Genomic DNA, 115041 nt, shown 5'->3' with positions numbered 1-115041 from the left:
GCGGCGTGTCGGTGGACGGCAAGCTCTTCGCCGCGCCGTTCTACGCCGAGAGCTCCATGCTCATGTACCGCAAGGACCTCGCCGACAAGGCCGGCGTGCAGCTCGGCGACCATCCGACCTGGACACAGGTGAAGGACCTGGCCGCCAAGATCCACGACCCCAAGCACGGCGTCTACGGCATCTGCCTGCGCGGCAAGCCGGGCTGGGGCGACAACATGGCCTTCATCACCACGCTGGTGAACACCTTCGGCGGCCAGTGGTTCGACATGCAGTGGAAGCCGCAGCTCGAGTCCAAGCCCTGGAAGGACGCGACCGCCTTCTACGTCGACCTGCTCAAGCAGTACGGCCCGCCCGGATCGGCCTCCAATAGCTTCAACGAGATCCTCGCGCTGACCAACGCCGGCAAGTGCGGCCTGTGGGTGGACGCCACCATCGCCGCGTCCTTCGTTTCCGATCCCAAGCAGAGCCAGGTGGCCGCGCAGATGGCCTTCGCGCAGGCGCCGACGATGAACACGCCCAAGGGCGCGAACTGGCTCTGGTCCTGGAACCTCGCCATCCCGGCCGACTCGCGCAAGGTCGCCGCGGCCCAGAAGTTCATCACCTGGTCCACCAGCAAGGACTACATCCAGCTCGTGGCGAAGACGCAGGGCTGGGCCAAGGTGCCGACCGGCACCCGCAAGAGCACCTACGCGAATCCGGAGTTCCAGAAGGCCGCGCGCTTCGCCGCCGCGGAGAAGGCCGCCATCGACTCGGCCAGCCCGAACGACGCCACGCTGCCCAAGAGCCCGTATGTCGGCATCCAGTTCGCCGCGATCCCGGAGTTCCAGGCCATCGGCATCGCGGTCGGACAGCAGCTGAGCGCCGCGCTGGCCGGCAAGACCACCGTGGATGCCGCGCTGAAGTCGGGCCAGACGACGGCCGAGCGCGAGCTCACCAAGGCCGGCTACTACCGCAAGTGAGCGTCCGGTCCCGGCGCCGCCGGGACGGCCGACCGCCCGCGCACGCGGGCGCCCTCTTCCATACCGCCATGAATCGTTCCATTCCGCGCCTGCTGCTGGCGCCCGCGGTCGGCACGCTGTTCCTGTGGATGATCGTGCCGCTGGGCATGACGATCTACTTCTCGCTGATCCGCTACAACCTGATGCAGCCGGACGAGACCGGCTTCGCCGGCCTCGAGAACTTCACGTTCTTCGTCACCGATCCGTCCTTCGGCACCGCGGTCACCAACACGCTGCTGCTGCTGGGCAGCGTGATCGCGATCACCGTGCTGATCGGCGTCGCCCTGGCGCTGCTGATCAACGAACCCTTCCCCGGCCGCGGGATCGTGCGCGTGCTGCTGATCTCGCCGTTCTTCGTCATGCCCACGGTCAACGCGCTGCTGTGGAAGAACATGATGATGAATCCGATCTACGGCGTGCTCGCCCAGGTCTGGACCTTCTTCGGCGCGCAGCCGGTGGACTGGCTGACCGATCACCCGCTGTTCGCCGTGATCGTGATGGTGGCCTGGCAATGGCTGCCCTTCGCGACGCTGATCTTCATGACCTCGCTGCAGAGCCTGGACCGGGAACAGCTGGAGGCCGCCCGCATGGACGGCGCCAACTACCTGCAGCAGGTGCGCTTCCTGGTCCTGCCGCACCTGGCGCGATCGGTCGCCGTCGTGGTGATGATCGAGATGATCTTCCTGCTGGGCGTCTTCGCCGAGATCTACACCACCACGGCCGGCGGCCCCGGCGACGCCAGCACCAACGTGACCTTCCTGATCTTCAAGCAGGCGCTGCTGAACTTCGACGCCGGCGTCGCGTCCGCGGGCGCGCTGTTCGCGGTGCTGATGGCCAACATCGTCGCGGTCTTCCTGATCCGCCTGATCGGCAAGAACCTGGACCGTTGAGGAGACGCCCCATGACCGCAAGACCCGCAAGACGACGTCCCCCGTTCCCGCTCGTCCTGGTGATCCGCACCGCGACGGCCTGGTCCGTGGCGCTGCTGCTGTTCTTCCCGCTGGCCTGGCTGGGCCTGACCGCCTTCAAGACGGAACTGCAGGCCGTGGCCGTGCCGCCGCAGTGGCTGTTCACGCCGACGCTGGAGAACTTCCACGAGGTGCAGGCGCGCAGCGACTACCTGCTGCATGCCCGCAACTCGGTGGTGACCAGCGTGCTGTCCACCGTGCTCGGGCTGCTGCTGGCGGCGCCGGCCGCCTACGCGATGGCCTTCTTCCGCGGCCGCTGGACCCGCGACCTGCTGATGTGGATGCTGTCCACCAAGATGATGCCGGCCGTGGGCGCGCTGGTGCCCATCTACGTGCTGGCGCAGAAGAGCCAGCTGCTGGACACGCAGCTCGCCTTGATCATCGTCTTCGCGCTGTCCAACCTGCCGATCATGGTGTGGATGCTGTACTCGCACTTCCGCGACATCCCGCCGGAGATCCTCGAGGCCGCGCGCATGGACGGCGCCACGCTGTGGCAGGAGGTACGGCTGGTGCTGCTGCCGCTGGGCATGGGCGGCATCGCCTCCACCGGCCTGCTGTGCCTGGTGCTGTCCTGGAACGAGTCGTTCTGGAGCCTGAACCTGAGCGCCGCCAAGGCCGGCACGCTGGCCACGCTGATCGCCTCCTACTCCAGCCCCGAAGGCCTGTTCTGGGCCAAGCTCTCCGCCGCCTCGCTGATGGCCATCGCGCCCATCGTCGTGTTCGGCTGGTTCAGCCAGAAGCAGCTCGTGCAGGGGCTGACCTTCGGCGCCGTCAAATAAACCGGACCTCTTCCATGGCATTCCTCCAACTGAGCGGCATCGAGAAGTACTTCGCCCAGCATCGCGCCATCCGCGGCATCGACCTGAGCATCGAACGCGGCGAGTTCATCGTCTTCGTCGGACCCTCGGGCTGCGGCAAGTCGACGCTGCTGCGACTGATCGCGGGCCTGGAGCGCATCGACGGCGGCTCGCTGATGCTCGACGGCCGCGACATCACCGACGAACCCTCCAGCCGCCGCGACCTGGCGATGGTGTTCCAGAGCTACGCGCTCTACCCGCACATGAGCGTCTACGACAACATGAGCTTCGCGCTCCGGCTGGCCGGCGTCGCGCCCGCGGAGATCCGCGCGAAGGTCGAGCGGGCCGCCGCCGTGCTGAACCTGACCGCCTACCTCGACCGCACGCCCAAGGCGCTGTCCGGCGGCCAGCGTCAGCGCGTGGCGATCGGGCGGGCCATCGTGCGCTCGCCCAAGGTGTTCCTCTTCGACGAGCCGCTGTCCAACCTCGATGCGGCGCTGCGCGGGCAGACGCGGGTGGAGATCGCGAAGCTGCACCGCGACCTCGGCGCGACGACGATCTACGTGACCCACGACCAGGTCGAGGCGATGACGCTGGCCAGCCGCGTGGTGGTGCTGCGCGACGGGCAGATCGAGCAGGTCGGCACGCCGCTGGAACTCTACGACCGGCCGGCCAACCAGTTCGTGGCGCAGTTCATCGGCACGCCGCAGATGAACCTGCTGCCCTGCGGCCGGCTGCCGGAGGCGCTGCAGCGGCAGGCGCCGCGCGCCGCGGCGAACGGCAGCCTGGGCCTGCGGCCGGAAGCGGTCGGCGTCGGTCCCCGCGGCCAGGGCGCGATGGGCGGCACCGTGGAACTGGTGGAAGCGCTGGGCGCCGAAACGCTGCTCTACGTGCGCACCGTCGAGGGCACGCAGCTGGTGGCGCGGCTCAGCGAACGCACGCGCTGCGAGGCGGGGGACGAGGTGTCGCTGCAGCTCGACACCGCGCAGGCGCTGTGGTTCGACGACGCCGGCCGCGTCGTGCCCGCGGGTCTGGCCGCCTGACGCCGCCGCGCCGGCAACGACTTTCCTCCGAACGAACGACGCATCCACCGACGTCCTCATGACCATCGCCAACGACACCGCCGAGCCGGGCTTCACCATCCTCCACCTCGGACTGGGCGCCTTCCATCGCGCGCATCAGGCGCTCTACCTGCAGGCGCTGCACGACCGCGGCGACACCCGCTGGGGGCTCGCCGGCGGCAACCTCCGTCCGGACATGCCCGACACCATCGCGGCGTTGCAGGCGCAGGGCGGCGCGTACACGCTGGAGACGGTGTCCGCGCAGGGCGAGCGCCGCTACACCTGGGTGCGATCCATCCGGAGCGTCGTGCCGTACACGCCGGATCTCGCCGGCCTGATCGCCATCGCCGCGGATCCCGCCACGCGCATCCTGTCCTTCACGGTGACGGAGGCCGGCTACTACCTGGACAGCCGGCACGACCTCGACTGGGCGCATGCGCCGGAGCTGGGCGCCGACCTCGCCGCGGCCCGCGAGGGCCGGCCCGTCGGCACGCTCTACGGCGCGCTGACGGTGCTGCTGCGCGCGCGCAGGGCCGCGGGGGCCGGCGCGATCACGCTGCTCAACTGCGACAACCTGCGGCACAACGGCGACCGCTCGCGCCACGGCCTGCTGCAGTTCGTGCGCGCGCTGGGCGACGACGCGCTCGCGGCCTGGATCGAATCGCACACCACCAGCCCGAACGCGATGGTCGACCGCATCACGCCGCGCCCGACACCGGAAGTCTCCGCCCGCGTGCGCGCGGCCACCGGACGCGAGGACCCCGCCGCGCTGATGAGCGAAAGCTTCACGCAATGGGTCATCGAGGACCGCTTCGCCGCCGGCCGGCCGGCCTGGGAGCAGGTGGGCGTGGAACTGGTCGATTCGGTGCTTCCCTACGAGGAGGCCAAGATCCGCCTGCTGAATGCCACGCACAGCTGCATCGCGTGGGCGGGCACGCTCTCCGGCTACCGCTTCATCCACGAGGGCACGCAGGATCCGCGCATCCGCCAGATGGCGGTCGACTACGCCACCGACGACGCCATCCCCGTGCTGCAGCCCAGCCCGCTGGACCTGGCGGCCTACCGCGATGTCGTGCTGGAGCGCTTCGCCAATCCGGCCATCGCCGACACCAACCAGCGCGTGGCCATGGACGGCTTCAGCAAGATCCCGGGCTTCATCACGCCGACGATCCGCGAGCGCCTGGCGCGCGGCGAGGGGATCGCCAGCGTCGCGATGCTGCCGGCGCTCTTCCTCGCCTACCTGCAGCGCTGGCATGCCGGTCAGCTGCCTCACGACTACCAGGATCAGGTCATGGACATCGACGCGGCCCATGCGATCTGCGCCGCGGACGACCCCGTCGCTGCCTTCGCCGCCGATCGCGTGTTGTGGGGAGAATTGGCGGGTGATCTCCGGTTGGAGGCGGCCTTGCGCGCGGCCTCCGACCGGGTCGGGCACTTCATCGCGCAGATCCCGGCGACGCCGCCGCGGTGAACCGCGGGAAGCACCGGCAAGCCGCAGCGCACCCGACCCGTCCCCCTTCGACCGTGGCCTCGCACCAGGAGCCCTTGATGCCGACGACGCAAGCCGCACCGCGACGCACCCAGCCCGAGCTGGAGTACGCCTATTCCCGGTCGCCGGAACTGGGCTACGAGCCGTCGGAGAACGCGGGCTTCATCCGCTGCCTGTCGCACGGCTTCCCGACGCCGCTGGCGCGCTGGCACTGCCACGACGAGTACGAGCTGCACCTGATCACCGCGTCGTCCGGCAAGGTCTTCGTCGGCGACTGGATCGGCCAGTTCCAGCCGGGCCAACTGGTGCTGACAGGCCCGCGCCTGCCGCACAACTGGATCAGCATGGACGTGCCCGAGGCCGGCATCCCGGAACGCGACCTGGTCGTCCAGTTCCCGCATGAGCCCTTCGCCGCGGCCGCCGACGGCATCCCGGAACTGCGCGAAGTGATGCCGCTGCTGGAGCGCGCCCGCCACGGCATCGAGTTCTTCGGGCTGCAGGCGCAGGCCACCGCGCACTGGCGTCGCGTCAAGGAGCGCCAGGGCCTGGCGCGTTTCGGGGCCTTCTGCGACTGGATGGGGGAACTGGCCCGCTGCAACGACTACCGCCTGCTGTCCAGCGCGCCGCTGCGCAGCGAGGACAGCGACCTCGAGCTCGCGCAGGTCGACGTGCTGGTCAGCCGCATCACCGAGCAATTGGGCGCGCCGCTGTCGGCCGCCGACCTGGCCCGCGAGATGGGCATGACGGAGAGCCGCTTCTCGCGCTTCTTCCGCCGCGCCACCGGCAACACCTTCACCGATTTCGTGAACCGGGTGCGCGTGAACCGCGCCTGCCAGCTGCTGCAGGAGTCGGACCGCACCATCACGCTGATCGCCTACGAAGTCGGCTTCAACAACATGGCCAACTTCAACCGGCGCTTCCTGGACATCAAGGGCGTGACGCCCAGCGAGTACCGCAAGCGGTCGGCCGGCCGCTTCGGCGTGAAGTGATGAAGTGAAGTGAGGACCCCGCCATGACCTTCGCGCCCTTCCCCATCGACACGCCCTCGGGCGGACGGTCCATCCAGGCCGCCGTAGCCGGCGAGGCCCTGATCGACCTGATCGGGCAACCCGACGGCCGCTACCAGCCCTGCCTCGGCGGCGCACCGTTCAACCTGAGCCGCGCCCTGTCCCGGCAAGGCGTCGGCACGCACTACCTCAACCCGCTGTCGGCCGACCGGTTCGGCCGGCAGCTGGCTGGACAGCTGGTCGCGGACGGTGTGAGGCTGTCGAGGCCCGAGCCTGTCCAGGCGGTCACCTCGCTGGCGGTGGTGGAGGTCGATGTCCACGGTCATCCGCAATACGCGTTCTATCGCGACGGCGTCGCGGACCGGGCCGTCGATGCGGACGGGCTGACGCGGCATTGCCGCGCCCTGCCGGACCTGCGGCTGGTGTGCACCGGCGCGCTCGCGCTCGACGCGCGGGACACGGACCGCTACCTGCCCTGGCTGGCGACGCAGCGCGCCGAGCGCCGCTGCGTGGTGGTGGACGCCAATCTGCGGCCGTCGGTGATGCCGGACCTCGACGACTACCGCGCCGCGGTGCATCGGGCGCTCGCGCTGGCGGACATCGTGAAGGTCAGCGACGAGGACCTGCTGCACCTGGGCATGCCGGGCGACGACCCGCTGGTCCGCTGCGGCAACCTGCTGGATGCGCACCCGCAGATCAGCCTGATCGCGCTCACGCTGGGCGCGGAAGGCGCGTGGCTGCTGCATCGCAACGGCATCCACTGCTTCGCCAAGGAGTCGCGACGGTTGAAGGTCGTGGACACCGTCGGCGCCGGCGACAGCTTCCTCGCCGGGCTGCTCGCCCACCTGCTGTGCCAGGCGCAGATGGCCCGGGCGGCCAACCTGGTGGAGATGCTCCAGAACCTGCTGTACCACTCCTGCGACCAGGCGCTGCAGCACGCGCTCGGCACCGCGAGCCTGTGCGTGCAGGTCAGCGGCGCCGGAGCGCCGACCTGGCAGGAGGTCAGGGAGTGGGTGGGCCGCGGCGAACGCTACGCAGCATGACGGGGCGCGACGCGGCGGGTGTCCAAGCCCGCTCGTCGGACGCGCCGCGGGCCGGGTGACCGCGACGCGCGTCGATCAGAACTTCGAGAAGTCCGGCTGACGCTTCTGGAAGAAGGCCTGGAAGGCCTCCGTCGCCTCGGGGCTGCGCAGGCGCACGCTGAAGATCTCGGCCTCGGCCTGGATCGTGGCCAGCAGCTCGTCCTTCGACGCACGGCGCATCAGTTGCTTGCTCTCGCGCACGGCGCTCGGGGGCAGCTTGTTGAAACGCTCGGCGATGCGGCGGGCATGCGCCACGACCTCGCCGGCCGGCAGCACCGCGTTGGCGACGCCGCATTCCACCGCCTGCTCGCCGGTGAACGGGTCCCCCAGCAGGATCTTCTCGGCGGCGCGGCGCGGGCCCATCAGGCGCGGCACCAGCAGGCTGGAGCCGAACTCCGGCACCAGGCCCAGGCTCACGAAGGGCATCGCCAGACGGGCGTCGTCGGCCACGTAGACGAAATCGCAATGCAGCAGCAGCGTCGTGCCGATGCCGATGGCCGCGCCGTTCACGGCCGCCACGATCGGCTTGTCGCAGCCGACCATCGCGCGCATGAACTGGAACACCGGCGCGTCTTCATCGCGCGGCGGGCTGCCCATGAAATCCTCGATGTCGTTGCCCGACGTGAAGATCTGCGGCTGGCCCTGGATCAGCACGGCGCGCACGGCGTTGTCGGCGTTGGCGGTGACCAGCGCGTCGGCCATCTCCTGGTACATCGCGCGGGTCAGCGCGTTCTTCTTTTCCGGCCGTGCGATCTCGATGGTCTGCACGCCGTTGACGATGGCGGTCTTGATGCTCATGGAGCACTCTCCTCGTTGGGTCTGCCGTTTCTCAACGGCTGGTGTATTCGGACAATGGTGTTCGGATGAATGTCGCGATCATGCCAGCCAGGTGCTGACCTGCGGCCAGAGGCTGCGCTCGAATCGATCGCGGAAGAAACCGAAATGGCCGATGCGGCGCTCGCCGATGTCCTTGGGGGCGATGCGGCGCATCTCGGGGCAGGCGCCCGCGTAGAAGCCGTGCAGGGATTCGGTGTTGCGGCGGGACATGAACTCGTCGTCGGTGAAGGCGAGCGAGAGCATCGGCACCGACAGCGCCGCGTACTGCGCGCGCAGGGCGTCGCCGCCCTCGCCCATCATGTAGTCGCGGTCCAGGCACCAGCGGCGCCACTGCGCCATCACGCCGCGCGGCAGGTCGCCGACCTTGCGCAGCTTGCGGCCGGGGAAGTAGCCGAAGGTTGGCAACGCCAGCGGGACGACGACGTACCAGAGCCACCAGACGTAGCGGCGCAGGCCGATCGAGTTCTCGCGCCAGTAGCCGCTGCCGCAGCCGACCGTCACGGCGCGAGAGACGCGCGATCGGTTGGGGAGCATGCCGAGGATCTGGCCGCCCAGGCTGTGACCCAGCCAGTGGATCTCGCGGCGGTCGCCGAGCAGGTGGTCGAGGTGCGACAACGCAGCGGCGGCGTCGCGTTCGGCCCAGGTGTGGATGTCGGCCTCGAGTCCTCGCAAGGAGCGCTTCATCGCGTCAGGACGCGAGGCGCCCATGCCGCGGTAGTCGAAGCTCAGCACCAGCCAGCCCTGCGCCGCCATCCAGCGGGCGAAAGCGGCGTAGTACCGCTGCTCCACACCCATCGCCGGAGCGATCAGCAATCCCGCCTTCGCGGTCGCTGCATCGCCGTAGAGATGGCCTCGAAGCTCGAAACCATCCTCCGCTCGGAAACTGATCATCGCGATCTCCCCCGATGCCCTTCGGCGCCCTTCTCAGACCGCCCACCTGCGCCTGGCCAAGCGCGGGCTCTCCACGCAGCAGGGGGCATCCCTCCGGGAACCCCCAGCAGCATTCCGGCCCCACTCGCAACCGCTGCCCAAGGACGAGCGGACTGCGAGGGGATCGCGCCGCTTAGAGCCGCTCGATGATGCCCGCGGCGCCTTGGCCCGCGCCGACGCACATGGTGACCATGCCGTACTTGCCGCCGGTGCGACGCAGGCCATGGATGACCGACGCCGCACGGATCGCGCCCGTCGCGCCCAGCGGGTGACCCAGGGCGATCGCGCCGCCGTTGGGATTCACCTTGGAGCGGTCCAGCACGATGCCCTTGCTGTCCAGATCGTTCAGCACGGCCAGCGATTGCGCGGCGAACGCTTCGTTCAGCTCGATCCAGCCCAGGTCCTCGGCCTTGATGCCGGCCAGCTTGAGCGCCGCCGGGATCGCCTCGATCGGGCCGATGCCCATGATCTCCGGCGGCACGCCGCGCACGGCGAAGGAGACGAAACGCGCCAGCGGGGTCAGGCCGAAACGTTTGACCGCAGCTTCAGAGGCCACGATCAGCGCGCCCGCGCCGTCCGAGGTCTGCGAGCTGTTGCCGGCGGTGACGCTGCCCTTGGCGGCGAACACCGGCTTGAGCTTGGCCAGGCCTTCCATCGAGGTGTCCTTGCGCGGACCTTCGTCGGTGTCGACGATGCGGCTCTTGACGATGACGCCGTCACCGTTCAGATCCGGCTGACGGTCCTTCAGTTCGAACGGGGTGATCTCGTCCTTGAAGAAGCCGCCTTCGATCGCGGCCAGCGCGCGGCGATGCGATTCCAGCGAGAACTCGTCCTGCGCCTGGCGCGAGACCTTCCACTTGTCCGCCACCTTCTCGGCCGTCAGACCCATGCCGTAGGCCAGGCCGATGTTCTCGTCGCGCTCGAAGATCGCAGGCGGGAACGAGGGCTTGTTGCCGCCCATCGGGACCATGGACATCGATTCGACGCCGCCGGCGATCATCACTTCGGATTCGCCGATGCGGATGCGGTCGGCCGCCATCGCCAGGGCGGTGATGCCCGAGGCGCAGTAGCGGTTCACCGTCACGCCGCCGACCGTGTTCGGCAGGCCCGACAGGACGGCCGCGACGCGGGCGATGTTCATGCCCTGCTCACCTTCGGGGAAGGAGCAGCCGATGATGGCGTCCTCGATCACCGACGGGTCCAGGCCCGGCACCTGGGCCATGGCGGCCTGGATGACGCGCGACAGCATCTCGTCCGGGCGGGTGTTCTTGAAGTAGCCCCGGCCCGACTTGCCGATGGGCAGACGGGTGGCGGCGCAGATGTAGGCGTCTTGAACTTGCTTGCTCATGATGGATTCCTTGTGTGCCGCTCGGATCAGTTGCGGACCGGCTTGCCGGTTTGCAGCATGCCCATGATGCGTTCCTGGGTCTTCGGGTGCTCGAGCAGGCTGCAGAAGTGCTTGCGCTCCAGCGACATCAGGTATTCCTCCGTCACCAGCGAGCCGGCTTCGACTTCGCCACCGCAGACGACGTCGGCGATCAGCGAGGCCAGGTGGAAGTCGTGCGCGCTGATGAAGCCGCCGTCACGCATGTTGGCCAGCTGGGCCTTGACGGTGGCGATGCCGGAACGGCCCGCGACCGGGAACTTGGCCTTGAGCGGCGCGCGGTAGCCGGAGTCGGCCATCGCCTTGGCCTGGGCCGTGGCGACGTACAGCAGCTCGTCCTTGTTGGGGACGATGATGTCGCTGTCGAGCAGGTAGCCCAGCTTCTGCGCTTCCAGCGCGGAGGTCGCCACCTTGGCCATCGCGGCGTTGGTGAAGCCGTCCTTGAGGAAGGCGAAGATGTCCGCGTTGGCGTTGCCGGCCGAGGCCATCTCCGCCGCGCGGCGCGCGATGTAGGTCAGGCCGCCGCCGCCGGGGATCAGGCCGACGCCCACTTCTACCAGGCCGACATAGGACTCCATGTGCGCGACGCGGCGGGCGCAATGCACCGCCAGTTCGCAGCCGCCGCCCAGCGCCAGGCCGCGCATCGCGGCGACGACCGGGACGTTGGCGTAACGCACGCGCAGCATCATGTCCTGCAGCTTCTTCTCTTCCGGCGCGATGCCCTTGGCACCCTTGCTCATGAAGACGGGCATCAGCGCCTCGAGGTTGGCACCGGCCGAGAACACGTCGTCCGGCGACCAAATGACCAGGCCCTTGTACTTGGCCTCGGCGATCTCGACCGCCTTGAGCAGGCCTTCGGTCACGGTCGGGCTGATGAGATGCAGCTTGCAGTTGATCGAGGCGATCAGGACTTCGCCGTCCAGCGACCAGACGCGGACTTCGTCGTTCTTGAACTCTTCGGTGCCGGCCTTGAGCGGCTCGACGGCGCCTTCGCCGACCAGCGACTCGGGGAAGGCCTGGCGCTCATAGACCGGCAGCTTGGCGCGCGGCTTGAACTTGCCTTCGGCGGCGCTCCACGAGCCGTCCTTCGAGTGCACGCCGCCGTTCTCGGCGACCGGGCCTTCGAAGACCCAGGCGGGCAGCGGTGCGCTCGACAGCGTCTTGCCGGCGTCGATGTCGGCCTTGACCCACTCCGCGACCTGCTTCCAGCCGGCGGCTTGCCACAGCTCGAACGGGCCCTGCTGCGAGCCGAAGCCCCAGCGCATGGCGAAGTCGATCTCGCGCGCGGTGTCGGCGACGGTGTCCAGGTGCACGGCCACGTACTGGAACGAGTCGCGCAGGATGGACCACAGGAACTGCGCCTGCGGGTTGCTCGATTCACGCAGCAGCTTGATGCGGTCGGCGGCCGGCTTCTTCAGCATGCGCGCGACGATCTCCTCGGCCTTGCCGCCGCCGGTGACGTACTCACCGGTGGCGAAGTCCAGGCGCTGGATGTCCTTGCCGACCTTCTTGTAGAAGCCCGCGCCGGCCTTCTGGCCCAGCGCGCCCTTCTCGATCAGGCCCGCCAGCACCTTGGGCGTGGCGTAGGTCGAGTAGAAGGGGTCGTCCTTCAGGTTGTCCTGCATCGTCTTGACGACGTGCGCCATCGTGTCCAGGCCCACCACGTCCGCGGTGCGGAAGGTGCCCGAGGAGGCGCGACCCAGCTTCTTGCCGGTCAGGTCGTCGACGACGTCGACGGACAGGCCGAACTTCTCGGCTTCGATCATCGTGGCCATCATGCCGGCGATGCCGACGCGGTTGGCGACGAAGTTGGGCGTGTCGTTGGCGCGCACGACGCCCTTGCCCACCGCCGAGGTCACGAAGCTCTCGAGCTGGTCAATGACTTCAGGATTCGTGGTCGGCGTGTTGATCAGCTCGACGAGGTACATGTACCGCGGCGGGTTGAAGAAGTGGATGCCGCAGAAGCGCGGCTTGATCGATTCCGGCAGGACTTCCGACAGCTTGGTGATCGACAGGCCCGAGGTGTTGGACGCCACGATCGCATGCGGCGCGATGAACGGCGCGATCTTGGTGTACAGGTCCAGCTTCCAGTCCATGCGCTCGGCGATGGCCTCGATGATCAGGTCGCAGTCCTTGAGCAGCTCGAGGTGCTCCTCGTAGTTGGCCTGCTGGATCAGCGCGGCGTTCTCGGCCACGCCCAGGGGCGCCGGCTTGAGCTTCTTCAGGCCCTCGACCGCCTTGGTCACGATGCCGTTCTTCGGGCCTTCCTTGGCGGGCAGGTCGAACAGGACGACCGGCACCTTCACGTTGACCAGATGGGCGGCAATCTGCGCGCCCATCACGCCGGCGCCGAGGACGGCGACCTTGCGAACTTGGAATCGACTCATGGTTTCTCCAATGAACATCCCGAGGATGTAGGAATGTGGTTTGTACGAGGCGCTCGTGACGGCGCTGGGTTCAATGCTTGATTCGTCGCGTTTCTCGACGCGTCACTCGACACGGATCCAGGTCTGCGTGCGGCCCAGCATCGGCATGCCGATGAAACCGCGGACCTCCAGCTTCTTGCCTCCGTCGACCGGACGCAAGCGGACGCGATAGACCTTGCCGTTGCCCGGGTCGAGGATGTCGCCGCCGTCCCAGAGCGCGACGTCGTCGCCGTTCTTCTTGACGCCGCGCAGGATGGTCAGGCCGAGGATGGGCTGGCCCTTGCGCTCGTCGCTGCATTCCTCGCACTTGGCGGCCTGCTTGTCGGGGTCGGTGATCTTCTCGATCTTGCCGGTGAGCACGCCGTTGACCTCGCTGATGCGGACCGTCGAGCGCTCCTGCTTGGTGTCGTCGTCGATGGTCTTCCAGACGCCGACCGGCGTCGTGGTCGTCGCGGTCTGCGCGAGCGCGAGGTTGGCGGACAGGCCGAGGCCCAGGGCGACGGCAGTGGCGAACAGCGGTTTCATGATGTCTCTCTCCGTTTTATGTTCTGGCTGACCGGGAAGCCGGCGGGGGAACGCGGGCGCCCCGCTCGAGGGGGCGCCCGTGACGCTGTCCTTAGAACAGCGCCTCGTCCATTTCCATCAGCGGGCTCAGGCCGGCACGGGCGGTGCGGATCAGGCTGGCGGTCTCGGGCAGCAGCTTGGCGAAGTAGAAGCGCGCGGTCGACAGCTTGGCGGTGTAGAACGGATCGCCGCTGTCCTTCTTCTCGAGCGCCAGCTTGGCCATGCGCGCCCACATGTAGGCGAAGCACAGGTGACCGACGACGCGCAGGTAGTCCACCGCGGCGGCGCCGACTTCATCGGGGTTCTGGAAGGCCTTCATGCCGATCTCGGTGGTCAGCTTGGTGACCTTGTCGCCGATGTCGGCCAGCGGGTTGATGAACTCCTGCATCGCTTCGCTGGTGCCCTCTTCCTCGACGAACTCGGCGATCTTCTTGCCGAACTTCTTCAGCGTCGCGCCGTTGTTGCCCAGGATCTTGCGGCCCAGCAGGTCCAGCGACTGCACGGTGTTCGTGCCTTCGTAGGTCATGTTGATGCGCGAGTCGCGGACGAACTGCTCCATGCCCCACTCGTGGATGTAGCCGTGGCCGCCGAAGACCTGCATGCAGTGCGAGGTCGCGATCCAGGCGTTGTCGGAGATGAAGGCCTTGATGATCGGGGTCAGCAGGGCGACCTCGTCCTCGCAGGCCTTGCGCTCGTCGGCGTCGTCGCTGCTCAGCGCCTTGTCCAGCTGCAGCGCGGTGTAGGCCGACAGCGCGCGGCCGCCTTCGGCGAAGGCGCGCGCGGTCAGCAGCATCTTGCGGACGTCGGGGTGGACGATGATCGGATCGGCCGGCTTGTCCGGCGACTTCGGGCCCGACAGCGCGCGCATCTGGATGCGGTCCTTGGCGTAGACGACGGCGTTCTGGTACGCGACCTCGGTCAGGCCCAGCGACTGGTTGCCGACGCCCAGGCGGGCGGCGTTCATCATCACGAACATCGCCTGAAGGCCCTTGTTGGGCTGGCCGACCAGCGTGCCGACCGCGCCGTCCAGCACGATCTGCGCGGTGGCGTTGCCGTGGATGCCCATCTTGTGTTCCAGGCCGCCGCAGTAGACCGGGTTGCGCTCGCCCAGCGAGCCGTCGGCCTTGACGTTGAACTTGGGCACGACGAACAGCGAGATGCCCTTGGAGCCTTGCGGCGCGTCCGGCAGGCGGGCCAGCACCAGGTGGATGATGTTCTCGGCCAGGTCGTGTTCGCCGGCGGAGATGAAGATCTTCTGGCCGGTGATCTTGTAGGTGCCGTCGGCCTGCGGTTCAGCCTTGGCGCGCAGCAGGCCCAGGTCGGTGCCGCAATGCGGTTCGGTCAGGCACATCGTGCCGGTCCACACGCCCGAGGTCAGCTTGGGCAGGTAGGTGGTCTTCTGCTCGGGCGTGCCGTGCGCATGCAGCGCCTCGTAAGCGCCGTGGCTCAGGCCCGGGTACATCGTCCAGGCCTGGTTGGCCGAGTTCATCATCTCGTACATGAACTGGTTCAGCAGGACCGGCAGGCCCTGGCCGCCGAACTCCGGATCGCACGACAGCGCGGGCCAGCCGCCCTCGACGTACTGCGCGTAGGCTTCCTTGAAGCCCTTGGGCGCCTTGACCTCGTGCGTGGCCTTGTCCAGCGTGCAGCCTTCCTGGTCGCCCGACAGGTTGATCGGGGTCAGGACTTCCGAGGCGAACTTGCCGCCCTCTTCCAGCACCGCGTTGATGGTGTCCTCGTCGATCTCGGCATGCGCGGGCAGCAGCTTCAGCTCGTCGACTGCGTGCAGCAGCTCGTGCAGCACGAACTGCATGTCGCGCAGGGGCGGGTTGTACTGGGGCATGGGGCTCTCCTGAGGAATGGTTCTATGAAAGGATCGGAAGGGTCTCGCCCCGCTCAGGCGCGCGGGCGTCCGGGGACGGTCCCCGGGGCGGCGGTGGCGGAGTGAGGAAGGGATTGCCGCGTCTCGGCGTCGGCCTTGCGGCCGGCCGGCGTGGCGAAGCTGCCGAGGATGCGCTCCAGGCCCGTGCGGGCCCGGGCCAGCGCGCCCTCGCTGCGCAGGAAGCGCGCGTCGTGATGCAGCGACAGGATCAGGCCGTGCATCTCGAAGAGGATCTGGTCCGGATCGGCGTCCGGCACCAGGTGGCCGACCTCCTGCGCCAGCAGGATGGCCTTGCGGATCGCGGCGTGCCAGTCGCGCACCATGCCGACCAGCGCGTCGCGCACCAGGCCCGGCCGGTCGTCGAATTCCACGGCGCCGCTGATGTAGATGCAGCCCGAGTCGACCTCGACCGAGGTGCGGTGCACCCAGCGCTCGAACAGCGCGCGCAGGCGCGGCAGGCCGCGCGGCTGGCGGATCGCGGTGTAGAAGACTTCTTCCTCGAACTTGGCGTGGTACTCGCGCACCACGGCGATCTGCAGTTCCTCGCGCGAGCCGAAGTGGGCGAAGACCCCGGACTTGCTCATCTTCGTCACGTCGGCGAGCGCGCCGATGGACAGCCCCTCCAGCCCCATGTGCGAGGCCAGGCCCAGCGCCGCGTCGAGGATCGCGGCCCGGGTCTGCGCGCCCTTCTGCAACGAGCGCGAGCCGCTGCGCGAGGACGCGAGCGGCTTGGCGGCGGCAGGCTTGGCGGAGGTGAAGGAGGAGGTGGACACGGTGCCCGGAATAATAAAACGAACGATCGTTCTATTTTGAGCAGTTCCGGGCCGGAAACGCAATCCTTGACCACCCTTTTTTAGTGATGCCGGCCTAAAAAAGCAGCGCACCCACCATCCGCGCAGCCGCTGTCGCGCCCCGCCGGGCCCGAGTTCAGCAGGCCGGGATGACCGCTTCAAGACCATCGGGGGTAGCGCGGCATCGACACGAGGGTTTACCCGACCCCGCGCGGTCGACTTCTCTGCGACGCTGGGTCACCTGCAGGGCGCAGGCCGGAGCGATCCTCGCCAAGAGTGACCTTCGACGACGCGGGCCTGCCGGATGCCGGCATAGACTGGCCTAAACAGGGAGCCAGAAGAATGTACAAGCCATCGAATGGCGTGTTGCGCGTTCTGGTGTGCCGGGTGCAATCCCGGTTGTGCGGCCTGCCGCTGGACGCCGTCGAGGAGACCCTGCGCCCGCAACCGTTGCGGCCGCTGGTGTCGCCGGTCGTCCACGTCCAGGGTCTGGCGCGCATCCGCGGCGACTGGGTGCCGGTCGTCGACCTGACCGGGCTGCTCGGCCTGGCCTCCGGACACGGCGACGACCCGCCCCGGCGCTACGTGATCGTGCGCGCGGGCGAGCGCCGCGTCGCGCTGGCCGCGACCGAAGTGCTCGGTCTGCAGACCCTGCCGGCCGACGGCGTCCGCGCCCTGCCCCCGTTGCTGCGGGACCGCGAGCACGGCGCCATCGCCGCACTCGCCGAGCGCGACGACGACCTGATCGCCGTGCTCGACCAGGCCCGCCTGCTGCCGGCCGAGACCCTGGTCTCGTTCCATGACGCCGCCGGACACGATGGCGACACGCCCCCTCACGCAGGGGCCGCCTCATGACGCGCGCCGCGCCGGCCGACGTCGACATCCCCGCCTTGCTGCCGCGGTTGCGCGCACTGCTCGCCGCCCGGCTCGGACTGCACTTCGACGAACGACAGGATGACCGGCTCACCGCGGCGCTCACGCGCGTCGCGGGGCCGGTCAGTCCAGCGCGCTTCCTCGACCAGATGGAGCTCGCGCCGACACGCGCGCGGCTCGACGCGCTGGCGGCGGAACTGACCGTCGGCGAGACCTTCTTCTTCCGGCATGCCGAGCAGTTCGACGCGCTGCGTTTCGACCTGTTGCCGGGCATGGTGCGCAGCCTCTCGGAGTCCACGCAGGCGGCGCCCGGCGGCCGGTGGGGCGGACAACTCGGCGGCCCCGGTCGACGGCTGCGTGCGCTGTCCGCCGGCTGCGCCAGCGGCGAGGAGGCCTACACCCTGGCGGTCACGCTGCACCGCGCCGGCCTGCAGGCGCAGGGCGTCGACTGGGAGGTCCTCGCCGTGGACCTGAACCCGGCCGCGCTGGCCCGCGCCACGGCCGCCCGCTACGGCGAATGGAGCCTGCGCGCGACGCCGCAGGAACAGCGCGACCTCTGGTTCCATCGTGTCGATCCCGGCGTCTGGACGCCGCTCCCGGCGATCCGGGAACGCGTGCGCTTCGCGCAGCGCCACCTCGGCCAGCCCGACGCGATGTTCTGGGCGCCCGGCAGCTTCGACATCATCTTCTGCCGCAACGTGCTGATCTACTTCGAGCCCGGCGCGCTGCGGCAGGCGATCCGCAACCTGACCGGCGCGCTCGCGCCGGGCGGCGTGCTCTTCCTCGGCCATGCGGAGACCTTGCGCGGCAAGGATGTGGCGACCGAGGCCGGCCTGGTGCTGCGGCAGGCGCACGGCTGCTTCTTCTATCGCCGGGAGCTGATCGAGAACACCCGCGCCTGGCCCTTGGCATGGACTGCGGCGGCGGCCCCCGCGACTCCGTCCACGGGGGGCGCCGCGACCGAGACGGCCATCCAGGCATCGCCCGGATGGGCCGCCGATGCGACCGCCGCGGAAGCCCCTTCAAGCCTCTCCGATCCAGGCGAAGACGCCGACCAGGCGCTGCTCGACGAGGCGCTGCACCTGATCGAGGCCGGTCAGGTGGAGGACGGACTGCGCGCCTGCGCCCGGCTGATCACACCCGGCACGCCGGCGGCGCTGCAGGCCGAGGGCCTGTTCCTGCACGGCCTGGCGATGGAGGAACGCGGCCAGTTGCCCGCCGCCGAATGGCATCACCAGCGCGCCGCCGCGAAGGACGCCTCGTTCGCGCTGCCCCACCTGCGGCTGGGCCTGCTCGCGCGGCGCCGGGGCGAGGTCATCGCCGCGCACCGCGAGTTGCGCCGGGCGCTGGAACTGCTGGACGAGGAATCGACCGAGCGGCTGCGCCGCTTCGGCGGCGGCTTCGACCGCGACGACCTGCGGCGCCTGTGCCGCGATGAAATGCAGGAGACCCGCGCATGACGCAAGCGTCCCGCGAACTGCTGGCCGAATGGCGCGAGTCCTTCGACCGCTCGTTCGGCGAGCCCCGCCGCCACGCCGACGAGGAAGCGGTCCTCGACGTGCTGGGCATACGGATTGCCGGCGACCCCTTCGCCCTGAACTTGGCCGACCTGGCCGGACTCACACCCGCCATGCCCGCCGCCCCGTATCCCGCCGCCGCCCCCGGGCTGCTCGGACTCGCCGGTCATCAGGGCCAGGTCTTGCCGCTGTACGACCTGCAGGCGCTGATCGGCCGCGGCCATGCCCAGGACGTGCGCTGGTGGGCGATCGCGCGCGCCGCGCCGCTGGCGCTGGCCTTCGAGGGCTTCGACGGCCAGTGGCGGCTCGCCGCCGGCGACCGGCTGCAGCAGAACGACGCCGCCGGCACCGGCTGGGCCGTGCGCTGCGGCGGCGCGCTGCGCCCGCTGATCGAGCTGGACGGCCTGATCGAGGCCGTCTCCGCGAACTCGACCACGACAAGCGCCGGCGCCGCCGGCCAATGACAGGGAGACCCGTGCCATGTGGACCTTCGGAAGAAAGCTGTCGGTGGGCTTCGCGCTGTCCTTCGCGCTGCTGCTGCTCATCGGGATCCTGTCCTACCGCGGCGTCGACGTGCTGACGCAGACCAGCTACCAGGTGACCCGCACGCATGCGGCGGTGGGCCACATCGGCTCGCTGATGAGCTACATGAAAGACGCCGAGACCGCGCAGCGCGGCTACCTGCTCACCGGCGAGGAGCCCTACCTCGAGCCCTACCGCAGCGCACTCGCCAACGTGCCCCGCGCGCTGGCGGAACTCAAGCCGCTCCTGCGCGACAGCCCCGCGCAGCAGACCCGGTTCAGCCAGGCGAGCACCATGATCGACGGCCTGCTGCAGCTGCACAAGGAGCGCATCGAGTCGCGGCGCGCCAGCGGCCTGGAGGCGGCGCTGAAGATGGTCGCGCTGGGCGAAGGCAAGCGTCGCATGGACGAGCTGCGCGCGGTCGTCGGCCAGATGGAGGAGGAGGAGAACGACCTGCTGCGCGAACGCGCGAAGGACGTCGAGTCCACCGCCACCACGGTGCGCGCGGCCATCGTCTGGGGCACGGTGGCGGGCGCGCTGCTGGTGCTGATCGCGGCGCTGACGCTGAGCCGCGCGCTCAGCGGCCAGGTCGGCACGGCGGTGAAGCACGTGCAGCGCTCGTCGGCCGAGCTGCAGGCCGCCGCGAACCAGCAGGCCGCCGGCGCGCGCGAGACGGCGACCTCGATGACCGAGATCTCCACCACCATCTCCGAGCTGCTGGCCACCTCGCGCCAGATCGCCGACAGCGCGCAGCGCGTCGTCGTCATCGCGGAGCAGACGGCCGGCCTCGCCCGTGGCGGCGACGGCACGTTGCAGTCCGCGCGCGAGAGCATCGCCGCGATGCGGCGGCAGATCGACCTGGTCGTCGACCACATGCTGGACCTGGGCCGCAAGTCGCAGCAGATCGGCGTCGTGCTGGACCTGGTCGGCGAGCTGGCCGAACAGACCAACATCCTGGCGATCAACGCGACGATCGAGGCCACCGTGGCCGGCGACGCCGGCCGGCGCTTCAGCGTCGTCGCGGACGAGATCCGCAAGCTCGCCGACCGCATGACGGCGTCGACCAAGGAGATCCGCCTGCAGATCGACGACGTGCGCGGCGCCGTCAACACCACGGTGATGGCGACCGAGACCGGCTCCAAGGCGGTCGACGCCGGCGCGCGCCAGTTCGACGACGTCGCCGCGAGCTTCGCCAAGATCGCCGGCCAGGTCGTCACGACGACCGACGCGGCGCGCGAGATCGAGCTTTCCACCAAGCAGCAGGCCACCGCCGTCGAGCAGCTCAACGTCGCGCTGTCCAACACCGCCCAGGCCTCGCGCGAGACCGAGGCCAGCTCCGGCCAGACCTCGCAGACCGCCACCGAGCTGGCAGAGATGTCCCGCGACCTGCTGCGCCTGGTGCAGTCGCAGCCGACCTGATCGGGACACCCACGCCGTGGCCAAGGACCCCTACCGTTTCTTCCGCGTGGAAGCCCGCGATCTGCTGCGGCAGATGAGCGAGGCCGTGCTCGCCGCCGAGCAGGCGCCGGCGCCCGACCTGCCCGCCCGGCTGCTGCGCCTGGCCCACACGCTCAAGGGCGCCGCCAGCGTGGTGCGCCTGCCCGCGATCGCGGCGCAAGCCCATGCGATCGAGGACCTGCTCACGCCGCTGCGCGACGCCGACGAGGCCCCGGGCCGCGCCGAACTCGATGCGCTGCTGGCCTTGATCGACGCGGCGGAGGAGTCGATCACGGCGCTCGATGTCCCCGCGGCCGGCGCGCCGGCCGCGGCGGACAAGTCCCGGCCCCCGCCTCGGCGCCGAAGGCCGAGGCGTCCGCCGAGCCGGCTCAGGTCGCACAGGTCGCACAGGTCGCACAGGAGGCCGAGTCAACGCCCGTCGACGATCTCGTCGGCGCGGTGCTGACGATCCCTCAGCTGATGCCTGAGGAACTCGACGGCCTGCTCGCCGACATCGCGCGCACGCAAGGTCACCTCGCGCCGCTGGAGCGCGCCGGCATGCTGCTGCGCGAGCTGCGCGGCGCACTCCAGGACCAGCAGGAGATCCTGGCCGGGCCACTGGCACGCATCGAGGATCAGATCGAGCGCGGCGCGCGCCAGCTCGCGCGCGAGCTCGTCGCCTTGCGCGACAGCGCCGAGCAACTGCGGCTGCTGCCGGCCTCGCAGCTGCTCCCGCCCCTGCAGCGCGTAACGCGTGACGCCGCGCGCTCGCAGGACAAGCAGGCCCGGCTGACCGGCCACGGCGGCGACGTGAAACTGGAGGCGGCGTTGCTGAACGCCATCTCCGGCGCGCTGGTGCAGATGGTGCGCAACGCCGTGGCGCACGGGATCGAATCGCCGGCCGAGCGCGCCGCCGCCGGCAAGCCGCCGCAGGGACTCATCGAACTGCGCATCGAACGGCGCGGCAGGGAGGTCCTGTTCTGCTGCTCGGACGACGGTGCGGGGCTGGATCTGGACGCCGTGCGGCGCACCGCCGTCGACAAGGGCATTGCCGGCGCGGCCTATCTCGACGACGAGGCCCTCGTCGAACGCCTGCTGCGCGGCGGCCTGAGCACCGCGCGGCGCGTCGACTCGCTCGCCGGACGCGGCGTCGGCATGGACCTGGTGCGCGACACCGCCGACCGCCTCGGCGGCCGGCTCACGCTGCGCAGCCGGCGCGGCGAAGGCACGACGGTCGAACTCTGCGTCCCGATGCAGCTGGCCGCGCTGCGCGCGATCCGCCTGTGCGCCGGCACCGTGTCGGCCTGGGTGCCGCTCGAAGCCGTCGAATGCGTGCTGCAGCGCCCGGAGCTGAACGGCTCGCACGTGGCCGTCGGCGACGAACTGCTGCCCCACCTCTCGCTGGCCGAGGCGCTGCGCCCCGGCGTCGCCGCCCCGGCGCCACGCTCGGCGCTGGTGCTGCGCGCGGGCGGACAGCGCGCCGTGCTGGGCGTGGATTCGCTGGACGGCGTCACCAGCGTCGTGCTGCGGCCGCCGCCGGCGCTGCTGCCGGCGTCGCCGCTGATCTCCGGCCTGGCGCTGGACGCGGCCCAGCAGCCGGTGCCGGTGCTCGCGCCCGAAGGCCTGATCGCCGCGGCGCGCCAGGCGCGGCCCCGTCCGGTCGCGGCGCCGGCCCGGACCGGCACCATCCTGGTCATCGACGACTCGCTCACCACGCGCATGCTCGAGCAGAGCATCCTCGAGGCGGCCGGCTACCGCGTGCACATGGCCGCCTCCGCCGAGGACGGCCTGGAGGCCGCCAGGCGCGAGCGGTATGCGCTGATCCTGTGCGACGTGGAGATGCCGGGCATGGACGGTTTCGAATTCATGACCCGCATCCGCGGCGACGCGTCGCTGCGCGACATCCCGGCGGTGCTGGTGACCTCGCGCAACGCGCCCGAGGACCTCGCGCGCGGCAAGGCCGTCGGCGCGGACGGCTACATCGTCAAGGGCGAGTTCGCGCAGAACGAGTTCCTCGCGCAGGTCGCGCGCCTGGTCGCGCGCTCGGCCCAGGCGGCCTTCAACGCCGCATCGGCGCAGGGAGCGTCCGCATGAGCGGCGGCGCGGGCATGGGCGGCGCGGGCGGCGGCGGCATCGGCGGCCTGGGCGGCAGCGCGCCGCCGTCGACGAAGACCTTGCGCGTGCTGGTGGTCGAGGACTCGATCACCGTGCTGGCCCACATCCGCGAGGTGCTGGCCGCACAGAGCGACATCGAGGTCGTGGGCGAGGCCCATGACGGCGCGACCGCCGTGGCGCTGTGCCAGCAACTGCGGCCGGACGTGGTCTCGATGGACATGATGCTGCCGGGCATGGACGGCCAGGCGGCGACCGAGGCCATCATGGCCCACTGCCCGACGCCGATCCTGATCGTCTCGTCGTCCACCAACCGCGGCGAGCTGCTGCGCACCTACGAGGCGCTGGCCGCCGGTGCCGTCGAGGTGCTCGAGAAACCCAGCGCCGGCCAGCCCGAGGGCGAATGGGAGCGCCACTACGTGCGGCTGCTGCGGCTGGTGTCGCGCATCCGCGTCATCACGCACGTGCGGGCGCGCATCGGCGGCCGGCCCACCCCGCGGACGTCGGCGGCGGCGCCGGCCCCGCTGCCCCGCCGGTCCGTGCTGGCGCTGGGCGCTTCCACGGGCGGTCCCGGCGCGCTGATGACGGTGCTGCAGGCGCTGCCCGCGCCGGCGCCGCTGCCGGTGCTGATCGTGATGCACATCAACGCCGTCTTCAGCCGCGGCTTCGCCGAGTGGCTGGACGCGCAGACGCCGCACCGCGTGCGCTACGCCCACGGCGGCGAGCGGCTGCGCGACCTGGCGGGCCAGGTCGTGCTGGCGCCGCCGGACGTGCACCTGGTCGTGCGCGGGGGACAACTCGAGCTCATCCACACGGCGCCGCGGCATTCCTGCCGGCCGTCGGTGGACGAGCTCTTCGAATCACTGGCCGCGGAGATCGGCCCGGGCGTCGCGGCGGCGCTGCTGACCGGCATGGGACGGGACGGGGCCGCGGGCCTGCTCGCGATCCGCCGGGCCGGCGGCGCGACGCTGGCGCAGGATGAAGCCAGTTCGATGGTCTACGGCATGCCGCGGGAGGCCGCCCAGCTGGGCGCCGCCGAGCGCGTGCTGCCGTTGACCGACATCGGCCCCGCCCTGTTGGGCTTGAGCGGCATGGCCTGGGGAGGAGCCCACACATGAACAAGAGAACCCTCATCGTCGAGGACAGTCTGACGGTCCGGATGGACCTGCGCGAGGCGCTCGAGGACGCCGGCTTCGACTGCGTCGAATGCGCGACGCTGGCGCAGGCCCGGGCCGCGCTGGCCGAGGCCATGCCGGCGCTGGTCCTGCTGGACAACCAGCTGCCCGACGGCGACGGCGGCAGCTGGCTGGCCGAGCTGCGCGCCGCGCCGCAGGGTGGCGCCGACTGCGTCGTGCTGATCCTGTCCAACGCCTCGCAGACCAGCGACCGGCTGCGCGGCATCGCGCACGGCGCGGACGAGTACGTCGGCAAGCCTTACGACCGCAGCTACGTCGTCGACCGCGCCCGCGAGCTGGTGCGTCAGCGGCAGGCCCGCGTGCAGACGCCGGAGCCGCATGTCGCCTCGGTGCTGCTGATCGACGACAGCGAGACCTTCCGCGAGGCGCTGTGCGAGGCGCTGGAGCCGCACGGCTACGACATCTACATGGCCGCCAACGGCGAGGAAGGCCTGCGCCAGGCCGCGGCGCTGCGGCCCAACGCGGTGATCGTCGACCAGCACATGCCGGGCATCGACGGCGCGGCGGTGATCCGCCGACTGCGGCTGGACCCGGCGCTGCGCCACACGCCCTGCCTGCTGCTGACCGCGGACGAAGGCCCGGAAGCGGAACTGCGCGCGCTGGAAGCCGGCGCCGACGCGTTCGCGCGCAAGCAGGACGACGTGGACCTGATCCTGGCGCGCGTGGCCGCGATGTTGCGCAGCGCCAAGTCCAGCCTGCCGGAACAGGGCGCGAGCCTGCTCGGTCCGAAGCGGCTGCTGCTGGTCGACGACAGCGCCAACGTGCTGGCGGAACTCGGCGCGACGCTGCGCGACGACGGCTACGACGTGATCGCCGCCGGCACCGGCGAGCTGGCGCTGGAGCTGCTCGCGGTGCAGCCCGTGGACGCCGTGCTGCTGGACGTGCAGATGCCCGGCATCGGCGGGCTGGAGACCTGCCGGCGGATCAAGTCCGCGCCGGCCCTGCGCGACATCCCGGTGGTGCTGCTGACGGCATTCGAGGGACGCGCCTCGATGCTGGCCGGCCTCGAGGCCGGCGCCGACGACTACGTCGTCAAGGCCAACGGCGAGGTCGAGCTGCTCAAGGCGCGGCTGCGCGCCCAGCTACGGCGCAAGCAGTTCGAGGACGAGGCCCGCCGCGTCCATGCCGAGCTGCACAGCAACGCGATGGAGGCCGCCGAGGCTCGCGCCGCGCGCGACCTGGCCGACAGCCGCGCCGAACTGCTGTCCGTGCTGCAGCAGCGCAACGATGCGCTGGAGCAGCTCAATGCCGAACTCAGCCGCGCCAGCAGCGCCAAGACCGCCTTCCTGTCGACGATGTCGCACGAGCTGCGCACGCCGCTGAATGCCGTGATCGGCTTCGCCCAGCTGATGCGCGACGGCGCGGCCGGCCCGGTCAGCGAGCGCCAGTCCGAGTTCTGCAACCACATCCACAACGCCGGACAGCATCTGCTGTCGCTGGTCAACGACCTGCTGGACATGGCCAAGATCGAGGCCGGCCGGGTCGACCTCGACATCGAGCCGGTGGAGCTCGACGAGCTGCTGCGCGACGCGCTGGCGATCGTCCAGGAACGCGCGCGGCTGAACCGCATCCAGATGGACTTCTTCGGCGTGGGCGGCAACCAGCGGCTGTGCGTCGATCGCCGCCGGCTGCGGCAGATCATCTACAACCTGTTGTCCAACGCCGCGAAGTTCACGCCCAAGGGCGGCAACATCCGGCTCGAGGCGCGCCGCGTGACGCGGCTGCGCGCGCGCGAGGCGCTGCCGGGTTTCCCGGACGGGCGGCGCTCGGAGCTGCCGGAAAGCGAGTACGGCGAGTTCATCCAGATCAGCGTCACCGACAACGGCATCGGCATTCCGCCGGAGGGGCTGGACAAGCTCTTCCAGCCTTTCAACCAGGTCCGCAACGTGCTGACGCACAAGGTCGAGGGCACCGGCCTGGGCCTGGCGACGGTGGCGCGCCTGGTGCAGCTGCACGGCGGCGCGGTGGCGGTGAGCAGCGCGCCCGACAAGGGCAGCTGCTTCACCTGCTGGCTGCCGTGGCGCGACCCGGTGGTGCCCGACGTCATCCTGCCGGACGAGCCCGGCGCACGCCCGCTGGCGCTCGTGATCGAGCACAACGAGCCGGCCGCGGCGCTGATGCAGACGCAGCTGAACGCGGCGGGCTTCCGCGTCCGCCACGTGGCGTCGGCCGAGGCGGCGCTCGAACTCGCGCCGCAGCTGCGGCCCGACCTGATCACGCTGGAGGTCAACCTGCCGGGCGGCCTGGACGGCTGGGAGCTGCTGTCCCGCCTGAAGAACCTGCCGGGCTGGGCGCACATCCCGGTGGTGGTCGTGTCGGTGGATGCGGGGCAGGAAGTGGCGCTGTCGCTCGGCGCGTCGGCGGTGCTGCACAAGCCGGTCTCGCGCAAGGCCCTGAGCAAGGAGCTGGAGATGCTCGGCTTCAAGCCGACGGCCACGCGCAAGTTCCTGGTGCTGGCGATCAGCGATGCGCCGGGCGACCTGCAGTCGCTCAGCGCGCACCTGTCGCAGCCCGGCTTCTCGGTGCTGCGCGCGACCGGCGGCAAGGAAGGCATCGACCTGGCGCGGCGCCACGTGCCCGACCTGATCGTGCTGGACCTGCTGATGACGGAGGTCGACGGCATCGGCGTCGTCGAGGCCTTGCAGCGCGATCCGCTGACGGCGGCGATCCCGGTGATCGTCGTCGCGGCCTCGCAGCTGACGACGCGCGACCGCGAGCTGCTGAACCGCCACGTGCAGCGCGCGACGCGGGAACCCGGGGTCGACGGTGCGTCACCGGCGCCCGCGCCGGGCGCGCCTGGAACGCCTGGCGCACGCGCGCCGTCGAATCCTCAAGGACACTTCATGGACGAGGTCAAACGCGCGATCAGCCGCACGAGCTGGGGCGACCTCGATCCGCTGGACGAATGACCACGAACGGGACGTGTGACGAGGGAGACACGACATCACGATGCAAGCGACTGCGATTCCCATGACCATCGTCCTCGTCGAGGACTCGTTGACCATCCGCCGCCAGCTGCTGCAGCGGCTGGACACCGTGCCCGGGCTGCGCGTGGTCGGCGAGGCCGCCGATGAGACCACCGCCCTCACCCTGATCGGCCATCTGCGGCCGGACGCCGTGCTGCTGGACCTGTCGCTCGCGCAGGGCGGCTCCGGCCTGACGGTGCTGAAGGCGCTGCGCAAGCAGGGCTATGCGGGACAGGTGCACGTGCTGTCGCACCAGACCGACGCGTACCGCGCGGCGGTGCTGGCGGCCGGTGCGAACGGCTTCTTCGACAAGGCCGAGGAACTCGACGTGATGCTGCGCCAGCTGATCGGCCAGGCGGAGGTGCCCGCGCCGGAGCCGCTCTCCCCGGCGGCGCTGCGGGAGCGGCTGGACCAGACGGTGAAGCTCGCGATGCGGGACGGTTCGGAGGTCGTCGTGCATGTGATCGCGGGACCGGCCGCGTCGCTGCCGCCGCTGGCGGCGCAGCTGATCGTCGCGCTCGACGGCGCCGACCTGATCGGCTGGAGCGGCGCGCCGGGCGATGCGCAACTCTGCGTCGTCCAGATCGACAGCGACGACGCGCCCCCGATGCAGGAGCGCTTGGCGGCGCTCGCGCCGGACACCCGGCTGGGGCAGGCCCGGTTGCCGGACGACGCGCTGTCCGCCGGCGGGCTGGTGGCGGTCGCGGAACTCCGCGCGCTGGGGAAATTGGCGTCCTGAGCCCGTGACGGCCGCGCGACCGGGAGGCCTGACCCGAAAGAGTCAGCCCGTGCTGGTCATTTCCCGACTTGAACCTCGCTGATCGGGCGCCTAAGTTCGGCGAACAGCTGAAATGACGTCTCGGCGGCACCACCGTGCGCGTCTGGCACTTGAGTTGCCCCCTCCGACTGGATTACTCTCTGTCGCAGGAGGTCAACGACCGTGGACGTTCTCCAGCTGGACATCTCGGGCCGCCCGCAGGCCTGGATCTCGTCGAAGGAAGCAGCGGTGCTCTATGCCAGCGACGCGATCGCGTGGACGCTGGGCGCCCCCTTCCACGTCCTGCGCGGCGGATACCAGCGGCTGACCGGGCTGCAATCGCGCATCGAGCTGCACCCGATCGTCGCGGTCCGCGGCGCGGTGCCGAGCCGCGCCTGGCGCCAGGCGCCGGCGCTGTCCAACTTCAAGCTCTTCGCACGGGACCGCCATGTCTGCGCCTACTGCGGGCACGTGCTGCATGCCGACCTGCTGACGCGGGAGCACATCCAGCCGGTGTCGCGCAACGGCCGGGACACGTGGATGAACTGCATCACCGCCTGCCGCGCCTGCAATGGCCGCAAGGGCAGCCGCACGCCGGAAGAGGCGCACATGGCGCTGCTCTACCTGCCCTACGTGCCCAGCCTGCACGAGGACATGATCCTGCGCGGCCGCCGCATCGTGGCGGACCAGATGGAGTTCCTGCTGGCGAGCGTGCCCAAGTCGTCGCGGCTCTACGCCTCGTAGAGATCCTCGACGCGGATCGGCAGGTGCCGCACCCGCGTCCCCGTCGCATGGAACACCGCGTTCGCGACCGCCGCGGCGACGCCCACCATCACGACCTCGCCCAGCCCCTTCACGCCCTGCGCATTGAGCTTGGGATCAGGCTCGTCGATGAAGTCGACGTCGATGCGGCCGATGTCCGCCGCGACCGGGATCACGTACTCCGCCAGGTCCGCGTTGAGGAAACCGCCGTGGCGCGGGTCCACCTCGCTGATCTCGCGCAGCGAGGCGCCGATGCCCCAGACCACGCCGCCTTCGACCTGGCTGCGCGCGGTGCGACGGCTGATGACGCGGCCGCAATCGATGACGCTGGCGCATCGCGCGACACGGATGCGGCGCGTGGTCGGCTCGACGTGGACCTCGATGAAATGGGCGGCGTAGCTGAACGCGACGAAGTCCGGATACACCGGCCCCGCCGCGGCGGGCAGGCCGCCGTCCAGGCGACCGAAGACCTGTTCGGGCTGTCCCGGCGCGCGCGTCTGGCTGCGGGCTTCGGCGACCTCCTGTCCACTGGCCTTCAGCAGGTCGAGCAGGCTGCCGGCGCCGTTCGCGCCGGCCTTGGCGCGCAGGTCCTCCATCAGGCGGCGGCACGCCTCCTCGACGGCCGGCAGCGCCGTCGCCGTGCCCCACGAGCCCGCCGTGACGTGCTGCGGCGCGACCTGCGTGTCGCCGATGCGGATCTCGATGGCGGCGACCGGCGCGCCCGTGAGGCGCGCGACGCTCGTGGCGATCGCGGTACGCATGCCCTGCCCCATCTCATGACCGCCCACCGACACCTGCAGGCGGCCCGAGGACTCGAGCCGGACATGCGCCCGGGCCGGCGCGGAGGCCGCCTTGTAGGCGCCGATCGCCATGCCCAGCCCCACCAGCGTGCCGTCGGGCAAGGTCATCGACCGCGGCGCTGCGCTGCGCCGCTTCCAGCCGATCAGGTCGGCACCGCGCCGCAGGCAGGCGCCCACATGGCGCGACGAATACGGCTTGCCGGTCAGCGGATCGGCGGTACCGTCGTTCAACAGCCGCAGCGCGACCGGATCGATGCCGGTGGCGGTCGCCAGTTCATCCATGGCGAGCTCGAACGCGAAGACCGACGGATGTTCGTGCGGGCCGCGCATGAAGCCCGGGGTCTGGACATCGGTGCGGATCAGCCGGTCGGCGCTGCGGAAGTGCTTGATGTCGTAGAGCCGCGCGGTGGTGTCGCTGCCGGTCGACGGGAAGAAGTCGTGGCGCGAGGTCTGCTGGTCGGTCTCGTGGATCGCCGCCAGCACGCGGCCCTGGCGATCGGCGCCCAGGCGCACGCGCTGCACGCTGCGCGGCCGGAAGGAGGTGTTGTGGAAGAGCAGCGCGCGCGGCACGACCAGCTTCACCGGCCGCCCCAGCCGCCGCGCGGCGATGGCGACCAGCACCGTCTGCGATTGCAGCGAGTTCTTCTGCCCGAAGCCGCCGCCGATCGTCGGTGACATCACGCGCACGGCGGACGGCGGCAGGCCGAGCTGGCGCGCCAGGCCGTGGCGCAGGGACTCGGCGTTCTGCGTCGGTTCATGGACGGTCAGTTGATCGCCGTCCCAGAGGGCCAGCGTGGCGATCAGCTCCATCGGGTTCTGATGCTGCGGCGGCATCTGCGCCGTGACGTCGATCCGCACCGGCGCCTGCGCGACAACCGCATCCGCGTCGCCGACCCGCTTGTCGGCGAGGAACGGGAGCGGCAGCGCCGCGGGCTGCCCGATCGTCTGGGCGCCGGGCGAGTCCGGCGTCGCGGCGACGGTCGCCGGCGTGATCCGCGCGGAGACGCGCTGCGCGCCTTCGCGGGCGGCCTCGAGCGACTCCGCCACGACCAGCGCGATGTACTGGCCGCGGTAGGCGATGTCCGCGCCCGACAGGGGCTGCAGGCTCTGGAAGCCGAAGCCGCCGCCCATCAGGAAACCGGCGCCCTGCAACGGTCCGATGTTGGCGTGCGTGAGCACGAGGCGCACGCCCGGCACACGCTCCGCCGCCGCGGTGTCGATCGCCTCGATGCGGCCGCGGCCGACGGGCGCCGGCACCAGCGCCGCATGCAGCACGCCGGCGGGGACGTGGTCGGCCGCGTAGCGGGTCGCGCCGCGCACCTTGTCGCGCGCGTCGACGCGCTCGGGCCCGTCGCGGCGGCTGGGGGAAGCTGGGGAGGACGTCGCCATGTCAGAGCCTTTCCTTCGATTGCATCAGCGCGTCGGTGAGCGTGTCGATCCCGAGCGCGACCTTGAAGCGGTTGTGCGGCAGCGGCCGCGCGTCGGCGAAGACCAGCTCGGCGGCCTGACGCGCGGACTCGCGGGTCAGCGCGCGGCCGCGCAGGTGGCGCTCCGCCGCGACGGCACGCCAGGGCCGCGTGGCGACGCCGCCCAGCCCGATGCGCACGTCGATGACCTGCCCCGCCGTCATCTGCAGCCCGACGGCGGCGGACACCAGCGCGAAGGCGTAGGACTCGCGATCGCGCACCTTGTGATAGACCGAGGCCTTCATCGCCGGGGAGCGCGGAATGCGGAGGGCGACGATCAGTTCGTCCGGTGCCAGCTGCGTCTCGATGTGCGGCGTGTCGCCGGGCTCGCGGTGCAGCTCGAGCAAGGGCACGCTGCGCGCACCGCGCGGGCTGCGCAGGTCGACCACCGCATCGAAGGCCGCCAGCGTGATGGCGAGGTCGCCGGGATAGGTGGCGATGCAGTGGCTGCTGCCGCCGAACAGCGCGTGGCCGCGGTTCGCGCCCTCCAGCGCCGAGCAGCCGGTGCCGGGCTCGCGCTTGTTGCAGGGATAGGCGGGCGTGCCTCGGAAGTAGGCGCAGCGGGTGCGCTGCAGCAGGTTGCCGCCCAGCGTCGCCATGTTGCGGATCTGCTGGGACGCGGCCTTCCACAGCGACTCGCTGAGCGCGGGGAATTCGCTGCGCACACGCTCGTGGTCGGCGACCTCGCCCATCGTCATGCCGGCGCCGAAGCGCCATTCGGTGCGGCCCAGCTCGATCGTGCGGAGGTCCTGGCAGCGCGTCACATCGATGAGCGCGGTCGGCGCCTCGACATTCAGCTTCATCAGGTCGAAAAGCGTCGTGCCGCCGCCGAGATAGCGCAGGCCGGGCGCCTCGTCCGCCGCGCGTCGCGCCAGGACGGCGTTCGCGCTGTCCGGGCTGCCGTAGCTGAAGTCACGCATGCTCGCCTCCCTTCATCCGGCGGGCGCCGTCGCGCACCGCCTCGAGGATGGCGACGTAGGCGCCGCATCGACAGAGGTTGCCGCTCATGTACTCGCGGATCTGGTCGTCGGTCTGCGCGTGGCCTTCGCGCACGCAGGCGATCGCGGCCATGATCTGGCCGGGCGTGCAGTACCCGCATTGCAGCGCGTCATGATCGATGAAGGCCTGCTGCATCACGTGCAGGGCGCCGTCGGCGCGCTCCAGGCCCTCGATCGTGCGGACCTCTCGGCCGTCGCACTTCGCCGCGAGCGTCAGGCAGGACGCCACGCGGCGGCCGTCGACATGCACGGTGCAGGCGCCGCACTGGCCGTGGTCGCAGCCCTTCTTGGTGCCGGTCAGTTGCAGGTCTTCGCGCAACACGTCGAGCAGCGAGGCACGCGCCTCGATCCGCAGCGCGTGGGGCCGGCCGTTGACGACGACCTCGCAGCGCGGCGCGCTCGCGGATGGCGGCGTGGCGAGGCCGGGCGAGGCGCATCCGGCGGTCAGCGCTGGACCCGCGACGCTCGCGGTGGTTACCATGAACGCTCGGCGATCGAGGGTCGTGGATGGGGAGGAATCACTCATCGGACGGGTCCTTCGGCAAGGGGAATGCGCGAGCCTAGGGGCCCGTGAAGCACCTGTGAAGTACGCACTTTTCGGGCGCCTGATTACCTGCCGGTAACCTTTGGACCAATCATGACCACCCCCACCTCCCGCACCGCGCCCCCGCATCACTTCGTCCATCCCCACAGCGGCGAGCCGCTGGATCCCGAAGTCGAAGGCGTGGTCCGCGACATCATCGGCAGGGTCGCGGACAAGTGGTCGCTGATCGCGCTGGAGGTGCTGACGGAGCACGGTCGGCTGCGCTTCACCGAGGTCCGGCAACGCGTCGGGGCGGTGAGTCAGAAGGTGCTCACGCAGGTGCTGCGCGGCATGGAGGAGGACGGCCTGCTCACGCGCACCGTGCATGCGGAAGTGCCGCCCCGCGTGGAGTACGAGCTGACGCCGCTGGGCCGCGAACTGAGCCGCGCGCTGTGTGGCGTGTGGCAATGGGCCGAGCGCCATCGGGAAGAGATTGCGCAGGCACGGCAGCGCTTTGCGACGCTCGCTGAAGTCAAGGCCGCCCGGAGCGCGTGAACCGCCGGGCGACGGATTTGCCCGTGTCGGCGGTGCAGTCGTCCGCTCCGCTTAAGAGCCTCCAAAGCCGGCTGCTGTAGAGTCTCTCCACGCGGCCTTCACGGGCGGCAGGCCCGATGGCGGCGAGGTAAAGACTTGTTGCCTGGTCAACGGGAACACCCGATTGTTCGTTGGCCGGGCATCGACTTGGAGAACTGAGATGAAGAAGCTGCTGATTGCCACGATGGTGGTGGCCCTGGCCGCCTGCACGACGACGAATCCCGACGTGATCCAGCGCGGCGACGCGCAGCGCCTGTCGCAGGTGCAGGACGCGACGGTGCTGTCCTGGCGTCCGGTGACGGTGGACGGCTCGCAGAGCGGCGTCGGTGCCGTCGCGGGTGCGGTGGCGGGCGGCGTGGCCGGCGGCAGCGTGGGCGGCAGCCGCGAGGGCGTGATCGTCGGCGTGCTGGGCGCGGTGGCCGGCGCGGCGCTGGGCAACGCGGTGGAACGCAGCACGACGAAGGAACAGGCCGTCGAGATCCTGCTGCAGCTGCGCAACGGCGAACGCCGCGCGATCGTCCAGGCGCAAGGCAACGAGAACTTCGCCTCCGGCGAGCCGGTGATCATCGTCACCACCGGCGGCAAGTCGCGCGTGATGCGCGCGCCGGCGGCGACGCGGACGAACTGAGCGCTGCTCAAGCGGGCGTTGCACGCTCATCACGACGAAGGGGCCTCGCGGCCCCTTCTGTCGTTTCCGGCTCTGACATCAGCGAGCTGATCGCGACTCAGACCTCCATTGCAGTCATCGCTCTTCCTTAGAAGTGTGGATGAAAGAGGCTCATCAGCAATGCTTTGGGTTTGTTCTCGGAGAACCCCCTGCAGAACATGGCGGGATGAACAAACGTACCTCCTTCATCCTGCCCCGCCACCCTGACCCCTGCCCAAGAATGCCCGTTGAACGCGGGCCCGCCGACGAGGGAGTGGGATGGTGGGTTCCCGAAATCAAGCACACCTGCCTGGCGAAATACATCGACGGCACGCGCAAGGCCCAGACGAAGTTCCCGCGTCGTGTCCTGATCGACCCGTTCTGCGGCCCCGGCCGCGTTCAGATAAAGGGGAGGAGGACACTCGCGACGGCGGCGCGATCGTGGCATGGCGGCAGTCCGTCGCCTCGGGGTGTCCTTTCACGCACGTCTTCGTGGGCGATCTCGACGCCGATCGGGCCGAGGCCTGCGAGCACCGTCTTCGCGCCCTGGGCGCACCCGCACGACGCTTCGTGGGTCCGGCGGCCGAGACTGTGCCTCTCATGGTTCGCCAGGTTCCTCGCGGAGCGCTTTGCCTGGCCTACCTGGATCCCTACAACCTGCAATACCTGTCCTTTTCGCTCATCGAGCAACTGAGCCGCTTGAAGTGCGTGGACTTCGCCGTGCACTTCAGCCTCATGGATCTGACACGCAATGTCGACATGGAACTTGATCCCAAGCGTGATCGGTTCGCTGAGGCCGCGCCCGATTGGCGCCTCAACATGCCGAACGGTTTGTCGAAAGCGAGCCTCAAGGACTGGTTCTTCGACTACTGGTGCGGGAAGATTCGTGGACTCGGCATGACGATCAGCGATGTGATGCCGCTGATCGAATCCGAAGGCCGAGCGATTTATCGCCTGGTCTTCTTCAGCAGGAATCCGTTCCCGGAACGGATCTGGAACGACGTCGCAAAGAGTCCCAACCTGTCGCTACCCTTCTGATCAATCGCCTGGACTGCTTCATGACCACTGTCAGCCGCATCGAATGGACCGAGCGCACCTGGAATCCGACGGTCGGATGCACCAAGATCTCCCCGGATGCAAGCACTGCTACGCCGAAGTGATGGCGCGACGCCTGCAGGCCATGCGCGCACCGGGCTACGCCAACGGCTTCGAACTCACGCTGCTCCCCGATCGACTCGACGACCCTCTCGGTCGAAAGAAACCGACGGTGTATTTCGTGAACTCGATGTCCGACCTCTTCCACGACGAGATCCCGGATAAGTTCATCACCCAGGTTTTCGACGTCATCGCCCGGACGCCGCAGCACACCTACCAGATCCTCACCAAGCGCGCCGACCGTCTGGCCGCCTTCTTCGCAGCGCATCCGGTGCCGCGCAATGCGTGGATCGGCGTCTCCGTGGAGGATCGGAAATATGGTCTGCCGCGCATCGATCAACTCCGGAAGGTGCCGGCGTCGATTCGGTTCCTTTCGGTGGAACCGCTGCTCGAGGACCTCGGTCCGATAGACCTGAGCGATATGCATTGGGTGATCGTCGGCGGCGAGTCGGGGCCGAAAGCCAGGCCGATGAAAAAGGCATGGGCGCTGGCCGTGCAGCAACAGTGCGAGGCCCAGGGGGTCGCCTTCTTCTTCAAGCAATGGGGTGGCTGGGGCGCCGATGGGAAACGGCGTGCCAAGTCGGCCAACGGTCGCGTGCTCGAAGGACGCACCTGGGACGAGATGCCCGCCACGGCGCCCTGAGAATCCGCAGGGACGAACCGCTCGTCCTATTTCACCCGCTGCTTCTCCAGCTTGCGTGCCAGCGTGCGCCGGTGCATGCCCAACCGCCGCGCGGTCTCGGAGATGTTGAAGTCGGTCGCCGCCAGCGTCTCGTGGATGTGTTCCCATTCCAGCGTCTTGATGGACGTGGTCGCGCGATCGGTGACTTCGACGTCCGCATCGCCCTGGGCGCGCGAGAACGCGGCCTCGATGTCGTCGGTGTTCGCCGGCTTCGCGAGGTAGTGACGCGCGCCGAGCTTGATCGCCTCCACCGCCGTCGCGATGCTCGCGTAGCCGGTGAGCACGACGATCACCATCTCCTGGTCGTGCTCGTGCAGCGTCTGCACGCAGGCCAGGCCCGAGCCGCCGCCCGCCAGCTTCAGGTCGACGACCGCGTACTCCGGCGCCTCCTCCGGCCCGCGGTCGGCCAGCAGCTTCTGCACCTGCTCCACGGTCGTCGCGCGCAGCACCTGGTAGCCGCGGCGCTCGAACGAGCGCGACAGCGTGCGCGCGAACGCATCGTCGTCCTCGACGATCAGCAGCAGGCGGTCGGTATCCGCGGCGAGGTCATCCGTGGTCATGGGCGGCATTGTCAGGCAGTCCCAGGGGCGCCAGTGCGGACAGGGGCATCCGGATCTCCACCTCGGCGCCGCCGCCCTCCTCGGACGACCGGTTGCGCGCCTGCAGCCGCCCACCCAGCGAGCGCACGACGTTCAGCGCGAGGAACAGCCCCAGCCCGCCGCCCGCCCGGCCCTTGCTCGATTGATAGGGCTTGCCGAAGCGCTCCAGCATCTCGGGCAGGAAGCCGGTCCCGCGGTCGCTGACGCGCAGCACCAGCTCGCCCTCCTCGGCCAGCGCGCGCAACGTCACCGGGAGGCCCGGCGCGGCCTCGAGCGCGTTGTCCAGCACGTTGTCGATCATCTGCTTGAGCCCGACGTCCGACACGATCCGCACCTTCGGCAGATCCGACGCCGGCAGGTACTCCAGGCCGTGGTGCGGGCGCGTCGCGCGCCAGTGCTCGGCCAGCTCGTCGAGGAAGGCCTGCAGCGTCGTCACCGTCGGCGCCTCGCCGCGCAGCTCGCCCGCCGACATCAGGATCCCGCTGACGATCGCCTTGCAGCGGCGCAGCTGGATCTGCATCTCCTCGATCTCCTCGCGCAGCTCCGGATCGCCGGCGAACGGCGCCATCCGCGACCAGTCGCCCAGGATCACCGACAGCGTCGCCAGCGGCGTGCCGAGCTCGTGCGCCGCGCCCGAGGCGAGCAGGCCCATGCGGACGATGTGCTCCTCCTCGGCCGCGCGCTGGCGCAGGTCGGCCAGCCGCGCGTCGCGCTGGCGCAGGTTGCGCCCGATGCGCTGGATGAAGATCACCAGCAGCGCCGCGTTGATCGCGAAGCAGATCAGCAGACCGCCGATGTAGTGCGTCGGCAGCGCCAGCCCTTCCATGTCCGGCACCAGCAGCGGCAGGTGCCACTGCGTCAGCGCCACGAAGCAGCCGCCCGTCACCGCCACCGTGAACCAGATGTAGCGCGAGGGCAGCAGCACCGCGCCCACCGCGATCTGCAGCAGGAACAGGAAGATGAAGGGGTTGGTGACACCGCCGCTGTAGTACAGCTGGCCGCTCAGCACCGCGATGTCGACGAGCAGGCCGGCGAAGAGCTCGGCGTTACGCACGCTGGGCACCCAGCGGGTGCGCAGCCAGCAGGCCACGTTGAACAGCACCAGGATCGCCAGCAGCGTCAGCATCTCCGGCATCGGCAGCCGGATGTGCAGCGCGAAGTGCACCGACAGCACCGTGCCGAACTGCCCCGCCGCCGCCAGCCAGCGCAGCTGCACCAGCTGCTGCAGGTTGTTGCGGCCGGCCTGCAGCGCGCCTTCGCCCGAGGAGTCCTCGATGCCCAGCGCGCCCGCCGCGCCGTCCAGGTAACGGCTGTCGTCGGGGTGGTCGTCGTCCGGATCGGGACGGCTCAAGGGCATGGTCGGCGCCTCAGTCCCGCACGTCCGGGCCGGCTTCGGAGCCAGCATCCAGTCCGTCGTCACCATCAGCGTCGACACCTCGCCAAGGCCGGCTGTCGTCGCCATCGGTCGGGGATCTGCGGCGCTCCAAGCGCCACAGCCAGATCCCCACGCCGGCGAGCATCGCCGCCATCGCGAACCACGTCAGCGCGTACTGCAGATGGTGGTTGTTGAAGCGCACCACCGTCAACCCGCCGCGCGGCCATTGCGTCTGGTCGTCCGCCGCGGCGGCGTCGACGAAGTACGGCGCCACCGGCCCTTCGACCACCTTCCTCGCCTTGGCGATCGCAGCGACGTCGCGCGAGTACCAGCGGTCCTGCGCCGGCTCGTTCTTGCGCAGCAGGCTGCCGTCGGGCTCGGTGAGCCGCAGCAGGCCGATGACACGGTCCTCGCCCTGCGTCTCCGACGCCGTGCGCGACGCACGCGTCTTGAACTCCGGCGGCACGAAGCCGCGATTGACCAGCACCCAGTCGCCGCGCTCCGTGCGCAGCGGCGTCAGCACCCAATAGCCGGTGCCGAGCTCGGTGCTCGCGCCGACCAGCGTCTCGCGCGAGTGGTCGAAGGTGCCGGTGAGCGCGACCTTGCGGTACTCGTCGCCGTCCTTCGTGATCGCGTCCCAGCGGTCCGCGCCGGGCGCGCGCTCGGGCGCCGCCGCCAGCCGCTTGTCCAGCCGGGCGATCAGGTCTTCCTTCCACGCCAGCCGTTGCACCTGCCAGACGCCGAGGGAAATGAACACCGCAAACGAAAGGGCCGCGCCCAGCAGCAACGCCCAGAAGGCGATGCCGCGGCGCGGCCGCTGCGGTTCCGTGAGGAACGCGGTCATCAGGGCATGTTGCGCATGTCGTGGACCGGCATCATGTTGCTGTTCAGATGGAACATCACCCAGATCGAGCCGGCCAGCATGATCACCACGACGGCGATCGTGAAGATCAGCGACAGCATCGACCAGCCGCCCTCGACCTTCGAGTTCATGTGCAGGAAATAGACCATGTGGACCACGATCTGCACGGCCGCGAAGCCCAGCAGCACGATGCCCATCGCCGCCGACGACGAGATCGACTTCGTCATCACCAGGAAGAACGGGATCGCCGTCAGGATCAGCGACAGCAGGAAGCCGATCAGGTAGCCCTTGACGGTGGCGTGGTAGCCGACGTCCTCGTGGTCATCGTGCCCATGGTCGTCATGACCGTGGCCGTGGTCGTGTTGGTGGTTGTTGCTCACGGCAGCACTCCCATCAGATAAACGAAGGTGAAGACACCGATCCAGATCACGTCCAGGAAGTGCCAGAACATCGACAGGCAGATCAGGCGGCGCTTGTTTTCCTTGGTCAGACCCAGCTTGGAGACCTGGATCATCAGCGTGACCAGCCAGATGCAGCCGAAGGTGACGTGCAGGCCGTGCGTGCCGACCAGCGTGAAGAACGAGGACAGGAACGCGCTGCGCTGCGGACCCGCGCCTTCGTGGATCAGGTGCGCGAACTCATAGAGTTCCACCGCCAGGAAGCACAGGCCGAGCACGCCGGTGACCGCCAGCCAGGCCAGCGTGCCGGTCTTCTTGTTGCCCAGCATCTTGATCATGGCGAAGCCATAGGTGATCGAAGAGAGCAGCAGGAAACCGGTGTTCAGCGCCACCAGCGGCAGGTCGAAGAGGTCGGCGCCCGACGGGCCGGCCGCGTAGCTGCGGCCCAGCACCGCATACGTCGCGAACAGCACCGCGAAGATGAGGCAGTCGCTCATCAGGTAGATCCAGAACCCGAGCAGCGTGCCGTGCTGCGGGTGATGGTCGCCGTTGTCGTAGAACACCGGCGCGCCGGTGTTGTTCGTCAGGGTCGTTGCTTGCATTTGGAGTTCGCTCGCTGCGGAATCAGGCCTGGGCGGCCAGCACCTTGGTGCGGGCTTCTTCCGTGCGGGCCACTTCATCCGCGGGGATGTAGTAGTCGCGCTTGTAGTTGAAGGTGTGGACGATCGCCGCGATCACCGTGACCGCGAAGGCGACACCCGCCACCAGCCACATGTGCCAGATCAGGGCGAAGCCGAACAGCGTCGACAGGCCGGCCAGGATCACGCCGGCGCCGGTGTTCTTCGGCATGTGGATCTCCTTGAAGCCGTCGACCGGGCGCTGATGGCCGCGGGTCTTCATGTCGTGCCACGCGTCATGGTCGTGGACCACCGGCGTGAACGCGAAGTTGTACTGCGGCGGTGGCGACGAGGTCGACCACTCCAGCGTGCGGCCCTGCCACGGATCGCCGTCGAAGTCGCGCAGCTGGTCGCGCTTGAAGTAGCTCACCACCAGCTGGATCAGGAAGCTGCCGATGCCCGCTGCGATCAGCAGCGCGCCGAAGGCGGCGATCTGGAACCAGATCTGGAACGACGGATCGTCGAAGTGGCTCATGCGGCGCGTCACGCCCATCAGGCCCAGGACGTACAGCGGCGTGAAGGCCACGAAGAAGCCGATCTGCCAGAACCAGAACGAGCACTTGCCCCAGAACGGATCCAGCTTGTAGCCGAAGGCCTTGGGGAACCAGAACGAGATGCCCGCCAGCAGGCCGAACAGCACGCCGCCGATGATCACGTTGTGGAAGTGGGCGATCAGGAACAGCGAGTTGTGCAGCACGAAGTCGGCCGGCGGCACCGCCAGCAGCACGCCCGTCATGCCACCGATCACGAAGGTGACCATGAAGCCGACGGTCCAGTACATCGGGACCTCGAACTTGATGCGGCCGCGGTACATCGTGAACAGCCAGTTGAAGATCTTCGCGCCCGTCGGGATCGAGATGATCATCGTCGTGATGCCGAAGAACGAGTTGACGCTGGCCCCCGATCCCATCGTGAAGAAGTGGTGCAGCCACACGAGGTAGGACAGGATGGTGATCACGACGGTCGCGTAGACCATGGACGCGTAGCCGAACAGCTTCTTCTGGCTGAAGGTGGAGACCACCTCGGAGAAGATGCCGAAGGCCGGCAGCACCAGGATGTAGACCTCGGGGTGGCCCCAGATCCAGATCAGGTTGATGTACATCATGGCGTTGCCGCCAAGATCGGTCGTGAAGAAGTTGGTGCCGGCGTAACGGTCCAGCGACAGCAGCGCCAGAGCCGCGGTCAGGATCGGGAACGAGGCCACGATCAGGATGTTGGAGCACAGCGAGGTCCAGGTGAAGACCGGCATCTTCATCATGGTCATGCCCGGCGCGCGCATCTTGATGATGGTCGCGATCAGGTTGATGCCCGAGAGCGTGGTGCCGACACCCGCCACCTGCAGCGACCAGATGTAGTAGTCCACCCCCACGCCCGGACTGGCCAGCAGTCCCGACAGCGGCGGATAGGCCAGCCAGCCGGTGCGCGCGAATTCGCCGACGAACAGCGAGGCCATGCACAGCACGGCGCCGCCGGTGGTCATCCAGAAGCTGAAGTTGTTCAGGAACGGGAAGGCCACGTCGCGCGCGCCGATCTGCAGCGGCACGACGTAGTTCATGAAGCCCGTGATCAGCGGCATCGCCACGAAGAAGATCATGATCACGCCGTGGGCGGTGAAGACCTGGTCGTAGTGGTGCGGGGGCAGGAAGCCCAGCTGGTCGCCGAAGGCGATGGCCTGCTGCGCGCGCATCATGAGCGCGTCGGCGAAGCCGCGCAGCAGCATGACCAGGCCCAGCACGATGTACATGATGCCGATCTTCTTGTGGTCGATGCTGGTCACCCAGTCGCGCCAGAAGGGGCCCCACAGGCGGAACTTGGTCATCAGCGCGAGGACCACGAGGCCGCCCAGGGCGACCATCGCGAAGGTGCCGATCAGGATCGGCTCGTGCAGCGGAAGCGCCTCTAGGCTGAGGCGCCCGAAGATGAGCTTTTGAGCGTCAATCATCTTGGATCTCTGTTGTGCTTTCGATCCCGGCGCTGCTGGTCAGAGCAAACGCGCCGGGAAGCCGATCAGTTACGGGTGGCCGAGGCCTGCCATTGCGAGGCGTACTGCCCCGCGTTGTCAGGCGTGCACAGCGCGGCCACGAAGATCCGCTTCTGCTCGTTGCTCCAGGGCTTGCTGGCCAGGCCGTCGATGGCGCCCTTGCCGCCGCCGCCGGCCGCGTCGATGGCCATCATCTGGCCCATGCACATCTTGGAACCGTCGACGCAGCGATTGACGACCGCGTCGAACAGGCCGGGCGCGACGCTGGAGAAGCGGCGCACCGGCTGACGCTCGGTCGGCTTCTCGAGGTCCAGGTACAGCTCCTTGGTCAGCGCGACGCCGTCGGCCTTGTTGCGCTCGACCCAGGCGGCGAACTCGTCGTTGCTCAGGCCGTGGAACTTGAAGCGCATGTGCGAGAAGCCGTCGCCGCTGAAGTTCGACGAGAAACCGTCGTACACGCCGGGCTTGTTGATCACGGCGTGGAGCTGGCTCTGCATGCCGGGCATCGCGTAGATCATGCCGGCCATGGCGGGCACGTAGAACGCGTTCATCACGGTCGACGAGCTGATCTTGAAGTGGATCGGACGATCCACCGGCGCGACCAGTTCGTTGACGGTCGCCACGCCCTGGTCCGGATAGATGAACAGCCACTTCCAGTCCAGCGCCACGACCTCGACGTTCAGCGGCTCGACCCCGGCGGGGATGGCACGCTGCGCGTCCAGCCGCTCGAGCGGGCGGAAGGGATCCAGCTTGTGGGTGCTGATCCAGGTCATCGCGCCCAGCGCGATGATGATCAGCAGCGGCGCGCCCCAGATGATCAGTTCGAGCCGCGTGGAGTGGTCCCACTCCGGCGAGTAGGTCGCCTGGGTGTTGGACGCGCGGTAGCGGAAGGCGAAGACCAGCGTGAGGATGATCACCGGGACGATGATCAGCAGCATCAGCAGCGTCGATGCGACGATGAGCTGCGCCTGCTGGTTCGCGATGTCGCCCGAAGGTTTCATCACGACCATGTTGCAGGCGGTGAGGGGCAGCGCCAGGGCCAGCAGCCCGAGACGGGCCAGTGACCGGATGGGGCCGGCGAGACTTGTTTTTGCAGATGCTTTGAGGTACATGGGACTCAGCAGACCATCAGGCGTAGTTCACGCGGAACCCCCTCCTCGCCGCGCCTTGCGGTACGGATCCCGTCGTCCGAAGCCTGGTGGGGTTTCTTCCGAAGGGAAAGCGATAAAGGGGAAAACGACACTTGTCGACCGTTGCACGCCGGGCGCAGATTTTGCCCGATTGACCAAAGCTAACTATTGGACATTTTGTCCCAGGTAGGAGACGTATGAACAGCAGCACCCTTCCGACAGCCGGGCAACACCTGGCGACCGTGGGCCAGCCGCTGCCGCGAGGCAACGGGGTGGCGACGAAAGAGGAACAGGACGCGGTCGCCCCGGGCGACATCGCGGTGGGCGTGGTCATCGGGCGGGCGTCGGAGTACTTCGACTTCTTCGTCTACGGCATCGCCTCGGTCCTGGTGTTCCCGTCGATCTTCTTCCCGCACATGGAGCGGCTGGAGGGGACGCTGTACGCTTTCGCGCTGCTGGCGCTGGCCTTCGTCGTCCGGCCGATCGGCACGCTGGTCGGGATGGAGATCCAGCGGCGCTTCGGCCGCAGCGTGAAGCTGACGGTGGCGCTGTTCCTGCTGGGCGTCTCGACCTGCACGATCGCGGTCCTGCCCGGGTTCAACACCTGGGGCGGGGCGGCCATCGGGCTGCTGGCGCTGTGCCGGATCGGTCAGGGCCTGGCCCTGGGCGGCTCCTGGGACGGCCTGCCCTCGCTGCTGGCGCTGAACGCCCCCGCGGGCCGGCGCGGCTGGTACGCGATGCTGGGGCAGCTCGGCGCGCCGATCGGCTTCCTGATCGCCGCGGCGCTCTACGCCTACCTGTGGAGCAGCCTGGCGACCATCGACTTCCTCAGCTGGGGCTGGCGCTTCCCGTTCTTCGCGGCGTTCGCGATCAACGTGGTGGCGCTGTTCGCGCGGCTGCGCCTGGTCGTGACGCACGAGTACGAGAAGAACCTCGAGGAGCATGAGCTGGATCCCTGCGATGTCGACGAGCTGTTCGAGAAGCAGGGCGCCAACCTGTTCATCGGCGCGTTCGCGGCGCTGGCCAGCTATGCGCTGTTCCACATCGTCACGGTGTTCCCGCTGTCGTGGGTGATGCTGTACGGTGACCAGAACGTCACCCAGTTCCTGGTCGTGCAGATCATCGGCGCCCTGCTGGCGGCGGGGGCCATGCCCATCTCCGGGCTGATCGCGGACCGCATCGGCCGGCGCAGCACGCTGGGCATGCTGGCCACGACGATCGGCATCTTCAGCCTCTTCGCGCCCATCCTGCTGGACAGCGGCACCATGGGCCAGAACATCTTCATCCTGGTGGGCTTCGTGCTGCTGGGGCTGTCCTACGGCCAGTCCTCGGGCGCGGTGACGTCCAACTTCCTGCCCCACTTCCGCTACACGGGCGCGGCGCTGACTTCCGACCTGGCCTGGATCATCGGCGCGGCCTTCGCCCCGCTGGTGGCGCTGGGGCTGTCGGCCAAGTTCGGGCTGTGGGCGGTGACCGCCTACCTGCTGTCGGGCGCGATCGTGACCCTGGTGGCGCTGCGCACCAACCGCATGCTCACGATGAAGGACAAGGATTGACCCCCTCGGCGTCAGACGCCCTGCGCGCCTGACGCCCGAACTCGCGACACGGGCTTGACAGCCCGCGACGCGAAAAAGCAACGGCCGATCGAGAGATCGGCCGTTTTCCTTGGCCCTCGCCTGCCCAAGCCTGGCCAGGACATGACCGCTCGATCAAAAGACCCTACTGAATTAGATAGCAAGCTACCTAATTAGAATCGTGGCCATGACGTCCTCGAATCCCAAGCCGCCCCGCGCCCTGACGCGCACCGCCCGCGAAACGGCGCTGATGTCGATCGGCATGACGCTGCCCGTGCTGGAGCGGGCCTACCGGGCCAAGGCCAACCTGGCCATGGCGCACGTAGGGCTGTCGCAGGCGCTCGCCTGGCCCCTGGTGATGATCGGCCGCAGCGGCGACGGACTGCGCCAGGGCGAGCTCGCGACGCTGCTGGGCATCGAGGGGCCCTCGCTGACGCGTTCGCTGGACCAGCTGATCACCGGCGGCTTCATCGAACGTCACGAGGATCCGGGTGACCGGCGCGCCAAGACGCTGCACCTGACCGCCCTGGGCGCGGGGGCCTGCGAGCAGATCGAGGACACGCTGCGCGACCTGCGCAACGCGCTCTACGAGGGCATCGCGGACGCCGACATCGAAGCCGCGTTGCGCGTCTTCGCCACGCTGTCCGAGCGCGTGGGCGCGCCCAAGGCGGTCGTGCCGCCGCGGCGCAAGTGAAGCCGCCTCGAGCAGTACAGCGGCCATGAAATTCCCTGCCCCCTCCTTCCCCGGGCGCCGCGTGACGTCGCTGCGCATGCCCTCACTGCGGTTGCCGACGCTGCCCGCCGTGTTGCGCCCCGGCTTCACCGGCGCCGAGTGGCTCTTCTCGTTCAAGGCCTTCGCCGCCGCGATGCTGGCGGTGTTCCTGGCGAGCTGGGCCGGACAGCCGCGGCCGTTCTGGGCGCTGATGACGGCCTACGTCGTCGCGAACCCGCTGGCCGGCGCGGTGCGATCGAAGGGGCTGTTCCGCTTCATCGGCACGCTGATCGGCGGCGCGGCGGCGGTGCTGCTGGTGCCGCGCTTCGCCAACGCGCCGGAGCTGCTGAGCCTGGCGCTCGCGCTGTGGGTGGCGGGCTGCCTGTGCCTGTCGCTGCGCGACCGCACGCCGCGCGCTTATGCCTTCATGCTGGCCGGCTACACCGCCGCGCTGATCGGCTTCCCGTCGGTGGACACGCCGCTGGCGATCTTCGATACCGCCGTCGCGCGCCTCGAGGAGATCGGCCTCGGCGTGCTGGCCGCGACGCTGGTGCACAGCCTGGTGCTGCCGAAGAGTCTGTCGAGCTCCGTGCTCGGGCTGCTGGACCGCACGCTCGGCGACACGCGCGCCTGGCTGACCGACATCGCCGGTCGCCGGGACGGCGGCGCGGACCGCCGCCGCGTCGCCGGCGACATCACGCAGCTGCGGCTGCTGTCCATCCACATCCCGTTCGACACCAGCCACCTGCGCTGGACCGCCGACGCCGTGCACGCGATGCAGGACGGCGTCGCCGCGCTGACGCCGCTGCTGGCGGGCGTGGAGGATCGGCTGCAGGCCTTGGAGGCGCATGCCGACGACACCCGTCTTCCCGACGATGTGAGCGCGATGCTCGACGCCATCGGCCCATGGCTCGTATTGCCGGCCGCCGAAGCTGAAACGCGACTCCCCGCACTGCGTGCGCAACTTGCCGCGCTGACCGGCGAGATCGCACGGGCCCGTCTCGCCGACGATCCGTGGGCGCGCCTGCTGCGCGTCGCGCTGGCGGAGCGGCTGGGCACACTGCTCGACGGCTGGCTGCATTGCATGCACCTGCGCGCCGACATCGACCGCGGCCTCGCGGGCGAGGCCATGCGCTCGCGGCCCACCGCGGCGCCGAGCGGCCCCAAGCTCCACCGCGACATGGGCATGGCGCTGTGGTCCGGCGCGGCCGCGCTGATCGCGATCCTGGTCTGCTGCGCGTTCTGGATCCTCACCGGCTGGCCGATGGGCTCGGCCGCCGCGATGATGGCGGCGATCTTCTGCTGCTTCTTCGCGGCGATGGACGATCCCGTGCCGGCCATCAACGGCTTCCTCCACTGGACCGTGCTGTCGATGCCCTTCGGCGCGCTCTACGTGCTGGTGCTGCTGCCGCTGGTGCAGGATCTGTGGACGCTGATGGCCGTCTGCGCGCCGATGTTCCTGATCGTCGGCGCCTATGTCGGCCGGCCGTCGACCTTCGGCGCCGCCCTGCCCTTCCTGTTCGGCGTCATCGGCACGCTGGTGATGCACGACACCGCGCAGGCGGACCTGACGAGTTTCCTGAACTCGATGTCGGGCCAGTTGGCCGGCGTGTTCGTCGCGGCGCGGGTCACGCGGCTGATGCGTTCGGTCGGCGCGGACTGGAGCGCCCGGCGCATCCAGCGCGCGACCTGGCGCGAGCTCGACGAGCTCGCCCGCCTGCCGCGTTCCGCCGGACGCGCGCAGGCCTATCTGCTGCGCATGCTGGACCGCATCTCGCTGCTGGCGCCGCGCGTCGCGCAGGCGGGCGGCTCGGTGCCGGGCGTCCCCACCGACGACGCGCTGCACGACCTGCGCGTGGGTGCCGACCTGGTCGCGCTCCAGGGCGCGCGCGGCCGCCTCCCCGCCGAAGCGACGCTGCCGCTGCAACCGCTGCTCGACGCCATCGGCGATTGGCAGCGCGCGCGCATCGCCGGCCGCGCCGATGCGATCGCTGCGCCGCCCTCGATCGTGCGGGACCGGCTGGACGCCGCACTCGCAGCGCTCGTCGGGGCCTACCCCGCCGCGTTGCCGCTGCCGGCGGAAGCGATCCCCGCCGCCAGCGCGCTCATGGGCCTGCGTCGCAACCTGTTCCCGCAGGCGCCCGCGCCGCAGCTCCCCGTCGGCGCCGTCGAGTCCCCCGATCACGCGGATCGGTCCGATGCGATCGAGCCTTCCGAGACGATCGAGCCATCGGACGTGACAGATCCGATCGACCTCATCGACGCGGTCGCTCCCATCGATCCCAACAAGGAGAACCCGGCATGACCGGCGCAGTGGATTTCTTCGGGCTCTACCTGCCCTGGCTGATGCCGCTCGCGGCGCTGGCGCTGCTGGCGCTGTCCGCGGTGCGGCGGTTGCTGGCTGCGATCGGCGCGTACCGCTGGATCTGGCATCCGGCGCTGTTCGACCTCGCGGTCTACGTGCTGCTGTTGTGGGGCTTGAGCGTTGCCTCGCTTCGCCTGCTGCATGGGCCGGGATGACAACGACAACGCCTTCGACCGATCAACGAATGACTCTCTCCGGAAGTCCGGACCCGACGACATGAACACTTCCTCCTTCCCCTATCGCCGCGTGATCTCGATGGCCGTCACCCTGGCCGTGGTCGGCGGCGCCCTGTGGGCGGCCGGCAAGCTCTGGGACCGCTACGAACTCCAGCCCTGGACCCGTGACGGCCGCGTGCGCGCCAACGTCGTGCAGATCGCGCCGGACGTCTCCGGCCTCGTCACCGCCGTGCCAGTGCAGGACAACCAGCAGGTCGCCGCCGGCGCGCTGCTGTTCGAGGTCGACCGCGCGCGCTTCGAGCTGGCGCTGCGGCAATCGCAGGCGCAGCTGTCGGCGCAGAAGGTCGCACTCGCGCAGGCCCTGCGCGAAGCCGACCGCAACCGCGGTCTCGGCACGCTGGTCTCCCAGGAAGCGAGCGAACAGACCCGCAGCCGCGCCGAGCAGGCGCGCGCCGCCGTTGCACAGGCCGAGGTGGCCGTCGACAGCGCGAAGCTCAATCTGGCACGCGCCGAGATCCGCGCGCCGTCCGCCGGCACGATCACCAACTTCGACCTGCGCCAGGGCGCGTACGCGAGCGCCGGCCATCCGGTGCTCGCGCTGGTGGATGCGGGCTCGCTCTACGTCGAGGGCTACTTCGAGGAGACCAAGCTGCCCCGCATCCACGTCGGCGACGCCGTCGAGGTCAAGCCGATGGGCGCGAGCCGCGCGCTGACCGGCCGCGTGGAGAGCCTGTCCGCCGGCATCGCCGACCGCGACCGCAGCACCAGCGCCAACCTGCTGCCCAGCGTGAACCCGACCTTCAACTGGGTGCGGCTGCCGCAGCGCGTGCCGGTGCGGGTGAAGCTCGATCCGCTGCCGGCGGGCGAGCGGCTCGTCGCCGGGCAGACGGTCACCGTGCAGGTGATGCCGGGACCGCCGCCCTTGAGGACGACCTCGGCGACCTCGGCGACCGCAACCACGGCGGCAATGAAGGCGGAGTTGAAGTCATGAGCAGCGCGATGAAGCCCCTGTTGGCGGTGATCGCGGCGGCGGCGCTCGCCGCCTGCTCCACGACGCCGAAAGGTCCGGACTACCAGGTGCCCGCCGAGGCTGTCGTGCTGAAGCCCCGCGCATCGGCGAACTTCCTGGAACAGCAACGCGCCGCAGAGAGCGCGAAGACCGCGAAGACCGACGCTGAAGCCAAGGGCACGGCGACAGCCTCGGTCCCGTTCGACGCCGCGCCGCTGCCGCCGCACTGGTGGCGTCTGTTCCAGGATCCCCGGCTGGATGGACTGGTCGAGCAGGCGCTCGCGCGCAACACCGACCTGCGCCAGGCGGTGGCGAACCTCGAGCGGGTCCAGGCCCTCGAATCCGAAGTCGCCGGCGGCGAGAAGCCGACGATCAGCGTCAACGGCGGCCCGAGCTACGGGCACCCGTCGGGCCTGTCGATGCTGAAAAAGGACTATGTGCCGCCCGACACCTACCGCTACAGCGCGGGCGTGGGCCTGTCGTACCAGCTCGACCTGTTCGGCCAGATCCGGCGCGCGATCGAGTCCTCGCATGCGAGCACCGAAGCCGCGTCGGCCGCGCTCGATCTCGTCAAGGTGAACGTCGCGGCGGGCACGGCGCGCGCGTATGCGGAAGCCTGCGCGACAGGCCAGCGACTCACGTCCGCGCAGCACTCGGTCGACCTCCAGCGCGAGGCGATCGACGTCACCGAGCGCCTGCAGCACGCCGGCCGCGTCGGCGAGATCGACGCCGCCCGTGCCCGCAGCCAGCTCCAGCAGTTGCGCGCCGCGCTGCCGCCCTTGCTGGCGCAGCGGCAATCAGCGCTGTACCGGCTCGCAACACTGACCGGCGAGTTGCCGGAGGATTTCCCGCGTGAGCTGGCCGACTGCCATGTCGCACCCCAGGTGACCGGCACGCTCCCGGTCGGGGACGGCGCCGCGCTGCTGCGCCGCAGGCCCGACATCCGGCAGGCCGAGCGCGAACTGCATGCGGCCACGGCGCGCATCGGCGTCGCGATCGCGGACCGGTATCCGAAGATCAGCCTGGGGCTGTCGGCCGGCTCGGCAGGCACGCTCGCCGGCTTCGGCAAGAGCGACACGCTGAGCTGGAGCCTCGGTCCGCTGATCTCGTGGACGCTGCCGAACAACGGCGTCGCCGACGCGCGGATCGCGCAGGCCGAGGCCGGCACGCGACAAGCTGCGGCGCGCTTCGACGGCACGGTGCTGAACGCGCTGCGCGAGACCGAGACCGCCCTCAACCAGTACGCCCGCGAGCTGGACCGCCGCGCGGCGCTGCAGGCCTCGCGCGATGAGGCGGCGATCGTCGCCGGGCAGGCGCGGCGGCTGTATCAGGGCGGCAAGGTCGCCTACCTGGACGCGCTCGATGCCGAGCGCGCGCTCGCTGCGAGCGACGCGGCGCTGGCCGCCTCCGAGGCCACGCTGATCGACGAACAGGTGCAGTTGTTCCTCGCGCTGGGCGGCGGCTGGGAATCGTCCCCGGAGCGGACCGAGAAGGAAGCTCACGCGGCGCGCTAACGAAAAAGGCGGCCCTTCCCGGGACCGCCTTTCTCTGACTTCACCGGGCGCTGGCCCTCACCCCCACCCTCTCCCGCAAACGGGAGAGGGAGCAAGAGTGAGAGCGCTCGCGCCTCCTCCTTCTCCTCCTCCTCGGCCGCCCCTCAGCGGCCGTGTTCCTTCATCACGGATAGCTGATCGTCAGCTTGTAGGGCGAGGTCGTGCTTGATCCCGCGTACGACATCACCTTGATGTAGACCGTCTGCGCGGTCGCGCCGTTCTGGTACGTCAGCGACTCCGTGCTGCCGACCGCCTCCGAGCGCGCCAGCCCGGTGCCGGTGGACTTCACCACGTACAGGTCGTAGTCGATGCTCGGCGAGGTCGGGCCGGTCATGTCCACGCGCAGGCGCTGGTTCGCGGCCAGGGTGACCTTGAAGAAGTCGATGTCGCTGGCCGAGCCGATGAAGCCGGTCAGCTGGTTGCGGCTGCCCAGCACGTTCGCGGCGGCGATCGTGTTGTTGGGCTCGACTTCGTCGGCCGCATCGACGACGTTGTTGATGGTGAAGCTCACCGGCGTCGACGTCGTCGTGTTGCCGGCCGCGTCGTAGGCCTTGGCCACCAGGCTGTGCGTGCCGTTGGTCAGTTGCGTCGAGTTGACGTCGATCGAGTACGGCGCCGTCGTGTCAATGTCACGCAGCGCGCCGTCCAGCCAGAACTCGACCTGCGTCACGCCGACGTTGTCGCTGGCGGTGGCGGAGAACGTGATCGTGCCGGTGGTGCCATTCACCGCGGCCGTCACCGACGGCGGCGTGGTGTCGCCGCCGCTGACGCCCTGGTTGACCCAGATCGGCGCGGACCACAGCACCTTGCCGTCGTCCTGCGTGACCTTGGCGTAGTAGAAGTGCTTGCCGTTGGCCGGCGTGATCGTCGCGGTCGGGCTGTTGCCCAGCAGCGTGACCGTGCCGTTGCGGCCGGGGACGCCTTCCCAGATCTCGGTCTGCACCACCGTGCGGCCGTTCGGGTTGTAGAACCCGACGTTGAGCGACAGCGCGCCGGCGTTGTCGAAGCGCTCGCCCATGATCTTGCCGTTGGCGCTGAAGATCAGCTGCGAGTTCTTGTCCAGCGTCGCGAAGACGCGGCGCGCCTTCAGCGCGTCGACCAGCGCGGCCTTGCTCAGCGGCGTGCCCGTGGGGATCAGCACCGCGGTGCGGTTGGTGTAGGACTTGCCCCAGTTGGCGCAGTGGTTGTCCTGGTTGGTCGCCGGCGCGACGTGGAAGCCGCGCTCCAGCAGCTTCTTCCACGAGCCTTCGTACGAACTGCGCGAGGTCTCGCTCTCGGTCGTGTTGGACGAGAACGCGGAGGTGTTCATCACCTCGGACATCACCATCACCTCGTCGCCGTCGGCGCTGTAGGCCATGTCGGTGCCGTTGATGATGAACTGGCCGCTCGAGTCCGGATGGTTGAACTGGCCGATCAGGCCCTGCGCGCGCATCACCGAGTACAGCGTCGCGTAGTCGTTCTTGGCGATGTAGCGGTCGCCGAACAGCTCGTTCTGCGCGTTGTACTCCCACGAGAACAGCTCGTTGCTGTTGAAGATGTTGAGGTGGCCGCCGTTGCTGATGACGCCCCACTCCATGCCGTACACGGCCAGGAAGCCGGGGGTGGACGCGGTGTAGTCGGCCGCGATCTGCAGGCCGCGCTGGTAGCGCGCCTTGGCCGCGGTGGCGCTGCCGCCGGTGTTGGTGCTCGACGAGCCGTCGTAGTAGTGGTTGTGGTCGGTGTTGGCGAAGATGTCCAGGCCCGCGCTCTTGGCGTACGGGAAGGCCGCGTCGGGGCCGAAGGCGCCGGTCTGCGCCGGCTGCGACGAGCTGCAGCTGCCGATGGCGCCGCCGCCGTCGGAGTCGTTGGTCTGGCCGTGGAAGCTGCCGTAGTAGATCGTGTAGGGCCAGGAGCCCGCGCCGATCACCGCCGACTGCGCGCGCACGCGCTGGTCGGCCTCGCCCGAGGCGCCCATGGCCAGCGGACGCAGCGTGCCCATCGCGATCTTGGCCGGCTTGCCGAGCGCGAAGTTCCAGCTCTGCTCGACCGCGTGGCCGCCGTCGCCGGCCTGCTGCGCGGCGAGGATCTCGTCGAACTGCGCCTCGGCGCCGGTGCCCTTGAGTGCCGTGTCGGCCTTCGCGCTGAGCGCGGTCAGGGTCGCGGTGTAGAGGCCGTCCGGCAGGCTCGCGTCGCCGCGGCCGGCCCAGTTCAGCGCGACGCTCTTGACGTCGCCGGCGTACTTCTCGACGCCGCTCCAGCGCTTGACGACGGCACCGGCGGGCGAACGCAGTTCGACGCGGTAGGCCAGCAGCGTGCCGGCCGGTGCGCCGACGTAATCGAGGTGGACCGCGAACTCGCGCGCGCCGGTGGCTTCGGCGCCGGTGAACGGCACGTCCAGCGCGGCGTCGAACTCATGGTGGTCGGGGTACTTGGCCGCGGGATCGGCGGTCAGCGCGGTCGCGCGCTCGTCGGGCGTGGTCGCCTGCGACTGCGGCTGCGACTTCTCGCCGTTGAGGCCGCCGCCGCAGGCGGTCAGCACGACGGCCATCGCGCTCAGCGTGGTCACGCGCAGCACGGCGCGCCCGGAGATCGGGAACAGGAGGCGGAAGTTCATGGGGATGTTCTCCTCGACGAGGTTCAGGCTTGCTTGCGGCGGCGGATGCTCACGCCCATCGCGCCCAGCGCGGCCAGGGTCAGCAGGATCGAGGCGGGCTCGGGCACTTCCGGCACGTCGACCTCGGGGATCAGGGAGCCGGCGAACAGCACCATGTCGTAGCGGATGGTGCCGCCCGTGCCGTAGTTGCCGCCGGTGCCGACGTAGCCCTGCGTGCCGGGCGCGAACATGCTGACCAGCTGCACGGCGAAGTTGGCGTTGTTGTCGACGCCGGCGATGTCGGAGAAGTCGAAGCCCAGGCCCTTCACGAAGACGCTGTCGCGGAGCATGCGGAAGGTGGTGGCCTCGATCCAGTTCTCGCCGTCGAGCGTGTACTGCAGCGCGGTCCAGGCGGAGGCGGTGGCGCTGTTGCGCTGGTCGAAGGTCAGGACGATGTCCTGGAAGCCGGTGGTGTCGATGGAGAAACGCACGCCGGTCGTGCGGTCGCCGGTGCCTTGCGCGGCGTAGCCGGCGGTGTTCAGCGCCATCGAGCCGGCGGTGGTGTCCGACGAGCCGGACTGGCTGACGAAGGTGGTGCTGACGCCCAGCGGGTCGAAGGACGCATTGCCGTTGTCGGTGTACGTCGGCTTGGTGGAGACGATGCCGCCGCGGTCGGGGCTGTAGCTCCAGAGTGCGACGGTGTCGGCCTGCGCGAGACCCGTCAGCAGAAGACCTGCGGCGAGCAGGATGGATTTGAATGTCATGGCGACCCCTCGGACTGGCTTTGGTTGGATCAAAAGTTTGCGCAAACGTTTACGGCAAAAATTTGTCAGCAAATGTGTGATGTTGTGCGCTTGACTTCACGCACGTGAAGGAACGGGCGGAGCGTAGGGTCGCTTCGTGACAAGCAGGTTGCGGGGAAGCCCGGAGGCGGGAATGCCGCACCCCGCGTTTGAGGGGGATGCTCCCGGGGATGAGGCCCTGCCGCGGTGCAACGGCGGGGCGGACATCGCGATCGCGGTGCGGGTCGCACCGTCATGAGTCCGGGGTTGCGACGCCCGTAGGACAAGACCTGCCGTCGAAGGCGCCGCTCTCCGACGGCCGTGGCGGGCAGTCCCTCGAATACTGTCCCCACCGCCACCCGAGAGGCCGCCGATGACCGTGATCCGCAAGGGCCAGCAGCCTGCGGAGCTGACCCGCGAGCAGTTCCACGAGCGCTTCATGCGCCGCTTCCAGGATCCGGCCTACCGCGCCGAAGACAAGGCGATCGAGCGCCTGGAGACCATCGCCTTCGAGGCGATGAAGGAAGGCCGCAAGGCGCCGATCACACGCCCCGCAGGCCACGGCTTCAAGGATCCGTCGTATGAGGTCGCGGTCGAATGGCTGGACACGCAGCAGCGCCTCAAGATGGCCCAGCAGCGCTGGAGCGATCCCGCGACGCGCTCCCGCGTGCTGCTGGTCTGCGGCAGCGACCGCAACGACGGCACCTGTCCGGGCGAGATGTCCAAGACCTGGCGTCTCACGCAGATCGCCAAGGAGCAGCTCACCCGCCACGACGTGATCGTCGATGTGCTGGACCTGAGCCTGATCACCTCCGAGTACGGGCGCCAGATCCATCCCTGCAAGGGCTGCGTGTCGACGGCGATGCCGCTCTGCCACTGGCCTTGCAGCTGCTATCCGAATCACGCGCTCGACCAGTCCAGCGACTGGATGAACGAGATCTACGAGCGCTGGGTCTCCGCGCATGGCGTGATCCTGCTCACCCCGACCTACTGGTACCAGTCACCGAGCGCGTTGAAGCTCATGATCGACCGCCTGGTCTGTGCCGACGGGGGCAATCCGGATCCGACCTCGACCCACGGCAAGAAGGTCGCCGAAGCCAAGGCCATCGAAGAGAAGGGCTGGGACTATCCGAAGCACCTCGAAGGTCGCACCTACGGCCTGGTGGTGCACGGCGACGTGGCCGGCGTCGAGGCGCAGCGCCGCAACCTCGGCGACTGGCTCGACTGGATGGGGCTGGTCGATGCCGGCAATCTTTCCCGCCTCGACCGTTACATCGGCTACTTCGAGCCCTACTTCAACAGCCACGAGGCGCTTGACCGCGACGAGGCCCTCCAGGACGAGGTCCGCCTGGTGGCCGACCTCGTCGGCGACGCGGTCAAGCAGTTGCGGGAGGGAAACCTGCCCCGTCCCCATCGCCAGGCCGTCCGCCCGAAGTGACGACGGCCTCGCCATTCCGTACGACCTCCCCCAGCCTTCATCGACTCAAGGAGCACTCCGATGGCCCACTCCCCTTCCCGTCCGACGCAGCAACTCCGTCCGGAACTGCCGGCCGACGTGCCGCCGTTCCCCACCACCGACAACGACGTCGATGCCGACGACCTCGACAGCGTCTACGGCCAGCTCGTGAAGGGCGTCGGTCATGAGTTCGTCACCGAGGGCAATGTCGACGAACTCGCCCGCCGCGCGGACTCGGACGGCCATCCGATCCTCGCGACCGAACTCAGGGAATGGAAGGCGCCCTGCTGACGCTTCGGCGTCGATGCCGCGCCGACCCCGCGCGGCTTCTCCGCCGATGTCCGTTCTCCAATGAGACAGGGCCCCGTTCGGGGCCCTGGTCTCCTTTGCGCCGCCTTCAGGCTTGCGCGGGGGTCAGCACTTGATGCCCGCATGCAGCGCCACGACGCCGCCGGTCAGGTTGTGCACGTCCACGTGGCCGAAGCCCGCCGTCTTCATCATGGCCTTGAGCTCGGCCTGCGGCGGGTGCATGCGGATCGACTCCGCCAGGTAGCGGTAGCTGTCGGCGTCGCCGGCGATCAGCGAGCCGATGCGCGGCAGCACCTTGAACGAGTACCAGTCGTAGGGCTTGCGCAGCGGCTCGGCGACCTGCGAGAACTCCAGCACCAGCAGCCGGCCGCCCGGGCGCAGCACACGGTTCATCTCGGCCAGCGCCTGGTCCTTGTGCGTCATGTTGCGCAGGCCGAAGGCCACGCACACCAGGTCGAAGGAACCGTCCTTGTAAGGCAGCGCCTCGGCGTCGCAGAGGTTGGTCGGCAGGACCATGCCCTCGTCGATCAACCGCTCGCGGCCGGTGCGCAGCATCGCCTCGTTGATGTCGGTGTGCACGACCATGCCGCGCTCGCCGACCTTCTTCGCGAACAGCCGCGCCATGTCGCCGGTGCCGCCGGCGATGTCCAGCACGCGGTCGCCCGGCTTCAGGTTGGCCACGGCCAGCGTGTACAGCTTCCAGGCGCGGTGCATCCCCATCGACATCAGGTCGTTCATGACGTCGTAGCGCGACGCGACCGAGTCGAAGACGCCGCGCACGCGTTTGGCCTTGGCGGTTTCGTCGACGGACTCGAAGCCGAAATGGGTGGAGCTCATGGTGGGGTCCTGCTGAATGGGGAGCGTCGGGGGGCGATGGCCGCGAGAGGGCGATCGATCAATGGCTGCTGCAGCTGCCGCCGCCGTGCGAATGGCCGCCCGAGCCCTTCGTCGCCATGGGCGCGTCGCGGTCCAGGCCCGCGGCGGCCAGCTTCTCTTCGTAGTCGCGCATCAGGGCGTCCTGGTCGCGGCCCAGCTCGTACAGGTAGGCCCAGGTGAACAGGCCGCTGTCATGACCGTCGGAGAAGGTCGGCTTGAGCGCGTAATGGCCGACCTGCTCGACCGCGACGATGGTGACCTCGCGCTTGCCGGTCTGCAGCGTCTCCTGGCCGGGGCCGTGGCCCTGCACCTCCGCCGACGGGCTGCGCACGCGCATCAGCTCGAACGGGATGCGGAACCGCGCGCCGTCGGTGAAGGCGAGCTCCAGCACCTTGGACTGCTGGTGCACGACGATGTCGGTGGGAAGCGGTGAATTGGGGGCGAGACCGGCCATGGAACCGCGCGGGAACGCGTTGGAAATCGAGGAGGCAGTGTAGCGGCCCGCTCCCCCGCCCGATGCCCGCCGCCCTTTCGCCGGTGCGAACGAAAAAATCCCGCCAGCTTTCACTGGCGGGATTCAACGGGAGCCCCGTTCGGGCCCGAGGCACCCGGCTTACCAAACGAGGAGCATGGCAAGTCCTGGCGAGCGCATTACCAGCCCAGGTTGAGCGAGTAGGTCCCGCTGCCGCCCGAGTAATAGAGCGCCCGCACGTACACGACGATCGAGGACGATCCGCTGTTCGTGTACGTGAAGCTGTCGACGGCGCCGGCGCCGTTCTCGCTGGCCTTCAGCTGCGTGCCGCTGCTGTTCTGCAGGTACAGGTCGAAGTCCTTGCCGGCGGCCGGCGTCAAGGTCGCGCTGAGGGTCTTGCCTGCCGGCAGCGTGATCTTGAAGTAGTCGTTGGTGTCGGACGAGGACAGGCTGCCCGTCACCTTGACCGGTGCGCTGATCGTCTGCGGCGCGCTGCGGCTGTTGTTCGGCTCGACCTCGGGGATCGTGCCGCCGCCACCGCCGCCGCCCTTGATCGCCGTGATCGCGGCGTTGGCGTCCAGGATGCCGGAGCCGCACTGGCTGCAGGTGCCGGGGAAGGCCCGGGCGCTGCTCTTGAGCGCGGCGGTGATCTCGTCCGGCGTGGCCGTCGGCTTGGCGCTGTACAGCAGCGCCGCGACGCCCGCCACGTGCGGCGTGGCCATCGAGGTGCCCTGGTAGTAGGCGTAGCTGTCGCTGCCCGGCGTGCTGGTGCCGCTATTCAGGGTCGACAGGATGCCGTTGCTGGCGCTGGAACGCACGTCGCCGCCCGGTGCCGCCAGGGTCACGATCGAACCGTAGTTCGAGTAGTACGCCCGCGCGCCGTTGCGGTCCGTCGCCGCGACCACCACCACGCCCGAGCAGTTGGCCGGGCTGGAATTGGAGGCGTTCTGGTTCTCGTTGCCCGCCGCGACGATGACGCTGGCGCCGCGCGAACGCGCGCCGTTGATCGCCGTCTGCGTCGTGGTGTCGCAGGCGCCGCCGCCGCCCAGCGACAGGTTCAGCACCTTGGCCGGCGTCGTGTTGGCCGGCAGGCCGGACACGGAGCCGCCCGACGCCCAGGTCATGCCGTCGGCGATGTCGGAGGTGTAGCCGCCGCACTTGCCCAGCACGCGGATGGGCTGGACCTTGGCGTTGAAGGCGATGCCCGCCACGCCCAGGTTGTTGTTGGTCTTGGCTGCGATCGTGCCGGCCACGTGCGTGCCGTGCCAGCTCGAGGTGGCGGCCGGATCGCCGGCCTGGCATTCGTTGGCGGCGTTGAAGTCGCCAGGGTCGGTCGGGTCGTTGTCACGGCCGTTGCCGTCCACCGAGACGGTGGTGTCCACGATCATGTCGTAGCCCGCGACGATCTGGCCCGACAGGTCCGCATGCGGCCGGTAGCCGGTGTCGATCACCGCCACCACCACGCCGGTGCCGGTCGCCTGGTCCCAGGCCTGCGGCGCGCGGATGCCGCCGGCGGTCTCGGACAGGTCCCACTGCTGGCCGTAGCTGCTGTCGTTCGGCACGAACAGCGCATGCATCTTGCGGTCGGGCTCGACGTACTCGACGTTGGCGTCCTGCGCCTTGATCCGGTCGCCCAGGTCGCGCAGCTCCTGCAGGTTCATCCGGCGGTCCAGCCGGAACACGTGGGCGCCGGTGCCCATCTGGCGCACCAGCGACAGGCGGGCGCCCAGCGGGGCGGCCAGCTGCTGCAGGCGCTCGGTGCGGGCGCCGATGGCGTCGCTCGCCACCGAGCGCGCCTGGATCGCGGCGCCCAGGCGCCCTTGCACGACGGTGCTGCCGTCCTTGTATTTCACGATCAGACGATCGGTCTGTTCGCTCAGTTGCCGCGGGGCCTTGTCGATGTCCACCGACGACACGCCCGCCTGGGCGGCGCCCATCGTGACGAGACCCACAGCCAGCGCGACGCTGAGCTTGTTCAATCGCAACATGCTTGTCATCTCCAGAGTTCCTCGATCGGCGCCGGGTTCACCGACGCCTGCAAAGCCCCGAACGCCCTGGCGCGTTGGCACCTCTGGTGGGGCACACCCATCGGCCAACTCCGATTGGTGTGCGATGCAGTGTAGGAAGACAGTTGGGCGCCAACCGACCCACCTGAAACAGTTAACAGGAAGGAATACCCCTATAACCTTTTTGTGTCAAAACGCACCATTTCATCCGCCAATCGCCCCTTCCTTACGCCTAACGCGCTGATTCGTAAGGTTTGCGCCCGGTTTGCGCGTCCGCGCGAACGGCGTGCCCGGGGTGCCGGAAGCCATGCGCGGGACGCCTCGGATGGCGGGGGCGGAGGGGCTCGATTAGCCTGTGCGCCTTGTCGTTTTCGCCACACATTGGTGACAGATAACCATGTTTCCCCTACGCCTGATCGCCGCCGCGGCCGCTTCCACCCTGGCCCTGGCCGCCGCGCCGGCCCGCGCGCTGGATGTCGCGAGCTTCTCGCCGGACGTGCAGCCCTGCGCCGACTTCTATGACTACGTGAACGGCCCGTGGGTCGCCCGCACCGAACTGCCGGCCGACCGCACCCGCATCGGCAGCTTCGACGCCCTGCGCGTGGCCAACGACCGGCTGTTGAGCGACGCGCTGGCGGAACTGCTGGCCAAGCCCGCGCTGCAGAAGTCACCGGGGCTGAAGCAGGTCGCCGCGTACTACGCCAGCGGCATGGACCGCGCGGCCATCGAGGCGCAGGGCCTGAAGCCGGTCAAGCCGCTGCTGGACCGCGTCGCGGCCATGAAGTCGGCGCAGGACCTGCCTTCCGCGCTGGCGCAGCTCGGCCGCGTGGGGATCGCCGCGCCGGTGGGCGCCTTCGTGCGCGCCGACGTCAAGAACACCCGCGTGAATGTGCTGACGCTGGGCCAGTCGGGCCTGGGCCTGCCGGATCGCGACGACTACGCCAAGGACACCGACATCGCGAAGAAGCTGCGCACGGCCTACCGCCTGTATGCGCAGCGGTTGCTGTCGTCGGCCGGCTTCGACGCCACGCCGGCGACGATCGACGCGCTGATGGCCTTCGAGACGCAGCTGGCCGACGCGACGACGCCGCGCGCGCAGTTGCGCGATCCGCTCAAGGTCTACAACCCGATGACCACGCCCGAGCTGGCCGGCAAGGCACCGGGACTCGCCTGGGACGCCTACCTGAAGGCGCTGACGCGCAGCGACACCCGGCCCGGCGGCGTCGAGCGGCTGATCGTGGCGCAACCCGAGTTCATGGCCCGTGTCGCGCAGATGGCCGAGAAGGTCCCGCTCGCCACCTGGCAGACCTACCTGCGGGTGCGGGTGCTGGAGAACAGCGCCGCCCGACTGCCCAAGGCCTTCGCCGAGGCCGACTTCGACTACCGCGGCGTGGCCATCTCCGGGCTCGAGCAGCCGATGCCGCGCAACGAGGAAGTCATCCAGTTGATCGGCGGCCGCACCGGCGGCAGCCCGCTGGGCCTGGCGCTGGGCGAGCTGTTCGTGTCCAAGGCCTTCTCGCCGGAGGCGCAGCGCCGCGCGACGCTGCTGATCGGCGACGTCAAGGCCGCGATGAAGACCCGCATCCAGAACCTGACCTGGATGAATCCCGAAACCAAGGTCAAGGCGCTGGAGAAGCTCGAGGCGATGCAGCCCAAGATCGGCGCGCCGCAGACCTGGCCGAAGTACGAGGGCATGACGCTCGATCCCAAGGACTTCGCCGGCAACCAGCTGCGCGCCGCGGCCTGGTTCCACGGCGAGCAGATCAAGGACCTGGACCGCCCGAGCGACCGCACGCGCTGGACGATGTCGCCGTACATCGTGAACGCGCAGGCCGGCGGTCTCAACGAGATCACCTTCCCCGCCGGCATCCTGCAACCGCCGTTCTTCGACGCGAAGGCCGACGACGCCGTCAACTACGGCGGCATCGGCATGGTGATCGGTCACGAGATCGTCCACCACTTCGACGACCGCGGCCGGCAGTTCGACAGCATCGGCAGCCTCAACGACTGGTGGACCGCCTCCGACGCCGAGAACTACACGGCGCGCGCGGACCGCGTGGTGGCGCTCTACGAGAGTTACGAGCCGGTCAAGGGCACGCACATCAACGGCCGCCTGACGCTGGGCGAGAACATCTCCGACATGGCCGGCATGCCGATCGCCTTCGACGCGCTGCAGAACGCGCTGCGCCGCACGGGCCAGGACAAAACCCCCGACAAGATCGACGGCTTCACCCCTGAACAGCGCTTCTTCCTGTCCAACGCCATGGTCTGGCGCAACAAGACGCGCGAGGCGGCGCTGCTGAACCAGCTGCGCACCGATCCGCATTCGCCGGGCAAGTTCCGCGTGCTGGCGCCGATGTCCAACATGCCGGAGTTCGCCAAGGCTTTCAGCTGCAAGGCCGGCGACGCCATGGTGGCCGCCGATCCGATCAAGGTCTGGTGACGCGCTGAACCCGCCGCGGCGAGACGTCGCCGCGGCCTCCGGGGCCTGCCCGACGTGAGGCGCGGCAGGCCCCGTGCCATTCAGGACCCATGCCTTTCGGGATGCACACGCGGAAGTCATGAACCCGAAGGATCACGCGCAGGGTCAGGTCTTGTCACCGCCTTGTCATGACACGTCGAGTCGATCGTCGTGCATGACTTTTAACCCGATGGATACTGGGGAAAGTCGATTCACTGCCCGTCGGTCGCCGATGCGTTTCATCGCGGAATTCGGGCGCTTGGCCCCCTGGCTTCGACGCTTGGTCGCGCACCGCTTGGTCGATGCCCTGGTGCTGCCTACGCTGAAAAAAGACCGATCGTTCCGCCACCGTGATGCGGGCCGCGACGGTTCCTCAGCCCACAGGAGCACGACATGCACGCCACCACCCGCCCCGCCCGCCTCGTCCGCACGAATTTCTTCCGCGCCGCCGCCAGCCTCGCCGCCGGCGCGGTCTTCGCCGTCCTGACCGCCGGCGCCGCACAGGCCGCCCCCGACGATCTGCAGCGCGTGGAGATTTCCGGCCGCCGCCCCGGCGAGATTCCTCGCACCGACGTGCGGGCCACCTGCCCCGGTGTCGACAAGGCACTCGGCGACCGCCTGAACCGGCTCCAGTTCCGTGAAGGCCAGGAAGGCGTGTCCACGATCAGTTTCCGGCTCAACGGTCAGGTCATCAGCGACGTGCAGGAGCGCGGCCCCCTCGTCTACCGCATCCCGGTGCGCCGCGCCGTGCGTGCGCTGCAATGCCAAGGGGCGGCGCGCGACACGCTCTATGTGATGCAGGTGGTCTTCCGCAACCAGTCCTTGGACGACGACATGGGCGGCCGCATCGCGCTGCTCGAGATGGCGCCGACGGCCGCAGGCGCGGCGCCGGCTTCGGCCAGCGCCGCGATGGCCGACGGGCGTTGATCGGGTTGTTCCGGGAGGGGCGCCCCCGGCGGCTGGCTAGGATGGCCGGCACGACCACCCGGAGACCTGATCCATGCCTGTCCGCCCCCCGATGCCGCGCGCCGTTCCCTGCTGATCACCGGCGCCCTGGGCGCCACGGCCGGCGCGCTCGGTTGGCCCACAGCGGCCCGCGCGCAGACCTGGCCCACCAAGCCGGTGCGGTGGGTGGTGGCCTATCCGGCAGGCGGCGGCTCCGACTTCCTCGCGCGCCAGCTGGCACCGGTGCTCGGCAAGGCGCTGGGGCAGACGCTGATCATCGACAACAAGCCCGGCGCCGCGGGCATCATCGGCACCGACAACGCCGCCAAGTCGCCGCCGGACGGCTACACGATCCTCACCGGCGACAACGGCGCGATGGTGTTCAACAGCGCGCTCTACAAGAAGCTGCCGTACTCGCCGGCGGACTTCGCGCCGGTCGGCTTCATGGCCCGATTCCCGCTGCTGCTGGTGGTCAATCCGAACGCCGGGTTCAGCACGGCGAAGCAGTGGCTGGACACCATCAAATCCAGGCCGGGGAAGTACAGCTACGCCTCCCCCGGTGTGGGCAGCCCGCACCACCTCGCGATGGAGCTGCTGAAGGACCGCACCAACAGCTACATCGTCCATGTGCCCTATCGCGGCACCGCCTTCTCGACGCAGGACCTGATCGCCGGCGTGGTGCCCATGGGCATCCTCGACACCGCCGCCGCCCTGCCCCACCTGCGCGCCGGCAAGCTGAAGGCGCTGGCCGTGCTCGCCCCCGGCGCATCGCCGCGCTGCCCGACGTGCCCAGCTTCGACGAGACCGGCGTGACCGGTGTCGAGGTCAGCGCCTGGCAGGGCCTCTTCGTTCCGAAGGGCACGCCCGAGCCTGTCGTCGCGCGTCTGGGCGCCGAGCTCGGGAAGGCGCTGTCCCAGCCGGAACTCAAGGCCAGGCTGGAGGATTTCGGCCTCGAAGTCGCACCGGGCGACGCTGCCGCGCTGGCTCGTTTCATCCAGGCCGAAACCCAGAAATGGCACGCACTGATCCGCAGCCGCGGCATCTCGGCGGAGTGACGCGACGGCCGGACGGTCGCCCCTCCGGAATGACCGACCGTCCGGTCGGTCGCCGCTCCGGAGGTGATAGCGCTGTCCTCCTCTGAGGGCGACCCGCGCTCATTACTTCACGTGAGCGTGAAATAGCCCCGGGTTATCCCTTGAAGGGCGGTAGCTGAAACGAACTGGTCCGCTGTCATACGCAATACAGTTTGACCCGGCGCAAAGACAAAACCAGAAAGACGCGCTAGGAGGCTTCCCACCACTTCCGTTCCGCCTCGTCGCGGAGCCGTCCGGTCATGAACAACAACAATGCCGTGCGCGCGACGGTGGCCCGTCGCGTTTCCATCTGGTCCAGTGCCGCGATCGCGGTGCTCCTGATCGTCATCTGCGGCACCCTGTCCTGGGTGCTGACCAACCAGGCGCAGCAGCGAACGCTGGACTACATGTCGGCGGAAGCCGCCTCGGTCGCGCGCGTCGCGGACGCCCTGGACCGCACGGCGCGGGATTCGGCCAACCGGCTGTACGACGTGCTGGCCGGCGACTTCGAAGGCGGCGCCTTCACGCTGGACGGCGACGGCGAACTGGCCTTCAACGGCCAGAAGCTCAACGGCAACTTCGACGCGGTCGACCGCTTCACGCGCCGGACCGGCGGCGTGGCGACGATCTTCGCGCGCAAGGGCTCGGACGACTTCATCCGCATCACGACCTCGCTGAAGAAGGAAGACGGCTCCCGCGCCGTCGGCACGACGCTGGACCGCGCCGGTGCCGCCTTCGGCAAGCTCTCCGGCGGCGACACCTACGTGGGTCCGGCGACGCTGTTCAAGGTCCCGTACATGACGCGCTACTCGCCGATCAAGGACGCCGGCGGCAAGGTCGTCGGCATCCTGTTCATCGGCTTCGACATGCGCGGCCTGCAGCAGGAACTGGTGAAGATGGCCGACGCGGTCAAGCTCTACGGCAGCGGCGGGCTCTACCTGCTGGATCCGGGCAAGACGCCGGCCGACGCGCTGCTGCGCGCCCACCCGCGCGCGCAGGGCAAGAAGCTGTCGGAAGTGATGCCGGCCGATCAGGCCGAGCAGTACGTCAAGACCCTGACCAACGATGGCGACGGCGTGCTGGAGAAGGTCGAGGCCGTCTACGGCGACAGCTACAAGGATGCGTTCGCGGTGGCCCGCAAGTCCGAGGCCACCGGCTGGTGGGTCGTCGCCGAAGCCTCGCGCGCGCAGGCGCTGGCGGCGCACAACACGACGCTGTGGGTGCTGTGGGGCCTGATCCTCGCGACCGTCGTGCTGCTGGGCCTGGGCGTGACCTGGATGCTCGGACGTTGGGTCGGCCGCCCGCTGGCTGACCTGAACGAGGCCGTCAGCGCGGTCGCGGCGGGTGACCTCACCCGTCCGGTGCTCGTGCGCCAGCAGGATGACCTGGGCGCGCTGGCCGAAGGCGTGGAGCGCATGCGGCAGCAGCTGTCGCGCACCATCAACGAGGTGCGCCAGGCCAGCGATTCCATCGGCACCGCCTCGGCGGAAGTCGCCGCGGGCAGCCGCGACCTGTCGGCGCGCACCGAGCAGTCGGCCAGCCATCTGCAGGAGACCGCCTCTGCGCTGGAGGAACTCGCCAGCTCGATGAGCCAGACCGCCGCGTCGGCCGCGCAGGCCCATCAGCTCGTCGGCGAGTCGGATCGCGCGGCCCAGCGCGGCGGCAACGTCGTCGCCCAGGTCGTGACCACGATGGACGAGATCTCCGCCGCCAGCCGCCAGATCGGCGACATCATCGGCACGATCGACTCGATCGCCTTCCAGACCAACATCCTGGCGCTGAATGCCGCGGTGGAAGCCGCGCGCGCCGGCGAACAGGGCCGCGGGTTCGCGGTCGTCGCCTCCGAGGTCCGTCACCTGGCCCAGCGCAGCGCGGAAGCCGCCAAGCAGATCAAGGGGCTGATCACCGCCAGCGGTGAGCGCGTGGAGTCCGGCGCCAAGCTCGTCGGCGATACCGGCGAAGCGATGCGCGACATCGTCACCAGCGTGAAGCGCGTCACCGACATCATCGGAGAGATCTCCACCGCGTCGCGCGAGCAGTCGCAAGGCGTGACGCGCATCAACGGCGCCGTCGCCCAGCTCGACCAGGGCACGCAGCAGAACGCCTCGCTGGTCGAGGAAAGCACCGCCGCCGCGGAAAGCCTGCGGGAGCAGGCGCATCGGCTGGTGGCGCAGGTCGGACAGTTCCGCGTCTGACGCGACGGCCCGCCCAAAAACAAAGCCCGCCGGAAGGCGGGCTTTTTCGTTGGCGCTCCAGCCGGGGCTGGCCTTCAGACGAGCACCCGCTCGATGCCCCCGTTGTTGGCCTTGGCGACGTACTCGGGCATCCAGTTCTCCCCGAGGATCTTGCGGGCCATCTCCACGACGATGTAGTCGGCCTCGAGCAGGCCGTTCTGCATGTCGCCGCCGTAGCGGCTGAGGCCCTGCAGACAGGACGGGCAGCTGGTGAGGATCTTGAGGTTCTCCTCGGCGCCGACCTTGCCCGTCGCGCGCAGCTGCGTCTCCGCCTTGCGCAACTCCTCTTCCTTGCGGAAGCGGACCTGCGTCGACACGTCCGGCCGCGTGACGCCGAGCGTGCCGCTCTCGCCGCAGCAGCGCTCGCTCTTCATGACCTCGGGGCCGACCAGCGCCTTCACCGTCTTCATCGGCTCCTGCAGCTTCATCGGCGAGTGGCAGGGGTCGTGATAGAGGTAGGCCTGCTTGCTGTCGAGCTGGATGCCCTTCTCCAGCAGGTACTCGTGGATGTCGATGATGCGGCAGCCGGGGAAGATGTCCTCGAACTTGTAGCCCTGGAGCTGGTCGTAGCAGGTGCCGCAGCTGACCACCACCGTCTTGATGTCGAGGTAGTTCAGCGTGTTGGCCACGCGGTGGAACAGCACCCGGTTGTCGGTGATGATCTTCTCGGCCTTGTCGAACTGGCCCGAGCCGCGCTGCGGGTAGCCGCAGCAGAGGTAGCCCGGCGGCAGCACGGTCTGCACGCCGGCATGCCAGAGCATGGCCTGCGTCGCCAGCCCGACCTGGCTGAACAGCCGCTCCGAGCCGCAGCCCGGGAAGTAGAAGACCGCCTCCGCTTCCGCCGAGGTCTTCTGCGGGTTGCGGATGATGGGGACGTAGTCCTTGTCCTCGATGTCGAGCAGCGCGCGCGCCGTCTTCTTCGGCAGGCCGCCCGGCAGCTTCTTGTTGATGAAGTGGATGACCTGTTCCTTGATCGGCGCGGTCCCCACCGTCGCCCGCGGCGCGGCGGTCTGCTTGCGCGCGACGCGCTTGAGCAGGCTGTTGGCGATGCGCTGCGCCTTGAAACCGACGCCGACCATCGCCGCGCGCGCGACCTTGATCGTCTCCGGGTTGGTCGCGTTGAGCATCAGCATCGCGGCCGCGTTTCCGGGACGGAAGCTCTTCTTGCCCATCTTGCGCAACAGGTTGCGCATGTTCATCGTGACGTCGCCGAAGTCGATCTTCACCGGGCACGGGTTCACGCACTTGTGGCAGACCGTGCAGTGGTCGGCGACGTCCTCGAACTCTTCCCAGTGCTTGATCGACACGCCGCGGCGCGTCTGTTCCTCGTAGAGGAAAGCCTCGACCAGCAGCGAGGTCGCGAGGATCTTGTTGCGCGGGCTGTAGAGCAGGTTGGCGCGCGGCACGTGCGTCGCGCAGACCGGCTTGCACTTGCCGCAGCGCAGGCAGTCCTTGATGGACTCGCTGATCGCGCCGATGTCGCTCTGCTGCATGATCAGTGACTCGTGCCCCATCAGCCCGAAGCTGGGCGTATAGGCGTTGGTCAGATCCGCGAAGGTCGTCTGGCCGCCCTGTCCGCCGGTCCCCGGCCGCAGCAGCTTGCCCTTGTTGAAGCGGCCTTCCGGGTCGATGCGGGCCTTGTAGCCGGCGAAGCCCGCCAGTTCGTCGTCGTTCAGGAACTCGAGCTTGGTGATGCCGATGCCATGCTCGCCGGAGATCACGCCGTCCAGCGAACGCGCCAGCGTCATGATGCGCGCGACCGCCTCGTGCGCGGTCTGCAGCATCTCGTAGTTGTCCGAGTTCACCGGGATGTTGGTGTGCACGTTGCCGTCGCCGGCATGCATGTGCAGTGCCACCCAGACGCGGCCGCGCAGCACCTCCTTGTGGATGCGCTTGCACTCCGCGAGGATGGGCGCGAACGCGCCGCCCGCGAAGACGTCCTGCAGCGGCTTCAGGATCTGGCGCTTCCAGCTGGCGCGGAGCGTGTAGTCCTGCAGCTGCTCGAAGTAGGAGCGGTCGCCTTCACGGGGAAGGTCCAGTTCCTGCATCCACGTGCGCCATTGCAGGCCGGTCTCGTCCAGCAACGCCAGCGCCTGCGCCACGCGGTCTTCAAGCAGCTCGGCGCTCGGGATCTCGCCGGCGTCGTCGCCCTTGCCCAGCGGCAGGTTGCCGTTGGCGAAGAAGGTGCGCAGCGCGTCGATCAGCGCCAGCTTGTTGCGCAGCGACAGCTCGATGTTGATGCGTTCGATGCCCAGCGTGTACTCGCCCATGCGGGGCAGCGGGATCACGACGTCCTCGTTCACCTTGAACGCGTTCGTGTGCTTGGAGATCGCCGCCGTGCGCTTGCGGTCCAGCCAGAACTTCTTGCGCGCATCGGCGCTGACCGCGACGAAGCCTTCGCCCGAACGGCCGTTGGCCAGGCGCACGACCTCGCTGGTGGCGCGCGCGACTTCATCGGCGTCGTCGCCGACGATGTCGCCGATCAGCACCATCTTCGGCAGCCCGCCGCGCTTGCTCTTGGTCGCGTAGCCGACGGCCTTCAGGTAGCGGTCGTCCAGATGCTCCAGGCCGGCGAGGATCGCCCCGTTCGGCTTCTTCATCTCGCCGAACATGAAGTCCTTGATGTCGACGATCGAGGGCACGCAGTCCTTCGGATTGCCGAAGAACTCCAGGCAGACCGTGCGCACGTGCGCCGGCATCCGGTGCACGATCCAGCGCGCGCTGGTGATCAGGCCGTCGCAGCCTTCCTTCTGGATGCCGGGCAGGCCCGCGAGGAACTTGTCGGTGACGTCCTTGCCCAGGCCTTCCTTTCGGAAGGTGCGGCCGGGGATGTCCAGGCGCTCGGTGCGCTCCAGCGTCTTGCCGGTCGCGTCGTAGTAATGCAGGTCGAAGCTGGCGACCTCGACGTCATGGATCTTGCCGAGGTTGTGGTTGACGCGGACGACCTCGAGCCACTTCGCATCCGGCGTCACCATGCGCCACGAGGCGAGGTTGTCCAGCGCCGTGCCCCACAGCACCGCCTTCTTGCCGCCGGCGTTCATCGCGATGTTGCCGCCGATGCACGAGGCTTCCGCCGAGGTCGGATCGACCGCGAACACGAAGCCGTGCAGCTCGGCCAGGTCCGACACGCGCTGCGTGACGACACCGGCTTCGGTCCAGATGGTCGCGACGTCGCGGTCCAGGCCCGGGAGGCGCTGCATCTCGACGCCGCGCATGGCCTCGAGCTTCTCGGTGTTGATCACCGCGCTGTTCCACACCAGCGGCACGGCGCCGCCGGTGTAGCCGGTGCCGCCGCCGCGCGGGATCACCGTCAGGCCCAGCTCGAAGCAGCCCGCCACCAGCGCGGCCATCTCGGCCTCGGTGTCGGGGGTCAGCACGACGAAGGGGTACTCGACGCGCCAGTCGGTCGCGTCGGTCACGTGCGAGACGCGCGACAGTCCGTCGAACTTGACGTTGTCCTTGGCGGTGGTCTTCGCGAAGACCTTGACCGCGCGCTTGCGCAGCTCGGCCACCTGCTCGAACTGGTGGGAGAACGCGGCCACCGCCGCCTCCGCCGCGGTCAGCAGTTCGCCGACCCAGGCGTCGCGCTTGGCATCGTCTTCCGGATGACGGCGGCGCTGCACTTCGCCCAGACGATGGCGCAACGCGCCGATCAGCGCCTGGCGGCGCTTGGGGTTGTCCAGCAGGTCGTCCTGCAGATACGGATTGCGCTGCACCACCCAGATGTCGCCCAGCACCTCGTACAGCATCCGCGCGGAGCGGCCGGTCTGGCGCTCGGTGCGCAGCTGGTCCAGCAACTCCCACGCGCGGGCGCCGAGCAGGCGAAGGACGATTTCGCGATCGGAGAAGGACGTGTAGTTGTACGGAATCTCGCGCAGCCGGGCGGCGGGCGCGTGCGGCTGGTTCAGGTCGCCGGCCATCGCGGGGTCGGCGGGCATCAGCAGATGCGGTGCATTCATGGCGGCCAGGTGCTCGCGCACCGGTATTGCGGCAGGCCGGCGTCCAGGGGGAGCGGACGCCGATGCCAGGCTGGAAAGACAAGCGGAGAGAGCGGTGGCCGTGGACCGGGCAGCGCCCCGGACTTGTGGTCCCCGCGCCCGCTGGACACGGGCATGGAAGTGGCGTTCGCGAATGGCCGCGATCGGCGGCCGGCCCGGTCTGGGCAATGGTCGGAATCCTAACCCAGCACCAGAGGGCAATCCCCGGCGAGGGACTCTAGGGATCTGCGGTCGCCCACCCCTCGACGGACGGTTCGCCAGTGTCACAATCGATCGATAAGCTCGCCGGCCCTCGGCGGATTCGTCCACCCGACGACGTCCCCGCGGACCGCAGAACCACCCTCCCCGAGCATCGGAGACCCATGAAGCACCTCCCGACTTCCCTGCTGGCCACCTCGGCCCTCGCGCTCGCCGCGCTGATCTCTCCCGCCGCCGCATCGGCGCAGACCGAGATCCAGTGGTGGCACTCGATGGGCGGCGCCCTCGGCGACTGGGTCAACGACCTGGCCAAGGACTTCAACGCCAGCCAGAAGGACTACCGGATCGTCCCGACCTACAAGGGCAGCTACGACGAATCGATGCCCGCGGCCATCGCCGCGTTCCGCGCCGGCAACGCGCCGCACATCCTGCAGGTCTTCGAGGTCGGCACCGCCACGATGATGGCCAGCAAGGGCGCGATCGTCCCGGTGGGCCAGGTGATGCAGCAGGCCGGCGTCAAGTTCGACAACAACGCCTACGTGCCGGCCGTCGCCGGCTACTACACCGCGCCCAACGGCCAGATGCTGAGCTTCCCGTTCAACAGCTCGACCACCGTCTTCTTCTACAACAAGGACGCGTTCAAGGCCGCCGGCCTGAACCCGGAAAAGGCGCCCACCTCCTGGCCGGAGGTCGCGTCCGCCGCGGCCAAGCTCAAGGCCGCCGGCTCCAAGTGCCCGTTCACCACCAGCTGGGTGGGCTGGACGCAGCTGGAGAGCTTCTCCGCCTGGCACAACACCGAGTACGCGACCAAGAACAACGGCTTCGGCGGGCTGGACGCGCGGCTGGTGTTCAACTCGCCGCTGCACGTGCGCCACATCGAGAACCTGGCCAACATGTCCAAGCAGGGCCTGTTCGTCTACAAGGGCCGCGGCAACAGCGCCGACTCGAGCTTCTTCTCGGGCGAGTGCGCCATGATGACCGGCTCCTCCAGCCTGTACGCCAACGTCAAGAAGAACGCCAAGTTCAACTTCGGCATCTCGACGCTGCCCTACTACCCCGACGTGCCCGGCGCGCCGCAGAACACCATCATCGGCGGCGCCAGCCTGTGGGTGATGGCCGGCAAGAAGCCCGCCGAGTACAAGGGCGTGGCCGCCTTCTTCCAGTACCTGGCGCAGGCGCAGGTCGCCTCCGACAGCCACAAGCGCACCGGCTACCTGCCGGTGACCAAGGCGGCCTACGAGCTGACCGAGAAGAGCGGCTACTACCAGCAGAACCCCGGCACCGACGTGCCGGTGCAGCAGATGATCCGCAAGACGACGGACAAGTCGCGCGGCGTGCGCCTGGGCAACCTGCCGCAGATCCGCACCATCGTCGACGAGGAACTGGAACAGGTCTGGGCCGGCAAGAAACAGCCCAAGGAAGGCCTGGATGCCGCGGTGAAGCGTGGCAACGAACTGCTGGAACGCTTCCAGAAAGCCAACAAGTCCTGACCCCCGGCTGAAGCGCCGGAGCGGCAGCCGCCGCTCCGGCGCCCTTCTTCCGCGTCCTTTCCCCCTTCCTTCCCCCTTTCGTCGTCGATCCCGGATGTCCCAACAGAAACGCGTGGTGTTCCGATCGCGCTGGCTGCCCTGGCTGCTGCTGGCGCCGCAGGCGCTGGTGATCGGCGTGTTCTTCTTCTGGCCCGCCGCCCAGGCGCTGCTGCAGAGCCTGCAGCAGCAGGACGCCTTCGGGCTGTCGACCGAGTGGGTCGGCCTGGCCAATTTCCAGACCCTGTTCGGCGACGACAGCTACCTCGCCTCGTTCAAGACGACCGCGGTGTTCTCGCTGCTGGTGGCCGTGCTCGGGCTGGCGGTGTCGCTGCTGCTGGCCACGATGGCCAACCGCGTCGTGCGTGGCGCGCCGGTCTACAAGACGCTGCTGATCTGGCCCTACGCGGTCGCGCCGGCGATCGCGGGCGTGCTGTGGATGTTCATGTTCGCGCCGTCGATCGGGATCGTCGCCTACGGCCTGCAGCAGATCGGCATCGACTGGAACCATCTGCTCGACGCCGACCAGGCGATGGCGCTGGTCGTCATGGCCGCGGTGTGGAAGCAGGTCTCGTACAACTTCCTCTTCTTCCTCGCGGGGTTGCAGTCCATCCCGAAGTCGCTGCTCGAGGCCGCGGCCATCGACGGCGCCGGCCCCTGGCGCCGCTTCTGGACGATCACCTTCCCGCTGCTGTCGCCGACCTCGTTCTTCCTGCTGGTGATCAACGTGGTCTACGCGTTCTTCGACACCTTCGGCATCATCGACGCGGCCACCCACGGCGGCCCCGGCAAGGACACCGCCATCCTCGTCTACAAGGTCTACTACGACGGCTTCAAGGCGCTGGACCTGGGCGGTTCGGCCGCGCAGAGCGTGGTGCTGATGGCCATCGTGATCACGCTGACCGTCCTGCAATTCCGTTTCGTCGAAAAGAAGGTGCAGTACTGACATGGTCGAGCGCCGCCCCGCATTGACGATGCTGTCGCACCTGATCCTGGTGCTCGGCGTATTGATCGTCGCCTTCCCGCTGTACATCGCGTTCGTCGCCTCGACGCACACGGCCTCGGAGATTGTCCAGGCCCCGATGCCGCTGCTGCCCGGATCGCACTTCCTGGACACCTGGTCGGCCGCGCTGTTCGGCAACAGCGGCGGCGGGTCCAAGGCCCCCGTCGGGCAGATGATGTGGATCAGCTTCGCCTCCGCGATGATTATCGCGGTAGGCAAGATCGCGATCTCGCTGCTGTCGGCCTTCGCGATCGTCTACTTCCGCTTCCCGGCGAGGAACTTCTTCTTCTGGGCCATCTTCGTCACGCTGATGCTGCCGGTGGAGGTGCGCATCGGTCCGACCTACCAGGTCGTCTCCGACCTGAAGATGCTCAACAGCTACGCCGGCCTGACGGTGCCGCTGATCGCGTCCGCGACGGCGACCTTCCTGTTCCGGCAGTTCTTCCTGACGATCCCGGACGAGCTCGTCGAGGCCGCGCGCATCGACGGCGCCGGGCCGCTGCGCTTCTTCCGCGACGTGCTGCTGCCGCTGTCGAAGACCAGCATCGCCGCGCTCTTCGTCATCCAGTTCATCTACGGCTGGAACCAGTACCTGTGGCCGCTGCTGGTCACGACCGACGAGAGCATGTACCCCGTGGTCATCGGCATCAAGCGCATGATCAGCGGCGGCGACGCGGCCAACGACTGGAACGTCATCATGGCCACCGCGCTGCTGGCGATGGTGCCGCCGGCGCTGGTCGTGATGCTGATGCAGCGCTGGTTCGTCAAGGGCCTGGTGGACACCGAGAAGTAAGCGCCAAGAAGCAAAGAACGAGAGAAGACCCCGATGGCAAGCATTTCCCTGCGCAACGTCGTCAAGCAGTACGGCACCGGCGCCAAGGCCAACCCGGTGATCCACGGTGTCAACGCCGAGATCGCGGACGGCGAGTTCGTCGTCATCGTCGGCCCGTCGGGCTGCGGCAAGTCCACGCTGCTGCGCATGGTCGCCGGCCTGGAGGAGATCAGCGGCGGCGAGATCGCCATCGGCGACCGCGTCGTCAACGAGATCGAACCCGCCGACCGCGACATCGCGATGGTGTTCCAGAACTACGCGCTCTATCCGCACATGAGCGTGTTCGAGAACATGGCCTACGGCCTGAAGATCCGCAAGCTGCCCGAGGCGCAGATCCGCGAGCGCGTCGACAAGGCCGCGCGCATCCTGGAGCTCGCCCACCTGCTGCAGCGCAAGCCGCGCGAACTCTCCGGCGGCCAGCGCCAGCGCGTGGCGATGGGCCGCGCGATCGTGCGCGATCCGCAGGTCTTCCTGTTCGACGAGCCGCTGTCCAACCTCGACGCCAAGCTGCGCGTGCAGACGCGGCTCGAGATCCAGAAGCTGCACCGCGAGCTGGGCGTGACCTCGCTGTTCGTCACCCACGACCAGGTCGAGGCGATGACGCTGGCACAGCGCATCGTCGTCATGAACGGCGGCCGCATGGAACAGTTCGGCACGCCCGAGGCCGTCTACGGCCGCCCGGCGACGACCTTCGTCGCGAGCTTCATCGGCTCGCCGGCGATGAACCTGCTGAAGGGTCGCGTCGAGGGAAGACGATTCATCCTCGGCAACGCGGCGTTGCCGCTGCCGCAAGCGGCGCCGCGCGAGGGCGAACTGATCCTCGGCCTGCGCCCGGAACACGCGCTGCCGCACGACGGCCAGATCGTCGCCGGCGACACGACCGCCTGGCCGCTGAAGGTGGAGATGGTCGAGATGCTGGGCGCGGAACGGCTGGTGTACGGCCGGCTCGGCGACGCGGCTTTCACCTTGCGCATCGACGGCACGGACACGCCGCCGCAACCGGGCGACGAGGTGCTGCTGAAGGCGCCGGCCGAGCGGCTCCACTGGTTCGATCCGTCGACCGGCCAGCGCGTCGACTGAGCGCGACGACGCCCTCACCTCGAGGATCCTCGATCAGGGAGAACGACATGACGACCCGGACGCCCACGCTCGACGACAACACCTCCTGGCCCTGGTCGCTGCCCTTCTGGGTGGCGCACCGCGGCGCCGGCAAGCTGGCGCCGGAGAACACGCTGGCGGCCTTCCGGGAAGGCGCGCGCCACGGCTACCGCGCCTTCGAATGCGACGTGAAGCTCAGTGCGGACGGCGTGCCCTTCCTGCTGCACGACGCGACGCTGGACCGCACGACGAGCGCGCGCGGCCGCGCCGCGGACCGGACCTGGAGCGAGCTGTCGCGGCTCGACGCGGGCCGCTGGCACAGCCGCGCGTTCGCGGGCGAGCCGCCACCCAGCCTCGAAGCCATCGCCGCCTTCGTGCGACGCAACCAGCATGCGCTGAACATCGAGATCAAGCCCACCCCGGGCGACGAGTTCCGCACCGGCGAGGTCGTCGGCGGCGAGGTGCTCCGCCTGTGGGAAGGATCGGCCCCGGATTCGGTGCTGTTCAGCAGCTTCCAGCCGGAGGCGCTGCGCGGCGCGCGCGAGTCCGCGCCGCAGGTGCCGCGCGGGCTGCTGCTCGACAAGCTCGACGGCGACGGCTGGCTGCAGTTGGCGCAGTCGCTGGGTTGCCGCGCCGTCATCACGCATTACGCGCTGATGGACCAGGCGCTGGTGGCGCGCCTGCACGAGGCGGAGATGAAGGCGCTGGTCTACACGGTCAACGATGCCGCCGCCGCGCAATGGCTGATCGCCAACGGCGTCGACGGCATCATCACGGACGCCGTCGACCGCTTCAGCCCGACGGCCTGAGCCGGCGCCCGGCGAACCGGATCAGAGCGACGGATCGATCAGTTCGTTGATCGTGATCATCCCGTAGATGCAGGTGTCGCTGAGCTGGCCGTCCACATTGAGCGCGTCGTCGCGCAACAGCCCTTCGAGCGAGAAGCCGCAGCGCTCGGCGACCGCGCGGCTGGCCGCATTGCGGGAGTCGGTGCGGATCTCCAGGCGGCGTGCGCGCAACGGGCCGAAGGCCATCCGCGCCAGCGCCACCACCGCTTCGGCCACCAGACCCCGCCCGACGTGCGTCGGGACGATCCAGTAGCCGAGCTCGTAGCGACGCACCGTCCATTCCAGCGTGTGCAGCCCGGCGCCGCCGATCAAGCGGCCGGGTCGTCCGTCCGGCTCGCGTTCATGCAGGTAGTAGGCCAGGTGCTGCCGTTGCAGGAACTGCGCCTGCATGCGGCGCGCGACAGCCTCGGACTGTTCGACCGTGGGGGTCTCGTGCGCCCAGGGCATCCAGGGCTTGAGATGCTCCTGGGCATCGAGGACGGCCCGGTTGAGCGTGGGCCCGAGGCCCGCGCGCGGTGCCAGGAGCAGGAGACGGGCGGTCTCCAGGCGCTCGGGGACCTCGATGAGGAGGGGGTCGTCGGCAGGCATGACTCTCATGATGGGTCCCGGATCAGTTGCCGTTGACCGGCTGCAGGGTCGTGCTGCCGGTCTGGCTCACGGGAGGAAGGCCGGGCATCGCTTCCGCGCCCAGCGGCGGGTCCTCCTCCTCGACTTTCGGGAGCGCCTTCACCGAGCGGATGGCCTGGACCTGCCAGGCCAGCACCGCCAGCAGCACCGCGCCCACGCCCGCGAAGCCCAGCGCCGCGCGCAGGCTCACGTGCTCGCCGAGCCAGCCGCCGATCAGCGCGCCGGGACCGGCGGGGATCAGGATCAGCCAGCGCATCGTGCTGGTCATGCGGCCCAGCAGCGGCCCGGGGGTCACCGCCTGCCGCAGCGACAGGAAGTTGATGAAGATGAAGACCGCGCCGACGCCGAACATGAACAGCGTGAAGGCGAACGCCGCGACGCCCCAGGCGTTGGCCGGGGCGACGCACAGCGCCGCCCAGCCGACGCCGCACAGCGCGAAGCCGCTGACGAGGCAGGGGCCGGGCCCGAGGCGCGCGCTGACACGATGGCCGATGGCGCTCGCCAGCACCGTGCCGGCGCCCAGCGCGATGTAGGACAGGCCGACGCTCTGCGCCGACAGTCCCAGCACGCGCGTCGCGAAGAGGATCTGCACCACCTGCGCCGCCTGGTTGAACATCTGCCAGCCGCCGACCGCGCAGGCCAGCGCGACCAGCATCGGTTTGCCGCGGACGAAGTCGACGCCGGCCTTCAGGTCGCGCCAGAAATGCGCGCCGTCCAGGCGATGCAGGGTCTCGTTGACCTTGACGCCGCGCAGGATCGCCGCGGAGGCGACCAGCAGCAGCGCGTCGACCGCCAGCGCCAGCGGCGCGCCGACCAGCTTGATGAGCGCGCCCGCGACGCCGGGACCGGCGACTTCCGCGCCCGAGGAAGCGAGCGCGTTCTTCGCATGCGCCTCGACCAGCCGGTCGCGGCTCACCACCTGCGTCAGCACGATCTGCGAGGCGCTGCCCGCGATCGTGTACACGGTGCCGAGCAGGAAGCCGACGAAGTACAGCCAGGGCATGCCCAGCCAGCCCAGCCAATGGGCGACGGGCACGCTGAACACGGCGACGGCCAGCGTGAGTTCACCGACGATGTAGACCGGCAGCTTGCGCACGCGGTCCAGCCAGACGCCGGCGGGCAGCGAGAACAGCACGAAGGGCGCGAGCTCCATGGCCGTCAGCACGCCCATCTGCGTCGGCGAGGCATGCAGCAGCACCGCCGCGGTCAGCGGCAGCGCCAGCAGCGTGATCTGCCCGCCGAGCGAGCTGATCAGGATCGACGTCCAGAGGCGCCGGTAGACGAGGTTGCGCAGCAGATCGCCGGCGGGAAGCTGGATGAGATCCAGCAGGCGGTCGAGCAGACGGTCGACCCACGTGGTTTGCCTCTTGGGCAGCATGATGAAACTCCGGATGCGGTCCGAGCGGGGCGTCGTACGCCGGGTTGCGGACCGGGCGAGCCGGACGCTGTCAGCGTCGCGCTCGCGGAAAGCCTAGGACCTGGGAGGCCGGCCGCGTCGGGCCGGCGGGCGTCGTGAAGACGCCTAAGGTCGTCGCGCCCAGCCGGCCTGGCCAAGCGCGCGCACCGACGCCAGGGCGTCGTTCTTGGTGCGGTCTAGCAGCTTGGTCATGGATCGGCTCCGATCGTGGATCGTGGCGTGAGAGCTTCCGGGGAGGAAGAAGGCACTGATGCTATCAGCGCCATCCAGTCATCGACAAGTGCGAAAAGGTGGGAGGCCCGCCGGGCGACGCCCGTGTCGCGGGCTCACCACCCGGCGGCGGCACCGTCGCGTCGCGGATCGCTGGCCGCGACATAGCCCTCCACCGCCGGATCGCCGAGACGCCAGATGAACTGGCCCGCGCCGAAGTCCTGGTAGCTGTCGTTGATCTCGGCGATCTGGTGGCCGAGCGCGCGCAGACCCGCGACGGCCCCGGGGTCCATCGTCGACTCGACGTTGATCGACAAGCCGGCGTTGTAGCGCCAGCGCGGCGCGTCGCAGGCAGCCTGCGGGTGCTGCCGGTGGTCGACCATCCGGACCAGCGTCTGCAGGTGGCCTTGCGGCTGCATGTTGGCGCCCATCACGCCGTAGCTCATCTGCGGCTGGCCGTCCTTCATCAGGAAGGCCGGGATGATCGTGTGGAAGGGCCGCTTGCCCGGCGCGACGACGTTGGCATGGCCCGCCTCGCGCGTGAAGCCGTGACCACGGTTCTGCAGCGACAGGCCGTACCCGGGCACCACGACGCCCGAACCGAAGCCGTGATAGTTGCTCTGGATGAAGCTGACCATCATGCCGTTCTCGTCGGCGGCGGTCAGATAGATGGTGCCGCCCTTGACCGGATTGCCGGCCTGGAAGTCCTGCGCCTTGCGGCGGTCGATGAGCTTCGCGCGCTCGGCCAGGTAGGCCGGATCCAGCAGCTCCGCAGCCTGGACCTTCATCGTCCGCGCATCGCTGACGTGGCGGTAGGTATCAGCGAAGGCGAGCTTCATCGCCTCGATCTGCAGGTGATGCGACTCGGCGCTGTCCACCGGCAGCGACGCGATGTCGAACTGCTTGAGGATGCCCAGCGCGATCAGCGCCGCGATGCCCTGCCCGTTCGGCGGGATCTCGTGCAGCGTGTGGCCGGCGTAGTCCATCGAGATCGTGTCCACCCACTCCGGCGCATAGGCGGCGAAGTCGGCGGCGGTGATCGCGCCGCCCGTCTCGCGCGCGAAGGCCGCGGTGGCTTCGGCGATCTCGCCGCGGTAGAAGGCTTCGCCGTTCGTCTGCGCGATCAGACGCAGCGTGCGCGCGGCCGCGGCGAAGCGGAACACCTCGCCGACTTCCGGCGCTCGGCCCTTCGGCAGGAAGGCCTCGGCAAAGCCCGGCTGCGACACGAGGTCCGCGACCTTCGAAGCCAGCTGCCACTTGCCCTGCACGATCACCGGCACGGCGTAGCCGCGCTCGGCGATCTCGATCGCCGGCGCCATCAGGTCGGCGAAGGGGAGCTTGCCGTAACGCTTGCTCAAGGCGACCCAGCCACCCACCGCGCCCGGCACGGTCACCGCGTCCCAGCCGCGCAGCGGCAGCGTCGAACCGGCGCCGTACTTGCGATCGAAGTACTCGGGCGTCCATGCCTGCGGCGAGACGCCGGAGGCATTCAGTCCCTGCAGCGACTGGCCGTCCCACACGATCGCGAAGGCATCCGACCCGAGTCCGTTGCTGCATGGCTCGAGCAGCGTCATGCACGCGGCGGTCGCGATCGCGGCGTCCACCGCGTTGCCGCCCCGGCCGAGGATGCGCAGCCCCGCCTGCGCGGCCTGCGGATGCGAGGTCGACACGACGTTGCGCGCGAAGACCGGACTGCGTCGGCTCGGGTAGCCGCGAGTCCAGTCGAAGGCGGAGTGGGAGGCGGTCATCGGGGTCTCCTGGAGGCGTGCGCGGCATCTTGCCCGATGGGCTGCGCGTCCGACAGCGCGCAAGACCTGACGCGTGAAGGACCCGTGCGGATTGCGTAACCCATTGCAAAGCTGCGATGGCCTGTCAACACATCGTGTCGCCGCGTCGTTGTCTGCTCACCTTGTTCAACCCGCTGGAGAAACCAGATGCAAGCCTTCAAGACCATCAAGACCCTGGCCCTGATCCCCGCCCTGCTGATTGCCGGCGCCGCGATGGCCCAAGGCACCGCCACCCCGGCGGCGCCCACCACGCAGGCGGCTCCGGCGGCGACCGCCGCGCCGGCGTCCGATGCCAAGGCCGAGCACAAGGGGGCGAAGCATCACAAGGCCACCGGTGACAAGGCCGCCGCGCACAAGGCCGGCCACAAGAAGGCCGACAAGGCTGAGAAGCCGGCCGAAGGCGCTTCCGCCGCCAAGTAATCGGCGCGCTGACGCGAGGCCCGGGGACGCGAGGATCGCGTCCTCCACGCCCGGAAAAAGAAACCGCAGCACCGGGTGACCGGTCTGCGGTTTTTCTTCGTCCGGATCCGGATCCGTGTCCGTGTCCGGAAAGAGCCGGTCCAGCCGAGGCTGACCGGACGGCCGATCAGGCAGCCAGTTGTGCGATCGGAATGATGCGCGACGGACTGGCGCAGGTCACGCCGTGCGACGCGGCGCAGGCGCGCAGCGCCTCGTTGAAGACGTCGCGCGCGCAGTCGTGGCAGCTGCCGCAGGCGGAGGCCACCTGCGTCTCATCCTGGAGCACGTCGAAGTTGTGCACGCCGTCGGCAACGCTGCGACGGATGTCGCGGTCGGAAACTCGGTGGCAGAGGCAGACGATCATGGCGGCGGCGAGGCAGGATGAACCTGGGATGGCCGTGATACTAGCGCAAACGCGAATCCCTCTCAATTAGATTGCAGAGCCCCTGCGGCGCGTCGGACAACTGTCGGTGAACAACGACACGGAAGCCTGTCCCTCGTCACACAGACGTCGCCGTTCCGCCAGGCGCATGAAAAAGCCCCGCTGGGCGGGGCTTGGGGTTCCTGGCGGCGGCTGGGGCCCCGGGATGGGCGGGCTGGCAATCAGCTGGCTTCACCCATCTGGCTTTGCAGCCAATTCTGTTCGCCGATCTGCGCGATGAGCTCGATCTGGGTCTCCAGATGGTCGATGTGCTCCTCGGTGTCGGCGAGGATCTCTTCGAGCACCTCGCGGGAGATGTAGTCGCGCACGCTCTCGCAGTAGGCGATGGCTTCCTTCAGGAGCGGGTGGCTGCCCATCTCGATCTTCAGGTCGCAATGCTGGGCTTCGACGGCGTTCTCGCCGATGTAGAGCTTGCCCAGGTCCTGCAGGTTGGGCAGGCCTTCCAGCAGCAGGATGCGATCCATCAGCTTGTCGGCGTGCTTCATCTCCTCGATGGACTCGGCGTACTCATGCTTGGCCAGGCGCTCCAGGCCCCAGCTCTTGTACATCTTGTAGTGCAGGAAGTACTGGTTGATCGCGGTCAGCTCGTTCTTCAGCTGAGCGTTCAAATACTCGATGACCTTGGCGTCGCCCTTCATGTTCTTCTCCTGGGAATTCGGTGGGATGGGGCGCATTGTCGTCATCCCTACGACGAATGGGGACAAGACCCGCCAGCCCCGCTCTGCATGCGAAGTATTCGCAGCCCGTTTCCGTCGACGCCCCTCTGATAGCCACGCGATCCAGACCGACTTCCAACGGCGTTCCATCAAGAAAAAAGCAATCGTCGCGATTCTTGGTTGCTATTGCGAATCGTTCTCATTAAGATGCGTCGCATGAATGCCCACCACCACCCCCATCTTGAAGCCCTGCAAGCCGTTGCGCTGGACAGCGCACGGGTCGCCGCAGGTTCGCCGCGCGAAGCGGTTCCGCTGGTCCAGCGCCGCCGCATCAGCAGCCAGGCGCTGATGGGCAACGACCGCGAGGTCGAGATCGAACACGCCGGTTCGCTCTACCGGCTGCGTGTGACGTCGCTGGGCAAGCTCATCCTGACCAAGTGATCGCGTGATCCGCTGAGCGGCGCGGCCGGCCGAGGACAGGTCCGCCCGCTCGCGATCCCCGTCTCCGTTTCCCCTTCCCCCTCTCTTTGCCGGCCGTCCGCGAGGACCGCCCGCCCGCACCAGCCCGCGTCGTGCCAGCCCGTGCGAGATCCCAAGAACTACAAGGATTTCGTCACCATGCAACTGCGCCCGACGCCCGTCGCGCTCGCCCTGTCGTTGGCTTTCCCGCTGGTGTTCGCACCGGCCTTCGCCCAGACCCAGCCGGCCTCCACGAACACCCCGGCCGCTGCGACCGCAGAGAACCCCAGGCAACTCGGTGAACTCACCGTGTCGGCCACCCGTACCGAGCGCTCGGTCGACGCGGTGCCCAGCACGGTCACCGTCAAGAGCCGCAAGCAGATCGACCGTCGCGACGCACGCGACCTCAAGGACCTGCTGGCCGATGAAGTCGACATCGACGTCACCGCGATGAGCGCGCGCTTCACCGCGGCGGGCGCGTCCACGGGCCGAGGCGGCAACGAAGGCATCAACATCCGCGGCCTGGAGGGCAACCGGGTGCTGATGATGGTCGACGGCATCCGGCTGCCGCAACGGTTCGCGTTCGGCGCGTTCGCGAGCGGCCGCGCCGACTTCGTCGACCTGAACAGCCTGATGAGCGTCGAGGTGCTGCGCGGCTCGACCTCGACGTCCTACGGCAGCGACGGTCTGGCCGGTGCGTTGAGCCTGCGCACCCTGTCGCCGGAGGACCTGCTGGTCGACGGCAAGACCTTTGCCGGATTCGCGCGGCTGGGCGCGATGAGCGTCGACGACTCGAAGCAGGCGACGGCCGCGGTGGCGTTCGGCGCCGGCGACTGGAGCAGCCTCGTGCAGGCCTCGGTGCGCCGCGGTCACGAGACGAAGACCCAGGGCGACAACGGCGTCGCCAACAGCAGCCGCACCAAGGCCAACCCGGCGGACATCGACAGCAACAGCGTGATGGCCAAGCTGGGCTACCGGGTCAACGCGAACCATCGGCTGATGGGCACGCTCGAGTACCGCGAGCGCAAGATCGACACCGACGTGCTGAGCGGGATCACCGCGCCGCCGGCCAACGGCGGCGCCTTGCCAGCGACGGCCGTGCTCGCCCTGACCGGTCACGACAAGTCGGACCGCACGCGCTTCTCGATCGAGCACCGCTACGAGGACCTCAACGCCACGTGGCTCCAGCAGGCGACGACGCATGTCTACGTGCAGGAGAGCGAGACGCGCCAGTTCTCCTACGAGGACCGCAACACCGCCGCCGACCGCACGCGCCTGGGCACCTACAAGGAACGCCTGATCGGCGTGAGCTCGCAGGCGCAGACGCAGTTGGCCAACCAGCGCCTGAGCTACGGCATCGACCTCAGCCGCAACACCATCGAAGGCGTGCGCGACGGCACCGTGCCGCCGGCCGGCGAGACCTTCCCGAGCAAGCCCTTCCCCGACACCAAGTACACGCTGGCCGGCGCCTTCGTGCAGGACGAGATCGAGGCGGGGACTTCTCGATCATTCCCGCGCTGCGCTTCGAGCACTACAAGCTCGACCCCAAGGCGGCGGGCTACAGCGGCAGCATCGTGTCGCTGTCGGACCAGGCCGTGACGCCGCGACTGGGCCTGATCTGGCGCGTGTCGCCATTGGTCCAGCCCTACGCGCAGTGGTCCAAGGGCTTCCGCGCGCCGACGCCGGACCAGGTCAACAACGGCTTCAGCAATCCGACGCAGTTCTACCAGTCCATCGGCAATCCGGACCTGAAGGCGGAGCACGCCAACAGCGTGGAAGTCGGCCTCCGAGGCAAGCTGGCCGAGACGCTGCGCTGGCAGCTGAGCGCCTACGACAACCGCTACAAGGACTTCATCACGCAGGAGGTGGTGCGCGGCACCGGCCGTCCGACCGACCCGCTGGTCTTCCAGTACGTCAACCTGGCGGATGCCCGCATCAAGGGCGTCGAGGCGCGGATCGTCTGGGACCTGATGCCCGGACTGAACCTGAACGCCTCGGTGGCGAAGACGCGCGGTCACAGCACGGAGAACGGCGTCGAGACGCCGCTCGACAGCGTCCAGCCGCTGCGCGGCAAGGTCGGCGCGCGCTACGAGACCGGCCCGTGGTCGGTCGAGACCACCTGGGTGCACAGCTCCGGCAAGAAGCCGTCGGACGTCAGCACCGTCGGCTGGTACACGCCGAAGAAATACGACGTCGTCGATCTGGGCGGCTCCTACCGCTTCGACAAGACCTACTCGATCTCGACCTACGTCACCAACCTCTTCGACAAGAAGTACTGGCGCTGGAGCGACGTCACCGGGATCGCCGCCACCAGCCCGGTGCTCGACAGCTACACCGCCCCCGGCCGCGCCTTCCAGGTGACCCTCCGCGCCGATTTCTGATCAGGAGTCTTCCGCCATGCATGCCAGCTTCACCGCCCTGCGTCAGGCCTTCGCCACGGCGCGCCAGGAGCGCAAGGCCCGCCACCGGGACATCGCCAGCGACCTGCGCATCTCCGAGGGCGAGCTGCTCGCCGCCCACGCCGGCCCGTTCGCCGACGACGAGTCCCCGCTGCGCGCGCGGCGCCTGCGCGCCGAGTGGCAGGATCTGATCGCCGCGCTCGAGCCGCTGGGCCCGGTCATGGCGCTGACCCGCAACGAGTCCTGCGTGCACGAGAAGGTCGGCGTCTACACCGCCGTCAGCGCGATGGGGCCGCAACGGCAGATGGGCCTGGTGCTGGGCGGCGCGATCGACCTGCGCGTCTTCTACAGCCACTGGCAACACGGCTTCGCCGTCGCCGAGCGGCTGTCCGACGGCGCGCTGCAACGCAGCCTGCAGTTCTTCGACGCCGCCGGCCAGGCGATCCACAAGGTCTTCGTGAAGCCGGAGAGCGACCTCGCCGCGTACGAGGCGCTGGTGACGCGCTTCCTGGCGGAAGACCAGAAACCGGGCTTCGAGCCCGGTGAGGCCTGGCAGGAACCGGCGGAAGTGCCGGACGCGCGCATCGACGTCGCGAGCTTCCGCAGCGAGTGGGCGTCGCTGCGCGACACGCACGACTTCTTCGGCCTGCTCAAGCGTCACGGCCTGAGCCGCACGCAGGCGCTGCGCCTGGCCGAGCCGCGTTTCGCGCAACCGCTGGCGCTGTCCAGCGCGCAGGAACTGCTGAGCCGCGCCGCGCAGGAGAACGTCTCGATCATGGTCTTCGTCGGCAATCCCGGAATGATCCAGATCCACAGCGGCCCGGTGAACAAGGTCGCGATGATGGGGCCGTGGGTCAATGTGCTGGATCCGGGCTTCAACCTGCATCTGCGCGAGGACCACATCGCCTCGGCATGGCTGGTGCGCAAGCCGACGGTCGACGGGCTGGTGTGCTCGCTGGAACTGTTCGACGCGCAGGGCCGCACGATCGCGATGATGTTCGGCGAACGCAAGCCCGGCCAGGCCGAGCGCTGCGACTGGCGCAACCTGCTGGAGAGTCTCGTTGAAGGCGCCCCGGCGGAGACCGTGCCGTGCTGAGCCGCCGCCACGTCCTCTCGCTGGCACCGGCCGCGGCAATGCTGACGATCGGCGGCCGCGCCTGGGCCGCGCCGCAGCGCGTCATCGCCGTCGGCGGCGCGCTGACCGAGCTGATCTACGAGCTGGGCGCGCAAGGCGAGCTGGTCGGCGTGGACAGCACCTCGCTGTATCCGGCGGCCGCGACGAAACTGCCCAACGTCGGCTACGCGCGCACGCTCGCCGCCGAAGGCCTGCTCTCGCTGGCGCCGACGATGGTCGTCGCCACCGAGGAGGCCGGCCCGCCGGCGGTGCTGCGTCAGCTCGAAGCGGCCAAGGTGCCGCTGCACGTGTTGCGCGCGGAACACCGATTCGAAGGCGTGCTCGAACGGACGAAGGCGCTGGGCGACCTGCTCGGCCGCCAGCAGCAGGCTACGGCGCTGTCGCAGAAGCTGCAGTCCGAGTGGACCGCGAGCCGCGCGCAGGTGGCGAAGCTGGCCGCGGGCCATCGCGCGCCGCGCGTGCTCTTCGTGCTGTCGAACGCCGCCAACCAGGCGCGCATCGCCGGCTCCGCCACGGCGGCCGACGCGATGATCGGCTACGCCGCCGCGGTCAACGCGCTCGGCGACGCGCAGGGCTACAAGATGCTGTCGCCGGAAGCCGCGATCGCCGCGGCGCCCGACGTGATCCTCGCGACCACGCAGGGCCTCGAGGCCAGCGGCGGCATCGACGGCCTGCTGAAGCTGCCGGGACTGGCGCAGACGCCGGCCGGCCAGAACCGGCGCGTGGTCGTGATGGAAACGATGGAGCTGCTCGGCTTCGGACCACGCACGCCGAAGGCGTTGACGACGCTGGCCCAGGCCCTGCATGCGCCGGCGGGTACGGGCAAGACGGCGTGAACGCCGAGCGGCGTTCAGCACGACTTCCCGTACGACCTTCGGCACCCCCTTCAGCACGACGGACAACGCGATGAGCTCGGTCGGATCCGCCCTGCCCTCGCCGGTCGCCGCGGCATCGGCGCGGCGCGCGTGGTCGCGCCCGATGCTGCTGACCGCGGCGCTGGTGCTGACGGTGATCGTGGCGGTGCAGTTCGGCGCAGTGCCGATCGCCGCGGCGGACTGGCTCAACGGACCGTGGAGCGACGCCCCCAAGACCGGCGGCGCGCACGTGCTGTGGCAGCTGCGTCTGCCGCGTCTGGGGCTGACGCTGGCGGTAGGCGCCGCGCTCGGCCTGGCCGGCGCGCTCAGCCAGGCGCTGTTCCGCAATCCGATGGCCGAGCCCAGCCTGCTCGGTGTCACCAGCGGCGCCGCCGCGGCGGTGGCGCTCACCCTCACCGTCTTCGCCGGCATGCACGCCGCGCTGCCGGTGGAAGCCCGCCTCTGGCTGCTGCCGTTGGTCGGCTTCGGCGGCGCGCTGGCGGTGTGCTTCTCGCTGGACCGGCTGTCGCGCTGGCTCGCACCGGGGTCGATCGCGGCGCTGCTGCTGTGCGGACTCGCCTTGCAGGCGATGACCTTCGCGATCGTCGGCCTGTGCAGCTTCATCGCCAACGACGAACAGCTGCGCGCCATCAACTTCTGGACGCTCGGCTCGCTGGCCGGCGCCAACTGGATCATGGCCGCGGTCATGGGCGGCGCGCTGCTCGTGCTGGGCACGGTGGCGCTGCGGGTCGCACCGGGCCTGAACGCCCTGGCGCTCGGCGAGGCGGCGGCCGCGCACGTCGGCATCGACGTCGAACGGCTGCGCTGGCAGTGCATCACCATGGTCGCGCTGCTGTCCGCGCTGGCCGTGGCCTGGTGCGGGAACATCGGTTTCATCGGCCTGATGGCGCCCCACCTGGCCCGGCAGCTCGTCGGCGCGGACCAGCGCCAAGTGCTGCCCAACGCGATGCTCGCGGGCGCCTTGCTGCTGGTCGTGGCGGACAGCTTCGCGCGCACGCTGGCCGTGCCGGCGGAGATCCCCGTCGGTGTCTTCAGCGCGCTGATCGGTGCGCCGTGGTTCCTCATCCTGCTGCGCGGCGCGGTGCGCCGCATGGGGAGCGCGTGATGGGGTCGCTGCTGACCTTGCAGGACGTGCGGGTGACGCTGGGCAGCGCGGCGATCGGACCGGTGACGCTGCGCGTCGATCCGGGCGAGCGCATCGCGATCCTCGGTCCGAGCGGCGCCGGCAAGTCGACCTTGCTGCGACTCATTGCCCGGGAGCTTCGTCCGGCGGCGGGCATGCTGCATTTCGATGGACAGCCGCTGGGCGCCTGGTCACCTGCCGAGCTCGCGCAACGCCGCGCGGTGCTGCCGCAGCAACACGGCGTCGCGTTCGGACTGCCGGTCGAGCTGGTCGTCGCCCTGGGCCGCGTCGCGCGGCAAGGTGACGGCCGCCAGGACGCGATCGTGCGCGAGGCGTTGACGCAGGCGCAGGCCGAGCACCTCGCCGGCCGCCGCTTCGACACGCTGTCCGGCGGCGAGCAGGCGCGCGTGCAGCTGGCGCGCGTGTTCGCCCAGGCCTGGGATGCGCGGCACGGACTGCTGCTGGTCGACGAACCGGTCGCGGCGCTCGATCCCGGACTAAGCGTCTCGCTGATGGCGGCGATGTCCGACTTCGCGACGCAACGCGGCCATGCGCTGGTCGCGGTGCTGCACGACCTGAACCTCGCGATGAATCATTTCGACCGGCTGTGGCTGATGAAGTCAGGCCGGCTGCTGGCCGATTGCGACGCGCTGCCGTCGACGCTGCCCCTGCTGGAGCAGCTCTACGACACGCGGCTGCGGCTGCTGCGCGACGAGCACGGCCTGGCGATCCTGCCGATGCTGGCCGGCGCGGTGGGAGCGCGGGCATGAGCACGGGCATGAGCACGGGCATGAACGCGGACTTCAGCGCGACGACGCTGCCATGGCACGGCCGCACGCCGCGCTGGAGCGGCTGGGCCGTGGCCGGCGCGGTGCACGCGGCGATGCTGCTGGCGCTGGTGAGCGCCTTCTCGCCGCCACGACCGCCCGCGGCCGCGCCGCTGGCGATCAGCGCCCGCCTCTTGCCGTCGAAGACGACACCGGCCGCGACCGTCGCGCCCTCGATTCCCGTCGAGCTGCCGCGCTCCGCGCTGATCGTGCCGCCGATGCCGGACCTGCCGCCTCCGCCCGTGCAGATCGAGGCCTCGCCCACGATCGCCGCGGCGGCCACGCCGCTCCGGTTCGATCCGCCGGCTGCGGCGGCCCCTGCCGTCGACCAGAACGCGACCACGGCCCGCCCGGTTGCGGTGGTCGCGGTTTCCGCGACCGCGACAGCGCTCCCGCCGCCGCCCGCGCCCCCCGAACCGGCGACCGCCGAGGCGCCGGCCCAGTTGTCCGCCGACCACCGCGCCTGCAGTGCCCAGCAGACCGCACGCCACTACCCGGCCATGCTGCGCGACCGCGGCATCCAGGGTCAGGTCGTGCTGCGCGTGAAGGTCGATGCCGACGGTCACGCGGCCGAGGTCGTCGTGTCCGGCGGCAGCGGCTGGCGCCTGCTGGACGAGGCCGCGCGCCGCGTCGCCGAATCCTGTCCCTTCATCCCGGCCCGCCGCGGCGACCAGCGACTGGTCAGCTGGGTCGAATACCCGGTGCGCTTCGCGCTCCAGGCGTCCCCCTTGCAGTAAGGAGTCCACCCATGTGCGACAAGCCCACCCCCACTTCGCTCCTGAGCCTGCTGGCACGCGCCGATGCGGGCGCTTCCGGCTCGCCGGGCGATTCCCCGCTGCGGGCCTCCGCCGCAAATGCGGTGACGGGCGGCGGCGTGTTCATGCAGGAGGGTGACACCGTGCCTGCCGCGGTCGCCGGCCTGCCGCTCGCGCAGGCCCTGGCGCGCGGCGAGATCTCATCCACCGCCGGCTCGTCCGAGGACACGCCGGTGCCGCGCGGCTCGCGCCGCCGCCGGCTCTGGGAACTGCCGGCGCAGGCGCTGTGCCCGGTGATCGGCGTGTGCCTGCCGATGCCCGTGCTGCGCCGCAAGCTGGGCAAGATGCTGGGCGGCGAGGCGCTGGCCAACGACTACGAGATGCACTGCGGCGCGATCAACGAATGCGCGCGCCGCGGCCCGATCTCCGAGATGCTGCAGAAGGAGCTGGACCAGCGCTTCTCGATCGCGCTGCGGCAGTCCGCGCAGCACAAGACGGCGGAGTCGCTGACACGCTGGTGGAATGCCGCGCAGCAGGGCAACGACGTCGGCGGCGCGTTGTGGGGCGCGCTGACGCACGCGCGTTGCGACGCCGCGCTGCAGGAGCAGGTGCTGCGCGACATCCACATGCTGCAACACCAGGTCGGCGCGGCGAACCGCGCGGACCTGCAGCGCCTCGACGAACTGCAGGACGAACACGCGATCCTGACGCGCGAACTGGCGCAGGCGCAGTCGCGCAGCACGCGGCTGCTCGCGGAACGGGCGCGCGAGCTGGAGCTGTCGCAGGCCGAATGCCTGCGCCTGCGCGGCGAGCTGCTGGCGCGCGACACGCTGGCGGAGGGCCTGCGCGACGACCTGCGGCAGCTCGAGGAAAGCATCCCCGGTCTGCGCCACCGCCACGAACAGGCCAAGCACCTGCAGACGCAGCAGGACCGCATCCATCAGCTGGAGCGCGCGCTGCTGACCTCGCGCCAGCAGGCCGAGCGCGAGCAACGCCGGGCGGACGAACTGCAGCAGGCGCTCTCGCAGTCGGAGCGCCAGCTGGAACGGCAGCAGACGCAGACAGCGCCGCAGTCCGAGTCGCAGCCGAACGCGGAGCCACTGCCGTCGCTCGACGAGCGCTCGGTGCTGTGCGTCGGCGGCCGGCCGGCGGTGGTGCCGATCTATCGGCAGCTGATCGAGCGCACCGGCGGACGTTTCCTCCATCACGACGGCGGCGAGGAAGACGCGGTATCCAAGCTCGACGCGAGCCTGGCGGCAGCGGACCTCGTGATCTGCCAGACCGGCTGTATCAGCCACGACGCCTACTGGCGCGTGAAGGACCACTGCAAGCGGCACAACAAGAAGTGCGTCTACATCGAGTCGCCGAGCGCGAGCGGCATGCGCCGCGCGCTTGGGTCGCTCAGCGGCGCCGAAGGCGAGGTCGATATGGCCGGCGGCGCGCCCTTGCCGGTCCGTGAGTCCTGAGCCCTTCCTCGGAATCAGCCGAAGCCGACGGCCGTTTCGCATCGCCTGAAACAACGAGTCCCGGGCGACCGGGGCCTTGTTCCAGAGGCACGCTCAGTGCGCGAGATGCTCGAACACCCCGTCGACCATCGTGGCGAAGGACACATGCACGTCGCCGCGCACAGTCGGCACGATCGCCAGAAAGTCCGACGACAGCAACTTCTCGGTGAACCTGCGCCGAGTACCGGCGTCCAACATCCACGCGCGAATCTCCTCCCGGAACGTCCCGCGATCCGAGGCAAAGGGATTGCGGTAATCGTGCTCGTGCCAGAAGTCCCAATGACTCTGCCTCACGAACTGCACGGTGGACATCGGGTCATCGCATTCCAGCCAATGCGCCATCAGCGGCTGGATCGCGATCCCTCCGACATCGAACATCAGAAGCACCTCGAAAGGATCCTCCGGCAATACTGGCCCGTGCGGGTTGACGCCGCCGCCACGGATTGCGAGCGCAAAGTAGGCCAACGCAAAGCGTGACAGGGCCGACTGTTGCGTCACGGTCCAGCTGCCAGGCGGGCATCCCCCCAAACGATCCAAGGAAATCGCAAGCGAATGACGGATCTCGGCCCTCTCCGCCAGCAGCTCCAACATGCGCGGCACGAAATATCCCACCTCTGCCGGGTTCTGCACCTGGCTCTTCGCGGAGTCGCCGTACTCGAAAAGATGCTCGACTGTCAGCCGCTTCAACGGCCACTCGCGCAACTGCTTCTCCACTTCCTCCGGCATGCAGCAGGCCGTGCAGACATCCAGCGGCAGCGCTGGCCTGCGGAACTCGGCGAAGGCGGTATAGGTCTCCTCGATCGCGGCGCGAAGCATCTGCGGAAGTTCGACCTGCTCGGTGGCTGTCATTGAGTCGTGCTGAGCGAAGGCATCGATTCTGCCTGCCCCTCGCGTGAGATGAGCGACGCCGACCTGCCACAGGTCGCTCGGGAAAGCTGAGCCCGGGCGACGGTGCGCTCAGCCGTACACCGCCCGCCGCACGTCCTTGTGCAGCGCCTCGTCGAACGGGAATTTCTGGGCGAAGAACACCACCGCCAGCTGGTTGGCCGGGTCGATCCAGAACAGCGTGGAGGCCGCGCCGCCCCAGGAGAACTCGCCCACCACCCCGGCCGGCTCGTCGGCCGTGGTCGGTGCGATGCGCACCGAGCCGCCCAGTCCGAAGCCGACACCAGGACTCCTCAGGAAATGACGCGGCGCGATCGCCGGGTCCAGATGGTCGACAAGCATCAGCTTCACCGTCGCGGGCCGCAGCACGCGCACGCCGTCGAGCTGGCCCTCGCCCAGCAGCATGCGCGCGAAGCGCAGGTAGTCGTCGACCGGGCCGATCAGGCCTGCGCCGCCGCTGGCGAAGAGGAAGGGCACCTCGGGCTCGCGCTGGGCCGGGCCCTCGGCGCCGAAGCGATAGGTCGCGGCCCGCCGATCCTTGACCGCATCGGGCTGCGTCCAGTCCGTCTCCCGCATGCCCAGCGGCTGCAGGATGTGACGCCGGACGTGCGCGTCGAAAGGCTCCTCGCCCAGCACCTCCACCAAGCGCGCCACGATGTCCGTCGAGGTGCCGTAGTGCCAGGCCGTGCCCGGGTCGTGACGCAGCGGCAGCGCCGCCACCGCGCGGCTGAACGCGGCCAGGTCCGGCGCAGTCTCCAGCGGATTCGCCGCGCGGAACGCGCGATCGGCCGGGCCGTCTTCCATCGCGTACGTGAGCCCCGATGTATGCCGCAGCACGTCGCGCACGAGGATGGGCCGCTCGGCCGGACGCTCGCCGCGGCCGTCGTCGGCATGGACGCGCATGGCCTTGAACTCCGGCAGGTAGCGCGCGATCGGATCGTCCAGCCGGAAGCGACCGGCGTCCCACAGGCGCATGAGCGCCACCGACGCCACCGGCTTGGTCATCGACCAGATGCGCGCCAGCGTGTCTCGGGCCATCGGCCGCCGCGCTTCGCGATCCGCCAGGCCGAAGGCGCCGAAGTAGCGCTCGGCGCCGCCTTGCCAGACCAGCGCCGACACGCCGACGGCCCGGCCGTCGGCGACCGCGCTCCGGAGCATCCGCTCGATGCGTCGCGGCGAGACCGGCAAGGTCGTGCCGACCGGGCGGGAGGCGCTGCTCGCGCCGGTCGTGGCGGCGATGGCCGCGGTGGGGGCGGCCAGGGCCACGCCGAGGACGTGGCGGCGGGAGGGTGCTTGCGTCATCGCCCGATGCTAGAGCCGTACCGGCATGTAATCGCTCCGCTCGTCGCCTCGCTGATCTAGACTGGCCCGACCACTGCTTCGAGGGAACGCCATGAAGGTACTGGTCGCATCGCTCCTCGCCGTCGCCTGCTCCGCGGCAGTCCATGCCGCCGACGCCCCCTCCCCGCCTGCGCGGCGAAACGGGCCAGCATCGAATCCCAGATCTCCGAAGCGACCGCCCAGGGCAACCGCCGCCAGCTCTCCGGCCTGAAGTCGGCGCTGGCGGCCAACAAGCGCCATTGCACGGACGCCTCGCTCGCAGCCGATCGGCAGCGCGACATCGCCGCCGCGACGAAGAAGGTGACCCGCCGCGAGGCCGACCTGGCCACCGCCCAGGCGAAAGGCGATCCGAAGAAGATCGCGAAGGAGCAGAAGCAGCTCGACGCCGCGCGCGAGGCCTTGGCCGAGGCGCAGAAGCCGGTTCCCCAGTAGCGCGAGGCGCCCCGATGCGGTGCTGCGTCGACCAGGGAACCTTCTTTCCGGCGAACGGTGCCGCTTGTCGGACCGCCGGGCCGGCATTCCCCCAGTCGCCCAGCTGTTACCGCAACCATCATCCCATTGATCACAATGGGCGGTCCCGCACGCCAGTTGCCGCACTCACCATGACCCTTGCCATCGCCAGCCGCGCCCGCCGCCTGATCACCCTCCTGTGCCTCGCGGCCGCCTCGACGGCGCACGCGGACATCGTCGTCGGCCAGGTCGCGCCCTTCACCGGGCCGCAGGCCGTCACCGGCAAGGCGATCCGCGCCGGCGCCAAGCTGTGGATCGACGACGTCAACGCACGCGGCGGCATCCGCGGCCAGAAGATCAAGTTCGTCACCCGCGACGACGCGCAGAAGCCCGAGGAAACCGTCCGGCTGGTCAAGGAACTGATCAGCACCGATGCGCCCACGGCCCTGATCGGCACCGTCGGCACCTCCAACCTCGAGGCGCTCAAGCAGGACGGTGTCCTCGAGAAGACGCGCGTGTCCATGGTCGGCGCCGTCTCCGGCGCCAACAGCGTGATCACCGCGCGCAACATGTACCCGGTCAAGGCCAGCTACCGCGAGGAGGTCGACCGCCTCTTCAAGCAGCTCGGCGAGATGGGCCGCACCAAGGTCGCGGTCGTCTACCAGGACGACGGCCTGGGCCGCGACGCGCTGGCCGGCGCGCAGGCCTCGGCCAAGACCTACGGTCTGACGCTGGTCGCGCAGTCGGGCTACGCCCGCAACACGACCGAGGTCGGCAAGGCCGTGGCCGACATGATCAAGCAGTCGCCCGACGTGATCTTCCTCGCCGCGACCACCGCGGCCGCCATCGAGTTCACCGACAAGTACCAGACCGCGGGCGGCCGCGCCGCCCTGTACGGCATGTCCATCATCGACGTGCAGGCGCTGCTGGCCAAGCTCGGCCCGGATCGCGCCCGCGGCTTCGCGTTCTCGCTGGTGCTGCCGACGGACGACCGCGCCGACCGCGAAGTCGTCCGCGACTACCAGCGCCTGCGCGGCAACGCCAAGGATGCGGACCTGTCCTCGCGCTCGCTCGAAGGCTTCATCGCCGCGCGCGCACTCGTGAAGGCGCTGGAACGCACGACCGCGCCCGGCCCCGTCGGCCTGACCGAGACGCTGGACCGTGGCTTCGAGACCGATGTCGGCGGCCATCGCCTGACCTTCGGCAAGGGCCCGACCTCGCGCTATGTGGACTTCGCCGTCCTCGGCGTGGGCGGCAAGCTGGTGCGTTGAACCGGCGAGCCCCTTGCACCCGATCCTGATCCTGCTGGGATTCGCCGTCGCGGCCTTCCTGCTGGTCCGCCTCATCCGCCAGGCGCGGGATGCGGCCGCCGATGAGCAATGGACGGCGTGGCATCTGATCCGATCCCTCGTCGCACCCTTGGCGATCGGGATCTACCTGCTCGTCGTGACCGTGCGCGACCTGATCCGGGGCGAAGTGGCCTGCTCCGGCAAGGGCGGCTGCAAGGTCGACACTTTCCTGCGTACCGAACACCCCGAGGCCTACTGGGTGAACCTCGGCCTCACTGCCTTGGCGTCGGCCTTGCTGCTGTGGGTGGCGCTGCGCAGCTACCAGCGCTGGCGCGCGTCGACACCCTGACGGCGCCGCGGCCACGGCCGCGGATCACAGCCACTTGGGGTGCTCAGGGGTAGTGCTCCGCATCCGCCGGCGGGACGACCCAGCCGTGCTTCCGGCTCTCGTAGACCGAGACGTTCGGCGCCGGGAAACCCGGCTCCGCGAACGCGCCGACCGGGATCGCGAGGAAGTCCGGCTGCGCATCCATCTCGTAGTAGACCGTCGCGCCGCAGGTCGGGCAGAAGTGGAAAGTGGCGGTGGTGCCTTCGTCCCCCGTGATCGGGTACGTCGACGACAGGCCCGACGGGGTCACGTCTTGACGACGGAACCGGGCCTGCTCGGCGAACGGGCCCCCGGTCCTGCGCTGGCAGTTCAGGCAGTGGCAGATGGAGATGCGCACGGGCTCGCCCACGACCTGGGCCGTGAGCTGACCGCAGCTGCAGGAAGCCAAGCGTTGCGTCATGACAGTGTCCTCTCGGGGAGTCGACCATCTTGCCACGCAACGATCAAGGACGCGGCGCGAGCGTCCGCCGTCAACGCGTTGCGTCTTGACGCACCGCCTCGATGAACGCCCCGAGCTCCTCATTGAACCGCGGCGCCGACTCCACGAACGGCGCGTGTCCCGCCTCCTCGTAGAACGAGGTCCGGATCGCCGGATTGAGCGCCCTCGCCCGGTCCGCGGACGGTTTCGCCCGCACGAGCGCGTCCTGCGCCCCGTAGATCTGCAGCATGGGCTTGCTGGTCCGGCCCAGCCCATGGACGGCGTCGACACTCATCCGGTGCACGACGCGCTGCATGTCGAAGGACGCGAGCGACGCGTTCGCGAGCAGGCGCTGGAAGACCGCGGCTTCGGGCTGCCGATGGAAACACAGGGCGACGAATGCCCGCTCGGCGTCGAGTCGCGTGCGCAGATCGGCGGACGTCATGTCGCGATAGACCTCGGGATGCGAGACGATCTGCGCCGCGTCCAGCTCGACGACCCCGCCGACGTACACCACGCCCGCGATGTCCGCATCGCCCTCCGATGCCAGGTAGTTCGAGATCACCGCCGCGCCGAGCGACCAGCCGACCAGCACCGGCTGCTTGGCGCCGGAGGCGCGGAGGACCGCCCGCAGGTCCTGCGCCCAGCGTCGGCCCTCGATGTAGCGCTCGGCCTCGGACGGCTTGCCGGACTGCCCGTGCCCGCGGAGATCGAAGGTGATCAGCCGATGACGCCGCAAGGCCGGACTCTCGACCTGGGCTTCCCAGCTCAGATGACTGCCGAGCAGGCCATGGACGAAGATCACGGGCGCACCATCGGCGTCGCCGTACTCCTGGACAGACAAGGGCTCGCCGTCGGGCGAGACGACCGTGTACTGGCGTGTGGGCGTCGTGCCGGCCTGGACGGCACCGCTCCAGACCGATGCGACGACCAGCAGCCAGAGGACAAGGAGGCGGCCCGGGAGGCCGCGTGGGAAAGCAGTCATGAAGGACTCCAGATGAATCGGAGCCGGACTGTCGAGCCTCACACCCGTGTCAGGGTCAAGCCGCGATGGAAGAATCCCCTATGCCCCTTGAGTCCTCTCACGCCGACAGACCCACCGGAAGATCCGCCGACGGCCCCGGCGAGCCTCAGGCATTCCTCACCATCGGCGCGCTGTCCCGGATGAGCGGCGTCAGCGTCCGCGCCATCCGCCACTACGACGAGCTCGGCCTGCTGGCCTCGCTGCGCGCCGGCAACGGCTACCGGAAATTCCGGGCCGGCGCGGCGGTCCAGGTGCGCCAGATCCAGCGTTTCCTCTCGAGCGGTTTCACCCTCGAGGAGATCCGCCGCTTCCCCGGCTGCATGCTGGTCATCGAAGGCGCATTGCCCTGCGCGCAGACCTCACCGGCGCAGCGCGAGCGTCTCGCGCTGATCGAGGCGCAGATCGCCGATCTGGAGCGCCGACGTGCCCAGCTGTTGCAGATGCTCAGCCATCACGGCACCGAGGCGGCCGACGCGGCGGAGGCCGACCACGGCAGCCGCCGGTCCACCGCGTAAGCCCCGCCGCCGCGCACGACCATGTAGGCCGCCAGCGCCGCCATTAGCACCGGGTACTCGATGCCGCGGTCGATCCACGGCCAGGCCGGTCCGAGCGCGACGCAGATGCCGATCATCTCCGCCGTGAACGCGAGCGCGACCCAGCGCGTGCCCAGGCCGATCGCCAGCGCCGCCGCGCCGACGGTCTCCAGCAGCATGACGAGGAAGGCCAGCTGCGGCGCGAACGGCAGGCCCATCACCTGATCGATGAGCCGGATCGAGCCGGCCATCGGATCCGCCATCGACCCGTGCGAGGTGCCCAGCGCCTTCGGCAGCCCGTGCGTGAACAGGATGGCGCCGAAGGCGAAGCGCAGCAGCGCGTAGGCCGCCGGCTCGAGGCGGGCCGCCGCGTTGCGGGGTCGGGTCGCTGGCCGCGAAGGCGCAGCGGCCTCAGGGGTCACGGGGGTCACGGGGGTCACAGGGTTCGCAAGGGACATGGCGGGACTTCCGGGTGGCGGGTCGTCCGCATTCTTCGGATCGCGGCCCCTCGGGTCGAGGGGGCCCGCGAGCATGTGAATTCAAGGAGCCCCAACAATGCGCCGTGCCCGGCCCGCCGATTGCCCCGATGGCCCCGATCCGCCGGTCCCGCTCCCGCCACCCTCGCCGCTCATCACCATGCCATCGCCCGCCCTCGACGCCGAACTGCAGCAGACGAAGACGCGCCTGGCCGAGGTCGAAGCCGCCCTCCACGACAGCGAGGAACGTTTCCGGGCCTTCGCCAGCGCCACGTCGGACGTGGTCTACCGGATGAACCCCGACTGGACGGAGATGCGGCATCTGCGCGGCCGCGAATTCATCCGTGACACCGACGAGCCCAGCCGGGCCTGGCTCGACGACTACATCCCCGCCGAAGACCGCATCGCGGTGCGCGCCGCGGTCGACCGGTCCATCGCCACCGGCAGCGTCTTCGACCTCGAGCATCGCGTCATCCGGGTCGACGGCAGCGTCGGCTGGACGCACTCGCGCGCGATCCCGGTCCTCGACCGCCAGGGCATCGTCGCCGAATGGGTCGGCTCCGCCAGCGACATCACCCAACGCCGCCTCGCGGAGCAGGCCCTGCAGGTCAGCGAGCTGCGCTACCGCACGCTGTTCGATTCCATCGACGAGGGCTACTGCATCATCCGTGTCCTCTTCGACGCCGACGGCCACGGCTGCGACTACCTCTTCGTCGAGGTGAACAAGGCCTTCGAGCGGCAGACCGGCATCCACGACGCGGTAGGCCGCACGATGACGTCGATCTCGCCCGCCCATGAGTCGGAGTGGTACGAGATCTACGGCCGCATCGCGATGACCGGCGTGTCCGAGCGCTTCGAGTTCCCCGCCGACTCCCTCGGCAAGTACTACGACGTCTACGCCTTCCGCATCGGCGATCCCGAGGACCGGCAGGTCGCCGTGCTCTTCCACGACATCTCGGACCGCCGCCGCCACGAGATCGCGCTGCGCGAGGCCGATCGCCGCAAGGACGAGTTCCTCGCGATGCTCGCCCACGAACTGCGCAACCCGCTCGCGCCCATCCGCACCGGGCTGCACATCCTGCGGCTGGCCGGCGCCGATTGCGCCCCCGCCGACCAGGTGCTGCCGATGCTGCAGCGGCAGGTCGACCACATGGTGCGTCTGGTCGACGACCTGCTGGAGGTCTCGCGCATCACCGGCGGCAAGATCGATCTGCGCCGGGAACGCGTGGACCTCGCCACGGTGTTGCAGAGCGCGATCGAGACGAGCAAGCCGCTGATCGACGCCGCGCATCACCGGCTCGCGATCGAGCTGCCGGGCGATCCGCTGATCGTCGACGCCGACGCGGTGCGCCTGTCCCAGGTGATCGCGAACCTGCTCAACAACGCGGCGAAGTACACCGACAACGGCGGACGCATCCGCGTCGCCGCGTTCCGCCAGGGCGACGACGCGCTCGTGACCGTCGAGGACAACGGCACCGGCATCCCGCGCGATATGCTGACGCGGGTCTTCGACCTGTTCACCCAGGCCGAGCGCAGCTACCAGCGCGCGCAGGGCGGCCTCGGCATCGGCCTGACGCTGGTCCGCAGCCTGGTCACGCTGCACGGCGGCAGCGTCGACGCCGCGAGCGACGGCCCTGGACACGGCAGCGTCTTCACGGTCCGGCTGCCGCTGGCCCCGGCGGGCGCCGGCCTCGCCATGCGCACGCCGGCTGCGCCTCAGTCGCTGGCGCGGCGCCGGGTGCTCGTCGTCGACGACAACGTGGACGTCGCCGACAGCCTGCGGCTGCTGCTCGACATGATCGGCATGGACGTGCGCGCGGTGCACGACGGCCTCACCGCCCTGGCCGCGATGGACGACTTCGCGCCGGACATCGTCCTGCTCGACATCGGCATGCCCGGCATGGACGGCCACGAGTTCGCCCGCCACGTCCGGGCCCGGCCGGAAGGCCAGCGCGTGCGGCTCGTCGCCGTCAGCGGCTGGGGTCAGGAGGAGGACTACCAGCGCTCACGCGAGGCCGGGGTCGATGACCACCTCGTCAAGCCGGTCGACCTCGACGCGCTGGAGCGCATCCTGGCCGAGGCCCCGCGGCCGGCCCACGAACCGCGCTGACGCACCGTCCGGGCACGGTCCGGGCACGGCACGGGCCTGAGCACCTGTGTCCGGCGCCCACATCTGCCGACATCTCGATACCTCCTCCCCCGCGCCGTCGCGCTCGACAACCGCTTGTCACCAACGAAGCGAAGTTCCGAGGGTTTTCCCGCAAGACGAACTGAAAGCGCTTTCACATAGTGGCGACCGAGAGGCGGCGGCGCGTCGGCGAGTGATCGTCGACCTGCCAGCGGCCCCGTTGGCTTACTTCCGATCTCGGGCGTCGACGCCGGTCCTTCGCGACCGGGCCACCAGGAGACGCCGCCGATGCGTCGCGCGCGTCTCCTCCACCACTGGTTCTGAGGAGATTCCATGACACGCTGGATTCGATCGCTCGCCGCGGTCGCGCTCACCCTGACGGGTGTCGCGGCACAGGCACAAAACTGGCAACTCGTCTGGCAGGACGAATTCACCAACGGCATCGGCCCGCAATGGCGGTTCGAGACCGGCACCGGCTCGGGCGGCTGGGGCAACAACGAGCTGCAGTACTACCGGCGCGAGAACGCGACCATCGAGAACGGCCAGCTCGTCATCACCGCCAAGCGCGAGGACTTCGGCGGCATGCGCTACACGTCGGCGCGCATGACCACGCAAGGCCTGGCGCAATTCAAGTACGGCCGCATCGAGGCGCGCATCAAGGCGCCGTCGAGCTCCGGCATGTGGCCCGCGTTCTGGATGCTGGGCAGCAACATCAACTCGGTCGGCTGGCCCGCGTCGGGCGAGATCGACATCATGGAACACGTGAATGCCGATTCGGACATCCACGGCACCATCCACTGGCAGGGTCCGGACGGCGGCCACGCGTCCTACGGCGGCCACACCGGCAACAACGTCGCGGACTATCACATCTACGCCGTGGAATGGGACGAGAAGGCCATCCGCTGGTTCGTCGACGGCCGTCAGTTCCACGTCGCCGATATCACCAACAGCGTCAACAGCACCGAGGAATTCCATCGCGACTTCTTCCTGCTGCTGAACCTGGCGGTGGGCGGCAACTGGCCGCAGTGGAACATCGACGAGAGCAAGCTGCCCGCGAAGATGTACGTGGACTACGTGCGCGTCTACAAGAAGGATGCCGGCACGGCGTTCTCGACGACGCTGCAGGCGGCCAACTTCGCGCTGCAGTCGGGCATGCAGCTCGAGGCGTCCACCGAAGGCGGACAGAACCTCGGCTGGATCGATACCGGCGACTGGGCGGTGTGGAACCTCAACCTGCCGCAGGGCGGGACCTACACGGTCGAGTACCGCGTCGCCAGCCAGAACGGCGGCGGCAGCCTGCAGCTGGAGATGGCCGGCGGCGCGCCGGTGTACGGCTCGCTGGGCGTGCCCTCGACGGGCGGCTGGCAGAACTGGACGACCATCTCGCACCGCGTGACGCTGCCGGCCGGCCAGCAGCAGATCGCGGTCAAGGCCAACGGCCCGGGCTGGAACCTGCGTTCGGTGAAGATCACGAAGTCGTGATCCCGCGCGACCTCCGGTCCGACAGGGCATGAGGTCGCGAAGTCGTGATGCAATGCGGCGGATGTCACTCGTCCGCCGCGTTGCCCCTCCGACCGACAGCCAGCTCGCGCCGACCTACGCCGGCGCGAACCTGGCCGACGCCTTCGCCGTCACGCTCGCGGACGACGCGCCCGACGATGCGATGACGCTGGCCCGCGCGACGCTGGCCGATCCGCCGTGGTGGTTCCGCGCCCTGCTCGCGATCCGCGACGCCGCGGTGAAGCCCTTCGGGCTGAAGACCTCCGCGGCGATGCGCCACCACCTCGACGAGATCGGGGTCGAGCATGTCGACATCTTCCGCGTGCTCTCCTCCTCGCGACATGAGGCCCTCTTCGGCGAGCAGGACCAGCACCTGGATTTCAAGCTGTCGATCCTGATCCGCCGCGTCGAGGGATCGACGCGCCGCGAAGCGGTGGCGACGACCGTCGTGAACTGCCACAACCGGCTGGGCCGGTTCTACCTCGCGCTGATCCTGCCGGGGCATGTGCTGGTCGTGCGCTCGCATCTGAAGGCGGCGGCACGGCGCTTCGGCGTCACCGCGCGGAACCCCGGGCAAGCACCCGGCGGCTGATGGGTCAGAATCGTTCAGTCATTGGACCAGCGGAGGCAGGGACACGATGGACTGGCGATTGAAGGTGGGCCGACAGGCCGTCCTCGCGCGGCTGCCGTTCGGTCAGACGCTGCGCGGCATCAAACGAAGGCTGCTGGGTTATCAGCCCGATCCCGACAACCTGCGCGACACGTTGAAGAACTGGTCGCAGATGCGGGCGGCGCTGGCGCACACGGGGGCTCGATCGAGGGCGCCACGGTACTGGAGATCGGCACCGGCTGGTTCCCGACCATCCCCGTCCTGCAGTGCCTGCAGGGCGCGAGGCAGGTCTACATGTCCGACCTCAACCCGCACCTGGACGACGTCAGCTTCGCCGCGACGCTGGACTTCCTGCGCCGGGTCGATCCCTCCGAGCAACGGCTGCGCGAGATCCGGACGCGGCAAGACCTGCCGCTCACCTACCTCGCGCCGTTCGACGTGAACGCCCTGGCGGACGGGTCGATCGATCTCGTCACCTCGCGGACGGTGCTGGAGCACATTCCGCCGGACGTGCTGGTGCAGCTGCTGAAGTCCCTGCGGCCGAAGCTCTCCGCGCGCGCCCGCATGGTGCATCTGGTGGATCACTCGGACCACCTGGAGCACGCGGACAAGTCCATCAGCAAGATCAACTTCCTGACCTGGCCGGAGCGCAAGCACGCGTGGATCAACCGGCTGACGCGCGAAGGCGAGAACCGGCTGCGGCATCACGAATATCCGCCGCTGTTCGCGCTGGCCGGTTACCGCCTGCTCCTCGAGCAGGACAAGGTCCACGAGCCGACGCGGCAGCTGGCGAAGTCGCTGCCGCTGCAGTGGCGCTATGCGGCGATGACACCGGAGCAGCTGGCGACGATGTCGTCGCTGTACGTGCTGGCGCCCTGAGCCTCGACGGCCGCCGGCCGCCGATCACCGCTCCCGCGCGGACTCCTGCACCACCTTCTGCACCGGCGACAGCAGGTACTCCATCACCGTGCGCCGGCCCTGATGGATCTCGGCGGTGACCAGCATGCCGGCGTTCAACGGATAGCGTTCCCCGGAGCGGGGATCGACCAGTGCCGTGTCCTTCAAACGGACGATCGCGCGATAGGTCAACGCCGGCTGGCCCTGCACCTGCTGCTTCGGATCGGTCGCGTCGGGGCTGATCATGGCCACCTCGCCGTCCATCAGGCCGTACTTCTGGAACGAGTAGGCGCCGACCTTCACCTTGACCTTCTGACCGTTCGCGGTGAAGCCCACGTCCTCGTTCTTCAGGAGGACCTCCGCCTGCAGCGGCTCCTCCTTCGGCACGATGTTCATCAGCACCGCGCCGGCCTGCACGACCGCGCCCTGGGTCGTCGTGGCAAGGTCCTTCACCACGCCCGAGGTCGGCGCGCGGATGTCCAGCAGCCCCGCCTTGACGTTGGACTTCTCCAGCTCCTGGTCGCTGCGGTTGAGCAGCGCCACGGTCTCCATGCGTTCGTTCTCGAGCTGCGAGCGGTACTGCGAACGCAGCGCCGCCAGCCGCTTCTCGGACTGCGCGATCGTCGCGTTCAGGCTCGCCACCGTCGCCGCCTGCGTCTTGAGGTCCTGCTCCTTCTCGATCGCCTCGCGCGTCTTCTCGTTGGCCGCGAGCTCGCCGACGAACCCCTCTTGCACCAGCTTGCGATAGGCGTCCGCCGACTGGCGGTAGCTCGGCAAGGTCTGGCTCAACTTCGACAGCACCTGCTGCGCCGCGAGCAGGTCGGCGCGTGCCTTGTTCATCGCCTCGGTCTCCTGCGCGACCGAGTCCTGGTAGGCCTGCCGGCGCGCGCGGAACTGTCCTTCGACCTGCGCATAGAGTTCGACGGGATCGCCCTTGCCAGGCAGCATCGGGCGGTCGGACATCTCCGCATCGATGCGGCGCAGCGTCAGGCGGCGCAGCGCGACGTCCTTCTTCAGCGCCGTGGTGTCGGCCGTCGACAGGCGCTCATCCATGCGCATCAGCAGCTGGCCGGCCTGCACGGCCTGGCCGTCGGCCACGAGGATCTCCGCCACCACGCCGGCATCGGCCGGCTGCACGACCTTGGTGAAGGTCAGCGGCACCAGCCGGCCTTCCGCGCTGGCCACGATGTCCAGTTGGAAGAAGCAGGCCCAGCCCAGCAGGAGCAGGACCAGCGTCACCAGCGTCACCGCGATCGTGCGCGGCATGCGTGACGGCGGCCGCTCCTGCAGCGCGAGCAGGTCCGGCGCGAAGTCCAGCGCCTCCGGCGCCAGGGCGATCAGGCGCCCCGGCGTCGCCGCCTCAGCCGCCATGACCGACCTCCGTCAGGCGCGGACGGCCGTCGGCCTCGGTCAACCAGAAGTTCGCCTTCGTCGCGCCGGCGATCTCCTGCAGCGCCTGCTGGGCCGCCTCCGTGGCGCCGCCGAAAGGGGCGAGCACGTCGATGAACCACAGGTGCGGACCGGACTTCCACTCGTGGGGCGCGATCGTCGGCATGCCGCCGCGCAGGCGCTGGTCCACGGCCTCGTCCACCCAGGCCCAGCTCACGAACGCCCACGGGATGTCGGAGCGGTTGTAGAGCTTGCACTGGTCCAGCACCAGCGGCGGCGTGTAGCGCCAGTCGATGTCGGCGAAGAAGTTGAAGCGGCGCTGCTGGTCGCGCGCCAGCAGCCAGGCCACCGGGCCCAGCAGCGGCAGTTTGGCCAGCTCGCGCCGGGCCGTGGCCATGTCGGCTTCGCCGGGAACGTTGGGAGGAACTTGAGTCATGTGAATCCTTGAAGGGCGGCGCCCGAGGGCGCCGCCGGGTGGCACGCGCAGGTGCCAGGTATTGCCGGATCGCGTCTGTCCGGTTGGGGTCGTCCGATCAGAGCGTCGTCGAGCGTCGCGGCGACGATCCTCCGCCGATCAGCCCGGTGGTCGCGTGGTCGGATTCCAGACGCTGGCTGTCGCCCGCGTCCATGCTGGCCCAGCCCGCCCCCTTGGCCATCGCGGCGCCGCCCGACGCGTCCCACGGCGTGACATAGTCCCCCGCGGGCAGGCTGTCGATGGACCAGGTGTTCGAATCGATCCGCACCTTCATCGTCGACGCCTGGTAGCGGTCGATCGTCAGCAGCGACATCTGTCCGTCGTGACGCACCTGCAGCTGCCAGCCGGTCTCGGTGGTCGCCACGGTGACGCCCGCCGGATCGAGGTAGCTGCCCAGGTCCAGCGTGTTGTCGCCGGCCGTGTCGCTGATGTGGTCGTCGCCGTCGCCCTTCTGCCAGAGGTACAGGTCGTCGCCGCCGCCACCCGACAAGGTATCGCGCCCCTTGCCGCCGCGGATCGTGTCGGCGTCCGCGCTGCCCGTCACCACGTCGTCCCCGTCGCCGGTGTCGATCATGAAGTTCTTCAGCGAGATGCCGGTGAAGTCCAGCGTGTCGTCGCCGTCGGTGGCGACGATGCGCGCCGCGCCGAAGTTGGCGTCCACGCTCTCGATGCGCTGGATGTTGCGCAGCGAGTCCATGGTCGAACTCACGCGCAGCACGTTGTAGCCCCAGTCGGCAAAGATGCGGTTCGTGCCGGAGCCGCCGTCGTAGCGGTCCACGCCCTCGTCGCCGGCCGTGAGGACGAACATGTCGTCGCCTGCGCCGCCCGACAGGACGTCGCTGCCCTTGCCGCCTCGGATCCAGTCGTCGCCGTCGCCGCCGATCACCACGTCGTTGCCGTCGCCGGTATCGATCAGGAAGTTCTTCACCGTGATGCCGCTGAAGTCCAGCGTGTCGTCGCCGTCGGTCGAGACGATGCGCGCCGCGCCGAGGGTGGTCTCCACGCCCTCGATCTTCTGGATGTTCTGCACCGACGCCAGCGTCGAGCCGACGCGCAGCACGGTGGTGCCCCAGTCCGCGAAGATGCGGTTGCTGCCCAGGCCGCCGTCGAAGTGGTCGACCTCATAGTCCCCCGGCGTGAGCAGGAAGGTGTCGTTCCCCGCGCCGCCGGAGAGGATGTCCGCGCCCTTGCCGCCGCGGATCCACTCGTCGCCGTCGCCGCCGATCACCACGTCGTTGCCGTCGCCGGCGTCGATCATGAAGTTCCTGACCAGGATGCCGGTGAAGTCCAGCGTGTCGTCGCCGTCGGTGGCCACGATGCGCGCGGCGCCGAAGTTGTTGTCGACACTCTCGATGCGCTGGATGTTGCGCAGCGAATCCAGGGTCGAGCTCACACGCAGCACGTTGTAGCCCCAGTCGGCGTAGATCCGGTTGTCGCCGGACCCGCCGTCGTAGCGGTCGACGCCGTCGTCCCCGGCCGTGAGGATGAAGGTGTCGTTGCCGTCACCGCCGGACAGGTCGTCGGTGCCCTTGCCGCCTTCGATCATGTCGTCGCCGGCCGTGCCGATGATGGTGTCGTCGCCGGCGCCGGACGCCATCACGAAGTTGCGCACCGTCATGCCGCTGAAGTCCCAGCGGTCCGCGCCGTCCGTGCCCCAGATGAAGTTGCTGCGGAAGTCCGAGCCGACGCCGTCGAGCACCTCGATCGACTGCAGATTGCCGAGGTCGGGCGCCACGTTGAGGTAGTCGTAGCCCCAGCCGCCGAGGATGGTGTCGGTGCCGCCGCCGCCGTGGTAGCGGTTGATGACGCCGCGCGGCGCGTCGCTCAGGTAGAAGGTGTCGTCGCCGTCGGTGCCGACGAAGTCCTGGCTGCCGTCGTCGATCGGCTGCTTGCGCGTGTCGATCGCGGCGAGCAGGTCCTGCACGCTCCGCGTCGTGCCGTCGGCGAAGCGGATCTCCTCGATCTCGAAGCCGGTGGCGGCGCTGCCGTTCAGCTGGACGCCCTCCGCGGTGGCGTGGCCTTCGGCGTCCAGGCGGATCAGCGTGGTGCGCTGCTGGCCGTCGATCTCCTCGGTGACGTAGTCGAAGGAGTCGGCGGTCAGGCCTTCGCCGAAGCTGAGCACATCCTGGCCCGACTCGTCGGTCACGACATCGAAGCCGTCGCCGTCGGCCCAGGCGAAGACGTCGTCTCCGGTGCCGCCGACGAGCGTGTCGTTGCCGGTGCCGCCGATGATCAGATCGTTGCCCTCGCCGCCGAACAGGTGGTCGTTGCCATCGCCGCCGGTCAGCTCGTTGTCCATCGCGTTGCCGGTGAGCCGGTTGTCGAGCGCATTGCCGGTGGCGCTGATCGCGTCGCCGGTGAGCACGACATCCTCGATGCCGAGGCCGGCCTCAAAGTTGACCGAGGCGTACACGACGTCATGGCCACCGTCGGTGCCGCCCTCCGGCGCCACCATCGACAGGCGATCCCAGAGCAGCGAACGGACCTTGTTCGCGAGTTGCGCTTCGCTGAAGACCATCTCCCTGACGATGCCGGAGAGGTTCACGGCGAAGACATCGGTCACGCCTTCCGCCGCCGCGGCGGTCAGGGCCGCATCGACCTGCGCCATCGCGCCGTCGATGTTGCCCGACCAGCCATCGTCGCCGGCCAGGCGCTTGAGCTCCTCGGTGGCGAGACGCAGGCCCTCGCTCCAGGGCCGATCGCCCGCAACGCCTTCGACGATGCGGTCGCCCGCGTTGTCGACGATGTAGACGTCGTCGCCACGGCCGCCGGCCATCAGGTCAGCGCCCGCGCCGCCATCCAGGCGGTTGTTGCCTGCGTTCCCGATGAGCTCGTTGTCCAGCGCGTTGCCGGTGCCGCTCAGGTCGGCACTGCCCGCCAGGATCAGGTTCTCGACGTTGTCCGTCAGCGTGTAGTCGATCGACGCGGTGACGGTGTCGTTGCCGCCGCCGGTGCCGCCGCTGGCGTAATCCAGCGTCAGCAGCGGCTGGAACTGCGACGCATACAGCATCAGGATCCAGGTATCGCCGACACCCTGCTGCTCGATGTCCGTGATCATGTCGGACCAGACGATCTCCTGCCCCGGACGCGCGCGCACGTAGTCGACCACCGCGTCGACGATGCCGGCGCCGCCGGGCAGCCACGACCAGCTGCTCTTGATGCCGTCGATGACCCGCTGGGTCTCGGCGTTGCCGCCTCCGCCCGCTTCCTCGACGACCACGTCGCCGGCGTCGTCGACGACGTACCGGTCGTCGCCGCCGCCGCCGGACATCAGGTCCGCGCCGGTGCCGCCGTCCAGCAGGTCGTCGCCCGCATTGCCGACCAGCGTGTCGTCGCCCGCGAGACCGAAGATCTGGCTGCCGTGTTCGGCGGCGATGATGACGTTGGCGAGCTCGTTGCCGACGCCGCGATCGGCGTAGCCGAGCAGCGTCAGGTTCTCGACGTTGGCGCTGAGCTCGATGTTGGCGTAGGAGCGCACCGTGTCGATGCCCTCGTCCGCCGCCTCGATGATCTCGCCGTCGAAGCCGAGCTTGTTGATGACGTAGGTGTCGTCCCCGGTGCCGCCGATCATGCGGTCGCCGCCCAGGTTGGAGATCAGCGTGTCGTTGCCGCCTTCGCCGCGCATCGTCACACGTCCGTCGTCGCCATGATCGGAACCGTCCATCGCCAGGCCTTCGATGACGTTGTCCGCGGCGTTGCCGATGCCCACGTGGGCGCCGAGCTTCAGGCGCAGGTCCTCGAGGCCGTCGGCCAGCGTGTAGTCCACGCTGGATTCGACGGTGTCGTGGCCTTCGCCCGCCAGCTCGACGACGACGTCGCCGACGTTGTCGACGATGTAGGTGTCGTCGCCTTCGCCGCCGATGAGCGTGTCGGCGCCAGCGCCGCCGTCGATCCGGTTGTTACCCGACGTGCCGATGATCACGTTGTTGCCGGCATTGCCGATGCCATCCAGGTTGCCCGTGCCGGTCAACGTCAGGTTCTCGATGTTGGCACCCAGGGTATAGCTGACCGACGACTCGACGCTGTCGACGCCTTCGCCGTACTGCTCCACGATCACGTCGTCCGCGCCGTCGACGACGTAGTGGTCGTTCCCGCGTCCTCCGATCAGCGTGTCGCGACCGCCACCGCCGGCCAGGACGTTGTCCATGTCGTTGCCGGTGATGCGGTTGTCCTGCTGGTTGCCGGTGCCCTTCACCGCGTTGCCGGAGAGCACGAGGTTCTCGACGTTGGCGCCAAGCGTGTAGTCGATAGAGGACAGGACGGTGTCGTTGCCCTTGTTCGCGTACTCCACGACCTGATCGCCGGCGTTGTCGACGACATAGGTATCGTCGCCCGCGCCGCCGGCCATCGTGTCGGCGCCTTCACGGCCGTCGAGCCGGTTCGCCGCATCGTTGCCCCACAACGCGTTGTCGAGCGCGTTGCCGGTGCCGTTCATCGCGTTCTTGCCGAGCACGAGGGCTTCGACGTTGGCGCCCAGCGTGTAGTCGGCGAGGTTGTCCACCGTGACGGAGTCGTAGCCTCCGTTCTCCGCCTCGGTGACCACGTCGCCGACGTTGTCGACGGCGTAGCGGTCGTTACCCGCGCCGCCGATCATCACATCCGCGCCGGTGCCACCGTCGAGCAGGTCGTTGCCCGCGCCGCCGTCGAGTTGGTCGTCGTTCTCTCCGCCGAACAGCTGGTCGTCGCCATCCATGCCGAAAAGCACATCGCGACCGCTTTCACCGAAGAGCTGGTCATCACCCTGGTCGCCGGACAGCAGGTCGTTGCCGTTGCCGCCGGAGAGCATGTCCTGGCCTTCGCCGCCGAACACGATGTCGTTGCCGTCGCCGGCGGTGACGAAGTCGTCACCATTGCCGGCGAGGACGACGTCGTCTCCCACGTCGGTGAAGATCTGGTCGTTGCCGTTGCCGCCGTCGACGTAGTCGTTGCCGGCGCCCGTCATGACAATGTCATTGCCGTCGCCGGCCTCGACGGCGTCATCGCCGTCGCCGTCGCTGACGACGTCGTTGCCCGCACCCATGTGGTACTGGTCGGAGCCGGCAGTGCCGAACACCAGGTCCGCGCCTTCCGTGCCGTTGAAGGTCTGGCCGGAGGCGAACGGCGCGACCGGCGCGGTAACGGTCTGGCCCTGGTCGGTCTGACCCTGGGTCTCATTGCGGTAGCGCAGCGTCACGTCGGCCAGCGCATAGGAGCCGCCGTCGGTGCGCGTCGCGCTGCCGACGCCGTGTACCGACTGGCCGTCGATCACCTGGAAGCGGCCGTCGCTCCCCAGCTGGATCGCATTGATCCCGAGGCTGTCGAGCGAGCGGAACTCGCCGGCATCGGTGATGCCGTTCTCGTTCGCGTCCTGCCAGACACCGAACGACGACCACTTCTCATCCGCAGCCGAGAATTTTCCGTCGTGGTTCGTGTCGAAGGCGGCGAGGCCTTCAAGGTCGGACTGCGCGCCGGCCTTGTACGGCACGAACGAGATCTCGTCGAAGTCGGCGATCTTGCCGTCGCCGTTCTTGTCGAAGGCGATGAACCCGTCGCTGCCGTTGTTCCAGGCCATCCGGCGCTTCCAGCCGTCGCCGTTGACGTCGAAGAAGACGTTGGAATCGTCGACGTCCTTGAAGTGGAAGCCGTCGCCGTTCAGGTCGATCGCGATCGGCTTCTTGCCACCGCTGGTGTACTCCCCGCCGGGGAGTGGTCCGAAGTGGGTGACGGTCACCTTCTGGGTGGTGAAGGTCTGACCGGTCGAATCGTTCTGGTCGATCACCTTCACGTAGAACGCGTCTTCTGTCCGTTCCTCGTTGCGGAAGTGCTCGTCGGTCAGGCGGTTCTCACCCACCAGCCCGCCCTCCACGTTCAACTCGACGTAGCGATTGCCCGTGTACACGAATCGTCCGGTGTTCCGATCTACCGTGACCTCGCCATACTTGGGCTTGTCGATCATCTCGAACCGGAAGTTGCCCGGCGTGCCATCCGCGTTGGTGGCGATGATCCGTCCGTCGTTGGACTTCTCGGTCCCGATGGGCGTGCCGTGATACGCCAGCGGCGGGTCACCGTCGATCATGAACTCGGCGCCGTCGATCTTCATCGTCATGCCACGGACGCCGTCTTCTCCGCCGCCGTACATGTGCACGAATTTCGCGAACTCGGAGGCGAAGTACCCCACCGTGATGCCGGTGTCCACCGGGTCACCGTAGCCGACCCAGGCCTCGTCGCGGAGGATCGGACGGCCCATGACCGTCTGATAGGGCGAATACATCGGCAGCCCCTGGCCGCTGTGCAGCGCGAGCACGAAGTCGGGCGCATCCTCGCCGCCTTGCATGTTCTGCTCGCGTGTCGCCAACGACGTGTAGCCGTAGATGGGCAGCTCGTCCATGACCGGATCCGACACCACGGGCGCGTCGTTGACCGGCTTCAGGGCCACCTTGACGAGGGCGGTGCGCGTCCGGCCCTGCGCGTCGGTCACCGTGTAGGTGAAGGACGCGTCCCCGACGTAGTTGTGGTCCGGCAGGAAATCGACCGTGCCGGCGTCCCGGTTGATGCTCACGGTGCCATGCGTGGCGTCGGAAACTGCCGTGATGGTCAGGCCGTCGTGCGACCCCTTGTTGAAGTCGTTGTCGAGCAGCAGCCCGAACGCGATGCCGATCGGCTGGTGATCGGTCGGCTGTTGCTGGCGCGGATGGGCCAGGTCGTTGCCAGGCGAGACGCCGTCCTCCCAGGAGTCGACGAAGTCATCGCGCGCGGTGAAGTCCGTGCCTTGACCGGAGCCACCGCCCATGTCGATGACCTGCGTCACCAGCAGGGTGCTCTTGCCGTTGGAGTAGTCGATCTGGATGCCGCCATTGACCACCGACACGGCCATGCCGTCGGTGCTGGCGTCGAGGTCCTGGCTCTTGAGCGCGTAGTCGGTGCCGTTCTTGGTGAAGCGGTTGTTGTTGTAGTCCAGACGCGTGATGCCGAGCTCGGCCAGACCGAAGGTCTCGTTGCCGTCCTGACGGCCATCCTGGTTGGTGTCACGCCAGACGCGCAGCGCCTGATAGACGGGATCGTTGGCGTCGATGACGCCGTCGCCATTGGCGTCGACCCAGCGCATGCTGCGCACGCCCTTGGCATCGTCGATCACGTTGCTGTTGCTGAACAGCTCGCTGCCGCTGTCGGCGATGCCGTTGAGGTTGCGGTCGAGGACGAGGATGCCCTCCGAGCCCTTGATCCAGGCGGTGTTCTTCAGGTAGCCGCTGCCGTCCCAATCGAAGCTCACGCCGCTCGCGTCCTTGGACGTCGTCGAGATGATGCCGTCGCCGTCAAGGTCGAGCACGACCGGGCGGAACTTGCCCGGGTTCTTCTTGCCGGCGGCATCCGTGGTCGCGGACCAGCCGTGGCGGGCAGCGCGTTCCTCCTCGGTCAGGCCCGCCTCCGGATTGCCGTAATCCTGCTGCATGCGGGCGGTGTTGACCTCCCACATCGGCGCGATGGCCTGGCGGTTCAGCGCGCTTTGGACGAGGCGGTTGAACAGGTCGGGGCGCTGGTCCGGATCGGTGGCGTCACCGTTGACGATGCGATAGGTGTCGTCGTAGCGCAGGTTGGGGAAGCGCATCTCGCCGGTCATCGGATCGATGTCAGCCACGGAGAAGCCCGGATCGCTGCGACGCGACTCATTCCAGCTCAGCTTCGGCAGACGCTGCGGAATGATGCCGACCAACATGTCCGGCGCGGCCTGGTTGGCCTGGTCGACGATTCCGTTCAGGTAGCCCAGGAGGCCACCGAAATAGTTGGGGTCGGTCGGTGCGAGGCCGTTGCCACTCATCAGCAGGTTGACCTTGTTCAAGCCGATGCCGTAGCCGGTCGTGTCCAAGGTGACGTCGGTGCCGCTGCCGAATTTGAAGCGCGCTTGGCCCCAGGCATCCGGTTCCTCGTGGAGGATGGAAGACACCAGCATGTAGGCCGCATAGGCCCAGCCGATGTAGGGCACGCCCATGGCCGAGGCAATGCCCACGGCGGCACCCTTGTAGTCACCCTGCTGGAGCGAGGCAGCAACGCTGATCCACGGCAGGGCCTTGCCGATCGCGCTGGCGGCGCCATTGACCGTTTCGCCCAGCGCCTTGGTTGCGAGGTCTCCAGTCGCCTGACTGGCGATGGCATTCGCGGCGTTGTTGACGGACACCAATGCGCCGGCGGTGGCGCTCAGCTTCTGGAGTGTCGAACCGCCGTTGGCGAAGACGTTGTAGAGGCCGTAGAGGCTGTTGACTGCGCCGGCAACGGCCGTGGTAGTGAAAAGCGGCTGGTTATTGATTGCCTGAGTGCCGCCGCCCGCCGGATCCTTGATGAACGGGTTGACCTGATTGTTGATCAGCGTCAGCCCGCTGGAAAGGATAGGTACCGGGTCGCCACGTTTGATCGCGGTGACGAGATTGTTGATGTCCGAAATGGCGGTGCCCAGCGCATCGAGGGGCGCGTTCTTGCCTGTGACGGCTATCAGACGACGATCCTTGTCGATCGTACTGCTGACGGTGGAACCATCTGCGTAGCTGATGTCCCGGGTCGATGTGCCGTCTCCAGCGCGAGTCTCCACGGCGGTCTTGGTCAACGCTTGGGACCCGTCGAAGTAGCGTGTCACCCGGCCGGCGCCTTCCGTCGTTGTCTCGGCGGTTTCGATCACCTTGCCGTCCGCAGTCGTCGTCACGATCTTTCGGTCACCATTGCTTTGTACCGAAATGGTCTTGACCAAGCTTCCGACAGCTACGGTCAAGGTGTTGCCGAAATCGCTTGTCTTGACTTCCCCGATTTTGTCGCCAGCAGAGGAAACGAGATCTATCGACCCATCTTCATTTTTCCGAAGCCAGCTATTGCCTACGCCCAGCCCGGTAAACGTCTCTTCCCACGCGGTTTGGGCGGCGCGATCAGCGCCGTCCAGCGTCGTCATGTTTGCGAGTGTTGCGGCGGGATTGACGCGGGTCAGAGTGGCCAACGGCTTCAAATCATTCTGCGGAATGGATTGCGCAACGCCATTCCCATCCTCGTAAAGGATAGATCCCGAGTCATCTCGTTGCGCCAAAAATACGCCATTGTGCCCAGGGGCGAGCTTAGAAATCACCGCGGGATCGCCGGACTGGAGACGCGAAATCTCGTCCTTGGTCAAACCAAGCCCGTCAAAATCTTCAATATAGAGGACCTGTCCATTCGAAACCACGACGGCCGTCTTGGTACGAACCCAGGGAACGTAGGGGTTCTTGCTGGCGAATTGCCACGTCGTGCGAACCTCGACAACATTCCGGCCATCTGTCCAACGTTTCAGCGAGTCAGGAGGGGCATCCGTCGCACCGCTGTCTTGGAATCTGCCATTGGAAACCTCGGTAAAAGCCCCCGGAACATTGGGATCCGCAATTCTTACAGGAACCTTCAACGGGCCAAGTGCCAAGAATGAATCCAGGTCGAATCCCGGAATATTGACGATCTGCTTTGAGAACAAGACAGGACTCTTCGGATCGCTGGGATTCCTGCGCATATCGGAGAAATAATCCAACTGACTTTGGATGTAATACTCACGATAGAACGACGAAGGTGCGGTCGTCGGCGAAAGAGAAGCTTGAATTGCGCCCCCCTCTCCAGCTTCGCCCTGTCGGCATCCGACGACAGCAGCATATTTCCGGAGGCATCCAAGGTCGCCAGCGCCCGAAACATATCGTCCCGCAGCAAATGTGACACTTGATCCTTCGGTATACCGGCGGACACCATTGCATTATACCCCCAGATATTAGCAAACGCCTCATCCTGAAGGTGGGCGTCCGAATACTGAGAAAGGTATTGATTCAACTGATCCGAAGAAAGATTTCCTCTCACATAACTGGTGAGCAGCGAAGATTCCTTTTGATCAAGGACATTACTATTGGCCGCATGACCCAATTCATGCCCAATTACTGCAATCATCCAGTTGAAGCTCAACTTCGCATCCCAAGTGGGGTCTTGCGACACCCCTTTCGAACGAAAATACTCATCCTGCAGATTAATAGTGTTCGCAGTACGAGAATAATAAATGCCTCCGGTATCAATACCCTCCGTCGCGTCCGTGGTACTAACAAAATGACCGCCGCGCGCTGCAAAATCAAGCACCGCCTGCTTCATATAGTCAGACGAATTGATGACCCTCAAGAAAACTTGAAACTGCGCATCATTCTTGACATAAAACGCCGGAAAAGCAAAGACAGCTTCATTGCCTGTAAAATTCGCGATCGCCATTATTCCTCCATCACTTTTTTATTAAAATCAACCGAAAAGCTGATCATATTGACACATCGAAAGACCCCGGGAATATCCTTTGGAAGGGTCGACAGATTTTGAACGCCGCCTGAAACACGGCGAAAAATTGTTTCCCTTGCGGAGAACGGTGAGGGATCAGTCACCAACGACCAGCCGGGCAAAGATTCAGCGCTGAAGGCCTCAGTTCCCAAGCATCGCCCTTCATTCCGCTTGCTTGGCAGAACATCGGCGTTCCACGGCGCCACGTTCTCAAGATCAAAAACCACTTCCAAACGTTTAATTCGACCAGGTCCATCAAAGAACTCATGAATTTCGACACGCGTCAATGATTCTTCGCTTGCAACGTCCGCTCGATACGTGCGATCAGCAGCGTTCGAACTTATCAATGTGAAGCGCAATAGAAGAGCCTTTTGAAGGTCTTCGAACGCAGGGGGTTTATCACGAGAAATATTCGCAATACGCTCGACCATTCCACGAATCGATCCGGCTTTCTCCGGGGAACTTCCCACCTCCTGGGCCGCAGAAAATACCGGCATTGCGAAGAGGACACAAAATACTGAGGGCAGCAGATTCATCTAATTGACTCCTCAGCTTTCTGCGAGACATCGCTGATGTGCGGAACTTTGGTCCAGCGGAATCATGTGAGATAGCCGAAGAAAATAGTTACCACCAACATGGGAATAATTCATTCGCCGCGCAAATCGGTCGACCGCTTCCGTATCGACGCCGCTGTTCACGCCGAAGGTGATTTCGACAGCATCACGATTACGAGCCCACTTCTCGAATCCCCGCAGCAAACGGGGTCCGTATCCCCCATTCGTGCCTCCGGCACCACATCGATATGCATCACGCTCGCCGTGAGTTGATCCGAGAAGATGTGCCGTTCCAGCACGCCTATCAACCCTCCAACCACCTGGCCTTCGCTGCCGATCGCAGCGAAGAACGCGTAGCGGTCTTTGCCCTTCTCAATGACTTCCTGGAAGGTCCTCGTGATTCGCTGTTCGTTGAACTCGAACGTGCGGAACCGCGTCAGCGCGTGCATGCGCCGAGCCATCTCGACGAGCCCTGGCACGTCTTCCAGCGTTGCGAACTTGATTGGCACTGTCTGCTCCCGTAGCTCAGTCGGACCGCTTGAGACCGGCGATGTCCTTCAAGGCCGACGGCTCATCTCGCTGCGTCAGCTTGCACACCGAATAGGTCTGCGTGCCCACCGTTGTCACGAACGTGAAATCGACGCCGAGGAACACCGTCTGTCCGGCGGCGATGTCCACCTGCGCGCCTGCGCACGACATCGAGTTGAGGTATTCCTTCAGCCCGAACGTGTGCCGGCCCGGGCCCACCACGAGACGCTGCCACGAGGCATTCGGAAGCGTCTTGTCCGTCTGCACCTCGTCCTGGCTGATCTTCAGGACGGCCGCGCTGCCCTGGAACTGCCAGGTGCGGTACAGATAGACCTGCCCCTGTCCCGTCGGCGCCGACTCCACCGCAGTGAAAGCCGGACCGCTCGCGCAACCCGACATCGCAGTCACCACGGCCACCGCCACCGCCACCTTGAGCCAACCCATCAACTGCTTCACTTTCGACCTCCACTGTCTTCAATACCAAACACCCCATCCAGCATCGCGGCGTACACCGCCGGATGCAGCTGGGGATTGCAATTCGTCTCCAGGAACCAGACGTTCCCCTCCGGATCGACCATGCCATCGATCGAGAACATCGTGCCGTCGCGGATCTCCTGCGGGATCGCCATCCAGCAGCGCTCCCCCGCCTCGCGCAACTGCGCTTCCAGCGAGGTGCCTCGGATGCGCTCGCGCACGTCGTGGTCGCTCGCCGTCGCCGGATTGAGCAGCGACATGTAGCGGTAGTCCGCAATCACCGAGCGCTGCGCCGCCAGCACGCTGTCGAGGGTCAGGCCTTGCCAGGCCGCGAGGCCGTCCACGTCCTCCGGGAACGGCGCCCCGGGCGGCAGCTGGTCCTCGATCAACCGGCGCATCG

96 protein-coding genes and 1 pseudogene (2 of these 97 cut by a window edge) are annotated in these 115041 nt (G+C 68.8%); 56 read left to right on the top strand and 41 right to left on the bottom strand.

All coding sequences use genetic code 11. The features are described from left to right. From ACQ859_RS08390 to ACQ859_RS08360, 7 genes are all read left to right on the top strand, one after another. Positions 1–959 carry the 3' portion of an ABC transporter substrate-binding protein gene (locus tag ACQ859_RS08390; RefSeq protein ID WP_431265400.1) on the top strand. It extends 400 nt beyond the left edge of the window, so only the last 959 of its 1359 coding nucleotides appear in the window; its start codon lies off the left edge, out of view; the stop codon is at positions 957–959. Between the two features lie 68 nt (positions 960–1027). Further along, positions 1028–1888, top strand: coding sequence for a carbohydrate ABC transporter permease (locus ACQ859_RS08385; protein ID WP_088406160.1), 861 nt, complete (start codon positions 1028–1030; stop codon positions 1886–1888). Between the two features lie 11 nt (positions 1889–1899). Then, positions 1900–2745 (top strand): carbohydrate ABC transporter permease, encoded by an 846-nt coding sequence (locus tag ACQ859_RS08380; RefSeq protein WP_431265399.1) that lies wholly within the window; start codon positions 1900–1902, stop codon positions 2743–2745. Positions 2746–2759: 14 nt separating this feature from the next. Continuing rightward, entirely contained in the window at positions 2760–3806 is a 1047-nt protein-coding gene (locus ACQ859_RS08375; RefSeq protein WP_431258957.1) for an ABC transporter ATP-binding protein, read from the top strand. 58 nt (positions 3807–3864) lie between these two features. Continuing rightward, positions 3865–5295, top strand: coding sequence for a D-arabinitol 4-dehydrogenase (gene dalD / locus ACQ859_RS08370; RefSeq protein ID WP_431265398.1), 1431 nt, complete (start codon positions 3865–3867; stop codon positions 5293–5295). Between the two features lie 77 nt (positions 5296–5372). Further along, positions 5373–6302 carry an AraC family transcriptional regulator gene (locus ACQ859_RS08365; RefSeq protein ID WP_431265397.1) on the top strand — a complete coding sequence of 310 codons (930 nt, stop codon included), beginning with the start codon at positions 5373–5375 and terminating at the stop codon, positions 6300–6302. A 23-nt stretch (positions 6303–6325) separates the two neighbouring features. After that, positions 6326–7363: a PfkB family carbohydrate kinase gene (locus ACQ859_RS08360; protein WP_431265396.1), complete on the top strand. Its 1038-nt coding sequence runs from the start codon at positions 6326–6328 to the stop codon at positions 7361–7363. 75 nt (positions 7364–7438) lie between these two features. Here the strand turns inward: ACQ859_RS08360 and ACQ859_RS08355 are convergent, their stop codons facing one another. The 7 genes from ACQ859_RS08355 to ACQ859_RS08325 form a co-directional block, all read right to left on the bottom strand. Then, positions 7439–8200 (bottom strand): enoyl-CoA hydratase, encoded by a 762-nt coding sequence (locus ACQ859_RS08355; RefSeq protein ID WP_431258961.1) that lies wholly within the window; start codon positions 8198–8200, stop codon positions 7439–7441. 78 nt (positions 8201–8278) lie between these two features. Next, on the bottom strand, positions 8279–9130 hold the full coding sequence (locus ACQ859_RS08350; protein WP_431265395.1) for an alpha/beta hydrolase family protein: 852 nt from the start codon (positions 9128–9130) through the stop codon (positions 8279–8281). Between the two features lie 172 nt (positions 9131–9302). Then, a complete protein-coding gene (locus tag ACQ859_RS08345; RefSeq protein WP_431101977.1) occupies positions 9303–10517 on the bottom strand; it encodes an acetyl-CoA C-acyltransferase in 1215 nt (404 codons plus the stop codon). A gap of 26 nt (positions 10518–10543) precedes the next feature. Beyond that, positions 10544–12940: a 3-hydroxyacyl-CoA dehydrogenase/enoyl-CoA hydratase family protein gene (locus ACQ859_RS08340; protein ID WP_431265394.1), complete on the bottom strand. Its 2397-nt coding sequence runs from the start codon at positions 12938–12940 to the stop codon at positions 10544–10546. A 102-nt stretch (positions 12941–13042) separates the two neighbouring features. After that, complete coding sequence (locus ACQ859_RS08335) at positions 13043–13504, bottom strand: DUF2147 domain-containing protein (RefSeq protein ID WP_431265393.1); 462 nt, start codon at positions 13502–13504, stop codon at positions 13043–13045. 91 nt (positions 13505–13595) lie between these two features. Then, positions 13596–15386 carry an acyl-CoA dehydrogenase C-terminal domain-containing protein gene (locus ACQ859_RS08330; RefSeq protein ID WP_431258965.1) on the bottom strand — a complete coding sequence of 597 codons (1791 nt, stop codon included), beginning with the start codon at positions 15384–15386 and terminating at the stop codon, positions 13596–13598. A gap of 53 nt (positions 15387–15439) precedes the next feature. Further along, the gene (locus tag ACQ859_RS08325; RefSeq protein ID WP_431265392.1) at positions 15440–16198 is read right to left on the bottom strand and encodes a TetR/AcrR family transcriptional regulator; all 759 of its coding nucleotides are present in this window, start codon (positions 16196–16198) and stop codon (positions 15440–15442) included. Positions 16199–16558: 360 nt separating this feature from the next. Here ACQ859_RS08325 and ACQ859_RS08320 point away from each other — a divergent pair, with 360 nt between their 5' ends. The 10 genes from ACQ859_RS08320 to ACQ859_RS08275 all read left to right on the top strand — a co-directional run bounded on the left by ACQ859_RS08320 (position 16559) and on the right by ACQ859_RS08275 (position 28340). Continuing rightward, the gene (locus ACQ859_RS08320; RefSeq protein WP_431265391.1) at positions 16559–17071 is read left to right on the top strand and encodes a chemotaxis protein CheW; all 513 of its coding nucleotides are present in this window, start codon (positions 16559–16561) and stop codon (positions 17069–17071) included. After that, the gene (locus ACQ859_RS08315; protein ID WP_431265390.1) at positions 17068–18549 is read left to right on the top strand and encodes a CheR family methyltransferase; all 1482 of its coding nucleotides are present in this window, start codon (positions 17068–17070) and stop codon (positions 18547–18549) included. The genes ACQ859_RS08320 and ACQ859_RS08315 overlap by 4 nt, the downstream gene beginning before the upstream one ends. Beyond that, positions 18546–19070 (top strand): chemotaxis protein CheW, encoded by a 525-nt coding sequence (locus tag ACQ859_RS08310; RefSeq protein WP_431265389.1) that lies wholly within the window; start codon positions 18546–18548, stop codon positions 19068–19070. The genes ACQ859_RS08315 and ACQ859_RS08310 overlap by 4 nt, the downstream gene beginning before the upstream one ends. Before the next feature lie 16 nt (positions 19071–19086). Further along, positions 19087–20547, top strand: a complete 1461-nt coding sequence (locus ACQ859_RS08305; RefSeq protein WP_431265388.1) for a CHASE3 domain-containing protein — start codon at positions 19087–19089, stop codon at positions 20545–20547. Between the two features lie 16 nt (positions 20548–20563). Then, positions 20564–21031 carry an Hpt domain-containing protein gene (locus ACQ859_RS08300; RefSeq protein WP_431265387.1) on the top strand — a complete coding sequence of 156 codons (468 nt, stop codon included), beginning with the start codon at positions 20564–20566 and terminating at the stop codon, positions 21029–21031. Continuing rightward, a complete protein-coding gene (locus tag ACQ859_RS08295; protein ID WP_431265386.1) occupies positions 21025–22659 on the top strand; it encodes a response regulator in 1635 nt (544 codons plus the stop codon). Before ACQ859_RS08300 ends, ACQ859_RS08295 begins: the two co-directional genes overlap by 7 nt. Then, positions 22656–23795, top strand: a complete 1140-nt coding sequence (gene cheB, locus ACQ859_RS08290; protein WP_431265385.1) for a chemotaxis-specific protein-glutamate methyltransferase CheB — start codon at positions 22656–22658, stop codon at positions 23793–23795. The genes ACQ859_RS08295 and cheB overlap by 4 nt, the downstream gene beginning before the upstream one ends. Continuing rightward, a complete protein-coding gene (locus ACQ859_RS08285; protein ID WP_431265384.1) occupies positions 23792–26782 on the top strand; it encodes a response regulator in 2991 nt (996 codons plus the stop codon). The genes cheB and ACQ859_RS08285 overlap by 4 nt, the downstream gene beginning before the upstream one ends. A 61-nt stretch (positions 26783–26843) precedes the next feature. Beyond that, positions 26844–27578 (top strand): response regulator, encoded by a 735-nt coding sequence (locus ACQ859_RS08280; protein WP_431265383.1) that lies wholly within the window; start codon positions 26844–26846, stop codon positions 27576–27578. A 201-nt stretch (positions 27579–27779) separates the two neighbouring features. After that, positions 27780–28340 carry an HNH endonuclease gene (locus ACQ859_RS08275; protein ID WP_431265382.1) on the top strand — a complete coding sequence of 187 codons (561 nt, stop codon included), beginning with the start codon at positions 27780–27782 and terminating at the stop codon, positions 28338–28340. Here the strand turns inward: ACQ859_RS08275 and ACQ859_RS08270 are convergent. Genes ACQ859_RS08270 through ACQ859_RS08260 form a run of 3 tightly spaced genes read right to left on the bottom strand, consistent with a single transcriptional unit; the run spans position 28328 to position 32103 of the window. Next, on the bottom strand, positions 28328–30547 hold the full coding sequence (locus tag ACQ859_RS08270; protein ID WP_431265381.1) for a xanthine dehydrogenase family protein molybdopterin-binding subunit: 2220 nt from the start codon (positions 30545–30547) through the stop codon (positions 28328–28330). The two genes, ACQ859_RS08275 and ACQ859_RS08270, sit on opposite strands and share 13 nt — an antisense overlap. A gap of 1 nt (position 30548) precedes the next feature. Further along, the gene (locus tag ACQ859_RS08265; protein WP_431265380.1) at positions 30549–31544 is read right to left on the bottom strand and encodes an FAD binding domain-containing protein; all 996 of its coding nucleotides are present in this window, start codon (positions 31542–31544) and stop codon (positions 30549–30551) included. Next, entirely contained in the window at positions 31537–32103 is a 567-nt protein-coding gene (locus ACQ859_RS08260) for a (2Fe-2S)-binding protein (protein WP_431265379.1), read from the bottom strand. Before ACQ859_RS08260 ends, ACQ859_RS08265 begins: the two co-directional genes overlap by 8 nt. 156 nt (positions 32104–32259) lie before the next feature. Between ACQ859_RS08260 and ACQ859_RS08255 the strand changes: the two genes are divergently transcribed. From ACQ859_RS08255 to ACQ859_RS08240, 4 genes are all read left to right on the top strand, one after another. After that, positions 32260–32700: a winged helix-turn-helix transcriptional regulator gene (locus ACQ859_RS08255; RefSeq protein WP_431265378.1), complete on the top strand. Its 441-nt coding sequence runs from the start codon at positions 32260–32262 to the stop codon at positions 32698–32700. A gap of 199 nt (positions 32701–32899) precedes the next feature. Beyond that, entirely contained in the window at positions 32900–33367 is a 468-nt protein-coding gene (locus ACQ859_RS08250) for a glycine zipper 2TM domain-containing protein (RefSeq protein WP_431265377.1), read from the top strand. Positions 33368–33664: 297 nt separating this feature from the next. Continuing rightward, entirely contained in the window at positions 33665–34423 is a 759-nt protein-coding gene (tcmP, locus tag ACQ859_RS08245) for a three-Cys-motif partner protein TcmP (RefSeq protein ID WP_431265376.1), read from the top strand. A gap of 121 nt (positions 34424–34544) precedes the next feature. Further along, on the top strand, positions 34545–35183 hold the full coding sequence (locus ACQ859_RS08240; RefSeq protein ID WP_431265375.1) for a phage Gp37/Gp68 family protein: 639 nt from the start codon (positions 34545–34547) through the stop codon (positions 35181–35183). A gap of 26 nt (positions 35184–35209) precedes the next feature. On the opposite strand, the gene ACQ859_RS08235 is transcribed toward ACQ859_RS08240, so the two are convergent. The 7 genes from ACQ859_RS08235 to cyoA form a co-directional block, all read right to left on the bottom strand. Beyond that, entirely contained in the window at positions 35210–35782 is a 573-nt protein-coding gene (locus ACQ859_RS08235; protein WP_431265374.1) for a response regulator transcription factor, read from the bottom strand. Then, complete coding sequence (locus ACQ859_RS08230; RefSeq protein WP_431265373.1) at positions 35769–37178, bottom strand: ATP-binding protein; 1410 nt, start codon at positions 37176–37178, stop codon at positions 35769–35771. Before ACQ859_RS08230 ends, ACQ859_RS08235 begins: the two co-directional genes overlap by 14 nt. A gap of 10 nt (positions 37179–37188) precedes the next feature. Then, complete coding sequence (locus tag ACQ859_RS08225) at positions 37189–38040, bottom strand: SURF1 family protein (protein ID WP_431265372.1); 852 nt, start codon at positions 38038–38040, stop codon at positions 37189–37191. Beyond that, on the bottom strand, positions 38040–38438 hold the full coding sequence (cyoD, locus tag ACQ859_RS08220) for a cytochrome o ubiquinol oxidase subunit IV (protein WP_431265371.1): 399 nt from the start codon (positions 38436–38438) through the stop codon (positions 38040–38042). Before cyoD ends, ACQ859_RS08225 begins: the two co-directional genes overlap by 1 nt. Beyond that, positions 38435–39058, bottom strand: coding sequence for a cytochrome o ubiquinol oxidase subunit III (gene cyoC, locus ACQ859_RS08215; RefSeq protein ID WP_088406189.1), 624 nt, complete (start codon positions 39056–39058; stop codon positions 38435–38437). The genes cyoD and cyoC overlap by 4 nt, the downstream gene beginning before the upstream one ends. A 22-nt stretch (positions 39059–39080) precedes the next feature. Beyond that, entirely contained in the window at positions 39081–41075 is a 1995-nt protein-coding gene (gene cyoB, locus ACQ859_RS08210) for a cytochrome o ubiquinol oxidase subunit I (RefSeq protein WP_431265370.1), read from the bottom strand. Between the two features lie 65 nt (positions 41076–41140). Next, entirely contained in the window at positions 41141–42226 is a 1086-nt protein-coding gene (gene cyoA, locus ACQ859_RS08205; RefSeq protein ID WP_088406191.1) for a ubiquinol oxidase subunit II, read from the bottom strand. Positions 42227–42441: 215 nt separating this feature from the next. Here cyoA and ACQ859_RS08200 point away from each other — a divergent pair, with 215 nt between their 5' ends. From ACQ859_RS08200 to ACQ859_RS08175, 6 genes are all read left to right on the top strand, one after another. Next, positions 42442–43800 carry an MFS transporter gene (locus ACQ859_RS08200; protein WP_431265369.1) on the top strand — a complete coding sequence of 453 codons (1359 nt, stop codon included), beginning with the start codon at positions 42442–42444 and terminating at the stop codon, positions 43798–43800. Between the two features lie 205 nt (positions 43801–44005). Continuing rightward, positions 44006–44512: a MarR family winged helix-turn-helix transcriptional regulator gene (locus tag ACQ859_RS08195; RefSeq protein WP_431265368.1), complete on the top strand. Its 507-nt coding sequence runs from the start codon at positions 44006–44008 to the stop codon at positions 44510–44512. Between the two features lie 25 nt (positions 44513–44537). After that, on the top strand, positions 44538–46835 hold the full coding sequence (locus ACQ859_RS08190) for an FUSC family protein (protein WP_431265367.1): 2298 nt from the start codon (positions 44538–44540) through the stop codon (positions 46833–46835). Further along, positions 46832–47050, top strand: a complete 219-nt coding sequence (locus ACQ859_RS08185; RefSeq protein WP_431265366.1) for a DUF1656 domain-containing protein — start codon at positions 46832–46834, stop codon at positions 47048–47050. Before ACQ859_RS08190 ends, ACQ859_RS08185 begins: the two co-directional genes overlap by 4 nt. A gap of 61 nt (positions 47051–47111) precedes the next feature. Then, on the top strand, positions 47112–48062 hold the full coding sequence (locus ACQ859_RS08180) for an efflux RND transporter periplasmic adaptor subunit (RefSeq protein WP_431265365.1): 951 nt from the start codon (positions 47112–47114) through the stop codon (positions 48060–48062). 8 nt (positions 48063–48070) lie between these two features. Beyond that, positions 48071–49594: a TolC family protein gene (locus ACQ859_RS08175; RefSeq protein ID WP_431265364.1), complete on the top strand. Its 1524-nt coding sequence runs from the start codon at positions 48071–48073 to the stop codon at positions 49592–49594. A 163-nt stretch (positions 49595–49757) separates the two neighbouring features. On the opposite strand, the gene ACQ859_RS08170 is transcribed toward ACQ859_RS08175, so the two are convergent. Beyond that, positions 49758–52226: a CehA/McbA family metallohydrolase gene (locus ACQ859_RS08170; RefSeq protein ID WP_431265363.1), complete on the bottom strand. Its 2469-nt coding sequence runs from the start codon at positions 52224–52226 to the stop codon at positions 49758–49760. Positions 52227–52249: 23 nt separating this feature from the next. After that, positions 52250–52969, bottom strand: coding sequence for a PEP-CTERM sorting domain-containing protein (locus ACQ859_RS08165; RefSeq protein ID WP_431265362.1), 720 nt, complete (start codon positions 52967–52969; stop codon positions 52250–52252). A gap of 391 nt (positions 52970–53360) precedes the next feature. Here ACQ859_RS08165 and ACQ859_RS08160 point away from each other — a divergent pair, with 391 nt between their 5' ends. Further along, positions 53361–54425 (top strand): flavodoxin family protein, encoded by a 1065-nt coding sequence (locus tag ACQ859_RS08160; protein ID WP_431265361.1) that lies wholly within the window; start codon positions 53361–53363, stop codon positions 54423–54425. A gap of 60 nt (positions 54426–54485) precedes the next feature. Further along, positions 54486–54734, top strand: a complete 249-nt coding sequence (locus ACQ859_RS08155) for a hypothetical protein (protein WP_431258998.1) — start codon at positions 54486–54488, stop codon at positions 54732–54734. Positions 54735–54857: 123 nt separating this feature from the next. Here ACQ859_RS08155 and ubiE read toward each other — a convergent pair whose 3' ends face one another. From ubiE to ACQ859_RS08140, 3 genes are all read right to left on the bottom strand, one after another. After that, a complete protein-coding gene (gene ubiE, locus ACQ859_RS08150) occupies positions 54858–55589 on the bottom strand; it encodes a bifunctional demethylmenaquinone methyltransferase/2-methoxy-6-polyprenyl-1,4-benzoquinol methylase UbiE (RefSeq protein WP_421034723.1) in 732 nt (243 codons plus the stop codon). 58 nt (positions 55590–55647) lie between these two features. Further along, a complete protein-coding gene (locus ACQ859_RS08145; RefSeq protein ID WP_431265360.1) occupies positions 55648–56082 on the bottom strand; it encodes a gamma-butyrobetaine hydroxylase-like domain-containing protein in 435 nt (144 codons plus the stop codon). Positions 56083–56279: 197 nt separating this feature from the next. Further along, the gene (locus ACQ859_RS08140) at positions 56280–58088 is read right to left on the bottom strand and encodes a S8 family peptidase (RefSeq protein ID WP_431265359.1); all 1809 of its coding nucleotides are present in this window, start codon (positions 58086–58088) and stop codon (positions 56280–56282) included. Positions 58089–58503: 415 nt separating this feature from the next. On the opposite strand from ACQ859_RS08140, the gene ACQ859_RS08135 reads away from it, so the two are divergent. The 4 genes and pseudogenes from ACQ859_RS08135 (at position 58504) to ACQ859_RS08120 (ending at position 64780) form a co-directional block, all read left to right on the top strand. Further along, on the top strand, positions 58504–60549 hold the full coding sequence (locus ACQ859_RS08135; RefSeq protein WP_431265358.1) for a M13 family metallopeptidase: 2046 nt from the start codon (positions 58504–58506) through the stop codon (positions 60547–60549). A gap of 411 nt (positions 60550–60960) precedes the next feature. Continuing rightward, positions 60961–61494, top strand: a complete 534-nt coding sequence (locus ACQ859_RS08130; RefSeq protein WP_431265357.1) for a hypothetical protein — start codon at positions 60961–60963, stop codon at positions 61492–61494. 195 nt (positions 61495–61689) lie between these two features. After that, a pseudogene (locus tag ACQ859_RS08125) lies at positions 61690–62567 on the top strand (Bug family tripartite tricarboxylate transporter substrate binding protein). Positions 62568–62845: 278 nt separating this feature from the next. Continuing rightward, positions 62846–64780 carry a Cache 3/Cache 2 fusion domain-containing protein gene (locus ACQ859_RS08120; RefSeq protein WP_431265356.1) on the top strand — a complete coding sequence of 645 codons (1935 nt, stop codon included), beginning with the start codon at positions 62846–62848 and terminating at the stop codon, positions 64778–64780. 74 nt (positions 64781–64854) lie between these two features. Here ACQ859_RS08120 and ACQ859_RS08115 read toward each other — a convergent pair whose 3' ends face one another. Beyond that, complete coding sequence (locus tag ACQ859_RS08115) at positions 64855–68757, bottom strand: DUF3683 domain-containing protein (RefSeq protein WP_431266493.1); 3903 nt, start codon at positions 68755–68757, stop codon at positions 64855–64857. Positions 68758–69179: 422 nt separating this feature from the next. On the opposite strand from ACQ859_RS08115, the gene ugpB reads away from it, so the two are divergent. The 5 genes from ugpB (at position 69180) to ugpQ (ending at position 74283) form a co-directional block, all read left to right on the top strand. Continuing rightward, a complete protein-coding gene (gene ugpB, locus ACQ859_RS08110; protein WP_431265355.1) occupies positions 69180–70505 on the top strand; it encodes a sn-glycerol-3-phosphate ABC transporter substrate-binding protein UgpB in 1326 nt (441 codons plus the stop codon). A 94-nt stretch (positions 70506–70599) separates the two neighbouring features. Next, positions 70600–71487: a sn-glycerol-3-phosphate ABC transporter permease UgpA gene (gene ugpA / locus ACQ859_RS08105; protein ID WP_431265354.1), complete on the top strand. Its 888-nt coding sequence runs from the start codon at positions 70600–70602 to the stop codon at positions 71485–71487. 1 nt (position 71488) lies between these two features. Then, entirely contained in the window at positions 71489–72337 is an 849-nt protein-coding gene (ugpE, locus tag ACQ859_RS08100) for a sn-glycerol-3-phosphate ABC transporter permease UgpE (protein ID WP_431265353.1), read from the top strand. A 33-nt stretch (positions 72338–72370) separates the two neighbouring features. After that, positions 72371–73456 carry a sn-glycerol-3-phosphate import ATP-binding protein UgpC gene (locus ACQ859_RS08095; protein ID WP_431265352.1) on the top strand — a complete coding sequence of 362 codons (1086 nt, stop codon included), beginning with the start codon at positions 72371–72373 and terminating at the stop codon, positions 73454–73456. A 47-nt stretch (positions 73457–73503) separates the two neighbouring features. Next, positions 73504–74283, top strand: a complete 780-nt coding sequence (gene ugpQ, locus ACQ859_RS08090) for a glycerophosphodiester phosphodiesterase (RefSeq protein WP_431265351.1) — start codon at positions 73504–73506, stop codon at positions 74281–74283. A 21-nt stretch (positions 74284–74304) separates the two neighbouring features. On the opposite strand, the gene ACQ859_RS08085 is transcribed toward ugpQ, so the two are convergent. From ACQ859_RS08085 to ACQ859_RS08075, 3 genes are all read right to left on the bottom strand, one after another. Then, positions 74305–74919 (bottom strand): GNAT family N-acetyltransferase, encoded by a 615-nt coding sequence (locus tag ACQ859_RS08085; protein ID WP_431265350.1) that lies wholly within the window; start codon positions 74917–74919, stop codon positions 74305–74307. A 13-nt stretch (positions 74920–74932) separates the two neighbouring features. Further along, positions 74933–76327 (bottom strand): MFS transporter, encoded by a 1395-nt coding sequence (locus ACQ859_RS08080; RefSeq protein WP_431265349.1) that lies wholly within the window; start codon positions 76325–76327, stop codon positions 74933–74935. 365 nt (positions 76328–76692) lie between these two features. Further along, positions 76693–78324 carry a gamma-glutamyltransferase family protein gene (locus ACQ859_RS08075; protein WP_431265348.1) on the bottom strand — a complete coding sequence of 544 codons (1632 nt, stop codon included), beginning with the start codon at positions 78322–78324 and terminating at the stop codon, positions 76693–76695. A 186-nt stretch (positions 78325–78510) separates the two neighbouring features. Here ACQ859_RS08075 and ACQ859_RS08070 point away from each other — a divergent pair, with 186 nt between their 5' ends. Next, positions 78511–78783, top strand: coding sequence for a hypothetical protein (locus tag ACQ859_RS08070; RefSeq protein WP_431265347.1), 273 nt, complete (start codon positions 78511–78513; stop codon positions 78781–78783). A 166-nt stretch (positions 78784–78949) separates the two neighbouring features. On the opposite strand, the gene ACQ859_RS08065 is transcribed toward ACQ859_RS08070, so the two are convergent. After that, positions 78950–79186, bottom strand: coding sequence for a (2Fe-2S)-binding protein (locus ACQ859_RS08065; protein ID WP_431259013.1), 237 nt, complete (start codon positions 79184–79186; stop codon positions 78950–78952). A gap of 239 nt (positions 79187–79425) precedes the next feature. After that, positions 79426–79902 carry a bacterioferritin gene (bfr, locus tag ACQ859_RS08060; RefSeq protein WP_067277196.1) on the bottom strand — a complete coding sequence of 159 codons (477 nt, stop codon included), beginning with the start codon at positions 79900–79902 and terminating at the stop codon, positions 79426–79428. Between the two features lie 234 nt (positions 79903–80136). On the opposite strand from bfr, the gene hemP reads away from it, so the two are divergent. From hemP to ACQ859_RS08015, 9 genes are all read left to right on the top strand, one after another. Beyond that, positions 80137–80361, top strand: a complete 225-nt coding sequence (gene hemP, locus ACQ859_RS08055) for a hemin uptake protein HemP (protein ID WP_067277199.1) — start codon at positions 80137–80139, stop codon at positions 80359–80361. A gap of 177 nt (positions 80362–80538) precedes the next feature. Continuing rightward, the gene (locus ACQ859_RS08050) at positions 80539–81978 is read left to right on the top strand and encodes a TonB-dependent receptor plug domain-containing protein (RefSeq protein WP_431265346.1); all 1440 of its coding nucleotides are present in this window, start codon (positions 80539–80541) and stop codon (positions 81976–81978) included. Continuing rightward, entirely contained in the window at positions 81885–82760 is an 876-nt protein-coding gene (locus tag ACQ859_RS08045; protein WP_431266492.1) for a TonB-dependent receptor domain-containing protein, read from the top strand. The genes ACQ859_RS08050 and ACQ859_RS08045 overlap by 94 nt, the downstream gene beginning before the upstream one ends. Positions 82761–82776: 16 nt before the next feature. Continuing rightward, positions 82777–83874 (top strand): hemin-degrading factor, encoded by a 1098-nt coding sequence (locus ACQ859_RS08040; RefSeq protein WP_431265345.1) that lies wholly within the window; start codon positions 82777–82779, stop codon positions 83872–83874. Further along, positions 83868–84749: a heme/hemin ABC transporter substrate-binding protein gene (locus tag ACQ859_RS08035; RefSeq protein ID WP_431265344.1), complete on the top strand. Its 882-nt coding sequence runs from the start codon at positions 83868–83870 to the stop codon at positions 84747–84749. Before ACQ859_RS08040 ends, ACQ859_RS08035 begins: the two co-directional genes overlap by 7 nt. 70 nt (positions 84750–84819) lie before the next feature. After that, on the top strand, positions 84820–85893 hold the full coding sequence (locus ACQ859_RS08030; protein ID WP_431265343.1) for a FecCD family ABC transporter permease: 1074 nt from the start codon (positions 84820–84822) through the stop codon (positions 85891–85893). Next, positions 85893–86681 (top strand): ATP-binding cassette domain-containing protein, encoded by a 789-nt coding sequence (locus ACQ859_RS08025; RefSeq protein WP_431265342.1) that lies wholly within the window; start codon positions 85893–85895, stop codon positions 86679–86681. Before ACQ859_RS08030 ends, ACQ859_RS08025 begins: the two co-directional genes overlap by 1 nt. After that, complete coding sequence (locus ACQ859_RS08020; protein ID WP_431265341.1) at positions 86678–87475, top strand: energy transducer TonB; 798 nt, start codon at positions 86678–86680, stop codon at positions 87473–87475. The genes ACQ859_RS08025 and ACQ859_RS08020 overlap by 4 nt, the downstream gene beginning before the upstream one ends. An 11-nt stretch (positions 87476–87486) precedes the next feature. Continuing rightward, a complete protein-coding gene (locus ACQ859_RS08015; protein WP_431265340.1) occupies positions 87487–88959 on the top strand; it encodes a DUF2325 domain-containing protein in 1473 nt (490 codons plus the stop codon). Between the two features lie 93 nt (positions 88960–89052). Here ACQ859_RS08015 and ACQ859_RS08010 read toward each other — a convergent pair whose 3' ends face one another. Both ACQ859_RS08010 and ACQ859_RS08005 read right to left on the bottom strand, forming a co-directional pair. Then, entirely contained in the window at positions 89053–89847 is a 795-nt protein-coding gene (locus ACQ859_RS08010; RefSeq protein WP_431265339.1) for a hypothetical protein, read from the bottom strand. Positions 89848–89955: 108 nt separating this feature from the next. Next, a complete protein-coding gene (locus tag ACQ859_RS08005) occupies positions 89956–91185 on the bottom strand; it encodes a serine hydrolase domain-containing protein (protein ID WP_431265338.1) in 1230 nt (409 codons plus the stop codon). 108 nt (positions 91186–91293) lie between these two features. Here ACQ859_RS08005 and ACQ859_RS08000 point away from each other — a divergent pair, with 108 nt between their 5' ends. The 3 genes from ACQ859_RS08000 to ACQ859_RS07990 all read left to right on the top strand — a co-directional run bounded on the left by ACQ859_RS08000 (position 91294) and on the right by ACQ859_RS07990 (position 93312). Continuing rightward, positions 91294–91656, top strand: a complete 363-nt coding sequence (locus ACQ859_RS08000) for a DUF1090 domain-containing protein (RefSeq protein WP_431266491.1) — start codon at positions 91294–91296, stop codon at positions 91654–91656. Between the two features lie 170 nt (positions 91657–91826). Continuing rightward, positions 91827–92945: an ABC transporter substrate-binding protein gene (locus tag ACQ859_RS07995; RefSeq protein WP_431265337.1), complete on the top strand. Its 1119-nt coding sequence runs from the start codon at positions 91827–91829 to the stop codon at positions 92943–92945. A 13-nt stretch (positions 92946–92958) separates the two neighbouring features. Then, positions 92959–93312: a hypothetical protein gene (locus ACQ859_RS07990; RefSeq protein ID WP_431265336.1), complete on the top strand. Its 354-nt coding sequence runs from the start codon at positions 92959–92961 to the stop codon at positions 93310–93312. Positions 93313–93355: 43 nt separating this feature from the next. Here ACQ859_RS07990 and ACQ859_RS07985 read toward each other — a convergent pair whose 3' ends face one another. Both ACQ859_RS07985 and ACQ859_RS07980 read right to left on the bottom strand, forming a co-directional pair. Continuing rightward, the gene (locus ACQ859_RS07985; protein ID WP_431265335.1) at positions 93356–93751 is read right to left on the bottom strand and encodes a GFA family protein; all 396 of its coding nucleotides are present in this window, start codon (positions 93749–93751) and stop codon (positions 93356–93358) included. Positions 93752–93821: 70 nt separating this feature from the next. After that, positions 93822–94754 (bottom strand): alpha/beta fold hydrolase, encoded by a 933-nt coding sequence (locus ACQ859_RS07980; protein WP_431265334.1) that lies wholly within the window; start codon positions 94752–94754, stop codon positions 93822–93824. Positions 94755–94933: 179 nt separating this feature from the next. Between ACQ859_RS07980 and ACQ859_RS07975 the strand changes: the two genes are divergently transcribed. After that, positions 94934–95308 carry a MerR family transcriptional regulator gene (locus tag ACQ859_RS07975; RefSeq protein WP_431265333.1) on the top strand — a complete coding sequence of 125 codons (375 nt, stop codon included), beginning with the start codon at positions 94934–94936 and terminating at the stop codon, positions 95306–95308. Here ACQ859_RS07975 and ACQ859_RS07970 read toward each other — a convergent pair. Then, positions 95245–95757, bottom strand: a complete 513-nt coding sequence (locus ACQ859_RS07970; RefSeq protein WP_431265332.1) for a DoxX family protein — start codon at positions 95755–95757, stop codon at positions 95245–95247. The two genes, ACQ859_RS07975 and ACQ859_RS07970, sit on opposite strands and share 64 nt — an antisense overlap. Positions 95758–95962: 205 nt before the next feature. Between ACQ859_RS07970 and ACQ859_RS07965 the strand changes: the two genes are divergently transcribed. The 4 genes from ACQ859_RS07965 to ACQ859_RS07950 all read left to right on the top strand — a co-directional run bounded on the left by ACQ859_RS07965 (position 95963) and on the right by ACQ859_RS07950 (position 100919). Beyond that, the gene (locus ACQ859_RS07965) at positions 95963–97912 is read left to right on the top strand and encodes a hybrid sensor histidine kinase/response regulator (protein ID WP_431265331.1); all 1950 of its coding nucleotides are present in this window, start codon (positions 95963–95965) and stop codon (positions 97910–97912) included. A 351-nt stretch (positions 97913–98263) separates the two neighbouring features. Beyond that, complete coding sequence (locus ACQ859_RS07960) at positions 98264–99412, top strand: carbohydrate-binding protein (protein WP_431265330.1); 1149 nt, start codon at positions 98264–98266, stop codon at positions 99410–99412. 61 nt (positions 99413–99473) lie between these two features. Continuing rightward, positions 99474–100022 carry a DUF2867 domain-containing protein gene (locus ACQ859_RS07955; protein ID WP_431265329.1) on the top strand — a complete coding sequence of 183 codons (549 nt, stop codon included), beginning with the start codon at positions 99474–99476 and terminating at the stop codon, positions 100020–100022. Between the two features lie 312 nt (positions 100023–100334). Further along, positions 100335–100919: a class I SAM-dependent methyltransferase gene (locus ACQ859_RS07950; protein WP_431265328.1), complete on the top strand. Its 585-nt coding sequence runs from the start codon at positions 100335–100337 to the stop codon at positions 100917–100919. Between the two features lie 24 nt (positions 100920–100943). On the opposite strand, the gene ACQ859_RS07945 is transcribed toward ACQ859_RS07950, so the two are convergent. The 8 genes from ACQ859_RS07945 to ACQ859_RS07910 all read right to left on the bottom strand — a co-directional run. Further along, the gene (locus tag ACQ859_RS07945; RefSeq protein ID WP_431265327.1) at positions 100944–102308 is read right to left on the bottom strand and encodes an HlyD family type I secretion periplasmic adaptor subunit; all 1365 of its coding nucleotides are present in this window, start codon (positions 102306–102308) and stop codon (positions 100944–100946) included. Continuing rightward, on the bottom strand, positions 102298–102762 hold the full coding sequence (locus ACQ859_RS07940) for a toxin-activating lysine-acyltransferase (protein ID WP_431265326.1): 465 nt from the start codon (positions 102760–102762) through the stop codon (positions 102298–102300). The genes ACQ859_RS07945 and ACQ859_RS07940 overlap by 11 nt, the downstream gene beginning before the upstream one ends. A gap of 97 nt (positions 102763–102859) precedes the next feature. Then, entirely contained in the window at positions 102860–112258 is a 9399-nt protein-coding gene (locus ACQ859_RS07935; RefSeq protein WP_431265325.1) for an Ig-like domain-containing protein, read from the bottom strand. After that, positions 112189–113025: a hypothetical protein gene (locus ACQ859_RS07930; protein ID WP_431265324.1), complete on the bottom strand. Its 837-nt coding sequence runs from the start codon at positions 113023–113025 to the stop codon at positions 112189–112191. The genes ACQ859_RS07935 and ACQ859_RS07930 overlap by 70 nt, the downstream gene beginning before the upstream one ends. Continuing rightward, a complete protein-coding gene (locus ACQ859_RS07925) occupies positions 113025–113621 on the bottom strand; it encodes a hypothetical protein (protein ID WP_431265323.1) in 597 nt (198 codons plus the stop codon). Before ACQ859_RS07925 ends, ACQ859_RS07930 begins: the two co-directional genes overlap by 1 nt. 158 nt (positions 113622–113779) lie before the next feature. After that, complete coding sequence (locus tag ACQ859_RS07920) at positions 113780–114148, bottom strand: hypothetical protein (RefSeq protein ID WP_431265322.1); 369 nt, start codon at positions 114146–114148, stop codon at positions 113780–113782. A 16-nt stretch (positions 114149–114164) separates the two neighbouring features. Then, positions 114165–114623, bottom strand: coding sequence for a hypothetical protein (locus tag ACQ859_RS07915; protein WP_431265321.1), 459 nt, complete (start codon positions 114621–114623; stop codon positions 114165–114167). Further along, positions 114620–115041, bottom strand: partial view of a hypothetical protein gene (locus ACQ859_RS07910; RefSeq protein WP_431265320.1) — the end only. It continues 553 nt past the right edge of the window; 422 of the gene's 975 nt are visible here — the last part of the coding sequence; its start codon lies beyond the right edge, outside the window; it ends in the stop codon at positions 114620–114622. The genes ACQ859_RS07915 and ACQ859_RS07910 overlap by 4 nt, the downstream gene beginning before the upstream one ends.

This window comes from Roseateles chitinivorans (genome assembly GCF_050632235.1).
Classification (GTDB): Bacteria; Pseudomonadota; Gammaproteobacteria; order Burkholderiales; family Burkholderiaceae_C; genus Roseateles; species Roseateles chitinivorans_A.
Note: the sequence above shows the minus strand (reverse complement) of the source record. Positions and strands in the feature narration are given on the sequence as shown.

Excerpts from the sequence above, each read along its gene's own strand:
- ACQ859_RS08385 (WP_088406160.1), top strand. The coding sequence starts at position 1,028 with ATGAATCGTTCCATTCCGCGCCTGCTGCTGGCGCCCGCGGTCGGCACG.
- ACQ859_RS08380 (WP_431265399.1), top strand. The coding sequence starts at position 1,900 with ATGACCGCAAGACCCGCAAGACGACGTCCCCCGTTCCCGCTCGTCCTG.
- ACQ859_RS08375 (WP_431258957.1), top strand. The coding sequence starts at position 2,760 with ATGGCATTCCTCCAACTGAGCGGCATCGAGAAGTACTTCGCCCAGCAT.
- dalD (WP_431265398.1), top strand. The coding sequence starts at position 3,865 with ATGACCATCGCCAACGACACCGCCGAGCCGGGCTTCACCATCCTCCAC.
- ACQ859_RS08365 (WP_431265397.1), top strand. The coding sequence starts at position 5,373 with ATGCCGACGACGCAAGCCGCACCGCGACGCACCCAGCCCGAGCTGGAG.
- ACQ859_RS08360 (WP_431265396.1), top strand. The coding sequence starts at position 6,326 with ATGACCTTCGCGCCCTTCCCCATCGACACGCCCTCGGGCGGACGGTCC.
- ACQ859_RS08355 (WP_431258961.1), bottom strand. The coding sequence starts at position 8,200 with ATGAGCATCAAGACCGCCATCGTCAACGGCGTGCAGACCATCGAGATC.
- ACQ859_RS08350 (WP_431265395.1), bottom strand. The coding sequence starts at position 9,130 with ATGATCAGTTTCCGAGCGGAGGATGGTTTCGAGCTTCGAGGCCATCTC.
- ACQ859_RS08345 (WP_431101977.1), bottom strand. The coding sequence starts at position 10,517 with ATGAGCAAGCAAGTTCAAGACGCCTACATCTGCGCCGCCACCCGTCTG.
- ACQ859_RS08340 (WP_431265394.1), bottom strand. The coding sequence starts at position 12,940 with ATGAGTCGATTCCAAGTTCGCAAGGTCGCCGTCCTCGGCGCCGGCGTG.
- ACQ859_RS08335 (WP_431265393.1), bottom strand. The coding sequence starts at position 13,504 with ATGAAACCGCTGTTCGCCACTGCCGTCGCCCTGGGCCTCGGCCTGTCC.
- ACQ859_RS08330 (WP_431258965.1), bottom strand. The coding sequence starts at position 15,386 with ATGCCCCAGTACAACCCGCCCCTGCGCGACATGCAGTTCGTGCTGCAC.
- ACQ859_RS08320 (WP_431265391.1), top strand. The coding sequence starts at position 16,559 with ATGTACAAGCCATCGAATGGCGTGTTGCGCGTTCTGGTGTGCCGGGTG.
- ACQ859_RS08315 (WP_431265390.1), top strand. The coding sequence starts at position 17,068 with ATGACGCGCGCCGCGCCGGCCGACGTCGACATCCCCGCCTTGCTGCCG.
- ACQ859_RS08310 (WP_431265389.1), top strand. The coding sequence starts at position 18,546 with ATGACGCAAGCGTCCCGCGAACTGCTGGCCGAATGGCGCGAGTCCTTC.
- ACQ859_RS08305 (WP_431265388.1), top strand. The coding sequence starts at position 19,087 with ATGTGGACCTTCGGAAGAAAGCTGTCGGTGGGCTTCGCGCTGTCCTTC.
- cheB (WP_431265385.1), top strand. The coding sequence starts at position 22,656 with ATGAGCGGCGGCGCGGGCATGGGCGGCGCGGGCGGCGGCGGCATCGGC.
- ACQ859_RS08285 (WP_431265384.1), top strand. The coding sequence starts at position 23,792 with ATGAACAAGAGAACCCTCATCGTCGAGGACAGTCTGACGGTCCGGATG.
- ACQ859_RS08280 (WP_431265383.1), top strand. The coding sequence starts at position 26,844 with ATGACCATCGTCCTCGTCGAGGACTCGTTGACCATCCGCCGCCAGCTG.
- ACQ859_RS08270 (WP_431265381.1), bottom strand. The coding sequence starts at position 30,547 with ATGGCGACGTCCTCCCCAGCTTCCCCCAGCCGCCGCGACGGGCCCGAG.
- ACQ859_RS08265 (WP_431265380.1), bottom strand. The coding sequence starts at position 31,544 with ATGCGTGACTTCAGCTACGGCAGCCCGGACAGCGCGAACGCCGTCCTG.
- ACQ859_RS08260 (WP_431265379.1), bottom strand. The coding sequence starts at position 32,103 with ATGGTAACCACCGCGAGCGTCGCGGGTCCAGCGCTGACCGCCGGATGC.
- ACQ859_RS08255 (WP_431265378.1), top strand. The coding sequence starts at position 32,260 with ATGACCACCCCCACCTCCCGCACCGCGCCCCCGCATCACTTCGTCCAT.
- ACQ859_RS08250 (WP_431265377.1), top strand. The coding sequence starts at position 32,900 with ATGAAGAAGCTGCTGATTGCCACGATGGTGGTGGCCCTGGCCGCCTGC.
- tcmP (WP_431265376.1), top strand. The coding sequence starts at position 33,665 with ATGGTGGGTTCCCGAAATCAAGCACACCTGCCTGGCGAAATACATCGA.
- ACQ859_RS08240 (WP_431265375.1), top strand. The coding sequence starts at position 34,545 with ATGGCGCGACGCCTGCAGGCCATGCGCGCACCGGGCTACGCCAACGGC.
- ACQ859_RS08235 (WP_431265374.1), bottom strand. The coding sequence starts at position 35,782 with ATGACCACGGATGACCTCGCCGCGGATACCGACCGCCTGCTGCTGATC.
- ACQ859_RS08230 (WP_431265373.1), bottom strand. The coding sequence starts at position 37,178 with ATGCCCTTGAGCCGTCCCGATCCGGACGACGACCACCCCGACGACAGC.
- ACQ859_RS08225 (WP_431265372.1), bottom strand. The coding sequence starts at position 38,040 with ATGACCGCGTTCCTCACGGAACCGCAGCGGCCGCGCCGCGGCATCGCC.
- cyoC (WP_088406189.1), bottom strand. The coding sequence starts at position 39,058 with ATGCAAGCAACGACCCTGACGAACAACACCGGCGCGCCGGTGTTCTAC.
- cyoB (WP_431265370.1), bottom strand. The coding sequence starts at position 41,075 with ATGATTGACGCTCAAAAGCTCATCTTCGGGCGCCTCAGCCTAGAGGCG.
- cyoA (WP_088406191.1), bottom strand. The coding sequence starts at position 42,226 with ATGTACCTCAAAGCATCTGCAAAAACAAGTCTCGCCGGCCCCATCCGG.
- ACQ859_RS08200 (WP_431265369.1), top strand. The coding sequence starts at position 42,442 with ATGAACAGCAGCACCCTTCCGACAGCCGGGCAACACCTGGCGACCGTG.
- ACQ859_RS08195 (WP_431265368.1), top strand. The coding sequence starts at position 44,006 with ATGACGTCCTCGAATCCCAAGCCGCCCCGCGCCCTGACGCGCACCGCC.
- ACQ859_RS08190 (WP_431265367.1), top strand. The coding sequence starts at position 44,538 with ATGAAATTCCCTGCCCCCTCCTTCCCCGGGCGCCGCGTGACGTCGCTG.
- ACQ859_RS08185 (WP_431265366.1), top strand. The coding sequence starts at position 46,832 with ATGACCGGCGCAGTGGATTTCTTCGGGCTCTACCTGCCCTGGCTGATG.
- ACQ859_RS08180 (WP_431265365.1), top strand. The coding sequence starts at position 47,112 with ATGAACACTTCCTCCTTCCCCTATCGCCGCGTGATCTCGATGGCCGTC.
- ACQ859_RS08175 (WP_431265364.1), top strand. The coding sequence starts at position 48,071 with ATGAAGCCCCTGTTGGCGGTGATCGCGGCGGCGGCGCTCGCCGCCTGC.
- ACQ859_RS08170 (WP_431265363.1), bottom strand. The coding sequence starts at position 52,226 with ATGAACTTCCGCCTCCTGTTCCCGATCTCCGGGCGCGCCGTGCTGCGC.
- ACQ859_RS08165 (WP_431265362.1), bottom strand. The coding sequence starts at position 52,969 with ATGACATTCAAATCCATCCTGCTCGCCGCAGGTCTTCTGCTGACGGGT.
- ACQ859_RS08160 (WP_431265361.1), top strand. The coding sequence starts at position 53,361 with ATGACCGTGATCCGCAAGGGCCAGCAGCCTGCGGAGCTGACCCGCGAG.
- ACQ859_RS08155 (WP_431258998.1), top strand. The coding sequence starts at position 54,486 with ATGGCCCACTCCCCTTCCCGTCCGACGCAGCAACTCCGTCCGGAACTG.
- ubiE (WP_421034723.1), bottom strand. The coding sequence starts at position 55,589 with ATGAGCTCCACCCATTTCGGCTTCGAGTCCGTCGACGAAACCGCCAAG.
- ACQ859_RS08145 (WP_431265360.1), bottom strand. The coding sequence starts at position 56,082 with ATGGCCGGTCTCGCCCCCAATTCACCGCTTCCCACCGACATCGTCGTG.
- ACQ859_RS08140 (WP_431265359.1), bottom strand. The coding sequence starts at position 58,088 with ATGTTGCGATTGAACAAGCTCAGCGTCGCGCTGGCTGTGGGTCTCGTC.
- ACQ859_RS08135 (WP_431265358.1), top strand. The coding sequence starts at position 58,504 with ATGTTTCCCCTACGCCTGATCGCCGCCGCGGCCGCTTCCACCCTGGCC.
- ACQ859_RS08130 (WP_431265357.1), top strand. The coding sequence starts at position 60,961 with ATGCACGCCACCACCCGCCCCGCCCGCCTCGTCCGCACGAATTTCTTC.
- ACQ859_RS08120 (WP_431265356.1), top strand. The coding sequence starts at position 62,846 with ATGAACAACAACAATGCCGTGCGCGCGACGGTGGCCCGTCGCGTTTCC.
- ACQ859_RS08115 (WP_431266493.1), bottom strand. The coding sequence starts at position 68,757 with ATGCCCGCCGACCCCGCGATGGCCGGCGACCTGAACCAGCCGCACGCG.
- ugpB (WP_431265355.1), top strand. The coding sequence starts at position 69,180 with ATGAAGCACCTCCCGACTTCCCTGCTGGCCACCTCGGCCCTCGCGCTC.
- ugpA (WP_431265354.1), top strand. The coding sequence starts at position 70,600 with ATGTCCCAACAGAAACGCGTGGTGTTCCGATCGCGCTGGCTGCCCTGG.
- ugpE (WP_431265353.1), top strand. The coding sequence starts at position 71,489 with ATGGTCGAGCGCCGCCCCGCATTGACGATGCTGTCGCACCTGATCCTG.
- ACQ859_RS08095 (WP_431265352.1), top strand. The coding sequence starts at position 72,371 with ATGGCAAGCATTTCCCTGCGCAACGTCGTCAAGCAGTACGGCACCGGC.
- ugpQ (WP_431265351.1), top strand. The coding sequence starts at position 73,504 with ATGACGACCCGGACGCCCACGCTCGACGACAACACCTCCTGGCCCTGG.
- ACQ859_RS08085 (WP_431265350.1), bottom strand. The coding sequence starts at position 74,919 with ATGAGAGTCATGCCTGCCGACGACCCCCTCCTCATCGAGGTCCCCGAG.
- ACQ859_RS08080 (WP_431265349.1), bottom strand. The coding sequence starts at position 76,327 with ATGCTGCCCAAGAGGCAAACCACGTGGGTCGACCGTCTGCTCGACCGC.
- ACQ859_RS08075 (WP_431265348.1), bottom strand. The coding sequence starts at position 78,324 with ATGACCGCCTCCCACTCCGCCTTCGACTGGACTCGCGGCTACCCGAGC.
- ACQ859_RS08070 (WP_431265347.1), top strand. The coding sequence starts at position 78,511 with ATGCAAGCCTTCAAGACCATCAAGACCCTGGCCCTGATCCCCGCCCTG.
- ACQ859_RS08065 (WP_431259013.1), bottom strand. The coding sequence starts at position 79,186 with ATGATCGTCTGCCTCTGCCACCGAGTTTCCGACCGCGACATCCGTCGC.
- bfr (WP_067277196.1), bottom strand. The coding sequence starts at position 79,902 with ATGAAGGGCGACGCCAAGGTCATCGAGTATTTGAACGCTCAGCTGAAG.
- hemP (WP_067277199.1), top strand. The coding sequence starts at position 80,137 with ATGAATGCCCACCACCACCCCCATCTTGAAGCCCTGCAAGCCGTTGCG.
- ACQ859_RS08050 (WP_431265346.1), top strand. The coding sequence starts at position 80,539 with ATGCAACTGCGCCCGACGCCCGTCGCGCTCGCCCTGTCGTTGGCTTTC.
- ACQ859_RS08040 (WP_431265345.1), top strand. The coding sequence starts at position 82,777 with ATGCATGCCAGCTTCACCGCCCTGCGTCAGGCCTTCGCCACGGCGCGC.
- ACQ859_RS08030 (WP_431265343.1), top strand. The coding sequence starts at position 84,820 with ATGAGCTCGGTCGGATCCGCCCTGCCCTCGCCGGTCGCCGCGGCATCG.
- ACQ859_RS08025 (WP_431265342.1), top strand. The coding sequence starts at position 85,893 with ATGGGGTCGCTGCTGACCTTGCAGGACGTGCGGGTGACGCTGGGCAGC.
- ACQ859_RS08020 (WP_431265341.1), top strand. The coding sequence starts at position 86,678 with ATGAGCACGGGCATGAGCACGGGCATGAACGCGGACTTCAGCGCGACG.
- ACQ859_RS08015 (WP_431265340.1), top strand. The coding sequence starts at position 87,487 with ATGTGCGACAAGCCCACCCCCACTTCGCTCCTGAGCCTGCTGGCACGC.
- ACQ859_RS08010 (WP_431265339.1), bottom strand. The coding sequence starts at position 89,847 with ATGACAGCCACCGAGCAGGTCGAACTTCCGCAGATGCTTCGCGCCGCG.
- ACQ859_RS08005 (WP_431265338.1), bottom strand. The coding sequence starts at position 91,185 with ATGACGCAAGCACCCTCCCGCCGCCACGTCCTCGGCGTGGCCCTGGCC.
- ACQ859_RS07995 (WP_431265337.1), top strand. The coding sequence starts at position 91,827 with ATGACCCTTGCCATCGCCAGCCGCGCCCGCCGCCTGATCACCCTCCTG.
- ACQ859_RS07985 (WP_431265335.1), bottom strand. The coding sequence starts at position 93,751 with ATGACGCAACGCTTGGCTTCCTGCAGCTGCGGTCAGCTCACGGCCCAG.
- ACQ859_RS07980 (WP_431265334.1), bottom strand. The coding sequence starts at position 94,754 with ATGACTGCTTTCCCACGCGGCCTCCCGGGCCGCCTCCTTGTCCTCTGG.
- ACQ859_RS07975 (WP_431265333.1), top strand. The coding sequence starts at position 94,934 with ATGAGCGGCGTCAGCGTCCGCGCCATCCGCCACTACGACGAGCTCGGC.
- ACQ859_RS07965 (WP_431265331.1), top strand. The coding sequence starts at position 95,963 with ATGCCATCGCCCGCCCTCGACGCCGAACTGCAGCAGACGAAGACGCGC.
- ACQ859_RS07960 (WP_431265330.1), top strand. The coding sequence starts at position 98,264 with ATGACACGCTGGATTCGATCGCTCGCCGCGGTCGCGCTCACCCTGACG.
- ACQ859_RS07955 (WP_431265329.1), top strand. The coding sequence starts at position 99,474 with ATGTCACTCGTCCGCCGCGTTGCCCCTCCGACCGACAGCCAGCTCGCG.
- ACQ859_RS07950 (WP_431265328.1), top strand. The coding sequence starts at position 100,335 with ATGTCCGACCTCAACCCGCACCTGGACGACGTCAGCTTCGCCGCGACG.
- ACQ859_RS07945 (WP_431265327.1), bottom strand. The coding sequence starts at position 102,308 with ATGGCGGCTGAGGCGGCGACGCCGGGGCGCCTGATCGCCCTGGCGCCG.
- ACQ859_RS07940 (WP_431265326.1), bottom strand. The coding sequence starts at position 102,762 with ATGACTCAAGTTCCTCCCAACGTTCCCGGCGAAGCCGACATGGCCACG.
- ACQ859_RS07930 (WP_431265324.1), bottom strand. The coding sequence starts at position 113,025 with ATGGCGATCGCGAATTTTACAGGCAATGAAGCTGTCTTTGCTTTTCCG.
- ACQ859_RS07925 (WP_431265323.1), bottom strand. The coding sequence starts at position 113,621 with ATGAATCTGCTGCCCTCAGTATTTTGTGTCCTCTTCGCAATGCCGGTA.